Genomic DNA, 109,870 nt, shown 5'->3' with positions numbered 1-109,870 from the left:
AAACCCCGACGGGCGCGCGTTCGCGGCCCGGGACCGAGGGTAAAAACCTATTGACCGGCGCGAACGATGCGGCAGGTATGTCCCGCTCCCTCCGGACCCTGCCCCTCCAGGCGGCCGCGGCGGCGTTCGTCGCCGGCGCCGCGGCCGTCACGCTGTTCGGTGTCCTCGTCGCCGGCGACCCCGTCGAGCGGGCGGCGCTCGGCAGCCTCGGCTACGCCGCCGGCGCCGCCATCGGCGTCTACATCGCCTACGCCGGCCCCGATATCGGCCTATAATTCGCGCTCCAGCACCTGCCCCCACACCTCCAGTTCACGGGACTCGTAGAACTCGCGGCCGGCGTCGTTGCCCGCCCGGCAGGCCAGCGCGAGGTTCTCGCAGTCCCGGTCGCGCGCCCACTCCTCGAGCCAGTCGAGCAGTTCGGTCCCGTAGCCCTCGCCGCGGCGCGGCTCGTCGACGACGAAGTCGTGGACCCAGAGGTGGCGCTCGTGGTGGAGCACCCGCTGGACCGAGACGCCCGCGACCGCGACGAGCGTCTCGCCGCCGGTCGCCTCCGGTCCGTCGTCGGCGCCGTGGGCCCCGTCGGTCTCGTACAGCCCGAACAGCCGGTAGTCGTCCTCCGCGCGCCACCCGCGGACGAACGCCTCGTCGACGTGGCTCCACAGCTGGCGGAGTATCGGGACGGCCTCGTCCCACCCCTCGTCGGTGGTCACCTCCCGAACGCGCGTCGGCATGGGCGACCCGTGCCCCGGGACCGGCAAAACGGTTTCCGGGCCGTGGTACCGAGACACACGGGTGACCGGCGGCCAGTCGACGGCCGACCGCCGGACTGGCTGTCACCCGTCGGGCCGCCGTCTGTGCCAGCCGGCGGAAGGGCTATCGGCGACCCGCGCGTCCCTCCGGTCATGGGACTGCTCGAAGCGATCCTGGTGTTCGCTGTCGGCTACGTCTGCGGCGCGGTCACGCGGATCTTCGCCGGGGTCGCGGCGATCCTCGCGCTCGTGCTCGCGGTCCTGGGCGTCGCGCTCCCGGCGTCGATCGTCGGGATCGTCGACCCGATCCTGGGGGTGTACCTCGGCAACGAACTGCTCTTCCTCTCGGGGTTCCTGTTCGCCATCGCGCACGACCCGGCCGGCGAAGAAAGAGCGGAGTGAGTCGGCTCGCGCCGCGGGAGCGCGGCCTCAGACCGTCGGTTCGTCCACGTCCTCGTCGGCAGCGTCGCGCCACGAGTGGGCGGGCTCCCAGCCCAGCAGGTCGGCGGCCTTCGCGTTCGAGATGGACGAATCGTCGCCCGACAGGTCGCAAGGTTCGGGCACCGACCCGAACTGCTCCGCGAACAACTCGGTCGTCTCCCGGTCGGCGTAGTTCTCGTCGGCGACCGCGAAGACGGCCTCGTGGCCCTCGATATCGGCGTCGAGCGCGGCGACCACGATGGCGGCGATGTCGCGCACGTCGATGTAGCTCCAGAAGTTCCCGACGCCTTCCTCGGGGGGTTCGTTGCCGAGACAGACGTACTCGCCGGGGTACTGGATCCACGAGGGGCGGATCGAGACGACCGGCACGTCGTGGCGGCGGACGGTGGTCCGCGCCAGCGCCTCGCCGGCCTCCTTGGAGACGCCGTAGGGGTCCTCGGGCCGGAGCGGGTGGTCCTCGTCGACGGGGAGGTAGTCCGGCGCCGGCGTCTCGGCGGCGAAGGGGAACCCGAGCGCGCTCTCGGAGGACGCCCAGACGACGCGGGCGTCGGCCCGGCCCGCGGCCTCGAGGACGTTGTACGTCGAGACGACGTTGTTCTCGAAGACCTCGCCGCCGGGGTGGTCCAGCGGGTCGGGGATGGCCGCCCAGTGGACGACGGCGTCGGGGTCGAACGCTCCCACGAGGTCGAACACGTCGCCGCGGTCGGTCAGGTCGGCGACGCGCACGTCGACATTCTCACGTTCGCTCTCGGCGTACCGCTGGTCGACGCACAGGACCTCGTGGCCCTCCTCGGCGAGTCGGTCGACGATCCAGCGGCCGGAGCCACCGAGGCCGCCGGTGACGAGTATCCGTGACATGTGCGATGTCTCGGCGCGCAGTCGGATAAACCCGGAGAAAGCGGATCAGACGGGGACGAGCAGGACCGGCACGGCCCGCGTCTCCAGCACCGCTTCGGTCATGCTCGGCAGGACGAACCGCTCGACCGCGCCGCGCTCGACGTCGCCCATGACGACGTAGGTCCAGTCGCGCTCGGGGTCGGCGGCCACCTCGGCCAGCCGACCCTTCGTCGACGGGCCCGCCTCTTCGTCGTCGGCGCTCTCGACGGCTACCTCCGCGTCGACCCCGGGGGCCGTCCGGTCGAGGGTCGACTCGACCTCCCCGCGCACGTCGATCGACTCGTCGACCAGCTCCCGGAGGTGGTAGACGTAGAGGTCGTCGCCCGCCTCACGGGCCCGCTCGGCGGCGAACGTCAGCACCGACTCGCGGCCCTCGCCGCCGTACGCGACGAATATCGTACCCATGTGCCGTCCCTACCGGCTCCGCGTCGTGACTTCGCAGCCGTCCTCGGTCACGATGATCGTGTGTTCCTTCTGGCTGACCATCCGGCCCTCGTCCTCCTTGAGGACGGGGTAGCCGTGGACGATGTCCTGGCGCTGGAGCCGTCGCAGGGCCATCTTCGGGCGGCGCACGTCGAGCCAGCGGGCGGCGAACGGCAGCGTCCGGAACTCCTCGGTGATCTGGTCGAGCGCCTGGCGGGCGGTGCGGTCGCGGACCGACCCCTCGCGTTCCAGCGCGAAGATCTCCTCCTGGCTGCCCTCCTGGACCTTGCCGCCGCCGTCGGTGGCGAACGGCTCGACCGCGACCACGTCGCCGACCTCGAGTTCGGCGCTCTGCTCGACGGCGCGGTTCGGGATGTTCGGCGTCGTGTGTTGCTCCCAGTGGCCCAGGCCGTGGCCGGTGAGGTTGACGACCGGGTTGTAGCCGTAGCCCTCGATGGTCTCCTCGATGGCGGCGCCGATCTCGCCGGTCTCGACGCCCGGCTCGACGACCTCCAGCGCGGCGTCGAGCGCCTCGGCGGCCGCCTCGGTGAGTTCGGCCTCGCCGGCGAGGTCGACCGTGACGGCCGTGTCGGCGAGCCAGCCGTCGATGTGGACGCCGATGTCGAGTTTGACGAGGTCCTCGCCGATCTCGCGGTCGTCGTCGGGGCCGGCGGCGCCGTGGGCGGCCTCCTCGTCGACGCTGACGTTGACGGGGAAGGCGGGCTCGCCGCCGAGCTCGCGGATGCGGTCCTCGGCCCACTCGCTGATCTCGAGGTACCCGGTCCCGACCTCGACGCGTTCGGCGGCCTCGTCGCGCACCTGCGCGAGGATCTCGCCGGCCTCCCGGCACTTCTCGTACTGCTCGGAGTCCAGATCGACGCTCATGGCTCGCGGTTTGCACCCTGCGGTCAAAGGGTTTCTGTGTCGCCGGAGGCGACGGCGCCCGCCGTCAGTTCACCTGCGCCGTCTGCATCGCCGGGCTGTTGTACGCCTCGCCGACGTTCCCGTCGGCGTCCAGCACGACGATCCCGGCGTCGCCCTCGGCGGCGTCGTCGAACTCCTCGATCGCCAGCCGCGCGGCCGTCGCGGCGTCGGCACCCCGTTCGAGGAGGCCGACCGCCCGACGAGCCAGTCCCTCGCGAGCGATCGCCTCGCCGGCGCCGGTCGCGCTCGCCCCGCCCGCCTCGCTGGCGTAGAAGCCCGCGCCGACCTGTGGCACGTCGCCGACCCGGCCGGCCAGCGCGAGCCAGCGGCCGCCGGTGGAGGTCGCGGCGGCGATCTCCTCGCCCGCCCGGGCGACCGCCCCGACGGTGTCGTGGTCGTGGGGGTCGGCCCGGGACGGCCGGTCAGCCGCCGGGGAGTCGGCCGCGCCCTCGCCGACCGGATCGCCGTCGTCCCCGTCCTCGTCGTCGCTGCCCCCGTCCTCGTCGCCGCTCCCGTCGCGCTCGTCGCTCGCGAAGTGCTCGCGGACCCACCGGAGGTGCGCTTCGGGGTCGTCGGTCGGCGGGTCGGCGTCGCTCCAGCGCTCGCGGGTGCGGTCGGCCCACAGGTCCAGGCCCGTCTCGACGCCGACGGCGCCGGCGAACGAGACCGCCTGCTCGCCGGCGAGCATGACGTGAGGCGTCTCGGTTGCGACCGCCCGGGCGACCTCGACGGCGTGGCAGACGCCCGGCATCGCGGCCGCCGCCCCCGCCTCGCCGTCGGCGGTCATCAGCCCCGCGTCCGTGCGGATCGCCCCGTCGCTCTGGACGGCGCCGCCGACGCCGGCGTTGAACGACGGGTCGACCTCGAGGACGCGGACGGCCGCACAGACCGCCGCGACCGGGTCCGACTCCTCGGTCCCGCGGGCGACGGCCTCGTCCAGCACTGCCTGGCGGTCGGCGGGCTCGTCGGGCGGCGACCCCGCGCCGCCGTGGGCGATGATCTGCATACCCGATCCTGCCGTCCCCGCCGTCATAAGTTCGGCGTCCCGCGATTTCCCGCGGGCGCGCCCCTCACAGCGTACCCACAGTCGGTTTCGGTATCCCGTCCCCACGGTCCGTCTCGCCGGTATGCGAGGATCGTCGACACACTCCTCGGGCATCGTCGAAATCACGTTCGACGATCCCGAACAGATTCGGAGCGCGTCGGGGTTCGTTCCGGCGAAACCACCTCACGGAAAACGGCAGTCCTTTAGGCCCGAACGTGGAATGGCGGCGTATGGGATACGAGTACGACAGGGTTGAGGTTCCGTCTGACGGAACGCCGATCGAAGTCGTCGACGAGGAGGCCGACGAGCTGGACATTCCGGAGAACCCGATCGTCCCGATCATCCACGGGGACGGGATCGGGAAGGACGTCGGGCCGGCCGCCCAGAAGGTGCTCCAGGCCGCCGCGGAGGCGACCGGCCGGGAGATCAGCTGGATGCGGGTGTTCGCCGGCGAGTCCGGCCGCGAGAAGTACGACGAGAACCTGCCCGACGACACCGTCAACGCCATCGACGAGTTCCGCGTCGCCATCAAGGGCCCGCTGACGACACCGGTCGGCGCCGGTTTCCGCTCGCTGAACGTCGCCCTGCGCCAGACGCTGGACTTCTACGCGAACGTCCGGCCGACCTACTACCTCGACGGCGTCCCCTCGCCGATGAAATCGCCCGAGGAGATGGACATGGTCACCTTCCGGGAGAACACGGAGGACGTCTACGCCGGCATCGAGTGGGAGGAGGGCACCGAGGAGGTCGAGCAGGTCCGCGAGTTCGTCGAGGAGGAGATGGGCTTCGACTCGACTATCCACGACGGCCCGGTCGGCATCGGCATCAAGCCGATCACCGAGAAGGGCAGCAAGCGGCTCGTCCGCAAGGCCATCGACTACGCCATCGAGCACGACCGCGACAAGGTCACGCTCGTCCACAAGGGGAACATCATGAAGTTCACCGAGGGGCAGTTCTCCGAGTGGGGCATGGAGGTCGCCGAGGAGGAGTACCCCGACGAGGAGGTCTTCGCCGCGCCCGACTCGCTGTGGGAGACCCAGGACGAGATCGACATCCCCGAGGGCGCCGTCATGGTCGAGGAGCGACTGGCCGACGCGATGCTCCAGTGGATGCAGCTCCGCACCGACGAGTTCGGCGTGCTGGCCATGCCGAACCTCAACGGCGACTACCTCTCGGACGCCGCCGGCGCCCAGATCGGCGGCCTCGGCATCGCGCCGGGCGCCAACTTCGGTGACGCCCGCGTGCTCGCCGAGCCGGTCCACGGCTCCGCGCCCAAGCGCGCCGGCCAGGACCAGGCGAACCCCACCGCGATGATCCTCTCCGGCCGCCTGATGTTCGACTACATGGGCTGGAAGGACGCCGCGGACCTCGTCCGCGACGCCGTCGAGGAGACCATCTCCGGCGGCACCGTCACCTACGACCTCGCCCGCAACCTCGACGACGCCGAGAAGGTCTCGACGACCGAGTACAGCGACGCCATCGTCGACACGATCGAAGACCTCGCGTAGACGGACCCGTTCTCGACTCGCCACGCTCGTTTTTTCACGCCGCCACCTCGTCCAGCCGCCACGCTTCCGCCGACGGTCGCGCTCCACTCACTCCGCACCGGCCCAGGTGTAGTGCTGTGCGACGTGCAGCGTCGAGTCCGGCACCACGACGTCGAGGCCCGGCGCGTCCGAACCGTCGCCGACCGAAAGGAGGTAGGGGAGCCAGAGTTCCCCGGCGGCCGCCTCGCCGCCGAACGCCCGGTGTTCGTCGACCGGGCGCAGCCCGCCTTCAGCGTCCCCGTCCTCCGCGAACACCCGGACCGAGCGGCTGACCAGGTCGAGGACGAACAGCCGCCCCTCGCGGGCGGCGACGGAGATGGGCAGGAGGAACTCGCGGCCGCCGCCGTACCCGGGCTCCCCGACGGGGTGCCACTCGTCGCCGTCGAACCGCTGGAGGCGGTTGTTGTTCTCGTCGGCGACGTAGACGCCGCGGTCGCCGACGGCCACGTCCGAGGGGTTCCAGAAGCCGCCGTCGATGTAGCCGAAACAGCCCCGGTCGCCCCGCGGCTCGGCCCCGTCGAGGACGCGGTCGTAGTCCCAGGCGCCGATCCGCCCGTTCGCCGAGTCGGCGACCCAGACCCGGGCGACCCCCTCGCCCCGCGGGTCGACCGCGATCCCCCGCGGGAGCTTCACCTCGCCGTCGCCCATCCCCCAGGTGCCGAAGGAGTCGACCAGGGTGAGCGAGACGCCGGCGCCTTCGTCCCCTTTCGCCGCGGCTGTCTCGCCCCCGACCGCTTCGTCGACCGCGTAGACGTGGACCTGGCCGACCTCGTCGGCCTCGTGGTAGTGGGCGGTGTAGTCGGTCACGAACAGGCGCCCGCCCCCGCCGGTGCCGGCGGGCCAGTAGGCCAGCCCGAACGGGAACCGCGTCGCCGGGAGTTCCACCGGGTCGACGCGGCCGCCCCGGTGGCCCGCCCGGCGGCCGCGGTCCCCCTCCGCGTCGGCGGCACGCCCGCCGTCGGTGACGGCCCCGGAGTCGTCGGTCCCGTCGGTCACGGCGCCGAAGTCGATGCACCCGAGCCGCCCGTTCGCGCCGTCGCCGACGAGCGCACACCCGTCGAGCGGCGAGTCGGGGTCGGCGACGACGACCGACCCGGTCGGGACGGCGAACTCCCCCGGGCGGTTCCGCGGGGCGCCGACCGACCCGAACCGCCCCGCGGACTCGGTGTGGATGTCGACGGCGTAGGCGCCGATCCGTCCCGCGAGCGCCTCGGCGGTCAGCACCGGAAGCGTCGGGTCGTCGGCGTCGGAGTCGGGCACCGAGACCCCCTCGAAGCCGTCGATGGCGACCGGCCCCCGGAAGCGCTGCTGGGCGTCGCCCTCGCCCGGGCCGGGATCGTCGCCCGAGATGGCGTCGTCCCTTCGCCGGGTCCCGTCTCCCCGCCGGCGGCCGTCGTGAGGGACCCCGATCCCGTCCTCGATGGCGGCGTTCGCCCGGATGTCCTCGCCGTCCTCGGGGACGACGCCGTCGGCGATGCCGACGCTCGTGTAGACGTGGACGCGCCCGGTCGCCGCGTCGGGGACGAAGATCTGGGCGTCGGCGCCCGACCCGACGACGGCCACGTCGCGGGGCATCGGCAGCTCGGCGAGCACCTCGTCGGACAGCCCCTCGAACGGCGCCGCCGCTCCGGTCCGGTCACAGCGGACGACCGTCGCGAGCTTCGGCGGCCCGACCGGGCCGTCGTGGAGCACCCCGTAGCCCGTGTTCGCCACGTAGATCCGCCCCTCGTCGTCGACGTCGAGGCCCTGTGGCCAGTACAGCGGCGTCGGGTTGTCCTCGCCGACCGCCCGGATCGACCGGAGCGCTTCGCCCGACTCGTCGAAGACGACCAGCCGACCCCGCAGGTCCGCCCCCTCGCGGTAGAACTCGTCGGCCGCGATTACCCGGACGCCGTCGGGGTACTCGTGGGCGACGACGCCGTTCGGGTGGAACGTGTCGTCCGCCCCGAACTCGTCGACGGCAGTGACCTGTGGGCAGTCGCCGTCGTACGCGTAGTCGAGCCGCTGGACCCGGCCGTTCCCGGTGTCGGCGACGTAGACCGCGCGGTCGGTGGGGTGGTGGGCCAGCCGCATCGGGAGGTCGAATCGGTCCGGCCGCGACCCCGCACCACCGACGGCGGCGAGCAGCCGGTCCAGGTCGTCGTCGACGACGAGCAGCCGGTTGTGGCCCGAGTCGGCGATCCAGACGTTGCCCTCGGCGTCCTGTGCGGTCCCGACCGGCGACGCCAGCCGGGGGTCGACGCCCCCCAGCGACGCCGGGAGCGACGGGGACCGGTCCCTCGCTCGCAGTCCGTAGCACCCACGGAAAGTGAACCCGCCCATACCGATCGATCAGTTGCCAGGTCTATGTGAGTTGCTATCGGGCGACGGGCGACCGCGGGCGACTCACTCCGCCGTGGACGACTTCGCCGGCGAGCCGTCCGCGGCGGGCAGCGAGACGACGGCGGCGGGGCCGTCACCCGAGTCGTCGACGCGGGCGCTCCCCGCCGAGCGGTCGAGGACCCAGGCGAACAGCCAGGCGCCGGCGTCGCGGTGGCGGTCGAGGGTCGCCTCCGGCGGCGCGGTGAACGGCTCGACGGCGCCGCGGTCGACACGGGCGTCCGGGAGCGAGACGCGAATCTCGACCCGTCCGTCGGTCTCCTCGGCGCGGACCCGGAGGGTCGGTTCGTCGGCGTCGCTGGCGCGGGCGAGCGCACCGAACAGCGCCTCGAAGGCCGTCGCGACCGACGGCGGGGCGACGACCGCACAGTCCGCGGGGACGGCCGCCGACACCGCCACGGGCCCGCGCCGCTCGGCGGCGGCCTCCGCGGCGGCGTCGACGACGGTCGACAGCGACTGCGGGCGCACGCCGTCCCGTTCGAGCGCCCGCTCGGCCGCGCGGGCCGTCGTCGCGGTCGCCGCGAGGTCGTCGCTGGCGCGCTGGATCGACCGCGCCAGCGCGAGCGGGTCGTCGCTGTCGTCACTGTAGTCGCTGTCCTCCGCGTCGGCCAGCGCGTCGGCGATGAGCTGTGCGTGGCCGGTCACGAGCGTGAGTTCGTTGCGGAGGTTGTGCCTGAGGACCCGCCCGAGCACGCGCTTGAGCCGGGCGAGCTCCGCGGCGCGGCGCTCGCGGGCCGTGACCTCCCGGCAGGTGCAGACGGCGCCCTCGACGGAGTCGGGGTCGGTGACGGTCAGCTCGTAGCGGTGGCGGTCGCCGTCGGCGCCGCGGACCCGCGCACAGAGGGTCCGGTCGCCGCCGGCCGGCCGCCACCACTCGTCGGGCCCCGCGTCGTCGCCGCGGTCCGCGGCCGCGTCCGGGCTGCCATCGTCGGCACCGTCCCGAGTCTCCCCGTCGGCGACACCGCCCCGACTCCCCCCGTCGCCCGCGTCGTCGGCACCCGCCCGGCCGCACGCGGCACCGACGGTCGGGAAGACCTCCCGGACGTGGGTGCCCCGCAGCGCCGATCGGGGGCGACCGAGCAGGCGTTCGAGCGCCTCGTTGACCAGCGTCAGCCGGCCGTCGGCGTCGACGACGAACATCGGGTCGCCGGCGCTCTCGACGAGCGTCCGGGCGCGTTCGAGCCGCGGGTCCGCGGCCCCGCCGGTCGCCTCGCGGCCGACGTTGACGACGCCGGCGTACTCCCCGTCCTCGCGGCGGACGGCGAACTGGAGCGCCAGCGTGACCCGCTCGCCGTCGGCCGTCTCGAAGGCCACGTCGAGGACCTCGCTGTCCAGCTCCGGCGTCGCGAGCAGCCGCTGGACGGCCAGCTGCCCCTTCTCCAGCTCGCCCGGCGCCATGAACTCCGCCGAGTGGGTCCCGGTCATGTCCCCGTACCCCAGCGCGTCGGCGAACGCCTCGTTGTGGTAGACCACCTCGCCGTTCGCGTCGACGACCGAGACCCGGTCCCGGGCGTGGTCGACCAGCGCTGCCAGCAGCGTCCGGCGCCGCTCGCGGGCGGCCAGCGGCGTCAGGTCCCGCGCGTAGCGCACCCGGAGGTCGTCGCCGCCGACCGTCAGCGACAGCGCCCACTCGCCGACGTGTCGCAGATCCGTCCCGTCGGTCGCGGTCCGGACCGCCGCGGCCGCGCCGCCCGGGGGCGGGTCGGTCGCGTCGGCGAACCCGGGGTGGCCGTCCGGGACGCGGGTCGCCGTCCCCGCACCGCTCGCGACGCGGACGGCCGCGTCGGCCCCGGATCCGACCGCGGCGTCGCTCCCGTCGTCGGGGCGCTCCGAGCCGGCCCCAGCCGTCGACACGTCGACATCGACCGACGCGCCAGGCGGGTCGACCCGTCGGGGGCCGGCGTCGACCCCGACGAGCGCGAGGACCTTCTCGACCAGGAAGGTCGCCGGCGCGGTGCCCGTCCCCTTCTCGACGAGGCTGTCGACGGCGGCGAGCCGCTCGCCGTCGATCCCGGTGTGTGCGGCGCCGGCGTAACAGACGACGGGCGCGTCGGCCCGGTCGGCCGCCGCGGCGAGGCGGTCCCAGTCGGAGTCGGCGATACAGTCGGTGACCAGGCAGTCGACGCGGCCGGCCTCCAGCGCCGCGACCGCGGCGTCGACCCCTTCGGCGCGCTCGACGGCGACGGTCGGGCCGACGCCGGCGGCGGCCTCGCGGATCCGCGCCGTCGCCGAGCGGTCCGGGTCGAGGTGGCAGACGCGCACGTCCGCGTCCTCGGGCCCGGCCGTGTCGGCCGCGTCGCCGCCGGCCATCGGCCCGCCGAGCCCGTCGGCGCGGTCGAACCGGACCGTCGCGCGGGTGCCGTCGCCCGTCTCGAACGAGAGGTCGCCGCCGGACTTGGCGACGACCCACTCGACGAGCCAGAGGCCGACGCCGCTGCCGTGGTCCAGCGGCGTCTCCGCGCCGCGTTCGAGCGCCGCCAGCTCCGCGTCGGGGATCCCCGGGCCGTCGTCGACGACCGAGAGCGTCACCGACCGCTCGTCGACCGTCCCCGTCACCGAGACGGTCGGCGCTTCTCCCGCGTGGGTGGTGGCGTCCTGCTGAGCCTGCGAAGCAGGACTCGTCGAGCTGTGCTCGACGGCGTCGTCGGCCCCCGGCCGACGGCTCGTGGAACTGTGTTCCACGGCGTTTTCGACGAGGTTCCGGACGGCGAGGTCGACGACCGGCACGGCCCACACGTCGACCGACGGGGCGTCGACGTCGAGCGTGGCCGCGGACGGCGGGTCGACGGAAGCGACCGCCCGGTCGACGGCCTCGTCGAGCGCGACCGCCGTCGGCTCGGGGTCGGTGTCGACGATGCGCTCGACCGCCGCGGTCTTGGTGACCAGGTCCGCCAGCGCGTCGGCCCGCTCGCCGATCGCTCCCGCGAGCGCCGCGCGTTCGCCGTCGACGCGTTCGGTCAGGCGGTCGGCCAGGTCGCCGATCTCGCGGACGCCGTCGGCCACATCCGTGCGGACGACGCCGGCGAGCAGCCGCCGGAGCTGTTCGAGCTCCCGGCGGCGGCGCTCGCGCTCGGTCACGTCGCGGAAGGTGCCGACCGTCCCGACGACGGCCCCGTCGGTCCGTACCGGCCCGAACGTCGCCTCGAACCGCCGCTCGCGCCCCTCGGCGTCCGGGAGCCGCAACTCGGTGTCGTGCCACCGGCGGCGGTCGCCCGCGCGGACCGTCTCCAGCGCCGCGGCGATCCGGTCGGCCGCCGCGTCCGGCACGGGGTCGGTCGCGGGCACCCCCTCCAGGGCCGCGGGGTCGACGCCGAGAAACTCGCCCATCGCCCCGTTGGCGAGCGCGATCCGGTCGTCGGCGTCGACGACCCACATCGGGTCGGCGGCGCTCTCGACGAGCCGCCGGTACCGCTCGGCGCGACCCGCCCGCTCGGACGGCCGGTCGGGACGGCGTGCCGCGCCCAGGATACCCCCTTCCGGCCGCGCGGTCAGCGCCACCGACAGCCGGACCCGCGAGTCGCCCCACCGGAACGCGAACTCGCGGGTCAGCTCCGTGTCGGGGTCGAGTTCGGCGACCGTGGCCACCCACGCCGCGCGCTCGTCGTCGACGACGAGCCGGGCGACCGGTCGCCCGACGAGCGACGCCGGCTCGGCGCCGAGCCGCGACGCGAACGACTCGTTGCAGTAGGCGACCCGCCCCTCGCCGTCGGTCGCGAGGAGGCCGTCGCGGACGCGCTCCGCGAGCGTCTCGACGGTGTCGAGCCCGTGGTCCCGGGCACGGACTCGCGTCACGTCCTCGAACAGCTCCACCCGGTCGGCCGCCGAGTCGGCCGGACACGGCGCGGCGGCGTGGCGGTACACCCGCCGACCTGCGTCGGTCCCGAACGCCACCGCGGTCCCGTCGGTCGCCGCTCCCTCGGCGGCCGCCGTCGCGACCCGATCGACCGTTCCGGGATCGGTCGCCGCGGCCGCGAGCGCGTCGTAGAAGTCCCCATCACCGGCTGCAACCGCGGGGTCGATCCCCAGGGCGTCGTCGAGCGCGGCCGTCGCGTCGACGACGCGGCCGTCCGCGACCGCCACGGCGATACACCGGCGGGCTCGGACCGCATCTGGAACGTTCCCGTCCGCGATTTCGCCCGCGTCGAGCTCTGTGTCGGCCGACGCGCCCTCGGCTGGCGGTTCCGCTCGGCCGGTGGCCGCCGGCTCGTCGGTCGGCGGCTCCGCTCGGTCGCCGTCCGTCCCCGAGTCCCCGCCGGTCATCGACAGTTTCGAATCCCTCGGGCGAGCGGCGGCCGCCGCTGGCGCGGCCCGTCGCGGCTCGCCCGGACGCCCCCTCGTCCGTTCGTTGACACGACCGCGGGTAGCGGGCCGCGTGCGATAAAAGTACCGTCGCCGGGTGCGAGCGCGTCACGGGCGACGACCGCGGCCGTGCAGTCGGCGCCAGCGGGGCGGAACGTTCACACCGATCCGGTCCTAACGGCGCGGCGTGACACGGACGCGTCGGTGGGCCGGGTGGCCGGCCGCCACGAGACGGCGCCGGCGGGGTGAGCGGGCGGCGTGAGCGCGACGCTCGACCTCGAACCCGGGCCGGCCGCCGTCGGCACGCTGGTCGGCCTGGCGGGACTGGTCTTCCTGCTGGAACCGTTCGTCGGGCCCGTCCCGGTCGGCGGCCTGCGCGTGCGGCCGGTCGCGCTCTCGGCGGCCGTCCTCGCGGTCGCGCTGCTGCTCGGCGCCGTCGTCTTCTATCGCCGGGGTCGGCGGCTGTTCGCGCTGGCCCACGCCGTCTTCGGCCTCGCGTGGGCGGCCATCGTCCTCGGGACGGCGACCGGGAGCGGGACGCTGCTGCTCGGCGGCGTCGTCCTCGTGATCGCTGGCTGCGGGTTTCTCGTGAGCCAGGCGCGCGAGCGGTGATTGCGGTTCCGCGGTCGCGAACGGCGACCGGGGGCAGTCACCGCGGACCGAAACGGATTACACCGACCCGTGTGCCGACTCGTGGTATGCGACGTGACTGGTGGGTGACACTGGCCGCCGCGGCGCTGGTGGTCCTGTCGGGCTGCGCGGCGCTGGGCGGGGGGACGGCGACGCCCGGTGCCGACGCGCCGACGGACTCGCCGGTCGCCACGCCGACGGCCACACAGGGCGAATCGACGACGAACGACGCGGGTACGGCGACGGGCGGCGCGGGTGCGGCGGGGACCGACCGGGCGGGCGTCGACTCGGCGGAGTCGACGGCGACCGGGACGCAGTCGACGCACACGCCCGGGACGCGTGCGACGCCGGGCGAGGGACAGTCGCTCCCGCCGGGCGTCCGCGCCGACGGGACGGTCAACGAGACGGCGCTGCTGGTCGCCCACTTCGAGGCGGTCGCCGCCTCCGGGTGGCGGCTCCACCATCGGAACGGCGACGACTCGCAGGTGGTCTACAGCGTCGACGGCGAGCAGTACGAGCGCGACGACCGGGGAGCGGCCTGGTACTCCGGGGGCGTGCTCGTCACGAACCGGACGCTCGTCGGTCCGCCCTACGAGATGGAGTCGGCGTCCAACACGACGACGGGGGCGATCGGACCGACCAGCGGGATCAGCCTGGCGCTGAGCGTCCGGATGGCGACGAGCGACTACGCGTGGACCGGGACCACGGCGTCGGACGGCCGGACGCTCCACGAGCTGCGGATGACGGGACCGAAGGGCGCCGGCGCGTCGCTGGGCCACTACACCGGGCGGCTGCTCGTCGACGACGTGGGCCGGATCCACCGACTGACCGGCGAGGTCGGCGACAACGAGTCGGTCGCCGACACCTACGACTTCGACTACGAGTGGGGCGTCGACCGGGCGCCCCGGCCGCCGTGGCTCGACCGGGTCCCCCGCGGGGTCGTCGAGAAGACGCCCGACGGAACCGCCCTGAACGTCACGCTGACCGGCGGCGCGGCGGTCCCGGCCGGGACCGAGTTCGAGTTCACCCACAACCTGACCACCCGGACGGTCACACTCGACGAGCGCCTCGAACCCGGCGAGTCGCTGTACGTCGGGCTGCGCGAGCGCGACGGCGACCGGTCGGCCGTCACCGCCCGGCAACCGTTCGACGGCGAGGGGCTGGTGGACCTGCGCGGGCAACGGACGGGCCTGTCCGGCACCGCGACCGTCGACGGGGTCGGCGTCGACCTGTCGTTCACCGTCGGCCGGCTCGACATCTAGGTCGGCCTGGCGCGGCCGCCGAACCGCGACTCGGCGAGCGCGAACGCGAAGGTGCTGGCCAGGCCCAGAAGCGTCGCGCCGGTGAGGGTGAAGGCGAGATACGACAGGTCGCCGTACGCGAGGACGAAACTGGAGACCCCGTGGAGGATGAAGGCGATCGCCAGCACGTAGACGGGCGCGTTGAGGTGGCGCCACTCGAACTCGCCGTCGATGTAGCCGTCGACGACGCGGCCGAGGCTGCTGGTGACGCCCGCGGCCGCGAACCAGCGCAGCGAGCCGTAGACGAGCGCCGCGATCACCTCGATCACGGTCAGCGCGTCGCCGGGCGCCGACTGGAGCTCCTGGACCGTCTGGGCGCCGGTGAACCCGCCGATCACCAGCAACAGGCCGGCGACGAGGTAGGTCACCAGCGAGACGCGCCCGGCGTAGAGCCCCTCGCGGACCCGGTCAACGAACGCGTCGAGCCGTTCGCCCAGCGCCAGCCCGCGCGACAGCAGGTAGAAGCCGATCAGCGCCGACGTGACGCCGAAGACGGCGCCGGGCATGTCGAGGCGCTCGGCCAGAAGCGACAGGGGGTAGATGAGCAGGAGGATGCCCATCGGGATGAGGATCGTCCCCCGCGTCTCGGGGTCGTCGAGCACCTGCTTGATCGTGTAGTACATCGACTCCAGGTCCTGGGCCTGCCGGACGACGACCCGCTGGACGCCGTCGATGGGCACCCGCGAGCGGATCACCGGGAGGACCGACTCGTCCTGGGCGCCGTCGGTGACGACCATCGCGCGCACGTCCTCGCCGGTGGCCAGCCCCGCCAGCACCTCGTCGAGTTCCTCGCCGACGGCGCGGTTGGCGGCCACGTCGCTGCCGTCGACACCGGTGACCGCCGCCACCTCGACGGACTCGTCGTCGACCCGGTCGGCGATGTGCAGCCCCTCGAAGAGGACGTTCACGTCGCTGTCCTCGGGGTCTGCGGTCGCCAGGTCGACGGCCGCGGCCTCGACGGCGTCGCGGCCGACCACCGGCGTCTCCACGCCCGTCTTGCGCCCGAGGTCGTCGTCGAGGTCCACGCACAGGACCAGCAGCATCGGTCGGGAGTAGGCTACGGCCCTGTATCAGTCTTCGGGGCTCGCGTGGCGTCGAGAGGGCGGTGTCGGGACGGGACCTGGTCGGTCAGGTCGGCGCGCCCCGGCGAGCTTGGTAGACCCGCGTCACGCCGGCGACGACGAGCATGGCGACCAGCAACGCGGGCAGGATTCCGAGCGCCGCGCGGAGGCCGACGCGCTCGGCCAGCAGGCCGACGACGGGCGGGACGAGTGCGATGCCGACGTAGCCGGCGCTCGTCGAGATAGCGTTGACGGGGCCGCTGTACTCGGGGGCGGCGTTCATCCCGAACGCAGAGAGGGTGGGAAAAGTAGCAGAGATCACCAGCCCCAGCGCGAAGACGGCGACGAACAGCCAGCGGCCGCTGGCGAGGTATATCGTCGCGAGCAGCGCGGGCATGGTGAGCGTCAGCGTCACGAGCACGAGGTCGAGCGTGCGGCCGGTGCGGTCGGCGAGGTAGCTGTAGGCCAGGCGGCCGGGGACGTACGCCGCGAGGAACGTCGAGAGGACGAGGTTCGCCTCCGCCGCGGGGAGTTGCCGGGCCGCGAAGTACGGCAGCCAGGTAAAGAGGGTCCCCTCGATGCCGCCGTTGAACACGAGGACGCCGGTCATCCCCGCGACGGCGGGCTTGCGGAGGACCTCCCGGAGGTCGCCGAGAGTGAGTTCCCGCTCGGTCGCGACGGAGTCGGGCAGGTCCAGCCGGACGAGCAGGACCGTCGAGACGAGGAAGCCGACGGCGACGACGCCGTAGGCGAACCGCCAGTTCCCCGCGGCCAGCGCGGCGGTGACGACGAGCGGGCCCGCGGCGGCGCCGGCGGCCCACACCAGCGCGTAGCGGTTGAAGATCCGTGCGCGCCCCTCCGGGTAGAGGTGGCCCAGCACCGCCCGGTCGAGCGCGCGGAACGGGCCCGTCGCCACCCCGCGGAGGAACAGGGCCGCGAGGAAGACGAGGAAGACCGGCGCGATCCCCGTCAGGACGGCGCCGACGGCGACGACGGCGGCGCTGCCCACTAGCGCGCGGTAGATGTCGATGCGGCCGGCGACCAGCCCGACGACCAGCACCGAGGCGACGAACCCGAGCGTGCCCGCCGTGGCGACGAGCCCGAGTAGTCCCTGCGAGACCTGGAAGCTCTCCTCGATGCTGGGCAACAGAGCGCCCCGCAGTTGAAATCCGACGGCGTCGGTGGTGACGAACGCGAAGATGGCGACCGTCCACAGCAGGCGCTCGCGGCGGTCGGTGGGCTCGGCCACGTCAGTCTCCCGTCGGGATCGGCGGCTCGTCCTCGTCGCGCGACTCGGTCCGGCTCACTGGCCGAATCGAACGGGGCCACCCCCAATAGGGCCGCGCTCGCGGCCGGAGTTTCCGGTTCGTGCGGCGGTCGCGGTTTCCGGGTCGCGTGGCGGTCCGGGGTTCCGGACCGCGCGGGCCGCGGGCGCCACCGGTTGACATCCCCGGTCGGGAACACACGACTTTTCCCGCTCGACGGGATAGGTAGAGCCGATGATATCCGAGGGCTGCGAACAGTGCGCCAAGGGCGGGAAGATGGTCCTGTTCGTCTACGGTTACTGCGACCAGCGCGACTGTTTCTACTGTCCCCTCGGCGAGAACCGCAAGAACGTCAACCAGGTCTACGCCAACGAGCGGCCCGTCGAGTCCGACGAGGACGTGCTCGAGGAGGCCGAGCGCATGGACGCGCTCGGGGCGTCTATCACCGGCGGCGAGCCCCAGGAGGCGATGGGCCGCACCACTCGCTACCTCTCGCTGCTCAAAGACGAGTACGGCGAGGACTTCCACACCCATCTCTATACCGGCATCACCGGCGGCCGGGAGAACATGCGCCGGCTCTCGGAGGCCGGCCTCGACGAGATCCGCTTCCACCCCCCCTACGAGCAGTGGGGCGACCTGCACGGCACCGAGTGGGAGGAGATCCTCTACGTCGCCCGCGAGGAGGGGCTGACCCCCGCGTTCGAGATTCCCGGCATCCGCCCCGAGCAGGAGTTCATCGACTTCCTCGACGAGGGCGCGGCCGACTTCTGCAACATCAACGAGTTCGAGATGTCCGACGGCAACTACCGCCGGATGCAGGAGGAGGGGTTCGAGCTGCGCGACGAGCACATGAGCGCCGTCGACAGCCCGCGCGAGCAGATCTTAGAGGAGATGGGCGACCACGAGAAGGTGTACTTCTGCACGAGCGTCTTCAAGGACGCCGCCCAGCACCGCCGGCGGCTCAAGCGGATGGCCCGCACGCTGCGCCGCCCCTTCGACGAGATCACCGACGACGGCACCCTCGTCTACGGGAAGACGTGGGTCGACGCCGCGCGGCTCGACGAACTCGGCGTCCCCGAGGAGTACTACACCGTCAAGTCCGACCACGTCGAGGTGGCGTGGTGGCTGCTCGAGGAGATGGTCGAGGAGGGCGACGTGCCCGAAGGGGAGATCGTCGAGCAGTACCCCACCTACGACGGGACGGTCGTCGAACGGACGCCCCTGTCGGGCGGGAGCGGTGGCGGCAGCGACGGCGGCCGGTCCGCGGCGGGCGACTGATCCGTCCGGCGCCGCAGGCGCCGGTTCATCGCATCGAGCGGAGCGAGATGCGCCTTTTTGCCCCATCTTTTTGCGCGAGTGGTACCCGCAGGGAGCGTAGCGACCGAGGATACCCGAGCGCAAAAAGGTGGTCGCGGCAGTACCCGACCTACGACGGCACCGTCGTCGAACGAACGCTGCTGTCCAGTAGTGGCGGTGGCGACGGCGACGGCGGCCAGCCCGCGGCCAGCGACTGACCGTCCGGCACATCCGCGGTAGGTATTTGTCGCGCTGGCGAGAGGGGCCCGTATGCTCGGCGGACTCGACCGCTACGACTGGCTGTCGCTGGCGCTGGTCGCGGCGACGCTGGTGGCGGGGCTGGCGCTGTGGGACCGGCTGCCCGCGGAGATGGCGATCCACTTCTCGGCGTCGGGCGAGCCGGACAACTTCGCGTCGAAGCCGGTGGCCGTCGTGTCGCTGCCCGCCGTCATGCTCGCGACGCTTCTGTTCATCGAGGGCGCCGGTCGTGTCGACCCGCCGGCGGACCCCTCGGTACTGGGGGTCGTGACCGTCGCGACGATGGCGCTGCTGGCCGCCGTCCAGGGGCTGCTGTTCGCCTGGAACCTCGGGTACGAGGTGCCCTTCGAGCTGTTCGTGGCCGGCGTGGGCGTCTGGGTGGTCGTCGTGGTCGGGTACACGGTCGCCCGCGAGCGACGGGCCGGTCTCGGCTGACCGTGCTCGACTGACGGGGCCGGACGCCATCGGTGACGACTCCGTGGAGGCGTCCGATGGGCCGCCGCGCCGCGCTGCGTGGCCAAAGGTGTTTTGTGGGTTTGACATGAACGCGGGGGTGTGCCCGCAGTGGACTGCGATCGGACGAGGGAGGGGTGTCGATGAGCGACCGGACGCTCGGCCGGCGGGCGGGGGAACTGGTCGCCGCGGTGGTCGTGGTGGCCGCGGTGGCGGTGTTCGCGCGGCGGGTCGGGCCGGACCTGTCGGTGACCGTCCAGTCGGCGCTGTTCGGGCTGGGCGCGACCCTCGCGGTCGTCGGGGCGGCGGCGACCCGATTCCGGCAGGGACTGCTCTTCCTGTACGCCGCGCTGCTCGCGGGGGCCGTCGGCTACGCGGCGTCGACGCACTCGCTCCGGACGGCGGGGACGTTCGCGGCCGTCGGACTCGCGCTGGTCGCGCTGTTCGGCGCGGTCTACGTCGTCGAGGAGCGCCGCTACCGGCTGCGCCGCGGGGAGGCCGTCGCGGCGGTCGTCGTGGTCGCCGTCGCGGGCGGGGCCCTCGTCGCGGCCGACCTCGGGACGAGCCCGCTGACCTACGAGACGACCGTTCACGACGCGGCGGAGATGCCCGCCGACCCCGAGCAGTCGACGGCGGTCGTCGTCGGTGCGGCGACGGTCGACAACGACTTCGTCTACCGCGAGCAGGTCTCGTTCCCCGCCGCGCGGGCCTGCGTCTTCAACGGGACGGCCCGGGCGGACGTGCCCGTCCTCTACAGGGCCGGCGGGTCGTACTTCCCGTCGAGCGTCGGCGGGAACGGCCTGATCCGCGCCGACATGACGGTCCTCCCGTCGCAGGCGACCGTCGAGTCGCTGTCGGCGACGGTCCCCGTCGAGCGCGCCGAGAAGTGTCCGGCCGCCAGCGACCGCGAACGGATCGTGGTCGTCGTCGACGAGTAGTCGGCGCCGACCGCGCCCCCCGGCCGCTCGGGCACGCGTCTGTCGCCCCGTCGCGGACCGGCGCTCCGGCACGTTGACCCCCGAGTTCGGAGCAACAGTTACCGACCAGCGTCGTGTACGGCCGGCCATGCGACTCGACACGATCGGCGTCGACGAGTCGGTCGCGGCGGTGTTCCCGCCCGAGCGGCTCGTCGAGCGACTCGCCGACGCGACCGCGGAGTCGGGTGTCGACGTGACGGGCGTCGACGGCTCGCCGGCGTCGCTGGCCGACTGCGACGCCGTCGTCACCTTCGAACACCGCGACGCGTTCCTCGACCTGGAGTGGGTCCACTCGATCCAGGCCGGGGTCGACCGCTTCCCCCACGACCGCCTGCGCGAGCGGGGCGTCGCCCTGACGAACAGCACCGGCATCCACGGCGACGCCGTCGGCGAGACGGTCGCGGGGTTCGTCCTCGCCCTGGCGCGGCGGGTCCACCGCCACGCCGCCAGCCAGGCCGACCGCGAGTGGGACCGGCCGGCGTGGGACGAGGCCTGGACGGTCGCCGGCGAGCGGGCCTGCGTCGTCGGCCTCGGCGGCCTCGGCCGGGGGATCGTCGACCGGCTGACCGGGCTCGGGCTCGACGTCGAGGGGGTGCGCCGCGACCCGCTGCCGGAACCGGGCGTCGACCGAGTGTACACGACCGACCGGCTCCGGGAGGCCGTCGCCGGCGCGCGGTTCGTCGTCCTCGCCGTCCCGCTGACCGACGCGACCCGCGATCTGGTCGGCGCCGACGAACTCGCGGCGATGGACGAGGACGCCTACCTGGTCAACGTCGCCCGCGGCGGCGTCGTCGACCAGTCGGCGCTGGTCGACGCGCTGCGCGACGACGAGATCGCCGGCGCAGCCCTCGACGTGTTCGAGACCGAACCGCTGCCCGACGACTCGCCGCTGTGGGACCTCGACGACGTGATCGTCTCCCCGCACTGCGCGGCTTACACCCGCGACTACTACCGTCACGTCGCGTCCATCGTCGCGGAGAGCGTCCGCCGGGTCGCCGACGGCGACGACCCGGTCAACCGGGTGCGCTGAATTCCCCGGCCGGTGCGACCGACTTCCGCCGGCGGAGTCGCGCTCGACGGTCAGTCTCCGGGCGGTTCCGGCGTCAGGGCTCGATCACGAGCTTGCCGAGGAAGCTGTCCTCCATGACGGCCCGCTGGGCCTCGCCGGCTTCCTCCAGGTCGTAGCTGCGGGCGAGTTCGATCGACAGCCGGTCCCGTTCCATCAGGTCGGCGACGCCGGCGAGCCCGACCCGCAGGTCCGGCATGTTGAACATCGACATGAACTGGTAGGACACGTCCTTCGAGCGGGCGGCGCCGTCGTCCGTGAATCCGGGGTCGGGGCTGTTCTCGCCGATCCCGACGACGCGGGCGCCCTGGGCGGCCACGTCGGCGTCGAACTGGAGGTAGTCGTCCAGCCGGTGGTCGAGCACGGCGTCGACGCCGCCGTCGGCGGCGTCGCGGACCGCGTCGGCCAGGTCGTCGCGGCCGTAGTCGAGGACCGTCCCCGCGCCCAGGTCGGCGAGGTCGTCGTGGTAGCCCTCGCTGGCGGTGGTAATCACGCGGGCGCTGACGGCGTCGGCGACCTGGACGGCGGCGTGGCCGACGCCCCCGGACCCGCCGTGGACGAGGCAGTCCTCGGCCGGGTCGAGGGCGGCGTGGTCGACCAGCGCGCGCCACGCCGTGACGGCCGCGACGCCCGCGGCGCCGGCCTCCGTCAGGTCGACGCCGTCGGGCAGGGCGACGACGCGGTCGGTGGGGACGGTCGCGTACTCGGCGTAGGCGCCCTGGTAGCCGGCGTTGCCGACCCCGGTGCCGAACACCCGGTCGCCCTCGGCGAACCCATCGACGCCGTCGCCGGTCGCGGCGACGGTCCCCGCGAAGTCGACGCCCGGCGTGAACGGGAGGCCGACGGGCTCGTAGGAGCCGTCGCGGAAGTAGGTGTCGACGGGATTGACGCCGGCCGCCGCCACCTCGACGAGCAGTTCGTCCGACGCGGGTGTCGGACGGTCGGTCTCCTCGACCCCGAGGACCTCGGGGCCGCCGTGGTCGTGCAGACGGACTGCGCGCATGTCGGTCGGACGAACGGGCCGACGAAGGTTAACTGTGGGCGTCGCACGGACGCTCGCTCCCCGCTCCGCTCCTGGCGCCCCCGTGCCGACTGCCGGGGTGGTCCCCGACCGCCGGACTGCTCGGTGACACCGGGATCGATACCTAATCTCTGAGGCCCGGAGAACTTCCGTCTTCGGCCCTAACTACGGACTGGCTCGTGTGACCGCGAGCCCCATCCCACCACGGATGCACCCCACCCGCGACCCACCCCGTCCACACCCACCCGTTCCCGCGCTCGGGGGAGCGTAGGAACCCACCCTTTCCCGGACCCCTCGTGCCGGCGACCGTTCGTCCCCTTCGCCGTCTCCACTTTTCACCCCTCGTACGCACCGAACAGCGGCAGCGACCGCTCGGAACGATAACTTCACTTGCTACGGAGAGGGACGTGTGCCGCAGTCCGGCCGGATCGCCGCCGGAGTCGGATCCAGCACGCTGTCGGACGACACGGGCCGGCGGCCGCCGAGTGACCCCCAAACCGCGAGCCCTCGCCGGCGGGACCTACTCGTAGTAGCTCCGGCGCTCGACGACCTCGGCGAAGGCGACGTTCTCGCGCACGTCCGTGATCTCGACGGTGACGCGTTCGCCCTGGTCGGTGTCGGGCACGATGACGACGAACCCCCGCTCGACGCGCGTGATCCCGTCGCCCTGCTCGCCGATGTCCTCGATCTCGACGGTCCGTTCCTCCCCCTCCTCGACCGGCGGCGACCGTCCCGAGCGGTCCTCGCCCCCCCGGTCGGGACGCTCGGTTCGCGCCGCGTCGCCGGTCGCCGCTCGCTCGCCGTCGTCGCCGTCCGACGGCGACGGGACCAGCGCCACGCGATACGTGTCGCCGGCCGCGACCGAACCGGTCCTGACCTCTCGTTTCGGGACCTCGACGACGTAGGACCCGTCCCGTTCCTCGATCCGCGCCGAAAACAGACAACGAAGCTGGTCGGAGATCTCCATTCGTGGCGTCTACCGCCCACGCAAGCGGCCGTCGCACTTGGTTCTATCGTGTGACGAGCGACAGGACGGTCGGTTCCACGGTCGCGACCGGCAGACACCCGGGACCTCGAACCGCGGGCGAACGGCGGCACGTCGACTGGTCGGTATGAAAACGGGCGGGCCCGGGCAGGGCCCGCCGCGAAACAACGAACGGTGGGGTGGGGCGGGTTCGGGGTGACCCCGAACGGAGTGGATGGCTTCAGTGTCCGTGTGTGCGGACGGGTAGCACTGAGGCGCTTTCCGGCATAAGTCTTGTCCCGTCGGCGTCGCCGGGTCGTCGTGATCGGCGACGCGCGACGCCCGCGGTCGTCGTCCGCCGACCACCCCGGCCGGGGACCACTCCTGGGGTCTGGCCCCGAAACCGGGAGTTTAACCTGCGACAGCCACCTCCCGGTCGGTATGTCGCTCGGTCGCTCCCTCCGACAGTGCGCCGCCGCGGCCGGGGTCGGCGCGGAGACGCTCCTCCCGATAGACGCCAACCCGGTCCCCGCCGACTGGCGCCACGTCACGAAGGTCGACCCGGAGACGGCGAAACTGCTGCCGGTCGCCTCCCCGCTCTACCTCCGGCACACCGACGCCGTCTCCGTCGGCGGGTCGAGCGCCGTCACCGCCGAGAACACCGAGGAGACGTTCCGCCTGCTGGCCCGCGCGCCCGTCCCCGCGTTCCACGAGCCCAGCGAGGCGCGCCACGTCACCGAGCGGACCCGTGAACTGGCCGCCTTCCTCGCGCTCCCGGAGGTGCTGAACGGCGAGACGGGGGCGCTCGTCGGCACGCTCGGCGAGGGGCTGGTCTACCTCCGCGACGAGCTGGTCCCCGACCTGCTCCGCGAGAAACTGCCCGGCCCGGTCTACCGCGCGGTCGGCGACCCGCTCGCCGACTTCGCGACCTCGTGGCTGCTGGAGGCGGCCGTCTTCGAGGCGTACATCGTCCAGAACCCCGAGAGCGCGGCGGCCCGCCGGGCCGGCGTCGGCGAGTCGGACGTGCTCTCGCCGGCGGTCGCGCGGGAGCGCGCGCTGGTCGCCGACCGCCACCTCGACAGCGAGGTCGTCTACGTCGAGTACTCGGGCACCTACGGCGGCGACGAGGCCGCCGAGGTGCTCCGGGCGGTCGCCGACGCCGTGACGGGCGCCCGCGTCTGGTACGGCGGCGGGATCGACGACCGCGAGAAGACGCGGGCGATGCTCGACGCGGGCGCCGACACGGTCGTCGTCGGCGACTGCTTCCACGACGTGGCCGACGAGGAGGTCGAGGTCTGCGCCCGCGCCGTCGAGGCGCTCGGGACCGCACCGTCCGGCGACGACATCCGGTCGTGGTTCGACGCGGCGGTCGACCTCGAAGGGACGGCCGCGGCCCGCTACCTCCGGACGACCCCGGGCGTCGACGACCCCGGAGCCGCCGCCGAGCGTGGGCTACTGGCCGCGCTCGCGCTCTGTTTCGGTGCCCTGCCCGCGGTCGTCCCGGCTGGCTCCGGGCGCCCGGAGGACCCGACCGGGTCGCCGGCCGAACGGACCCGGGCGCTGCTCTCGGAGATGGACACCGACGCCGCGGACCGGCTGGCGGACACGCTCGCGGACGGGAACGGGGACGGGAAGCGTGCCCTCGACGACTACTGCGCTCGCGTCGCGACCGCGCTCTCGGATACCGACGCCGAACCGCGACGAGTTCGACACCTGAGTCTCTCGAAGCTCTCCGTATCCCGGTGAGCACTGCGGAGGGCGGGCCGAGCGGCGGATGGACCGCCGACCGGTCGGAGCTACCGGTCCCGGCGTCCCGGACTCCCGGGGAGGGCGCCGGGGTCGCCCGAGAGGTAGATGTACTCGGCGGCGATCCCGGTCAGGATGGACTCGGAGTCGACGGCGTACTCGATCGCCCGGTCGAGGTACAGCGAGGAGATGTCGACGACGCGGTCGTATGCCTCCCGGTCGTCGTCGGCGACGACGTACTCGGCGGTGACCGGCGTCAGCTGCGTCTCCGCGCGGTCGGCCGCGAAGTCGTCCACGTCGTCGAGCCACACCTGCGCGCCGATGATCGCCAGGACGACCGCGTGTTCGAAGGCGGGCTCGATCCGGATGTCCGCGGCCCGGAACATCTCGATCATCCCCTCGTAGATGACGCCGACCCGCTCGTACTGGGTCTTGCAGTAGGGCCACTCGCGCTCCTCCGCGGTCAGCGTCCCGGCCTCGCCGTCGAACGGCGCGTACTTGTACTCGGCCTCGATGCGCTCGACGGCCTTCCCGGGGTCCTCGGCGACCGGATCCGTCCCGTCGCCGGTGTCCCTCTCCGTCTCGCCGGCCTTCGCGTCCGCCCCGTCGGTGTCCGCGTCCGTCCCGCCGTCGCTCTCGCCCTCGCCGAGCGCCCGCGCCATCAGCGCGCGGAAGTGCTCGTCGTCGGCCTGGTGGGTGTTCGACTCCGCGACGGCGGCCTCGTAGGCCTCGCGGACCGCGTCGGGGAACCCCGACATCTGGGCGTCGACGCGCTCGCGGAGCCGGGACTGGGCGATTCTGGCCGCCCGCTCCCGTTCGGCGTCGTCGAGCGGCGGGTCGGTCTCGAAGTCCCCGAACTCCGCGTCGTTGATCGCGTCGCGCATGTCGCCGTCGAGCAGCGCCTCCGTGCAGAGGCGGGCGACCCGCTCGACGCGGCCGACGAACTCGACCTGTTCGGCCGCCTCGCGTCGCAGCCGCTCTCGCCGGGCCGGGTCGGTCCCGCCGACGAGCGACCGGGCGGCGTCCCCGGCCGACCGCGTCGGCTCGTCGGTCACGGGATTGTACCCGTCGCTCTCCTCGATCGCCCGGCGGTAGAGATAGCCCAGCGTCAGCTCGACCGGGAGGGTCAGCTTCGTCTCGTAGCGGAAGTCGACGTCCTCGTAGCCGAGTTCGCGCTCCAGTTCGGCCTCGATGGCGCCGTAGGCGTCCGCGAGAAATTCGTCGAGCGTGTCGTCGACCCACGACTTGATCCGCAGCGCCGTGAGGTCGAGTTCGCCGGTCCGCGCGTAGAACCGGGCGACCGCGCGGAGCGACAGCGGCAACTGGTCGCGCTCCGACGCCCACCGCGCGGCGGCCCCGAGCGGGGCCGCGGGCGAACCCGATCCGGAATGCATCGGCCGCCTGTTCCCCGGCGGCGTTTGTATAGCTGTTGAAACCGCCGGCCTCCACCGATCGCGGGGTCGACTTCGACCGAGACGACCGCCCGGCGGAACCCGCCGACCGCTCCGAACAGTCGCTCCCGGACCGCCGCGGTCGGTCACTCCCCGACGGCCGCGACCGTCTCCCGGATCGCCGCCACGTACTCCTCGCGGGCGTAGCCGAGCCGGCCGATCCAGACCTCCTGGTAGGAGGGATGCACGAGCGGGACGAGCGTCGTGTCTAGCTCCCGGCACTCGACCGTGTCCAGCACCGAGTCGAGGAACCCATCGAGATCCAGCCCCTCGACCGCCAGCACGGACTTCGTGGCGTGTTTCCCGGTCGCGAGCACCGCGTCGGGGTCGACCGTCCGGACCTCCTCGACCAGGTAGGGCCGGCAGTTCGCCCGCTCTTCGGCGGTGGGTTCGCGGTTGTCCGTCGGGTCGTCGGGATCCGCGGGGAAGCACTTGACCGCGTTCGTGTAGTAGGCGTCGCCAGCGTAGCCCGCGTCGGCGACGAGCTCGCGGACCTTCCGGCCGGAGCGCCGCGAGGTGTAGGCCAGGCCCGTCAGGTTGCCGCCCCGCCAGCGGTCGGCGTCCGGGTCGCCCGCGGCGGGCGCCTCGCCGACGACCACCAGCGTCGCGTCGGCCGGTCCGTTCCCCCAGGCGATGCGCTCCCGGCGCTCGGCCAGCGCGGGACAGCGCCGGCAGCCGTCGGCCAGGGCGTTGCGGTCGTCGGGGTCGGGGAAGGTCGGCACGGTCGATCACCCGGATCGTGTGGTCACTCGGGGCCGGTGACGCTGCGCCAGGCGCGGGCGGGCCAGGCGAGGACGGTCGCGAGGCCGGGGTAGCCGTCGGCCCGCCAGACGACGGCGGCGGCCGCGACGAGCAGGAACTCGAAGTACAGTTCGGGGGAGGCGTCGATCAGCGCGAGGTGGGCCGCGAAGCTCTGTTCGACCTCGTACTCCATCGGCGGGACGACGGGCCACAGCAGGAAACCGGCCCCGCGGACCTCCAGGGCGACCAGCGAGTACAGCGCGTCGCCGAACGCGTGGACGACGGCGCCGACGCCGAACGCGACCGCGAGCGGCGCCTCGCCCTCGTCGCGGGCGCGGGCCACCGAGTACAGCAGGGCGACCAGCGGCACGAGGACGAGCAGCGAGTGGGCCAGCGACCGGCCCGACGGCAGGACAGACAGCGTCCACGCCAGCGGCTTGTCGACGAGGTCCGGGAACTGCGAGGCGACGGCGACGACCAGCGCGGTCGCCGGGGTCGGGCGGTGACCTCGGCCGAGCCGGGAGTAGAGACTGTAGGCGAGATACGCCAGCGCGAGGTGTCCCCAGGGCCACATCCACCGGAGGCGAGGGGCGTCCGGTCCTTACGTGTGTCGGCTCCCCGGCGAACCGACCGGGACACGCCGGCGGGTCGAGCAGTCGCGTTCCCGCCGCGACCCCCAACTGGTTCTGAAAGGCATATGCGCCTCGCGGCCGTCGGGGCGGGTATGGGCTACGCGTGTCCCGCCTGCGGCGACCCCCAGGCCGACGCCGAGCACCTCGCCAACCACCTCGCGTTCACGGCCATGCTCCGCGGGGGTGACCACGAGGCCTGGCTCGACGACCGCGTCGACGACTGGGCGGAACTGGACCCCCCGGAACTCGCCGAACGGGTCGTCGACCACGCCGACGAGGAGGAGTTCCCCCAGGTCTTCGAGGACACGACCGGCGGCGACCACGACCACGGCCACGACCACCAGCACGGGGGCGGCCGCCAGGGCGCCGGTGGCCCGATGCCCGGTGGGGCCGACGCCATCGAGAACGCGGCGCCCGCCGGCGTCGCCGACCTCGACGACTTCGAGGGCGAGACCGACGACGTGCTCGCCGAGGCGAAGGAACTGACGCGCCAGCGGCGGGAGAACGCCACTGACGGCGCGGACGGGGAGGGGGGCGACGACGGGTCCACCGACACCGCGGACGGCGAAGACGACGAACACGAGGCGGCGGACGCCGCGGACGGGGACGCGGCCGACGACGAAACCGACGGTTCCTAAGTCGCGGCGGCCGAACCGACTGGTATGGACACGGAGGGCACGCTCTCGCCGGCGACCGCCGCCGCGGCCCGCGAGCGCTACGCGGCGCTCGGGTCGACGGCCCAGGTCGTCGTCAAGGAGACCGCGAAGGCGATGGGGATGGACGCCGAGGAGTACCGCGACCGCGTGACGAGTGACGTGGTCGAGACCGCCCGCGACGCGCTGTTCGCCTCCATGCTGGAGGTCCGCGTCGGGTCGCGCGCGGAGTTCGACGAGTGGGTCGCCGACCACGACGGCTACGAGGTCCACGAGGTCGGCAGCGAGAACGTCGACCGGGTCGTCTGGCACGCCGCACCGGCCGCCGAGGCGGTCGTCGCCGCGACCTTCCACGAGGAGCGCGAGGCCGCCGTCGGCACCCTCCGCCGGCAGGCGTTCGGCCGGATCTACCGCGACCTGGTGACCGGCGACGCCGGTGACTCCGGCGGCGGCGAGCACGCCGACGAGGAGGGAGAGGCGGCCGACGAGTCGAACGGCGAGTAGGGTATCGCCGTCGCGTATCCGTGTCGTTTTCACGCGCTCCGCCGTAGCGAGAGGTATGCGTCGGGTCACTCGCAACGCCGTCCTGTTGATCCTCGGAGTCGTGGTCGCGCTGCTCGCGCTCGGTGCCCTCCCGTCGCTGCTCGCCAGCGGCGACCCCTACTACGTCACCGCCGAACCCGTCGACGTGAACGGGTCCGCCGACGGCTCCGGCGCGGCGGCCGTCAACGAGAGCGCCGCCGTCAACGGCTCGACCCTCTCGGAGCGGCGCTACCCCTACACCACGGAGGCGCTCCGCAACGGCACCTCCGACCCCTACCGCAAGGGCCCGTGGGGGCTGAAGGAGTCGTTCACCCACTCGCCGTTCGACGAGCGGTCGGCGCTGGCGGCGCGCAACGCGACCGCCGTCTCCGAGTCAGGCGTGCTCGTCTCGTACAACGGCACCCTTTACCGGGTCGCGGTCGGACAGCGACCATGAGCGACCGCGACGACGCGGACGACGGCGGCGACCGCGACGACGAGCGGACCGACGGCGGCGACCGCGAGGCGGCCGACCCCGCGGCGGACGGCCGGACCCGCGAACCCGGCCACGAGTGGCGGGTCACCGAGCGCGAGACCGAGTACGAGACCGGCTGGTACACCGGCGGCTACGACCGCGTCGAGCAGCCGGACGGCTCCGAGAAGTCCTACTACTGGGCGGAACTCCCCGACGCCGTGGTCGTCGTCGCCCGCACCGGCGACGAGCTCGTCCTCGTCGACCAGTACCGCCCCGTCATCCGCGAGCAGTGCCTCGAACTCCCCGCCGGCATCGTCGAGGACGGCGAGTCGTTCACGACCGCCGGCGCCCGCGAGCTGCGAGAGGAGACGGGCTTCGACCCCGCCGGCGTCTCCCTGCTGGAGGAGTTCTGGTGTTCGACCGGCGTGCTCCGCCACCGCCGGGGCATCGTCTTCGCCGAGGGGCTCGAACCGGTCGAGCGGAAACTCGACGGCAACGAGTTCCTCTCGGTGACCACAGTACCCGTCGACGACGCGCTCGACGTAGCGCGGCGCCAGCCCGCCAACGACGCCACCATCGAAGGGGTGTTGCTCGCGCAGGCGGAGGGGCTGCTGTGACCGGCGAGCGGAGAGATGACCCGATCCCCGCGAGCGCCGGTGACCTCGCCGACCCGCCCGCCGACGCCGGCGCCGACTGAACCCGGCTCGATACCGAGGTCGTCTGGGAGAACCCATACTTCGAGGCCGGCTACGACGAGTACCGCCAGCCCGACGGGGCGGTGAGCCGCTACTACTGGATCGACCCCGGCGACTTCGTGGCCGTCGTCGCCGAGACGGCCGACGGCGAGGTCGTCCTGCTCGAACAGTACGACGCCCGGCTGGACCGGTCGCTGCTGACCGTCCCGGGCGGCGCCGTCGACGACGGCGAGTCGTTCGTCGACGCCGGCGTCCGCGAACTCCGCGAGGAGACGGGCTTGCGCGCCGGCGAAGCCGAGTTGCTGGAGGCGTTCGAGCCCACCGCCTGGACCCGGATGACCCAGGCGGTCGTCTACGCGTCGAACCTGGAACCCGGGACTCCCGAGCGCGAGGGCGGCGAGGACATCGAGGTGTACACGGTCCCACGCGAGGACGCCGTGGCCGCGGTCCGGTCGCGTGAGGTCCCGTTCGCCGCCCCGCTCGTTTCGTTGCTCGTCGCCCGCGACGAGGGGTTTCTGTAGTCGGGGGGCGTCCCGGGTCCCTCCGGCGGACTCCGACGAACCTATGCCGTCCGACTCCCGATCCCGACTCAACGATGGACGGCGAGATATCCTGCGAGGAACTGCAGGCGCTACTGGACGACGGCGACGGCGAACCCGCGGACGATCTCCGGATCGTCGACATCCGGAATCCGGGCTCGTTCGAGCGCGGACACATCCCCGGCAGCGAGAACATCCCGGCGAACGAACTCACGGACCGCGTCGAGGAACTCGACGGCGCCGACCGCGTCGTGACGGTCTGCCCGAAGGGCAAGTCCAGCGTCCAGGCGGCTCGCCTGGTGGGATCCTACGAGGGCGTCGACGGCCCGGTCGAGAGCCTCGCCGGCGGGCTCAGCGAGTGGGACGGGCCGCTTGAGGCAGAGGTATCGGGCGACGCCGGCGACGAGTCCGCGGCGCCGTTCTGACGCCGTCGCTGTCGTTCGGATACTGTCCTCGATACGGCCCAGCGCCACCGCTCGCGGGCGTGAGACGGTGGCTCGGTGGAAGTCCTCGTCACAAGGGGCTCAGGGGGGGTAACTGCTCGTCATCGCCACCGTGCGTGCGTAGTCCGGCACCAGTCAAAAGCCCGTTCGTTCGCGGCGGGCGGTACCCACCGCAATGTGCAATTTTTGTGTATTGGGCGGAGCACTTATCACGCTATGTGCAGAACGTGCACACGAGATGAGCGCGAGTGACGACCACAAGCGGGTTCACTTCCAGTCGCCCGAGTCCCTCGTCGAGCGCCTCGACGCCATCGCGGACCTGTTCGGCACGGATCGCACGGACCTCCTCGTCGAGGCGATGCGCGAGTACATCGAAGCCACCGCCAGCGACGAGGGGTTTCAGGAGTTGGTCGCCCGCCGCTACTACGAGGACGACCTCGACTTCGAGACGGTCAAGCGGCTCGTCGACCCCGAAACCGCCCAGCGGTTGCGACTTCTCAAGGCCGACCTCGACGAGGAGCCGTACGACCTCGCCGCGCCCGACGATACGGACATCTACGACGACGACCGCCGTTCCGTGACGCCCGACGCGGCTGACGAGTCGACAGACGAGTGATGAGCGGTCGGACACGCCTGCGGGCGGTCGTCGCGGACACGAGCGCGCTCGTGAGCCTCGCCGTCCCGAGCGCCGATCGAACCTACGACACGCAGACGGAACCGGACCCGCTACAGTACGTGCTCACCTCGTGTGACGTTTCGGTGCCACCGTCGGTCATCACGGAGCTACAGGAACTGGCACAGTACAGCGACATCCACGCGGCGGCCGCCAACAACGTCCTCGCCGCACGATCCCACTACGACGTCGAGGACCCGTACCAGCGCACCGCGACACCCGAATCGCGTCCGACGTTCGGTCTCGACGACGGCGAAACGGACGGCATCGTTCTGGCGAACACGCTCGAAGTCGACGGGTTTCTGACCGACGAGTTCGGCGGCAACAACTTCGCGCTCGTCCACGCGGCACTAACCGGACCACGGATCGTTCCGACGCCTCGCTTGCTCTGTGACTACGCTCGCGACGGTCACATGAGCGTCGAGGAAGCACGCGCACTGATCCGGACGATCAGTCCACACCGGAGTTGGGGAGACAGCCCCTACGTTGCGCAGTTACTCGACCTGCTCGACTGAGTCCGTCCGATTTCTATCGGTATCGGAGCTATCGATAGAAACCGGGCCTCAGCGGTGGTAACTGCTCGTTATCGCCACCGGGAGAGGGAGTCCGGCGCCGGTGAAACGGGTACTCGATCGGGCTTCGGCCGGACTGCGAGCACGGGCGGACCCGCCGCTCGTCGTACCGATCGAAACTGACAGGAGACCGGCCTGTGTACCGCGACTATGGACCGTTCCCCCGAGTCGTTCGCCGAGGCGCTCGCCTCCGGCGACACCGACCGCGTGAACGAGGCGATCGACGAGGTCGAGGCCGTCGACGCGACCGAGCGCGTCGAGGAGTATCCGGCGCTGTTCGACGCGTGCTATCCGGTCTACGGGAACGACGACGGCTACGTCAGACAGGCGGTCGTCCGCTTCCTGCGGGACGCCTATCCGATGCTCGAACTCCAGATCGCCGCCGTCGAGGGCGACCGTGTCGACGGGTACACGACCGACGACCTCGCCGGGATCAGGGACTGCCTCGTCGAACTCCTGCTCGAAGCGCTCGAGGACGACGACGGCAGGGTCCGGTCCGCCGCTGTCGACGGCTTCGACACGCTCGGCGTCGCGCTCGACGCGGCGGAGCTCACCGCCGAGCGAGCGGCGCTGGTCGACGCGCTCGACGACCTGTCCGACAGACTTCCGGAGGAGAAAGCCGAGCACGCCGAGAGCGCGAAACGCTCCGTGGAGCGCATGGGGTTCGTCGGCGGTCTGATGTCCGATATCGATATCGACTCGGCGTAACCGCTCGTCGCCGCTACGACCCCCGTCCGCGGCCCCGGGTCAAAGGGCGTTCCGCATGAGTCATCGCGTGGGTTTCGCATCAAAATACATTATATGCGAGCGTGAAACGTCGGGTAATGAACGCGGGCGACACGGCAGCCGAGCCCCCGGGAACGGGATCGACCGCGTCGGAGTTCCCGCTCGACGCGGTGCTGAGCGTGTTCAGGTCCCGGGCCGACCCGGCGCGGCCGCTGACGGCGAACGACGTGATGGAGGAGTTGGACTGCTCGCGGCGGACCGCCCACAACAAGCTCAACGAACTGGTCGAGCGCGGTCACCTCGCCACGCGGAAGGTCGGCGCCCGCGGCCGGGTGTGGTGGGTGCCGATGGAGAGCGGCGGGGCCGACCCGCGGTTCGACGCGGCCGGCCGGGAGCCGTCGGTCGACGCCGAGATCGAACGTGCGGACCTGCCCGGGTCGGGCGAGACGCTCGAACGCCGCCGCGAGGCGCTGCGAGCGGCCTACGACTACCTCAGCGAGCACCCCGACGCCTCGACGGCTGCGATCCTCGAGGAGGTGTTCCCCGAGCACCCCGCCGGCTACGAGACGGCCGACGAGTGGTGGGAGCACATCGAACCGGCGCTCAAGGACCTCCCGAACGTCGACGTGGCCGACGACCGCGACCACGCCTGGCACTACGTCGGAGGGTGACCCCGTGGGAACCTCCCCGACGCCCCCTCGGACGACGGCGGCGGTGACCGACCGGACGGTGAGCGACTGCGGCGACGCGGACGGAGCGGGGTGAGTCACGGTGGCCGACGACAGCGGGACCGACGGCGACGACGCGGACGGCCACTCGCCCGTCTACGCCGCGCCCGACGAGTTCGACGCCCCGACCGCGCGGTACACGCCGGTCGCCTACGACAACCTCGACGAGGCGCCGGCGACCGACGACCATCCCGACGAGGGCCGCGGCGGCTCCTTCCGGCTGCTGGACCTCCCGAAGGTGCCCCGGCTCAAGTACGTCGTCGGCCCCAGCGCGATCATGCTCGGGGCGTCGCTCGGGAGCGGGGAGACGCTGTTCTGGCCCCAGCTCGTCGCCCGCTACGGCTGGGCGCTGTACTGGATCTTCCTCGCGGGCGTGGCCGTCCAGTTCGTCCTCAACACGGAGATCCAGCGCTGGACGCTGGCGACCGGCGAGACCGTCTTCCGGGCGATGGAGCGGGTCCATCCGGCGGTCCCGCTGGCGTTCATGCTCGGCGGGTTCGTCAGCCTCGGCTGGCCCGGCTGGGCCGCCAACGCCGCGCGGGTCGGCGCCGCCGGCCTGTCGCTGGGCACCTACGACGTGGCCGGGGTCGCCGTCGCCGGCTGGCGGGTCCTCGGCATCGTCCTGATGGTGTTCATCTGGGTCTCCTACCAGGTGACGCCGCTCATGTACAACGTCGTCGAGCGCCTCCAGATCGTCCTGATCGTCGCGTCGCTCGCCTTCGCGCTCGCGCTGTTCGCGCTCGTCGGCTCGCTGTCGTCGGTCGGGACCGTCCCGGACGGGGCGGCGGCGCTGGGCGACCGGCCGCCGGTCACGGCGGTCGCCGTCCTCCTGGGGGCCATCGCGTACGCCGGCGCCGGCGGCTACCTCAACCTCTCCCAGAGCCTCTGGATCCGCGAGAAAGGCTACGGCATGGGTCGCTACCAGGGGCGGATCAAAAACCCCTTCGCCGGCGACGACCCGGAGACCGTCCACGAGGACGGCTTCTCGTTTCGACCGGACTCGCCGAACGTCGAGCGCTGGCGCGGCTGGTGGCGAGTCACGCAGCTGGAACACCTGCTCACGTTCGCCCTGGGGCTGGTCGTCGTGACGACGGCGATGGTCTCGATCGCGGCCACCCACGCGCCGGGCACCGAGCGCAGCGCCGTCGACATGTGGCTGGTCGGGATCGCCCCCTCGGTGGGGCCGCTCGCCGGCGGCCTCGTCTACGTCACGCTCTTTCTCGCGCTGTTCACCACCGAGTACGCGATCATCGAGTCGTTCGTCCGCAACAGCTCCGACGTCATCTACGAGCTGTACGGCCGCGACGCCGGCTGGGACCTCCCGCGGCTGTTCTGGGGGCTGTTGACCCTCTTCTGCGGGTGGGGCGTGCTCATCCTCCTGGTGCCGGTCGGGGTGGACCCGTTCGGCCTGCTCGTCGTCGGGGCCGCGATGTCCGGGCTGATGATGTGGCCCTACACGGTCGTCGTCCAGCTGATAAACGCGGTCCGGCTGCCCGAGCACACGATGCCCGGGTGGGGGCGGACCGTCGCGATGTGGCTGGCCGCCGCCTTCTTCGGCTACTTCAGCGTCCTGCTGGTCGGCGTCACCCTCGCCTCGGAGGGCGGCCTCGCGGCGTTCGCGGTCAGCGCGACCGTCCTCGGGAGCGGCCCCGCCGGGTACGCGCTGTGGGCCGTCTACGCCGCCGTCCAGGGCTACACCGCCTACCGGGTCGCGCGGGCGAAAGCCGCGAGCGACGGCACCGTCGAGGGGGCCGGCGCCGGCCGGGGGCTGTTCCCGTGACCGACCTCGGTCCGGTGGGGGTCCACCTCCACCACACGATGACCGGGACCTACCCGCTCCGGCTGCTGGACGTGCTCTTCTGCTCCGAACGGGTCGCGGCCGTCGAGTACGGCTACGCGACGCCGACGGACCTCGCCTCCGGCGGCGCCGAGCGCAGCGCCGACGCTTTCGCCGCGACGCTCCAACAGGAAGGACTGGCCGCCGCGCTGGAAGCCGCCGAGGACTGCCGGACGATCCGCTACGACCGCCTGGAACGGGTCGTCGTCTTCGACGGCGGCGCCGTCGGCCGGGAGAAGCTCCTGCTCGAGGCCGGCGACGACGCCCTCTCGGTCAGGGTCCACGGCCCGCTCGACCTCGACCGGTTCACGGGCGCGGTGCGGTCGGTCCTCGAACCCCACGAGGCGACGGTCGAGCGCCGCCGCGGGCTCGGCCTGACCGCGGGGGGCCTGTTTTAGTTCTCGCTGCGCACGTCGCGGCCGTCGGGGACGAGCAGCTCGACCGGGTGGCGGCTCGGCCGTGCCAGGAGGTCCGCGAGCTGTTCGAGACAGGAGGTCCCGCTCGCGACGACGGTCCGGTCGCCCGTCCCGTCGGTCCGGAACTGGTCGGCCAGGTCCTCCCCGACGGCGACGCTCACGTCGTAATACTCCCGCTTGTAGCCGAAGCTGCCGGCCATGCCGCAACACTCGGCGTCGGAGGTGACCACGTCGAACCCGCGGTCGGTCAGGACCGCCTCGGTGTAGCGCTCGACGCCCAGCGTCCGCTGCTGGCAGTGGCTGTGGTAGGCGACCCGGCGGCCGTCGCCGTCGACCAGCGCCTCGGGGTCCGCCCCGTTCTCCAGCAGGCCGTAGATGTACTCGAACAGCTCGTAGCTGCCGGCGGCCAGCGTCTCGTATGTGTCCTCGTCGAGCAGCCGCTCGTACTCCCGCTGGAACAGCGCGTGGTCGCTGGGCTCGACCACGACCACGTCGCGGCCGGCCTCGATCTCGGGGACGAGCGCGTCGGCGACTCGCTCGGCGTACTCGCGGGCCGTGGCCACCATCCCCTGGGAGAGCGGCGCGCGCCCGCTGGCGCTCACGTCCGGGACCCCGACCGAGACCCCGAGCGCTTCGAGCGCCCGGACCGCCGCCTTCCCGCGGTCGGTCCGGACGTGGTTGGTGTAGAGGTCGGGGAACAGCACCACGTCCCGGTCGGGGTTGACCACGGGGGCGCGGCCGTCGGCCCACGCCCGGAGCGTCTCCCGCTCGAAGGTCGGCAACTCGCGCCGCCGGTCGACGCCGAGGGTCCGCTCCATGAGCGCCCGGACGGGGGCCGCGTCGGCGACCCGGTTCGACAGCGGCGCGGTCGCGCTCCCGAGGCGGGCCAGCGTCGCGAAGTTGCCGAACAGCCGCTTCTGGGGGTCCAGCCCCGCCGGCTCGGCGTCCGGCGCGAGCCCGTCGACGAGGAAGTCGAACCCGCCGGCGGTCTCGCCGCGGTTGACCCGGTCGCGGACGACCGTGTTGATCCACGGGATGTCGATCCCGACGGGACAGGCGTTCACACAGCGGCTGCAGCCGGTACAGAGGTCGTTGAACTCGCCCGCGGTGTCCAGCCCCTCGACGCCGGCCTCCCAGCCGGTCGCGATCCCGCCGGAGTAGGTCTCGCCGCCGAAGACGTGGCCCCCGACCTGCTGGAAGTTCGCACACGAGTTCGAGCAGGCCGAGCACCGGATGCAGTACAGCGTCTCCCGCAGGTCGTCGTCCTCGCGCATGGCGAGGCGGCCGTTGTCGACGAGCACGAGGTGGAAGTCGCGGTCGCCGGGATCCCCGGTCTCGTCGGCGTCGAACTCCAGCGTCGGCGAGTCGACCGGCGGGGTCAGCAGGGAGACGTACGAGGTGATGTCCTGGCCGGTCCCGGAGCGGCCGATGAGTTCGACGAACGGCGCCAGGTCCTCGACGGTCGGGATCACCTTCTCGACGCCGGCGACGGCGACGTGGGTGTCGGTCGCGGTCACCGTCTTGCGGGCGTTGCCCTCGCTGGTGACCAGCGCCATCGTCCCGGAGTCGGCGGCGAGGAAGTTCGCGCCGGTGACGCCCACGTCCGCGTCGGCGATCCGCTCGGCGAGCGTCCGCCGGGCGAAGGCGGTCAGGTCCGCGGCCGTCTCCAGCGGCTCGTCGGGGTCGAACCGCGCCTCGAACAGCTCGGCGATGGCCTCGCGGGACTTGTGGATCGCCGGCGCGACGATGTGGGAGGGTGCCTCGTCGGCGACCTGGAGGACCCACTCGCCCAGGTCCGTCTCGACCACGTCGACGCCGTCGGCCGCCAGCGCCCCGTTGAGTTCCAGCTCCTCGGTCGTCATCGACTTGCTCTTGACGACGCGGTCGCCGCCGGCGTCGGCGACGACCTCGCGGACGTACTCGTTGGCCTCGGCGGCGTCGTCGGCGAGGTAGACCGTCCCGCCGTTTTCCTCGACGGACGCGCGCAGTTCGTCGAGGAGTTCGGGGAGCCGCTCGACCGCGTCCGCCTTGACGGCGCGGGCCTCGTCCTTGAGCGCCTCGTAGTCCTCCAGGGCGGCGACCGACTCGTAGCGGCCGTCGTTGAACCCGCGCGTGTTCTCCGCGACCGCCTCGCCCTCGGCCGCCATGACCCGCCGGATGTGCTCGGCCTTCTCGGCCCGGGCGTCGGGGGTCACGACCGGACCACCACCGCGTGGACCGTCTTCGGGCCGTGGGCGCCTTTCACCAGCGCGCCCATGTCGGCGGTCGCGCTGGGTCCGGTCGCGACGACGGCGCTGTCGCCGTCCGCGCGGAACCGGTCTCCGAGGCGCGCGAGCGCGTCGGCCATCCCCGGGACCACGTCGCGCTCGGCGACGACGGCGACGTGCCCGTCGGCGAAGAGGCTCACCGGCTCGACGCCGGCGGGCGTCGTCGGGAGCACGAGGCTCCCGTAGTCGGCGACGCCGAGCGACGCGGGGGTCACGCCGGTCGCCGCCCCGCGCAGGTCGGCCGGCGACCAGTCGGTCGTGACCCCCGCCGGGAGGTCGCCGAGCCCGTCCGGGAGCGCGACCCCGACGGCCGGCTCGGACGCGGCCGCGTCGACCGCGGCCGCGACGCCGTCGGGAGCGACGAGCGCGTGCGATACGTCGAAGTCGTCGAGGCGGTCGAGAAAGCGGTTCAGGGTCGCCCCCTCGGCCGCCGTGTCGGTGTCTGTCCGTGTCATTGGGTTCTCAGTCGTCGATCGCGTCCGCGAGCGCCTCCGCCGGATGGGGCGGCGCTCCGTCGGCGTCCGGCCGGTCGCCGAGCTGCGTCCGGCAGGACGCGCCGGGCGCGACGACGGTGTCCCCGTCGCTGTCGGCCACCTGGTCGAAGAGGATCGACCCGATGGCCTTGCTCATCGAGTAGTGTTCGGCCTCGTAGCCGAAGCTACCGGCCATCCCGCAACAGCCCGAGTCCAGCGGGTCGACCGCGTAGCCCGCGCGGCGGAGGACGCCGACGGCGTGGTGGTCCTTCTTGGTGGCCTTCTGGTGGCAGTGACCGTGGTAGGTCAGCGCCTCGTCGGGCGCCGCCCAGTCGACGCGGTCGTCGAGCCCGGTCCGGTCGAGGAACTCGCAGAAGCCGTACGTACCCTCGGCCAGCGCGGCCGCGTCCGGGTCGTCGTGACCGAGCAGGTCGAGGTAGTCCGACTGGAGCATGACGGCGTCCGACGGCTCCAGACAGACCACGGGCAGGCCGGCGTCGACGTGCGGGCGGAGCCGCTCGACGTTGTCCTCGGCGGTCGCCCGCGCGGCGTCGAGCAGCCCCTTCGAGAACGCCGGCCGACCGCTGTCGGTCGTCCCGGCCAGTTCGACGTGGACGCCCGCGGCTTCGAGTACGCGCACGGCCGACTTCCCGACCTCGGGGTGGGTGTAGTTCGAGTACGAGTCGGGGAGGAGGACGACCGACCGCTCGGCCTCGCCGGCGGGGATCGCGGGGCCGCGGGCCTCGAACCAGTCGACGAACGTCGTCCGGTGGAGCGTCGGCGTCTCCCGCTCGCGGGCGATGCCGAGCGTCTTCTCCAGGAGGGAGTCCGCGCCCGGGACCGCGGCGAGCAGGTTCGCCAGCGGCGCGACCGCGCTCCCGAGGCCGAACAGCGTGTCGACGTTGGCGAACAGCCTGTCACGGAGGCTCGCGCCGTGTTCCTCGTGGTAGGCGTGGGTCACCTCCGCCTTCAGCTTCGCCATGTCGACGCCGCTGGGACAGTCCCGCGCACAGCCCTTGCAGCCGACACAGAGGTCCAGCACCTCGCTGACGAACGCCTCGTCGGTCGGGTCCGCCGGAAGGTCACCGCTCATCGCCTGGCGGAGCATGTTCGCCCGGCCGCGGGTCGACGTGATCTCCTCGTCGGCGGCCCGGTAGGTCGGACACATCACGCTCCCGGTCGTCGCCTGGGGACCGCGACAGCCGCCGCAGCCGTGACAGAGCTCGACCATCCCGGCCATTCCGTTGTCGACATCCCAGTCGAGGGTGGGCGTCAGCGTCGACTCGAACTCGTAGTCGGGGTCGAACCGCAACCGGGTCGCCATGTCGACGGTGCGGGCGCGCTCGGGCGCCTCGCCGGCCTCGACGGCCGCCTCGTCGACGCCGACGACCTGGCCGGGGTTGAGCAGCCAGTCCGGGTCGAACGCGGTCTTCAGCTCGCGGAACAGCGCCCACACGTCGGTCCCGTAGAGCTTCTCGGACCAGCCGGTGCGGGCGCGGCCGTCGCCGTGTTCGCCCGAGACCGACCCGCCGTACTCGACGACGAGGTCCGTCACGTCGTCCGCGATCGAGACCATCTGCTCGACGCCGCTGACGCTCTTGGTGTCGATCAGCGGCCGGATGTGGAGCACGCCTGGCCCGGCGTGGGCGTAGAAGGAGGCGAACGTGTCGTGGTCGTCCAGCACGTCCCGGAAGTCGCTGACGTACTCGGGGAGGTTCTCGGGCGGGACGGCCGTGTCCTCGATGAACGCGACGTGTTTCGCGTCGGTCGTCCGCGACAGCAGGATCGGCAGGCCGGACTTGCGGAGCTTCCAGAACCGCTCGCGCTCGGCGTCGTCGTGCGCCTCCAGCGCCTCGTCGGCGCGGACGGGCGCGGCGCCGTCGCGGGCGAGCGTCCCGCCGTCGGCCGCGCCGGCCGGCTCCCCGCGCAGGCGGTCGGCGAGCAGGCGGTCGACGGCGGCCTCGCCGGCAGCGTCGTCGGCGGCGTAGAACTCGACGATCAGCGTCGCTCGCGTGCCGTCGGGGAGCATCCCGGCTACGTCGGCGAACTCGGCGGTGTCGCGGGCCAGCTCCAGCATCGTGTCGTCGAGCACCTCGACGGCCGCCGGGTCGTGGTCGAGGATCGGTGCCACGTCTTCCATCGCGGCGACCAGGTCGTCGTAACACAGCAGGGCCATCGCCTTCGTCTCGGGGACTGGTTCCAGCGAGACGGTCGCCTCCGTCACGACGGCTAGCGTCCCTTCGCTCCCGGCGAGCAGCCGCGCGAGGTTCACGGTTCCCGGTTCGCCGAACTCGCCCTCCGCTTCGGCGACGAGCCGGTCGAGGTTGTACCCCGAGACGTTGCGCTTCAGGTCGGGGTAGGCGGCGGCGATCGCCTCGCGGTGGTCGTCGAGCAGGTCCGCGACGGCGGCGTAGACGCGCCCTTCGACGCCATCCCGGTCGGTCCGCTCGCGCAGCTCGTCGACCGCCACCTCGCCGAACGTCGTCACCGTGCCGTCGGCGAGGACGACCTCACAGGACTCGACGTAGTGGTCGGTCTTGCCGTACTGCAGCGAGTGGGCGCCCGTGGAGTTGTTGCCGATGGCGCCGCCCAGGGCGGACTTGTCCCCCCACGCGGGGTCGGGCGCGAACTTCAGGTCGTGGGGCGCCAGTTCGGCGTTCAGCTCGCCCAGGGTCGTTCCGACCTCTGCGGTCGCCCGCCGCGCGTCGGGGTCGACGGCCCCGATCCCGTCCATGTGCCTGGTGAAATCGAGGACGACCGCCTCGTTGACCGTCTGGCCGGCGAGCGAGGTGCCGCCCCCGCGGGGGAGAACGGGCACGTTCGCCTCGGCGCAGTAGGAGACGACGGCGGCCACGTCGGCGGTCGACTCCGGGTAGACGACGCCGACCGGCGGCACCTCGTAGATGCTCGCGTCCGTCGCGTACAGCTCCCGCGAGTAGTCGTCGAAGCGCACGTCGCCCTCGACCCGGGCGCGGAGCGCGGCCGCCAGTTCCGACGGGTCGCGGCCGCCGACGTGGGCGTAGTCGGCCCGGCGGTCGTCCGCGGGCGGGCGAGCGGTCGCCGCGGCGGGGTCGGAGCCGGCCATCGTCAGAAGGCTCCCGGGGCGACGACGTAGGCGAACAGCAGCGTCAACAGTCCCGTCGCCGTCGCGTAGTACGCGAGCGGTATCAGTTCGAGGCGGATGACCCGCCCCTCCTCGCCGACGAGCCCGACGACGGCCAGCGCGGCGACGACGTTGTGGATGGCGACGAGGTTGCCGATGGCGCCGCCGACCGCCTGGGCGCCGACGACGACCTGCGTCGGCACGCCGATGTTCTGGGCGGCGTTGTACTGGAAGGTGCCGAACAGGATGTCGCTGACCGTGTTCGAGCCCGCGATGAACGCGCCGAACGCGCCGACCAGCGACGCGAAGAACGGGTAGGCGACGCCGGCGGCGTTGGCCGTCAGGTCCGAGAGCACGACGAGCATACTGTCGAGGTTCCCGGCCCGCCCGGAGTTGATCATGACCTGGACGGTCGCGACCGCGAACCACAGCGCGACCACGGCCGGGAGGATCTTCTCGACGGTCTCGCGCCACGAAGCCCGGATCTCCGGGGCGTCCATGTCGTGCAGGAAGTACGTGATGACGCTGACGACGACGAAGATCGCCCCCGGCAGGTAGAGGGTCCGGAACGACCCCGACAGGTCGGCGTAGCCGAAGATGTCCGTCCAGGCGACGATCAGGTTCGACTGGAGGAACGTCTGCAGCGGGCTCCAGACGCGGGTCACCACGAGGAGCGCCGCGGTCAGGATGTAGGGCAGCCAGGCCATCCCCAGGGACATCCCTCGGTCCGTCGCCGTCGCGGTGCCGCCGTCGGCCGCCGCGGGGCCGCTCCCGGTCCCGGTCGCGCCGCCGGCGCCCGTGCTCTCGCCGGGTTCGATGTCACCGACCCAGTGGGCGGGCCAGTTCTCCCGGGGACCGAAGTCCCACTCCTCGTCGGGCCGCAGGTACCCCGCCCGGAGCGTCGCCGCGGTGACGAACAGCCCGATCATCGCGCCGATGAGCGCGGGGAAGGTCGGCCCCAGGAAGTAGGCGGTCAGCCAGTAGGGGACCGCGAACGTGGCCCACGCGTACAGCGTCAGCGGCAGCACCTCCAGCGCCGGCCTGATCGACCGTTCCTCGCCGAAGAAGCGGGTCATCATCGCGACGCCGATGAACGGCAGGGCGATCCCGACGACGGCGTGGATCGACGCGGCCCAGACGGCGACCTGGGCGACGTAGGCCGAGACCGACTCGAAGCCCGCCGCCGAGAGCTCGCTCGGGATCGACCCCGTCGAGAACACGTCCTCGAGCCCGATGATCAGCGGCGTCCCGACCGCGCCGAAGGTGATCGCCATCAGGTTGCCCGTCAGCGCGACCACGACCGCGGCCATCGGCGGGAAGCCCAGCCCGACCAGCAGGGGGCCGACGATCGCCGCGGGCGTCCCGAAGCCGGCCGCGCCCTCGATGAACGACCCCATCAGGAACACGAGCAGGACGACCTGCACGCGCCGGTCGTCGCTGATCGACGAGAACCCCGCGTTGATCACGTCGAACGCGCCCGACTGCTTGAGCGTGTACAACAGCAGTATCGCGCCGAAGACGATCCACAGGATCTCCGTCGCGGTGAACACCCCGACGATCGACGCGGCCGCCAGCAGGTCCGGCGACATCCCCCAGCCGACGTACCCCGCGACGACCGCGATGCCCCACGCGATCGGCATCGTCCGCGTCGCCGGCTGGTACAACACGACCATCAACACCGTGATCGCGGCCAGCGGCAACAGCGCCAGCCCGACCTGGGTCACTGTCGCCACGGCCCCCACCTCCGTTCGGTCGCGGTCGGTCCTCCACTGTGCCAGTCGCTGCGTGCCAGTGTGCCCGGCATACTCGCCGGGTCCGATATCGAATATTTATACCCATCTACCGTTCAACTCGCTCGCAGGCGATACTAACACTCTCAGATCATCTTATATACTCTATTCCGAAACCTGGTCGAATATTTCGTTACAATAGTTTCTGATACAAATGCCTCGGTCTGGGTCCTTGGTACAGTTGTGTGTACCGAGCGGCGCCGAGTACACTCGACTGTATCCCGGCGGTAACGGGCTGATATCGGCGGTACACACGACTGTAATCGAACGACGCGACCGGTCCGGCCACGCTCGCCGCGGGGACGCCCGCCGGGCGGCGGTGCGAGGCGTCACCCGGGCGGCAGCGAGCGACCGCAGGGCGCGCTCTCGCGCGCGGTCGGATCGGGGGCCGGGTCGAGCTGGGCACTGCTCCGCCGGGCGCACGCGGACCGTGGTGACTGCGAGCTACCGGCCGGGGTGTTCGACCGCGAGACAGTGAATACAATCTATTACATCGAACACACTCACGTTCGGTCGACAAACACCCGACTTATGTGTACTCGGACGCCTATCCGTAGCAATGACCGTGCGCCACGACGGGATCACCGTCGAGTGGCTCGGCTACGCCACGCTGCGGTTCGCGGGCGAGGACACCGTCGTCTACACCGATCCCGGGCGATACGGCGTGCTCACCGGCGAGTGGGAACCGGACACGGAGGGGGTCGGGCACCCCCCGGCGCGGGACTACCGACCGGAGGACGCCGACGTGGTCTGTCTCACCCACGTCCACCACTACGACCCCGACGGCGTCGAGCGAGTGGCCGGTCCGGACACCACCGTCGTCGCCTTCGAGGCCATCGAGGAGGGGGTCGAGGACCGCGAACTCCCGCCGCTGGACTCGCTGCCGTACGACGTGGTGACCGTCGGCGACAAGGAATCGCTGACCGTCGACGGCGTCCCGATCTGGACGGTCCCGGCGTACAACGAGGAGAACGGCCCCCACACCCGCCCCGACGGCACCCCGTTCCACCCCGAGGGATTCGGCTGCGGGTTCGTCGTGGACGTGGAGGGCAAACGAGTCCTCTACCCCGGCGACACGGACGCGCTGGGTCCCCACCAGAACGTCGAGGTGTCGGTGTTCTGCCCGCCGATCGGTCCACGATTCACGATGGACCGCCACGAGGCCGCCGCGCTCGCCGCCGCGATGGAGCCGGAACTCGTCGTCCCCGTCCACTACAACACTTTCTCGACCCTCGAAACCGACTCGCGGGGGTTCGCCGCCGACGTGGCCGAGGCCGGCGTCCCCGTCGCGCTCGACGAGCGCTGAGCGGCCGGATCAACTGTCGTCCGACGGAGGCTCGGGGTCGCCGTCTTCGGCCGGTCGGAACGCGAACTCCGTCCCCTCACCCACGCTGTCGCCGCCCTCGACTGCCTCGACGGTGAGCGTCACGTCCGCGGTCGCGCCGCAGCCGCGGCTGACGAACCCGTCCCACTCGTCGCCGGCGGCGACCGGTCCCGACTCCGCCCGCCGGAGGTAGGCGCGGTACTGCGGCTTCGAGAGTTCCTCGGCGATCCGGTCGGTGACCGGCGCGTACCGGACGACGACGCGCTCGGCGACCCCGTCGGCGGTGGCGTCGACTGTCACTGGTCTATCGGAGGTGGCTCTCGGTGAAAACGGTTGTGCGGACCGGCGCGCCGGGCGGTCGAACGCGGCTGTCTCCGTTCACTCATCCCATCCCGTCAGTCCGGCGTGCTCGTCGGCGACGGCACGGACCTCGTCGGCGTCGAGCGCGCCGCGCTCGGTGACGACCGCGTCGACCAGGTCGGGCGGCGTCACGTCGAAGGTCGGGTTCGCGACCCCGACGGCGGCGTCGCCGTCGTACACCTCGCGAGGGTCGCGCTCCTCGCGGTCCACGTCGGGACCCGTGCTCGTCCGGCCCTCGGCGCTCGCGGCCGCTATCTTGTCGCTCGCGGCGACGACGTAGCAGTCGATCCCCTCGGTCGCGGCGGCGGCCGCTGCACCGCGCGTCCCGACCTTGTTGACCACCCGTCCGTCCGGCAGGATCGTGTCGGCGCCGACGACGACCGCCTCGATATCCGTCGCCGCCAGCCGGTCGGCCAGCGCCGCGTCGGTCGTCACCGTCACCGCGGCGTCGGTCCGATCGGCGAAGCGCTCGGCGGTATCGACGCCTTCCCGACCGGGCCGCGACTCGGCGACCAGCACCGAGTCCGGATCGGCCCGCTCGACCGCCGCCGCGACCGTCCCCGACCGCGAGAGCGTGGCGACTCGGTCCGGGAACCGGTCGGTCACGACGGCCGCTGCATCGGAGTCAGCGTCGCTCGCACGCCTGATGCCTTCGAGGGCAGCGGGTTCGAGTGCGGCCGGTGTGGCTTCCTCGCTCGCCGCGTCCATCGCCCGGTTGACGCGGTTGGCGACCACGGCCATCGACGGGCGGGCGTCGAGCAGGGCGCGGGCGACGGCGACGAGGTCCGTCCAGTCGGCTGGACGACCGTCCGCGTCGTCGCCGTCGGCGTCCCGACGGTCACCGCCGGCGCCTGCCGCGTCGTCGCCGCCCGCCCGTTCGACCGCCAGCGCGGCCTCGTCCCGGAGCACTTCCAGCGCGCGCAGCGATATCCAGGCCGACCCGTGTTCGGCGTCTTCGGCGACCGTCTCGACCGTCGGCCGCACCCGGTCGTAGGAGGTCCAGAGGTCGGGTACCGTCTCGCGTCGCAGGATCGCCGTCGGCGCCGTCCACTCGAACTCGTCGGTCTCCTCGTTCGGTTCGACGGTTCGCACCTCGCAGTCGAACAGATAGGGGTGGACGATCCACCGGCGGCCGAGGTCCTCGTCGACCACTTCGAAGGGGTCGCCCCGCCGAACCAGCGCCGCCTCGTCGCCGGGGTCGATGCCAGTCTCCTCGCGGACCTCCTCGCGGGCGGCGGCGTCGGGATCACCTTCGGCGTGGCCCGCGACGGCGCCCCACTGCCCAGTGTACGAGCCGACCGCGTCGCTCCGACGCAGGAGCAGCACGTCCCCGTCGTTGCGGAGGAACACCGTCACGACGTGGGTCTCGTCGAGGTCAGCCTCGGAAGGCACCTCAGCGGTCCCGTCGCTCTCTCCGGTCATCGCTCGCAGGTTCGCCCGCCTGCCGTATCAGCCTCGGGGTCGGCTCCGGGCGGTCGGCGCCGGCCCCGCGGCGGTCTCCGAGGCGACCCGCAGGTCCGCGAGGGGGAACCGACTTGGGCGTCCCGGTCGAACGCCGCCGTATGGAGATCGCCCTCGTCAGCGACACGCACATCCCCTCGCGCGCCAGCCGGATCCCCGACGCGTTCCGCGAGCGGATCCGCGCGGCCGACCACGTCGTCCACGCCGGCGACTTCGACTCGAAGGGGACGCTCGCCGACGTGCAGGACCTGGCGCCCGAGCTGACCGCCGTCGCGGGGAACATGGACCCCCAGGTCGGCCTCCCCGATCTGGTGACCGTCGAACTCGGCGGCGTCACCGTCGTCGTCCTCCACGGCACCGGATCCAAGCGCGGCTGGGCGGACCGGGTCGCCGCCGCGGTCCGCGAGGAAGCCGACGAACCGCGGGTGGGCGTCGCCGGGCACACCCACCAGGTGTTCGACCGGGAGGTCGACGGTGTGCGGCTCCTGAATCCCGGGAGCGCGACCGCCGCCGCGCCCGCCGACCGGGCGACGATGATGACCGTCGACGCGGCCGACGGCGACCTGGACGTGACCGTCCACGAAGCCTGAACGGGGCGGGGAGAGAGTCGAGCGCTCGCCGGTCACTCGGACAGCGCGCCCGTCGCGGCGTCGAACAGGGTGTCGCGGATCTCCCTGTCAGCGCCGAAGACGGTCAGCGGCCCCTCCGAGCGCGCGACGGCGCCGGCCTCGACGGCGAGCAGCGACCCGGCGACCTGCTCGCGCTCGGCGGGGTAGTAACAGACGAACCCCTCCAGTTTCCCGCGGGCGAGCAGCCCCCAGTAGACCACGGGCGCCCACGTCTGGATCGCCCGCTTGGGGATCTCCTCGACCGCGTCGGTGATGGCGTCCCACTCGCGGCGATCGGCGCCGCCCGAGACCACCTCGGGGCCAATTATCATCCCGACGGTCGCCTTCTCCGGCGGGAGCGTCGGCCCGTCGGTCACCTCGACCGGCGTCCCGTTGTACTCGACGCCGCCGCCCCGGGTCGCGACGTAGGTGTCGTCGAGGACTGGCACGTGAACCGCGGTGGCGACGGGCCGGTTCTCCGGGCCGTCCGGGCCGGCCCGGTCGCAGGCCGTCGCGGCGACGCCGAACGTGGGGATACCGGCGGCGAAGTTGTTCGTGCCGTCGAGGGCGTCGACCACCCAGCGGTAGGCCCCGTCGCCGTCGTGGTCGCCGGACTCCTCGGCCGAGATCCGGTGGTCCGGGTGGGCGTCGGTGATGGCGTCGAGAACGCGCCGCTCGGCCTCGCGGTCGGCCTCGGCTTTCACGTCCTTGGCCGTGTAGTCGGCCGGCGTGGCGCCGTTCTCGAAGGCTTCGCGGAGGTAGTCGCCGCCGGCCTCGACGGCGCGACGGGCGGTGTCGGCCAGCGCGTCGGCGTCGACGGCGGGGTCGTCGTCGGTCGAACCGGACCGGGGAGCGCCGGCGCTGTCGGCACCGCCGTCAGAGCGAAGCTCTGACGAGGGTCGCCTCGCGTCGCTCGACTCCCCTGCGTCGGCACCTGCGGAGTCGTCGGGCATAGCCTGGGGTGTGGACCGCCGTCCTACGAGCGTTTCGGATCGGGGCCTGGCGGCCGTCACCGACCCGGGCGATCCCTGCTCGTAACGGGGCGCTTTTGACGGGGCACGACCCAGTCGGGGTATGGAACTGTTCGCGGTCGAGGGCATCCCGGAGGTCCGTCCGGGCGACGACGTGGGCGAACTCGTCGCCGACGCCGTCGACCTCCGGGAGGGCGACGTGGTCTGTGTCTCCCACTCTATCGTCTCGAAGGCGGAAGACCGGGGCGCCGACCTCGACGAGTTCGACCCCGGGCCGCGGGCCGAACGCATCGCCGAGCGCATCGGGGACCTCGCCGGCGAGGCGAAAGACCCCCGCTTCGCCCAGGCGGTCCTCGACGAGAGCACCGAGTTGCTCACCGAGGAGCCGCTCATGCTCGCCGTCACGCGGTTCGGCCACATCTCCGTCAACGCCGGCATCGACCGCTCGAACGTCCCCGACTCGGACCTGCTCCTGCTCCCCGAGGACCCCTCGGCCAGCGCCGAGCGGGTCTCGGAGACGCTGGACGCGCCGGTCGTCGTCACCGACACCTCGGGACGGCCCTTCCGCCAGGGACAACGGGGCGTCGCCATCGGCTGGGCGGGGCTGCCAGCGGCCCGCGACTGGCGCGGCGAGACCGACCGCGACGGCCGGGAACTCGGCGTCACCGTCGAGGCGGTCGTCGACGAACTCGCCGCCGCCGCCAACCTCCTGACCGGCGAGGGCGACGACGGCCTCCCCGTCGTCGTCGTCCGGGGCTTCGAGTTCGGCGACCACGAGCCCCACGACGGCCTCTTCCGCTCGCCGGAGGGCGACTACGTCCGCGACGCGCTGCGGGAGTGGGAGTACGACAAGGCGCGGTTGCGCGGGAGCGGCGGCGACCGGGCGGACGACAACGGCGGCGCGGACGACGACGGCGCGAATGACGGAGGAGACACCGAATGAGAGCGATCGAACTCACGCCGGAGCAGCCGGTCTCGACGATAGCACAGCTGGGCGCGACCGCGGAGCGGGTCGGCTTCGACGCCGCGTTCGTCAGCCACCACTACAACAATCGCGACCAGTTCGCCGCGCTCACGGCCATCGCCGGTGAGACCGACGATATCGACGTGGGGCCGGGCGTCGCCAACCCCTACGAGACCCACCCCGTGACGCTGGCCTCGCGGATGGCCACCCTCGACGAGTACAGCGGCGGCCGCGGCGTCTTCGGCGTCGGCCCCGGGGACGCATCGACGCTCGCGAACCTCGGGATCGACCCCGACAGTCCCCTCCGCCGGGTGCTGGAGACGTTCAAGATCGCCCGGCGACTCTGGGACGGCGAGCGCGTCGACCACGACGGCACCTTCGAGGCGGCCGACGCCGGCCTCAACTACGAGGTCGGCGAGATCCCGGTCTACGTCGGCGCGCAGGGCCCGCACATGACCCGCATGGCCGCCAAACACGCCGACGGCGTCCTCTACAACGGCGCCCACCCGCGTGACTACGCGTGGGCCAGCGAGCGGGTCGCCGAGGGACTGGACGAACGGCCCGACGACCGCGGGGAGTTCGATTTCGCCGCCTACGCCGCCGTCAGCGTCGCCGAGGACGGCGAGGCGGCCCGCGAGGAGGCGCGCTTCCCGGTCGCGTTCGTCGCCGGCGGTGCGCCCCCGCCGGTGCTGGAGCGCCACGACATCGACCGCGAGGCCGCGAGCGAGGTGGGCGATGCGGTGTCGGCCGGCGAGTTCCGCGAGGCCGCCGGGCTGGTCACCGACGCGATGCTCGACGCCTTCTGCATCGCGGGCTCGCCGGCGGAGGTCGCGGCCGACATCGACGCCGTGCTTGAGTACGCCGACAGCTTCGTCGCCGCGTCGCCGCTCGGCCCCGACGCCGAACGGGCTATCGAACTGCTGGGCGAGCTGGAGTGAGTCGCGAGGAGCGGCGGGCGGTCCCGGGCTATCGCGCTTCCGGGGGCGGGGAGCTCGCGCCGGTGAACAGCGAGAAGAAGGCGCCGAGCGAGAGGACGCCGAACACCGCCGAGGCGCCGAGGACGAACAGGGCGCCGAAGGCGATCAGGACGTAGTTGAGCGGGTCGTGGGCCGCGACCTCCGCGAACTTCCCGGGCATCTCCACGGCGCTGTTGACGAGCTCCACCGCCGCGTCTGCGAGACTGACCATACCCGACGGTTCGGACCCTCCCTACTTCGACGTTTCGTGTGCGGGCCGGTAGCTCCCCCGGCGTTCGTCCGAGACGCTTTTGCCCCCGCGGCCGCTCCCTCCGGGTAGCCGTGGCCATCACGGACAAGATCTACGTCAAGAACCACCAGCAGATCGCCTCCCAGCTAGAGACCTCGTTCCCCAAGGGGGCGTTCAAGGGGGCGACGCTGGACATCCTCTACCAGGGGGAGAACCTCGCGAAGCTCGACGATGCCACCCAGGACCGGGTGCTCGACTTCGCCCAGGACTTCATGGACTGCGACTGCGAGGCCAACCCCCACTGCGGCCACCCCGAGGAGAAGTTCGTCGGGTATCTCCTCGACCTCCGGGCCCAGGGGATGGGCCCCGACGCCATCGTCGACGTGATGGGCGACGACTACATGCTCTACGCCTACCCCGGCGACGTGCTTTCGTTCCTCGACGGCGCCGTCCGCACGCTCGAAGCCGTCGAGACGCTTGCCGACGTGGACGGCCGCTCCGACTTCGCGAGCGACGCCCGTCGCAAACGCGAGGAACTGCTTTAGCGCTTCGCCGTCTCCGCGTTCTCACGCTTCGAGCGCTGTGACCAGGTCGTGGAACGTCTCGATGGTCAGGTCCGGCTCCGGACCGAACGTCTCCTGCGGGTCGCCCTTGCGGTCGACCCACACGCCCTGCATCCCGGCGTGCTGGGCGCCCATCACGTCGAACCACAGCGCCGTGACGTGGGCCAGCGCCTCGACCGGCTCGCCGACCCGCTCGGCGGCGTGGCGGTACAGGTCCGCGTGGGGTTTGAACAGTTCCACCTCGTCGGCGCTGATCGTGTCCGCGACCAGGTCCCCGATGTCTGCGTGGTCGACCAGCGAGTCCAGCATCGCGGGGTTGCCGTTCGAGAGGACGTAGCAGTCGTAGCCCGCGTCGGTGAGTGCTTCGAGTCCCTCCCGCACGTCGTCGAACACGTCGAGTTCGTGGTAGACGGCGAGGATCTCGTCGCGCTCGTCGGCGGAGATATCGGCGTCGGTCGCGTCCAGCGCGTACTGGAGCGCGTCCCGGTTCATCTCGTAGAACGGCTGGTAGGCGTCGATGTGGTTGGCGACCATCGTGTACTCCAGCGACCGCGCCCGCCACAGATCCGAGACGGGTTCGGGCTCGTCGACCCGCTCCGCGAGCGCCCGCTCGGCGGCCTCCACGTCCACGAGCGTACTGTACGAGTCGAACAGGAGCGTCGACACGCGGTCGGGGTCGAACGTCATACGGTACCAACCCACGATCGCCGGTCACATAACGGCTCGCCTGGCGGGTGTCGAACGCGAGGACGACGGGCGAGACGGGAGCCTGCGGCGAGGCAAAGCCGGGACAGAACGCGCGTGGAGTATGGAAACCGAAGGAAAGAGGTCTAGATCGACTCTTCGAAGTTGCCCAGCCGGTAGGAGGCCTCCTCGTCGTCCTCGCTGCCGTCGAGGTCCTCGAGCTGGACCACGTCCTCCTGGTCGTGCTCGTCGAGCTGCTGGCGGAGTTTCGTCACGTAGCGCTTGTGCTCCTCGAGCTGCTCGCGGAGGTGTTCCGCTTCGAGTTCTAGCCGCTCGTGCTCGCGGACGAAGCTCTTGGGCACCTCGACCTTCGGCGGGAAGCTCTCGGTGTCGCTCGTCGAGGCGCTGGACTCGTTGAGCTGGTGTTCCGGGACCACCTCCACCTGCCCGTCGTGGGCGACGAGCATGTCGACGTAGTCCCTGAACACCGCCGACAGCGACAGATCCCGCTCGTCGGCGATCTCGCGGAGCGTCTCGAACTTGTCCTCGCTCACGCGAAAGGAGATCGTCTTGTTCTTGCTCATTACTCCGCAGTCCGTTCTCGGCCCACTTAATCGTTTGTCAGACGCTGGCACGAGTCCCTGTTACCGTGAAATAAATCGATACGACTGCCATATCGGCCGGTTTCCACCCGGTCAGTGGAATCGAATCTGATAACCGGGGTCGCCGTCGGTCCGGTGTCGCGCCGCCGCTCGACGATATCGGCGCCGGTCGTGTCGTTTCAGCGCAAAGAATCGCGGTCGGAGGGGTCGCTACCGCGGGCCGGGAGTCAGGCGTCGCCGGCCTCGGCGGCGACGGCCTCCTCGTCTTCGAGGCTCTCCAGGGCCTCGACGACCTGCCGGCGGTAGTTCTCGACCGGGAGGTCGTACTCCTCGGCGGCCATCGCGACGTACTCGTCGACGGCCGCGCCGTCGCCGTCCTCGCCGGTCTCGTCCTTGTAGCGGCGGATCCGTTCGAGCGTGCGCTCGGCCGTCTCGACGACCCACCGATCCCGGGTCGCCGCGTCGACCTCGGTGATCGACTCCGGTCGGATGGAGACGTTCACCTCGCCGTCGTCGGTCTCGTAGGTGCGGGGCTTGCCGACGACCGAGACGTAGGCCGGCGGCTCCAGCTCCCGCAGCATCGAGGCCGCGTCGGGCTGGTACTGGCCCGCGTACATGTAGTAGCGGTCGCCGTTGGGGTCGATGACCTGCCCCTGCCAGTACTCGCTGTCGTCGCCCACGTCCTCGGTCTCCATGAGCGTCCCGACGAGGAACACGCGGTTGGCCCGCTCGCCCGTCGGGAGCAGCAGGTAGACCGGCGCTCGCTCGTCGTCGCTCTCCTTGAACGTGTAGGTCGCGTCGTTGAACTCGCCCGCGAACACGCGGCGGGCGACCTCGCGGGTGGGTGTCGTCGCCATCTATATCGACCTCGCTTTGATCAGCACGGCTTCAGCGTCCGCCGGCTCGGAGAGCCGCTCGACCTCGTCGACCAGCACGTACCGCCGGAAGGTCGGCCCGGTGACCCGGTAGTACTTCCCGAGCAGGTCCGCGCGCATCTCGTCGGCGACGACGGACGTGTCGAGCGCGTCCATCGCCATCTCCTGGGCCTCCTCCAGCGTGATGCCGGTCAGGTTCTCCGTGGCCTCCTTGTCGAAGAGGACCTCGTGGACCCCGTCGCCGTCGTCGAGCACGCCCTTGATCCGGAGGTCGAACTCGCCCTCGACCTCGCCGTGCTCGTTGCAGCGGCCGTTCTGGAGGACGCGCGTGCAGTCCTCCTCCGGGCAGCGCTTGATCAGCCCGGACCCGGACTGGATGTCGACTAAGGCGCCCTCGACGGTCACGTCGTCGTCGCCGACCTCGATCTCCTCGTCGAGTTCCTCGATCACCGTGGTGCGGTTGAGCTTCACCGAGAACCGCCCCTCGTACTCGTCGGTGACGACGTTCCGGAGGTCGTAGACCCCCCCCTCCTCCAGCTCGGGCAGGTCCGATTTCGACCACTTGGTGAACTTGATCGTGCCCGTCTCGTCGCCGAGTAGGCCGACCTGCGCCACGGCGTCGGAGTTGGCCTCCCACAGCTCCGTGACCTCGCCCTTGATGTCGACCCACTCCTCGGGGGCGTCGACGTCGGCGACCTGGACCCGGTCGTTGCCGGACCCGCCGCCGCCGAGCTCGTCGCGCTCCATGCCCGCCTCGTCGAGGTAGGTGTTGGTGACGCTCCGCCGGGCCTCCGAGAGGGGGACCTTGTACTCGTTGACCAGCGTGTCGAGACGCTCCTCCACGTCGTCGACGGAAAGGTCTAGCTGGTCCTCGAACTGTTCGTGTATCTCTGTCGCCTGGGTACGCAAATCCGTCATCTGTGTCGTTCCTGTCTCCGCGTTGTTTCGATGGGAGACACTCCTCTCTTGGTCGCCCCCGTATATAAACTCTCGGCCAGCGGAGTGAAAGTGAAAACCGCAGGAACGGACGGGTATCACTGCGGATACTTCCGGCCGTCGGGACGGTTCTCTACCGACGACGGCGCGTTCGGGCGCGTCGCAGGAGTCGGCCATCCGGTCGGGGGGAGGGATACGATTATTTGCTCGCCGCTCGCATCGATCGACTCCGATGCTCGACGCGGTCGTCTTCGACTTCGGGGGGACGTTGTTTCACGGGGAGAACGACGTACAGCGCGCCGTCGACGCTCGGTTCCGGAAGATGCGGGAGCTGGGATACGACATCGACCGCGAGACGTTCGACGACCTCTCCGAGCGGACGAACGAGCGGTTCGGCGAGCGCTACCACGGGGACTATCGCCGGTTCGAACTCGGCCGCTACACCGAACTGTTCTTCGAGGTCTGGGGCCGCGAGGCGCGCGCCGAGGACTGCGAGACGCTGGATCGCGTCTTCTGGGAGGCCCGCCTCGACGCGGAGTCGCCCGACGACCACGCCGTCGCGCTCCTCGACCACTGTCACGACCGCGACCTGTTCGTCGGCGCCATCACGAACGGGAACGAACTGATGACCGACCGTCGGATCGAATCACTCGACACCGGACCGCTCGAAACCGACCCGTTCGACCTCGTGTTGACATCCACCGCTGTCGAGGCCGAGAAATCGACCGTCGAGCCGTTCGAGGCGTTCCTCGACCGGACGGGCTTCGACGGCGAGGACTGTCTGATGGTCGGCGACAGGGTCGACGAGGACACGTGGGCGTCCGAGGTCGGGATGACGACCGTCCAGGTCACCGCGCACGCGACGCCGCCAGTCGGCGAGGTCCGCGAACCCGACTACGTCGTCGAGACACTGGCCGAGGTCGAACCGGTGGTCGACGATCTGGTCTGAGCGGCGATTCTCATCCAAACACTCTTCCAGCCGAGCGTGTAACACTCACGTATGTCTAATACGGATACGGCCAATGACGAGCCGGAGAAGACGAACATCAATATCCGGGTGACAGAGGCGTTTCTGGAGGATATCGATGCGACGTGGCGCGAGGAGGGTTACAACAGCCGAAGTGAATTCATCCGCGAATCGCTGCGCGACGCGGTTCGCCACCCCGACCTGTCGCGCGAGAGCTGGAAGGAGATCGCGGCCGTCGAGCACGCCCGTCGGACGGGCGAGAGCGAGTCGTTCTCGCGCGACGAGATCGTCGGCACGGATGAGTAAGGACGACTGGTACTGGCAGTTTCGGGCACCTGCGAAGCGGACGTACGACGATCTCGACGCCCACGCACAGGACCGAATTACCGACAAACTCGACGAGATCGTCACCGACCAGTGGCGCGAGCCCGACGACTACCTCGAACCGTTGACCGGCGCCCCGCACTCGAAGCTCAGGATCGGGCAGTTCCGACTGGGCGCTGAGTGTGACCACACCGAGCGAGTGCTGGATATTTATACTATCGAGCATCGCGGTGGGGCGTACAAGGCGGACGACGACTGACTCACTTGTAAAGGCGCGATCGTCGCTCCGATCCCTCCGGACGCCGACGGGGCTAAGGGCCACCCGGACCAACCCGCGAACGGATGGCAGACGACCGCATCGAGCGCGTCCTCCGGCAGAAGCTCCGGTCGGCGGGCCGCCAGATCGGCGAGGCCAAGCGCGCCTACAGACACGCCCGGCGTTCGGCGGAGGCCGACCTGCCCCACGGCGACGACGGCCGCGCGAGGATCGTCTGTCGCCGCTACGCCGAGCGCCGCGCGGTCGAACTCGACCCCGAACACAGACCGGGCTGTTTCGACCCGCGATCGCAGGACTGCCAGGGCTGCGTCGAGGACATCCGGTCCGGCGACATCGAGACCTGGTGAGCGGTGGCCGTCGGTCGCCGCCGCCGTTTCGACGGACATTTGACATCCGGAGTCGAGGGACGGGTATGGCCCTCCGCGCCGAATACCACCTCGGCTGTGCGGCCCTCCCGCTGGTCGGCGTGGCCGCGGCGGTCCCCGACGCCGAGATCGACCTCGCGATCAGCCCCGGTATGAGCGATCGGCCGCGTTTCACGGTCCGCGTGCTCGGGGACGCGGAGACCGTCGCCGCGGTCGAGGCCGAGTTCGAGCGGACGCCGTTCGTCGGCGAGTGCCGGCGCATCGTCCGCGAGGGCGACGCGACCCGCTACTCGATCCGGCCGGGCACGAGCATGGCCGAACAGCTCGGGGACCACCTCGACAACCTGGACGACCTGCGGGCGCTCTACGAGACGGCGACACACATCGAGCGCATCCGCGCCACCCCGACCGGCTGGGTTCAGACGGGTCGGTTCGCCGACCGCGCCGCGTTCGACGAACTCCGCGAGTTCTGGCAGCGCAACACGGATTTCCGACTGCGCAAGCTCACCCGCGTCGGCGACGACGCCGGGGACGGGTTCGGTACCGGCATCGACGCCGACGACGGCGACGGCCTCACCGACGCCCAGCGCGAGGCGATCCGGACCGCCTATCGGCTGGGTTACTTCGAGATCCCGCGGACGGCGACGCTCGACGACGTGGCCGCCGAACTCGGCATCTCGGCGTCGTCGTGTTCCGAGCGACTCCGCCGGGCCCAGACCCACCTCGTCGAGACACACGTCGGATCGGAAGCGCCGCTCGCCGGGCAACCGCCCTGACCTCGCTCCCACTCTGCCGTCTACTACCGGCGATACGACCGCTCATACGGATTATTGCGAGCGTTTACCGGGTCGACCGCACGCAGTCGTGCGGTCGATCCCGGAATGACTTGCGATAATCCGTATCAGAACTCGACCGACACGTCACCGGAGAGGTACGCGACGCTCCGTTCGACGATCCGGCGCGTGAACGCGTCGGTCACGGCCCCCTGCGCGCTCGCGACCGCGTCGTGTTTGACGGTCGCGAGCACCCACGGTGAACAGTACGACGTTCGCTCGGGGTCGGACCCGACCACCCAGTCCCCGTCGGTGATCTCGACGTTGTCCGGAAGGTCGCTCAGCGTTAGCCCCGCGCAGAGGTATTCCTCGCCGGCATACGGGATCGAATCTGCGGCCAGCACCAGCCACGGTCTCGGGTCGCTACCCGCGTTGTAGGGGTCCGGCGCCCAGAACACGTCGCCGTCCGCGAACCGGTCACTCATCGCGGTGTTCGCGGGGGTCGACCGCGTGGTCCCGCCAGGCCGCCATCTCCGGAGTCTCGTCGTCGCCCTCGCGACTCGCGAGCGCGGCGGCGGACTGGTCGGCCGCCGCGTCCGCGCTCCGCTCGTGGTCGCTGACGCGCCAGTAGTGCCCGCGGTGGTCGACGCGCCCCCGCTCGCGCAACCGGACGAGCGTCGGGCCGACCGAGCCCGCTTTCACGTCCGTCGCGTCCGCGATCTCGCTCTGCGTGTACGCCTTGTCCGGGTTGTCCCGGAGAAAGGCGAGGATCGCCGCTGCGTTCGTGCCCGGCGTCGGACCGTCTTCCTCCCCGTCGGCCCCCAGCTGCTCGAATCGGTCGGTACTGATCGGCATACCGGACGTTGCGTATCATATGTATTGAACGCATCGATATATAAGATATACTGAATGTATCGCCGAGCCGGTTCGGGCAGATGGCTCCGATGGTCCGGTACCGAGGACGGTGTGGTCGTGGTGTGGCTATAAAAACGGCCGCACGACTGAGAGTCAGACGTAGCCCCGCGACCCCACAACGAGGAGCCCCATGCCGACGACACGCGCAACGACCGCAGCCGACGGTATCGATGTCGAGTACGAACGCCACGGCGACGGCCAGCCCGTCGTCCTCCTTCACGGCGGGATGGCGCCCCGCGAGTACTGGCAGCCCGTCGTCCCCCACTTCGACGAGCACGCCGCCGTCGTCCCGCAACGCCAGGGCTTCGGGACCTGTCTCGACGACCCCGAGGAGACCGGCCCCGACGAGGTACTGGAGCGGGAGGTCGCGTACGTCCGCGCGCTCGTCGACGACCTCGACGGCGGGAGCGACGAACGGCCCGTCCTGCTGGGCCACTCCTTCGGCGCGCTCACCGCTATCGAAACCGCGCGAGCACTCTCCGAGGACGGCGAGGGCGACGCCATCGAGGCCGTCGTCGCCTACGAACCCGCGATCCTCCCCGAGGCGTTCGCCGAGCACGCCGACCTGGCCGACCGAATGGCGGCCCGACTCGACGACGGCGACCGCGAGGGCGCGATGAAGCTCTACGTCGAGCAGGTCGTCCTCGCCGGGGAAGTCGAGGACCTGGACGCCTGGCTGGCCGAGTGGCCGGTCTGGCCCGACTGCGTCGACCTCGTCGAGGAGGTGATCCGGATGAACTACGCCGTCGAGCGCTACGAGCTGCCCGACCGGCTCGACGTGGACGCGCCGGTGCTCGTGCTCACCGGCACCGAGGGACCGCAGTTCCTCCGCGAGAGCGCCCGGTCGGTCCACGACGCGCTCCCGTCGAGCCGGTTCGTCGAGTTCGACGGCGTCAGCCACAGCGGCCCCTCGGAGGCGCCCGAGCGAACCGCCGCCGAGGTGCGGTCGTTCCTTCGCGAGCGGTGACCGGGTGCCGGCAGGGGCGCAGCCACCGGCAGAAGCACGGTCGAGACCGGAACCGGCGTGAGAGCCGGGTCCGGCGTCAACGCGAACCCGCTACTCGCCGGCGAGGTTGACGGTCAGGACGGGCGCGGGAGCGTTCGCCACGACCGTCTGGGCCGTACTGCCGAGCAGATTCTCCGTGTCGTCCCCGCGCGTACCCATCGTGACGAGGTCGATCCCGTTCTCCTCGACGTAGGCGATTATCTCGTCCGCCGGCTTCCCCTTCGTTATCGCCGTCGTCACCTCGACGTCCGCCGCCTCCAGTTGCTCCGACGCCTCTCCGACGGCCGCGGCTCCCTCCTGGCGGAGGTTCTCGACCACGTCGTCTTTCATCTCGTCGTCGAGCGTCAGGAACGCCCGGTCGTCGACGACGTAGAGGACGTGAACCCGCGCGTCGCGGCCCTCTGCGACCGTTCCCGTGTGTTCGAGGACCGTCGCTATCGACTCGCTGCCGTCGGTCGGAACCAGAATTTCGTGGTACATGAGTTCGATGTCTGGGTAGTACGTACTCACCGCTTTCGATCTCTCCCAAACTGATAGATCGCCCGGGGGCAAGGGGCCACACGCCGTCGCCGGTGTCCGTCGTGCGAGCGGTTCCACCCCGGCCGTCGGCCGTCGCGATTCGCCGAACCCACGCCTATTTTTCCGGGCCACTCCATCATCCGGCCATGACCGACCCCATCGTCGCGGTCGTCCTCGCGGGCGGGACCGGGACCCGCCTGTATCCAGCCAGCCGGAGCGACCGCCCGAAGCAGTTCCGCTCGCTCGGCGGCGACCGCTCGCTGCTGGCCGAGACCGTCGACCGCGCCGGCTTCGCCGACGAGGTGTACGTCCTCACCCGCCGGGACCTGGCCGAGGGAGTCCGCGAACACGCCCCGTCGGCCGCGGTACTCACCGAACCCGACCCGAAGGACACCGGCCCCGCGCTCGCCTACGCCGCCCACCGCGTCCGCGAGCAGGTCGGCGACTGCACCCTGGTTTGCCTGCCCAGCGACCACCACATCGAGGGCGACTTCGCCGGGACGATGACCGACGCCGCCGCCGTCGCCGCCGAGACCGACTCGCTGGTGACCGTCGGCGTCGAACCCACCCGGCCGGAGACCGGCTACGGGTACATCAAGCCGGGCGAGGAGGCCGAGAGCGACAGCGGCCGCACGTACTACCCCGTCGAGACGTTCACGGAGAAACCCGACCAGGGCGCGGCGATGCGCTACCGCCACCACGGCTACTACTGGAACGCGGGCATGTTCGCCTGGACGCCCGACGCCTTCCTCCGGGAGGCCGCCGACACGGAGCTGGCCCCGCTCGTCGACGCGCTCGACGCGGGCGACCCCGACCGGGGGTTCGACGCCGTCGACCCGGTTAGCGTCGACTACGCGGTCATGGAGGCGACCGAGGACGCCGCCCTGGTCCCGGCGACCTTCGAGTGGGACGACCTGGGCGCGTGGGACGCCGTCGCCCGCGTGGCCGACACCGACGAGGACGGCAACGCGGTCCTCGGCGACGCGCTCACCCTCGACGCCGAGAACACCGTCGTCGCCACCGACGGCCACGCCAGCGTCGTCGGCGTCTCCGACCTCGTGGTCGCCTCCTACGGCGACCGCACGCTCGTCGTCCCGACGGACCAGGCCCAGCGAGTACGCGAAGTCGTCTCCGAACTGGAGGAGGAAGACCTGTTCTGAGGGCGCCGCGGACGTGGTTGCGGGTGCGGGTCAGGCGGGCTCCAGCCCGTCGACCAGCCGCCGGACGGCGTCGCCGTCGAGGTACCGCGACGCGCCCGCGACGACGGCGTAGGTGACACCGTCCTCGGTCCAGACCGCCTCCCAGGCGCCCGACGCTTCGGTGAGCGCCGCGTAGTGGACGGACTCGCCGCGCAACTCCACTGTTTCTCGGGTCTCCGCTGGCTGGTCGGCCGGTTCCGGCGGCACGTCCGGCCCGAGTTCGCTGTCGGGTGCCGCCGCGGTGATCCACAGGTGGTCGCTTCCGTTGTCCTCCCGACGGTAGACGGCTTCGACGGCCCCGCTGTCGGGGAACGTCACGGCCGAGTCGAGGGCGTAGGCCGCCCCGACGCCGTCGTCGCCCGGCACGAGTAGCTGCGGGTCCGCGTCGCCGAGCGCGACCGGCGAGCACGGGACGCTCTCGTCGTAGGGTCTGGCGATCCCGTGGGCCCACAGCCCGTGGGGGACCCCGACCGCCTCGCACCGGTAGCGGGCCCAGTAGCTCAGCCGGTGGAACGGGACCTGCCGGACGGCGGGCGACTCACCGTCCGCCGGGTCTGCGTCCGCGTCCGGGTCCGCGTCCACTGCCGGCTCCAGCCCGTCGAGGAGCCCTTCGAGCTCGGCGTCGTCGAACTCGCCGTCGAGGACGGACACCTCGACCTGCGTGCGCGCTCGCTGGACGCAGGCGCCCCGGTTGCCCTTGTAGTCGGTCCCCAGGAAGCCGACGGCGTCGCCCGCCTCGACCGGCGTCGGGTCCTCGGTGCCCCACAGCGGCGCGACGCTGGCGGCCGGGGGCGCCCAGTCGTACAGGAACTGCTTGACCCGCAACTCCCGACCGTCCCCCGCGACGACGGTCCGGACCGCCGACGGGTTCCCCTCGCTGTACGGCGTCTGTCCGACGTCTTCGGCGTCCAGCCCGTCGGGTCGCCCCGGCGGCTGTTCCGGCCGGAGCGTCGTCCCGCGTATCGCGCAGTCACCGGGGAGCCACCCCGGTTCGAACACGACGAAGTTCGCTCCTGCCTGTCCGTCCGCGGGAGTGGTCTCGCGGGGCGGTTCGGCCGCGTCGGCGTCGGTCAGCCGAACGCCGGGGCCCGCCGTCCGCCAGTCGGTCCCGTCGGTCGGTCGCTCGTCGGTCATACCCGATCCGGTGGACGCCGACGCCTAAACCGTTCCCTGAACGACGTTTTTGTAGGATATCGGACTCCACGGCGGAGCGCCCGGAGCGCTCAGTACAGGTGAAGGCTCGGCGAGCGGTCGCGGTGCGGTCGGCGTGCACTGTCGTCCCGGAATCGCTCGCGATTCCGATGGGCCGTCAGAACTCTGACTCGGGCGCGCTCCCGTGCGCGCGACAGACCTGCGCGAGGTCTCGGGAGCCTGCGACCGGGGGCTCGTCGGAGCGTGCCCCGACGGTGGATTCGCGACTCGCGGCTCGTGAATCGGCTGGGGAGGGTCGTGGCCGTCTGCGGTGCGGTCGTGGCGGACCACTCGCTGGCCGCACCGTGGCTTCGTCCCGTCACTCGACACTCCGTCGAAAGATCGGAACCGGTACCGAAGCTACCGGCGGCGGGCCAGCAGCGCGCCCGCGAGCAGGGCGACGAGCGCCGTCGCGGCGCCGAAGCCGGCGCCGTCGCCGCTGGCGGTCGTCTCCGGGGCGGGCGACGCCGCGCCGTCCTCGGACTCGGCTGTCGGCGTCGCGGTCCCGTCGGCGTCCATCATCGTCGCCGTCACGGTCCCGTCGCCGTCCATCCCGGCCGTCTCGGTCGCGTCACCGCCCGAGTCGGTCGCCGTCGCGGTCGGCGTCGGCGTCGCACACGTCGCGGGCTGGGGCGTCTCGACGGCCGAGAAGTCGATCTCCCCGTAGGCCTCGGGGTGGAGCGCCTGCGCGATCGTCTTCAGCGCCTCGACGTTCTTCGGGCCGTTCTGGGTCATGAAGTTGCGGTTCACGCGGACGACGTTCCCCTCCTGCACCGCGGTCGTCCCGTTGAACGTCGGGGTGTTCGGGACGGACCCGAACTGACCGTTCTGGACGATCCACTCGGGGTCGCGCTCGGTGATGATCTCGTTGCTGAGCGTGCCGTAGCCGTTGGACGTGTTGATCTCGCCGGCGGCGATGTTGTCGCCGCCCGCCGCGGCGACGATCTGGCCGACGAACGTGTCCTCGCCGGCGGTCCAGCCGCCGCCGAGGTGGAAGAACACGCGGGGGTTCTCCTGACCGCTGACGGCGTCACGGACCGCCTGGACCTCGCCCTGCATTCGTGCGCTGACCTGGCCGGCCGCCTCGTAGTTACCGGTCAGCTGGCCGTACAGTTCGACCTTTTCGTACACGTCCTCCAGGGAGGCCGCGCCCTCGAACTTGTAGACCGTCAGGCCGCTGGATCGCAGCGTCTCGACGGTCTCGTCGGGGACGACGTTCGGCGCGAGCACGAGGTCGGGTTCGGCGCCGATCACGGACTCGACTTTGATCGAGCCGTCGTCGTTGACCACGTCGGTCTTGCCCTCGGTGTCGTTGAGGTAGCCCAGGTAGTAGTCCTGGGGCATCGCGACCGTCTCGTCCTCGGCGCCGATGCTCCAGAGGATCTGGGCCGCACTGGGGGCCAGCGCGGCGAGCCGGTCGGGGTCCTCGTCGATCCGTACCTCCGTTCCCGTCGCGTCGGTGACGGTCATCGGATACGTGCAGTGGGTGTCCGCGAGCGAACTCCCGCTCGCCACACCCGCACCCGATGGAGCCGCGGCCGCGCCGGCGCCGGCAGCGGCGGGCACTGCGCCCACCGCCGCCAGCACCACCAGCGCGGCACCGACGACTGCCGTCGCGTCTCTCATGGCGTCCGGCGGTGCGGGCCTTTGCAATAAATATTTACCTACTGCAACCAGACTTGAGGGCAGCATGGCAGTCCGGACGCGGGCCGCGGGGTGGTCGGCGGGACTGGCCGGACTGTTGGTGGCCGTCGCGCTCGTCAGCGCCACCGTCGGCCCGGTGAGCGTCCCGCTTGCGACCGTCGCGAAGGCGGCGCTCAACGCCGTCGGCGTCCCGACCGGCGTCTCCGTCGGCAGCGGCACGGTCGCGCTGTTCGGCGCCACGGCGACCGTCCCGGTCCCCGACCCCTCCTACACCTACCTGTTCTCGTTCCCGGTCGACGCGACCAGCGAGACGATCGTCCGGCGGATCCGCCTGCCGCGGATCGCGCTGGCGGCGATCGTCGGCTTCTCGCTGGCCGCCGCCGGCACCGTGATGCAGGGCTTCTTCCGCAACCCGATGGCCGACCCCTCGATCATCGGCGTCTCCTCCGGCGCCGCGGTGGGCGCGGTCGCGACCATCGCCCTCTCCTTTTCGGGGCCGTACGCCCTCCAGACGGCCGCGTTCGTCGGCGCCGTCGTCAGCGCGTTCGCCGTCTACCTCATCGCCACGGAGGGCGGGCGGACGCCGACGGCGACGCTGCTGCTCGCGGGGGTCGCGGTCCAGACGCTGCTGGGCGCGGTCGTCTCCTACCTCCTCCTGCGGGCCGGCGAGAGCCTCGAGCAGGCGCTGTACTGGCTGATGGGCGGGCTGCTCCGCAACGCCGTCTGGACCGACGTGGCGGTCACAGTCCCCGTCGCGGCGGCCTGCTTCGGCGTCCTGGCCGCCTACGGCCGTGACCTGAACGTCCTCCTGCTCGGCGAGGCCGACGCCCACACGCTGGGCATCGAGGTCGAACGCACCAAGCGCGTCCTGCTGGCGGTCTCCAGCGTCCTCACCGCGGCGGCGGTCGCGGTCGCCGGCTCAATCGGCTTCGTCGGCCTCGTCGTCCCGCACATGATGCGGCTGCTCGTCGGCCCCGACCACCGAATCTTGCTCCCGACGAGCGCCGTCGCCGGCGGGGCCGTCCTCGTCGCCACGGACACCGTCGCCCGGTCGGGGAGCGTCGAGGTCCCCGTCGGCATCGTCACCGCCGCGCTGGGCGCGCCCTTCTTCCTCTATCTCCTCCGGACACGGGAGGTGCACTCGCTGTGACGCCCGACCTGCCGGACGCGCTGGACGGACTCCTGGGCGACGAGACGGAGGACCGGTCGGGAGACGAGTTCACGCTGGCCGGCACCGATCCGGCGGCGGCCGCCGACGCCCCGCTCCTCGAAGTCGAGGGCGTGTCGCTGTCCTACGGCGACCTGTCGGTACTGTCGGAGGTGTCGCTGTCGGTCGCGTCGGGGGAGTTCGTCGGCCTCGTCGGGCCGAACGGTGCCGGCAAGACGACGCTGCTGGGGGCGATCAACGGCGTGCTCGAACCCGACTCGGGACGGGTCCGCGTCGGCGGGGAGACGGTCGCGGATCTGTCCTCCCGGGCGGCGAGTCGGCTGGTCGCGACGGTGCCCCAGGACACGACCGTCGCCTTCGACTTCGCCGTCGAGGACATCGTGGAGATGGGGCGGACGCCCTACCACGGGCGGTTCAGCGGCGACCCCGACGCCGGGGAGGCGGTCGACCGCGCGCTCGAACGGACCGACACCGAGCGCTTCCGCGACCGGTCGGTCGCCTCCCTGAGCGGCGGCGAGCGCCAGCGCGTCGTACTCGCGCGCGCGCTGGCCCAGGAGACGCCCGCCCTGGTCCTCGACGAGCCGACGGCGAGCCTCGACGTGAACCACCAGGTCCGGACGCTCGAACTCGTCGCCGACCTCGCGGAGGCGGAGGGCAAGGCGGCGCTTGCGGCGATCCACGACCTCGACCTGGCGGCCCGGTTCTGCGACCGGCTGGCCGTCCTCGCCGACGGCGACCTGCTGGCGGTCGGGCCGCCCGGAGAAGTGCTGACCGCCGACACCGTCGGCGCCGCCTTCGACACCGACGCCGTCGTCCGCTCGAACCCGGTGACCGGGACGCCCGCGGTGACGGCGCTGCCGGAGCCGGGCGAGCTGGACCGGCGGGTGCACGTCCTCGGGACCGGGCCCTGGACGGCCCGCGTGGTTTCGGCGCTCGCGACCGCTGGCGCGACGGTGACCGTCGGCGCGCTCCCGCCCGGCGACGTGGCCGCCGAGACGGCCCGGGAACTCGCGGCGGAGACGGTGACCGCGCCCCCCTTCGACGGGCTCGACGGCGAGGCGGCGGCCGCGACCCGCGACTGCCTGGCGGCGGCCGACGCGGTCGTGGTCGTCGAACCGCTGCCCGACGCGCTCCGGGCGCTCGCCCGCGACCACGACCCGGTGGTCCGGGTCGCGGCCGACGACGACCCCGCGAGCGCGACGGCCGAACTCGGCGGGCCGGGACGAGAGACGGGGACCGGGCGGGACGTGAACACCGGACGCGACGGGCGGGCCGGCGAAGTCGGCGAGCGCGACGACGGGGCGACGCGTGTCGGTCGAACGGGAGGAACCGACGGCGAGCGGTCGGCCGTCGAGGCCGCCGCGCGGGCGACCCCGGAGACGGTGGCGGCCGGCGTCCGGCGCGCGCTCGACCGGTCCGTCTCGGCCGACGACTGAGTTGCGGGGACGGTTTCGGCTATCGAGGCCGGCGACCACCGAAGTGACAGGCCATCGTGGCGGCCGACTGCCGGGTCGTCGGGTGGGGACGGCGGCCCACGGCCGCCGTCTCGTGGACACAACAGTTAATGGGTGTCGTACAGACTCCCGACTATGGTGGACGTAGACGTGAACAAGCCGACGCTGCTGGTCGCGGGGGGTGGGGCGGTCGCGCTGGTCGTCGTCGCGGTGCTCGTCGGCGCCGCCTTGAGCCAGCCGAACGCGCCGGTGACGGGGGAGCCGGACACGGCGACGGCCGTCGAGGCGACGGACTTGCCGACGCTGGCTCCGACGACGACTGGAACGGCGGCCGCCGGGACGGGGACGGGCACGGCGGCGGCCACGGCGACCGCGACGCCGACGCCGTACCCGACCCTCACGCCGACACCGACCCCGACGCCCACGCCGACGGCGACGCCCGCGCTGACGGACATCCCCGCCGAGGCGTTCGACGAGCGGGAGATCGAGCGGCTGGTCGGCGAGTACATCAACGAGCGCCGGGCGGACGCCGGGCTGGACCCGCTCGACAACGAGGGCAAGGGGGTCGACCGGCTCACCGAGATGGCGCGGGGCCACAGCGTCCAGATGGCAAACGTCGGCGAGGCGATCCACCGGATCGACGGCGTGACCAGCGTCGAGCGCTACCGTGAGCACGAGCTCTACGACCGCTGCAAGTGGTCGTCACCGGACGGCACCACGCTCCGGACCGCCGACGGCAACGCCCTGGAGGCGGTCGGGCGGACCGTCGCCGGCGAACCCTACCGCGACAACGGGACCCGCCAGTTCAACGGCGACGAGCGCGCGGTCGCCCGGGCCGTCGTCGACGCGTGGTGGAAGACGGAGACCTACCGACCGCGGCTGACCTACCCGAACGCCGACGAGATCGGCGTCGGCGTCGAGATCACCCGGCGCAACGACGTGTTCGTCACCGCGAACGTCTGCTGAGCGGGGATCGTCTGCTGAGGAGGGAATCGGTTGCTGAGCCGGGGTCGGCCGTTGTTCCGGGTCCGTCGGCCGTCGACGCGGCCCTCGCGGCGCTCACAGATTACGAGCGTCCCGGCGAGAACGGGAGTCACTCGGGGTGGCGGCTGATCTCGTTGAACGCGGCCTGGAAGTCGTCGAACTCGGCGAGCGCGTCGTCCATCTCGTCGCGCAGCGACTCGGCGCGCTCGCGGAGTCGGCCGACCTCGTCGCTGTCGTCGAGCTCCGCCTCCGTCTTCTCGGCCTCCAGCAGGGCGATCTTCGAGGAGACCTCCAGGTACTCGGTGAGCCGGTCGTCGTAGCGGCTGGCGGTGAGCTGCTGCTCGATGGCGGCGACCAGGTCGTCCTTCTGGACGGGCTTGCAGAGGTAGTCGTCGAAGGGCATGTCGACGATGTCGAAGTCCGGGTCGACGGCGGTGATCATGACGACCCGCGTGTCCAGGCCCCGCTCGCGGATCGTCGACAGCACCTCGTCGCCGGAGACCTGCGGCATCCGCCGGTCGAGCAGGACCACGTCGACCGACTCGTCGACCGCCTCCAGTGCCTCCTCGCCCCCGTAGGCCGTCTCGGTGTCGTACTCGTCGCGGAGACGCAGCGCGTACACGTCGGCGACCTCGGCCTCGTCGTCGACGATGAGCACCCGCGGCTCGGTACTCGTCTCGTTCACGCCGTGATCTGATGCGGCGATCCTATGTAAGTGCGTGGGTGCCGGCCAACGCACCGATCGTCGGGCTGTCGGCCGTCCACGGGGGCGAACGGGTTCGGGCGGCCGCCCGACCCCGCGGTCGACGGGCGTCGGTCGCCCGGGGGCGGCGGGGACGACACCGTCGGGGTGCAGTTCGACCGCGGTAGGGTGGGCCAAACACAATCCCTTTGCCGGTACCCTCCCAAGAGCGGGTAATGTCGAGGTGCGACGAGTGCGGCAAGCAGGAGAACATGCCGTACCAGTGTCGCCACTGCGGCGGCACGTTCTGTGCGGAACACCGCCTCCCCGAGAACCACGGCTGTCCGGGGCTGGACAACTGGGAAGACCCCGGCGGGGTCTTCGACAGCGGCTTCGACGACAGCGTCGCCGACGATTCCGGGAGCGGCGGCCTGAGCGACCGCCTGGGCATCGAGACCGGCCCCGGCGGCCCGCTGGGCTACTTCCGCGGGAACATGACCTACGTCTTCCTCGGGCTGATGTGGATCACCTTCCTGCTCCAGCACGTCGTCCTCCTGTTCGGGCCCGCCGGCCTCCACGAGGCCATCTTCGTCCTCTCGCCCGCCAACCCCGAGTACGTCTGGACCTGGTTCACCTCGGTGTTCGCCCACGCGCCGGGACGGCTGGGCCACATCGGGATCAACAGCATCGTGATCTACTTCTTCGGCCGCCTGGTCGAGGACTACGTCGGGTCCCGCGACTTCGCGGTCCTGTTCCTCGGGAGCGGCGCGCTCGCCGGCCTCGGCCAGGTCGGCTTCCAGATCTACCAGTACGGCGGGATCCCCCAGCCGGGCGTCGCCGCGGGCGTCCTCGGCGCCAGCGGCGCGGGCCTGGCCATCATGGCCGTGCTCACCGTCCTCAACCCCAACCTCACGGTGTACCTCTACTTCCTGGTCCCGGTGCCGCTGTGGCTGCTGACCGTCGGCTACACCGGCTACACCGTCTTCCAGATCCTGTCGACCGGCATCGGCGCCGGCGGCACCGCACAGCTCGCCCACCTCCTCGGGCTCGGGGTCGGCCTGCTGTACGGCCAGCACGTCAAGGGTCGCCACCGGATCCCCGACCAGCTGCAGTTCGGCGCCGGCGGGCGCGGTCCCGGCGGACCGGGCGGCCCCGGCGGCCGCGGCCCGTTCTGATGGGGGTCGTTCCGATGGAGGCCCGCTGATGGAGGTCGTCCGCCCCGAGTTCGTCCCCGACGCCTCGCTCTCCCGGGAAGACATGGAGGCGCTCCAGCGCGAGATCGCCGGGAGCGCCGTCTTCGAAGACGACCTCCCCGTCGACCCCGCCCGGATCTGCGGCGAGGGCGGGGACACTGACACCGCCACCGACGACGCACAGGCCAGCCTCGCCGACGCGACCGACGGCGCGGAGTCGGCGACCCCGGCGGACGGCCCGCCACTCGTGGCCGGCGTCGACCAGGCGTTCGTCGACGACCACGCCGTCAGCGCCGTCGTCGTCCTGGGCGGTAGCGAGGTGGTCGAGCGCGTCCACGCCGTCGAACCCGTCGAGATCCCCTACATCCCCGGCCTGCTGAGCTTCCGGGAGGGGACGGCCATCCTCTCGGCGTTCGCGGCGCTGGAGCGGGACCCGGACGTCGCGCTCGTCGACGGCAGCGGTCGCATCCACTTCCGGGAGGCCGGCATCGCGACCCACATCGGGGTCACGCTCGACCTGCCTACCGTGGGCGTCGCCAAGAACCTGCTCTGTGGCACTCCCCGCGAGTCGCTCGACCGGAAACTCCCTCAGGGTGCCCGCATCGCCATCGAGGCCGACGACGACGTTGAGACCGCCGAGCCCGGGACGCACATCGGCGACGCCGTCCAGACCCGCCAGTTCGAGAACTCGGATCGGTACGTCAACCCCCTCGTCGTCAGCCCCGGCCACCGCGTGAGCGCCGACACCGCCGCCGACATGGTGTTGGCCTGCGCGGGGGGGTACAAGCTGCCCGAGCCGACGCGGCTGGCCGACGGGTACGCCGACGAAGTGAAGGCCGAGGTCCGCGAGCAGCTGGAGTAGCGCGCTCGGTCATTCCTCGCCGAGCGTCGCGGCGAGCAGGAACGTCTCCGCGCGGGTCGCCCGGAAGTCGACGGAAAAGCCCGCGTCCTCGAACGCCGCGGCGGCGTGGTCGGCGTCGTAGCGCTCTTCGAGGGGTGGGCCGCGCTCGCCCGGCCCTTCGGCGGTCCAGTCGACGACGGCGACGCGGCCACCCGGCCGAAGGACGCGGGCGAGTTCCTCGACCGTCTCGCCAGGGAGTTCGTGGTAGGTCATCGTCGCGAACGCGCCGTCTAGCGCGCCGTCGTCGAACGGCAGGTCGTCGGCGCCACTCGTGACGAGCTCGACGTTCTCCGGGACGCCCTTCTGGCGGTAGCGGTCGTGCATCGCCGCCTGCACGTCGACGGCGTAGACCGTGCCGGCGCGGGGCGCCACGTCGTCGGTGAAAAAGCCCGTGCCGCTCCCAACGTCGACGACTGCGTCGTCGGGATCGGGGTCGAGCGCCCACAGGAGTTCCTCAGCCGAACAGTTGCGGTACCGGCGCGCGGCGTCCTCCAGTCGGTCGGCGTCGGCCGCGGGGAAGGTGTGGTGACCCATCACTTCGGAGTTGTGGCCGTGCGGTGATATAGCTCCCGTCACGTTGCAGCGATGGTGGTCGGTTTCCGTGCGAGTGTCTCGGTTGTTTTTGAGTGATCTGGCCCGAAACGGGGTTGTGTGAACGGTACCGCAGTCGGGAATGAGCGTTGAAAGCCCTCGGCGGGCTCGCTAGCTGGAGTTTCTACCGCATTCGACAGCAAGTGGTGAAAGCCCTCGCCGCGCTCGCGGTCGCTGAGGCGGGATATCCGCGCTCTCCGCACCGCCCGCTCACGGCACAGCCGTTCGCTTCGAGGCGCGAGCGCCTCGCACCGCGCGGATAGTGCCCGCTCAGGCGACTGCACAAGCGCGAGCGCGCCTCGCCCTTTCAGTCCACCGGGAGAGCACGCTCTCCCGAGCCCGCGCTCACACGTTCGCGCGGACACCAGGGACCGCAACTGCCCCGCACAGCACCGCAGACGGCCACGAACCTCCCCAGCCGATTGCGCTCCGCGCGCCTTCGGCGTGCGGTGCTCATCCCTCGCGCGGCTACGGTCGCGCGCATGAACGCGCGCTCCAGCGCGCGCCGACGGCATTCGACTGGCCAACACCGTCTGATGGCGGACCCCCACCCTTAACCCTCGCTCCGGCGAACCCGGACCCATGGCGGATATCCTCGTCTACGGCTCGTACGGCTACACCGGGCGGTTGGTCGTCGACGAGGCGACCGACCGGGGACTGGACGTGGTCGTCGCCGGCCGCGACCGCGACGCCGTCGAGAACCAGGCGATCCGGCAGGGCTGCGAGGAGCGCGTGTTCGCGCTGGACGAGCCGCGGCTGCTCGACCTGGCGCTGGAGGAGGTCGAAGCGGTCCTCAACTGCGCGGGGCCGTTCGCAGAGACGGCGGAGCCGGTGGTCGAGGGCTGTCTGCGGACCGGCACCCACTACCTCGACATCACCGGGGAGATCGAGGTGTTCGAGCGACTCGCCGCCGAGGACGAACAGGCCGACGAGGCGGGGATCACGGTCCTCCCCGGCGTCGGCTTCGACGTGGTCCCGACGGACTGCCTCGCGGCCCACCTCGCAGAGCGGCTACCCGACGCCGACCGGCTCGCGCTGGGGTTCGAGGCGTCGGGCGAGATCTCCCCGGGCACCGCGAAGACGGTCGTCCGCGGCCTCGGTGAGGGCGGTGCCGTCCGGCGGGCGGGCCGCATCGAGTCAGTGCCGGTCGGGGGCGAAACACGACGAGTCGACTTCGGCCGGGGCGAGCGGACCGCGATGGCAGTCCCCTGGGGCGACGTATCGACCGCCTACCACACGACCGGGATCGGGAACGTGACCGTCTACACAGCCGTCCCGTCGTGGGCGCCGCCGGTCGTCCGCGTCAGTCAGTTCCTCGGGTCGGTCGCCAGTGCCGGCTCCGTGCGGTCGCTGCTCGATTCGCTGGTCGACGCCAGCGTCGAGGGTCCCGACGAGCGCGAGCGCCGCGAGGGCGAGACCTACGTCTGGGGCGAGGCGCGACGATCGGAAGCGCCTCGAAGCGAGCGGCAGGGCCGCGAGCGGGGGGAGGTCGAGGCCGCCGACGGCGAGCGGGCGGTCTCGCGACTCGTCGCGCCCGAGACCTACCGGCTGACGAAACTGACGGCCGTCGAGATCGCCGAACGGGTCGCCGCGGGTGAGGCGCCGACCGGGTTCCGGACGCCCGCCGGCGCCTTCGGCCCGGACCTGATCCTCGATATCGAGGGCGTCGAGCGGACGGACGAGCCCGTCACCGACGCAGACGGAGCGGCCGCCGACTCGGACTGACTACCCCTCGTCGCGGTCGGCCGGTGTTTCGCCATCGGCCGGTGCTTTGCCATCGGCCGGTTCTTCACTCCCGTCGCCGCCGTAGTGCTCGCGCTCGACGCGCTCGTCGAACAGCCGCGCGAGCAGCCGCGTCATCGGGCCGATATCGACATCGATGCCGTCGACGCTCGTGACGGGGCGAACCTCCCAGGTGGAGTTGGTGAGGAAGACCTCGTCGGCCTCGCGCAGGTCGTCGAGCGTGTACCGGCTCGTCCGCACCGAGAACCCCTCCGACTCGGCCAGCTCTATCACGACCGACCGCGTCACGCCGGGGAGGATCGGCAGGTCCGCGCTCGGCGTCTTCAGCGTCCCGCCGTCGACGAAGAAGAGGTTGCTCGCCGCGCCCTCGGCGAGGTAGTCGTCGGTCGTCCGCATCACGGCCTCGTCGGCGGCGAACTCCTCGGTTGCTGCTCGCCGGAGCTCTAGCCGGGCGAGGATGCCCGGGAGGTAGTTGTGCGTCTTGGCGTCCGCCGGGAACGACTCGGCGGGCGGGCGGCGCGTCCGGACGGTCTGGACGGTCGCCGGCTCGTCCCAGACGGGGTCGCCCTCGACGCCGCCGCGGCCCAGCGGCGCGACGTAGACGACGACCGTCGGGTCCACGTCGGCGTCGGGCGTGAGCTTCCCCGGCTGGGCACCCCGAGTCACCGACACCTTGCAGTACGCGTCGTCGAGGTCGTTGGCGGCCAGCGTCTCCGCCACCCGCTCGCGGAGGTCGTCGGGGACGGCGTCGGCGAACCCCAGCGTCTCGGCGGTCCGCCGGAGCCGGTCGCGGTGGGCCACCCACTCGAAGGGCTCGCCGGCGTAGACCCGAAGCGTCTCGAAGGCGCCGTCGCCGTACATGAACCCCCGGTCGCGGACGGAGACGGTCGCCTCGTCGGCGGCGACGAGGTCGCCGTTCACGTGGTAGGTGAGGCCGTCGTCGCTCACAGCGATCCCTCCAGACTCATGCGGCAGAACGTCTCTATCATCTGTTTACCGTGTTCGGTGAGGATGCTCTCGGGGTGGAACTGGACGCCGACGTGGGGCCGTTCGCGGTGGCGGACGGCCATCAACACGTCGGCCTCGTCGTCGGTATGGGCCGACTCTTCGAGCACGTCCGGCAGGTCCGCGCGCTCGACGGCCAGCGAGTGGTATCGCCCCACCTCGAAGCGGTCGGGCAGCGCCCGGAAGACGCCGCGGCCGTCGTGACCGACGGTGGAGGGCTTGCCGTGGACGACCGCCTCGGCGTGGCCGACGGGTGCGCCGGCGACCGCACACAGCGCCTGGTGGCCCAGGCAGACCCCGAGCGCGGGGTAGTCCAGATCGCGGAAGATCGGCATCGAGACGCCCGCCTCCTGGGGGGTGCCCGGACCCGGAGACACGACGATGGCGTCGGGGTCGATCTCGCGGATCCCGGCCACGTCGACGGCGTCGTTGCGGCGGACGATGACCTCGCCGTCAGTCACCTCGGGGAGCCAGTCGGCGGTCGTGACGACCTCGCCGACGTACTGGACGAGGTTGTAGGCGAAGGAGTCGTAGTTGTCGACGACGAGGACCGTCATCCCATCGACGCGGTCGACGGCGGTCGCGTCGGCGGCGAGGCGGTCGCCGTCGGCGGTGGAGCCAGGGTCGACGGACGGGACGCTCCCGACGCCGGGCGCGGACGGCTCAGTCATGGTCTTCCACCGTGAAGGCGGCGCGGTCGCCCAGCGCCGCGTCGACGGCGGTCACGAGCGCCCGGCCCTTGTCGAGCGTCTCCTCGAACTCCCGGTCGGGCACCGAGTCGTGGACGATCCCGGCCCCCACGCGGAGGTGGTACTCCTCGCCGTAGCCAACGAGCGTCCGGATCACGATGTTCAGCGTCGCGCGGCCGTCGAACCCGAAGATCCCGACGCTCCCGGTGTATGGTCCCCGGCGGGTCGACTCCACCTCGTCGATGATCTCCATGGTCCGGGGTTTGGGCGCGCCGGTGATGGTCCCGCCGGGAAAGACGGCCGCGACGGCGTCGCCCAGGTCGTGTTCGGGGCGCAGGCGCCCCTCGACGAGCGAGACGAGGTGCATCACCTCCGAGTAGCGGTCGACGCGGCGGTACTCGCTCACCTCGACGGAGCCGTACTCGCTGACCTTCCCCAGGTCGTTGCGTTCGAGGTCGACCAGCATCGCGTGCTCGGCGCGCTCCTTCTCGTCGCTCGTCAGGTCCTCCGCGAGGAACTCGTCCTCCTCGGTTGTCTCGCCGCGCGGGCGCGTGCCGGCGATTGGCTCGGTCAGGAGCCGTTCGCCCTCCCGCTCCAGCAGGAGTTCGGGGCTGGCGCTCACCAGGTCGACCCCCGGAAATTCCAGCAGGGCCGAGTAGGGCGCGGGGTTCACAGTCCGGAGCGCGTCGAACGCGGCGACGGGGTGGACCGCGGCGGGGGCGGTGAGCCGCTGGGAGACGTTGGCCTGAAACGTGTCGCCGTCGCGGATGTACTCCTTGACCCGGCGGACGCGGTCGGCGAAGGCCGCTCGGCCGCAGTCGCTCTCGAAGCGGGCCTCGTCGGCCGCGACCGGCGGGTCCCCCACTTCGGGGTCGCCCTCGACGGCCGCCCGGGCGAGGTCGAGCGCCCGCTCGCGGCCGCGGTCGTAGCTGTCGGCGACCGTCCCGCTGGCGTCGCCGTCGGCGTCGTCACCGCCGACGACACCGTCCCCGCCGACCCGCGGACAGGCGGTGATCCGCAGGGTCGTCTCCTCGCCCTCGCGGGGTTCCTCCCAGGCCGCCATCCGGTCGTAGACGCCGATCTGCAGGCGCGGCAGTTCGCGGTCGCGGTCGGCCGAGTCGGGAAGGCTCTCCAGTTCGCGGGCCACGTCGTAGGAGAGCCACCCGACGGCGCCGCAGGGGTAGGGCACGTCGCAGTCCCCGCGGACCAGCGACTCGGCGGCGAGCCGGTCGACCAGCGCGTCGACGCTCGGCGACTCGCCGCCGGGGGCGCTGGCGGCCTCGTCGGCGGTGACCGTGACGCGGTCGACGGGGTCGACGCCGAAGTAGCCCCAGCCGGACTGGCCGCCGGTGGTTTCGAGGTGGAACCCGCCGGGGCCGTCGCGGGCGCGGCGGTAGGCGTCGAACGGGTCGGTCACGGACACGCGGACCTCGACGGGGACGCGGGCGCCGGCCGGGGCCGACGCCGCGGCGCGTTCGAAGGCGGCCCGGTCGGTCACGACCCTCGGCATTGGTACGGGAGAAGCACGGGGGAGATAACCGGTTTTCGGTCCCCGGCGGGACCGGTCAGTAGAGCTTCGCCTGTTCGACCCAGTTCTCGACGCGCGACTCGGCGATGTCCGTCTCCTCGGCCAGCGCCGCGGGGTCGGCCTCTGCCAGGCCGCCGACGCCGTCGACGCCCGCGTCGCGCAGCCGTTCCGCGTAGGCCGGCCCGATCCCCTTGATGTCCTCCAGCTCCGCGTCGGGCGCGGGGTCGGTCGGCGCCTCGGTCGACGAGTCGTCGATCTCGGCGGCGTCCGCGTCGCCGGTTTCGGCGGCGTCCGGCTCCTCGGCGTCGGCGGTCTCGACCTCGGCGTCGGCGTCCCCAGTGTCGCCGTCGTCCTCGGCGTCTGTCTCCCCCTCGTCGGCCGAGTCGGTCGGTTCGGTCGGCGAGTCGGTCGCGGTGTCGGTCCCCTTGACCGCGTCCTCGCTGGCGGTCGCGGGTTCGTGCTCGACGGTCACGTCGACGCCGTCGCCGGCCGCCCCGTCGCCCGCGCCGGGGTCCTCGCCCGGCGACGGGCCGTCGGTGGCGGACGCTGCCGGCTGGGAAGTCGAAGAGGACGCGCCCAGCCCGAGTGCGGACTTGATACGCTCGATGAGCCCCATGGGGAGCAATAGCGGACCCCATCACTTAACGTCTTTCTGCACTCGCTCGGGGGACAGGACCGGCCGTTTCCGCCGACGGCTCGGCGGTGGCCCGGGCGTCGACCGCCGCGAGAGTGCTCCGAACGGGCCGCCGAGCGCCGCCGCTGCGGCTCAGAGCCGGTCGCGCAGCGCCTCGTTCATGGCGTCGGCCGGCGCCTCGCGGCCGGTCCACCGCTCGAACGCCGCGACGCCCTGGTACAGCAGCATCCAGGCGCCGTCGACGGTGGTCGCGCCCGCGTCGGCGGCGTCCCGCAGGAGTCGCGTCTCCAGCGGCCGGTAGACCGCGTCGAGCACGCCCAGGTCGCCGTGCAGCGCGTCGGCCGGGACCGGCGTCTCGTCGGACTCCATCCCGACGCTGGTCGCGTTGACCAGCACGTCCGCGTCGGCCAGCAACTCGGGGAGGGCGTCGAGGCCGTGGCCCGTCGCGTCGGCGTCCACTCCGTCCGGGGCGGTCGCGTCTTCGGCGGCCCCGTCCGCGTCCGCCCCCTCGCCTCGCACGTCCGCGGCCAGGCCGCGGGCCTTCGACTCGGTGCGGTTGGCGACCCGGACGGTCATCCCCTCGTCGGCGAGGCCGAACGCGACCGCGCGGCCGGCGCCGCCGGCGCCGACGACGACGGCCGTCCCCGACAGGTCCACGTCGTGGGCCCGGAGCGCTCGCGTGGCCCCGACGGCGTCGGTGTTGTGGCCCGTGATCCGGTCGCCGGAGAAGTCGACGGTGTTGACCGCGCCGATGCGGCGGGCCAGCGAGTCCGGTTCGACGGCCGCGAGGGCGTCCTGCTTGAACGGGATCGTGACGTTCAGCCCGGCGACGCCGAGGTCGGCGGCGCCCTCGACCGCCGCGGCGGCCCCGTCTTTCGGCGGTTCGAACGTGACGTAGCGGGCGTCGATGTCGAGCGCCTCGTAGCCCGCCTCGTGCATCGGCGGGGACAGCGAGTGGCCCACCGGGTTGCCGATGAGTCCGTAGACGTCCATATCGGCCCCAGCGGGGCCGCCGACAAAACGTGTTCCGTCTCGGCTCGGCTCGTTCGGCTCGGATCGGGAGAGCGGCCGGTCACGCCGGATTCGCAACTGTTTCAAGCGGAGGTGTCGTGGCGCAACACAGTGAGTCGCCTCAGTCATCCGCTGGTACAGGTCGCCGGCGCGCTCGCCCTGACGGCCGGGTGGGTCGCGGCCGTCCTCACCGGCACGGACCTGGGCACCGTCCCGACCGTCGCCGTCAGCGGCGTTGCCGTCCTCGGCGCCTCGTTCCTGCTCGCGTGGGGCGCCGAGACCGCCGAGAAGGACGTGCCGCGGGCGTTCGCCATCGCCGTCCTGGCGGTGCTGGCGGTCGCCCCCGAGTACGCGGTCGACGCGCTGTACGCCTGGAGCGCCGGGGCGGGCGGCGCGACGACCGCAGCGTGTGAGCAGCTCACGCCGGCTACCATCGAGGCCGGCGCCACCGAGCTCGCGCGGGCCTGCCACGACGCCAACCTCGCGGTCGCGAACATGACCGGGGCCAACCGCATCCTCATCGGGGTCGGCTGGGCCGGTATCGCCGTCTTCACCGTCTACCGGGCCGCCAGGACCCGCGACCCCGCAGTCCGCGACCGCGAAGGGTGGCTCGCCGACGCCGTCACGCTCGACCGGAGCATCGCCACCGAGGTCGCCTTCCTCTTTCTCGCGACGCTGTGGGCCTTCTTCGTCCCCCTCGGCGGCGGCATCGACGCGCTCGACACCGCCCTGCTCGTCGGCCTCTACGTCACCTACATCCTCATCATCATCCGCGGCGACGTGGACACCGAGGAGGAACACGTCGGCGTTCCCCAGTACTTCCAGTCGTGGTCGCTCCCCTGGCGCCCCATGGTCGTCCTCGCGCTGTTCGCCTACTCCGGCGCGATGATCTTCTCGGCCGTCGAGCCGTTCGCCCACGGCCTCGAACAGATCGGGGTCAACAACGGCATCCCCGAGTTCTTCATGATCCAGTGGATCGCGCCGCTGGCCTCCGAGAGTCCGGAACTCATCGTCGTGGTCGTCCTCGTGAACAAGGCCCGCTCGACCGCCGGGTTCAACGCCCTGATCTCCTCGAAGCTCAACCAGTGGACGCTGCTCATCGGGACGCTCTCGGTCGTCTTCTCGCTGGCCTACGGCCAGTACGGCGTGCTCCCGTTCGACCAGAAGCAGGCCGCCGAGATCTGGATCACCGCCGCCCAGAGCTACTTCGCGCTGGCCGTGCTGGTCGACTTCGAGATCAGCGTCCGCGAGGCGCTGACGATCTTCGTCCTGTTCATCTCGCAGGTGGCCCTGGAGTTCGTCATCATCCGCGACCTGTTCGCGATGCCGGTGTCGTCCTACGAACTCCTGCTGGCCTACACGGCCGCCTACGGCCTCATCGGGACCGCGCTGTTCGCCCTCCGCCGGGAGGCGCTGAAACGGATGCTCGGACTGGCCGCCGACGCCGGCCGCACCGCGCTCGGCCGCGAGCCGGTCCACCCGGAGTTCGCCGACTGAGATGCTCGCCGTCGCCGTCTCCCGTGACGACTCCGCCTCGGTCCACATCGGCGAGCGCCTGCGCGCGGTCACCGACTGGACGGAACACACCGACGGCTCCCGCCCCGACGCCGAGGGCGGCGGGACCGTCTACCGCACCGACTCGGTCGAACTGCGGGCGTTCGACGCCCTGCATCTGGATCTGGACGGCGTCGCCGACGCGTTCGGCCGCGTCGACGGCGCGAAGGGCCGTACGGAACCGGACCTGCTCGTCTTCGCCTCCCGCCACGCCGGCGAGACGGGGCCGCTGTTGACCGCCCACCACACCGGCAACTTCGGCCCCGCCGAGTACGGTGGCGAGCCGGGGGCGTTCGCGCGGGCCTGCCCGAACGCCCACCGGCGCGTCCTCGCGGCCCTGCGCGAGCACGCCCCCGAGGGCTACGAGGTCGGGATGGAGGCGACCCACCACGGCCCGACCGACGTGGGCGTCCCCTCGATGTTCGTCGAGGTCGGCAGCGACGAACCGCAGTGGGGCGACCCCGACGCGGCCGAGGCGGTCGCACGGGCCATCCTCGCGCTCCGCGGGACCGACCCCGACGCCCCCGACGAGGACGGCACCCGCCGCTACCTCGTCGGGTTCGGCGGCGGCCACTACGCGCCCCGCTTCGAGCGGATCCTCGCCGAGACCGACTGGGCGGTCGGCCATGTCGCCCCTGACTGGGGGCTCGACGCGATGGGCGACCCCGAGCGCAACCGCGAGGTGATCCGCCGGGCGTTCGCGGCGAGCGCCGCGGACTACGCCGTCGTCGAGGGCGACCGCCCCGACCTCGAAGGAGTGGTCGATGACCTGGGTTACCGCGCCGTGAGCGAGACGTGGGTCCGCGAGACGACGGGCGTCCCGCTCGCCCTCGTGGCCGCCGTCGAGGACCGGCTGGGGAGCGTCGAGGCAGGCGTCCGGTTCGGCGAGCGCGCGGCCGGCTACGAGGGCGACCCGGACGGCGGGGACCTGGAGACGGTCGCCCTCCCCGACGACCTGCTCGCCGAAGCGCAGGGGATCGACCACGAGGCGGCCCGCGCGGCGGTCGAGCGGGCGACGGTCGCCTTCGAGACGACCGAGAGCGGGACCCGCGCCGAGGGTCGGGCGCTCGTCGACGCCGACCGCGACGGGGCGGCGCTGGTCGAGGGACTCGCCGCCGTCCTCGAAGCGAAGTACGAGACCGTCGAGCGCGCCGAGGGGACGGTCGTCGCCCGGGAGTCGGCGTTCGACCCCGAACGGGCCCGCACGCTCGGCGTCCCGGACGGGCCGAAGCTCGGCAGACTCGCCGAGGGCGAACCCGTGACGGTCGACGGCGAGGAGATCGATCCCGCCGTGGTCCACGTCGAGCGCGAGCACCGCTTCCCAGTCGACGGCCTGTCGGAGTAGTCCGTCGCTTGACCGACCCTCGCGACCACGGTCCCGCCCCGACCGCGCCCCGTTCCGATCCCGCAACCACCGCGCACGTATCGGATCCCCAGTCGAAACGCACCCGGCGCGTGACCCGCCGAGCCACCGTTTCACCTGGAGATCACCCCGAAACGACCGTCCGCGGGAGTAAGGGAGGCTTACACGGGTGAACGGTGGAGTACGGGCGTGCTACCGAGCGTCAGTCAGGCGTCTGACGCGCGGGAGAAGCTTAATAAATGTTGCCCAGCAACGGAAACTTAAATATGGACTCTATAATCGACGACGCGATCGACGAGGCCGAGCAGGAGCGGGAGGAGGCGGCCGAGCAGGAGCCCCAGGAGCGGGGGGATACGGGGGGTTCGACGGGGACAGACGAGATGTCCACGTCGGGGCAGATGTCCGACGAGGAACTGGCCGACGTGGTCAAAGATCTGGAGACGAAGATCACCGTCGTCGGCTGCGGGGGGGCCGGCGGCAACACGGTCACCCGGATGATGGAGGAAGGGATCCACGGGGCGAAGCTCGTCGCGGCCAACACGGACGCCCAGCACCTCGCCGACGAGGTCAAGGCCGACACGAAGATCCTCATCGGCCGCAAGCGCACCGGCGGCCGCGGCGCCGGCTCCGTCCCGAAGATCGGCGAGGAGGCCGCCCAGGAGAACCTCGAGGACATCCAGCAGTCCATCGACGGTTCGGACATGGTGTTCGTCACCGCGGGCCTCGGCGGCGGGACCGGGACGGGGTCGGCTCCTGTCGTCGCCCAGGCCGCCCAGGACCAGGGTGCGCTCACCATCTCCATCGTCACCATCCCCTTCACCGCGGAGGGCGAGCGCCGGCGGGCCAACGCCGACGCCGGTCTGGAGCGACTGCGGGCCGTCTCGGACACCGTCATCGTCGTCCCGAACGACCGCCTGCTCGACTACGCGCCGTCGATGCCCCTGCAGGACGCGTTCAAGATCTGCGACCGCGTCCTGATGCGCTCGGTCAAGGGCATGACCGAGCTGATCACCAAGCCCGGCCTCGTCAACGTCGACTTCGCCGACGTTCGCACCATCATGGAGAACGGCGGCGTCGCCATGATCGGCCTCGGCGAGTCCGACTCCGAGAACAAGGCCCAGGACTCGATCCGCTCGGCGCTGCGCTCGCCGCTGCTCGACGTGGAGTTCGACGGCGCCAACTCCGCGCTCGTCAACGTCGTCGGCGGCCCCGACATGTCCATCGAGGAAGCTGAAGGTGTGGTCGAGGAGATCTACGACCGCATCGACCCCGACGCCCGCATCATCTGGGGCGCGAGCGTCAACCAGCAGTTCGAGGGCAAGATGGAGACGATGATCGTGGTGACGGGCGTCGAGAGCCCCCAGATCTACGGCAAGAGCGAGGCCGAGCAGGAGCGCGCCTCGAAGGAACTCGGCGACGACATCGACTACGTCGAGTAATCTCCCCCGGGATTCTCCGCATTTTCCTCCGGTCGGGAGCCGCGGCGTCGCGCACTCGTTGACAGCCACAAAACACTTTTGAGCGGATCGTGAACGCGGGGCCATGGTCACCGCTCGCTCGCCCTCCACCGTCGCGGTCGCCGTCGGTCTCGCGGTCGCGCTCGGGGTTGTCGCGGTCACCGTCGCCGCCGGCGGGGCCGTCGACTCCCGGGTCGCAATCGAGGAGGACGCCGTCGAACAGGCCCGCGGCGACGTGGCCGAGTTCACGCTCTCGGTGCCGCGCGGCGAGTCGGTCACGCTCGTGCTCGACGGCGCAGACGGGGACCGTCACCGGCTGAACCTCACCGACCGGATCGCCGACGGACGGATCGGGCTGTCGATAAACACCCACCGCGCAGGGGCGGGCGCGAACGCGAGCGACGTGTTCGCCGTCGACGGCCGGGATACGCTCTCGGTCGTCGGGGCGGACACCGGCGCGCTCCCGGACGACTCCTACCGCATCGCGGCCTACGCGAACGGCACCGCCGGCGAGCCCGCCGACACCGCGGACCTGCGGCTGACCGACCCGGGGCTCGCGAACGCGACGGTCATGGTCGCGCCGGGGTCGGCGGCCGACCGTATCGACTCGCCGGCCGCGGTCGAGCGCGGTCGGGCCGAGGGGTGGCTCACGCGGACCGACCGCGTCGCCGAGACGGACGCGCTCGTCCTCCGGCTGTCCGCCCCCGGGATCGCCGGCGCGGTCGCCGACGAACCGGGGATCAGCGACGAGACGCGGTTCCGCGCGTTCCTGGACCGGCCGAACACCTCAGTCCGGGTCGCTGCCAAGCACCCGTCGCCGATGCGGGCCCGGCAGTACTCGCATCTGAACGGCTCGACCGTGGACGCGGTCGTCGCCGACCCCGGAACGGACACCTACTACGTCGTCGCGCAACTGGCGGGCGTGCCCCACTCCTACGGCCTGGAGAACGAACGCCGGACCGACGAGCCGAACTACTACGGGGACGAGATGGTTCCCCAGTTCGTCGTCGACGGCGAGCGCCGGCTGAATCCGGGGGACATCGGCGAGCCGAACCGGACCGCCGAGTTTCACGTCACCTGGCCGGAGGCGACGCTGTCGCACAGCGAGGACGAGCGTCTGACCCCCGGCTTCGCCGCGGGACCGAGCCAGACTGTGACCGGCTACACCACCGTCGCCCCCGGGACGGCGGTGACCGTCAGCGTCACGGACGCGGCCGGGATCGAGACGCCGCGCAACGTCACCGCCGTCGTGACCCGCGAGACGGCCGAGATAGGCAACTACGGGTCCCAGAGACGGGTCTTCCGGGCGTCGCTGAACCTCTCCGGCGTCGAACCGGGCACCGAAGTCGACCTCGCGCTCGCGCCGACCGACCCCGACTACCCCGGCGAGTACCGCTTCGACGACCACCGGGCGCCGGTCGATTCGCCGCGGGCGAGCGTCGAGTTAGCGGACGATCCCGCGGCGAACGGGACGGTCCGCGTCGCGAGCGCGACACTGCCCGACGGCGGGTTCGTCGCCGTCGAGCGGGCGGCCGACGGGGCGGTCGTCGGCAGCACCGAGTACCTCGACGCGGGCACCCACGAGAGGCTCCGCGTGCCGGTCAGCGAGGGAGCCACAGCCGGCGACTCGCACCTCCGGGTCTACCTGGCGCACGACTCCGACGGCGACGGGAGCTACTTCGCCTCGGCCGACCGCTCGTACGCCGACTCGATGCGAGCCGTCGGCGCGACGGTCCCGCGGACGGGCTCGACGGCCGACTCGCCGCCGACGGGGACGGCCACGGCGACACCGACCCCGTTCCAGCCGTCGGTGACGACCGAGTCCCAGACGGCGACGCCGAGCGATCCGTCGACCGCACCGCCGCCGTCGACGGCCACCGTCCACGTCGATACCGGAGTGACACCCGCGCCCCCGTCGACCACGGACACGTCGAGACCCGAGCGGACGGTCGGGGCGACCGCCGCCGACGGCCCGGGCTTCGGCGTGCTCGCGGCGCTGGTCGGACTGGTCGGAACGGTCGTATTGGCTGCTCGTCGCGGCAGTCGCCGCTGACCGGTCAGCCGAACACTTCGGTGAACCGGTTGGTGGCCTCGTCGGGGCCGGCGACGATGAGTTCGTCGCCGCTACGAGCGCGGAAGTCGGGGCCCAGATCCGTCACCACCTCGCCGTCGCGTTCGACGGCGACGACAGTGACGCCGGTGCGGGCGCGCACGTCGGCCTCGCCCAGCGTGGTGCCGGCGAGGCCGGGAGCGCGCGTGCGAACGACCTCGACCTGCGTGTCCAGCGAGATCACGTCCTCGTCTTCGAGGACGGCGGAGGCGACCATGCGGCCGGTGATGGTCCCCAGGGCGAGGACGTAGTCGGCGCCGGCGCGGTACATCTTCTGGACCGCTTCGGCCTCCTCGGCGCGGGCGATAACCTCGACGCGCCGGCTCTCGTCGCGGACGACCAGCGTCGCGAACTCCGCGGCGGTGTCGTCGGGGATGGCGAGGATGACCGACCGCGCGTCCCCGAGCCCGGCCCGCTCCAGCACCTCGGGGTCGGTGGCGTCGCCGACCACGTCGACGCCCGGACCCTCCTCCTTGTCGACGACGGTGTAGGGCAGGTCGGCGTCGTCGAGGACCTCGGTGATCGTGCGGCCGACCTCGCCGTAGCCGACGACGACGGTCTCGCCGGAGGTGTGCCGGCGCACCTCCGAGCGGGTGCGGTCGGCCAGCCCCTCCAGCTGGGCGTCGGGGCCGGTCATCAGCAGGACGGTCCCGGGTTCGATGACCGAGTCCGGCGTGGGCGGGCTCTCGAACTCGCCGTCGAACCAGGCGCCGATGACGTTGACGCCGGCCCGCTCGCGGAGCCCGCTCTCGGCGAGGGTGCGCCCGGCCACTTCCGCCCCGCGGTGGACCGGCAGCTCGACGATGTCGAAGTCCTCGCCGAGTTCGACCTTGCTGCCCAGGTCCGTCGAGACGCTGGCGGTGACCTTCCGGGCGAGGCTCTCGCCCAGCAGCGGGCGCGGCGACAGCACCGCGTCGGCGCCGGCCAGCTCGTGGTAGCGGGCGCGGTCGGGCTCCTCGACGACGCTGACGACCCGCGTCGACTCGTCGATCTCCTTGGCGGTGAGGACGATGCTGGCGTCGACCTGGTCGGACACGTCTGCGACGAGCGCCCGCGCGTCCGCGAAGTTCGCGGCGGCGAGGCCGTCGGCGGAGTCGGGGTCGTTGTGGATCACGTCGTAGCCCTCCTCGTAGAGGTCGGTCGCGCGGTCGCGGTCCGGTTCGACGACCACCCAGTCGACGCCCTGGGCGTCGAGCTCGCCGATGAGCGTCTCGACGCGCGGGGTGTACGTGGCGACGACCACGTGGTCCTCGTGGCCGTTCTCGACCGCCGTGGGCACGGTCGTCGACAGCGCCTCCTCGAAGGCCGGGAACGCCACCACCGGGAGCGCGAGGAAGATCATCACGGTCCCGGTCACGTCCATGACGATGACGAGGGCGAGCATCGCCGCGGACTCCCAGCCCGCCTGGGCGCCGTAGCCGGTCGTCGTGAACGTCTCGACGACGAACTGCAGCGCCTCCAGGAACGTCTTGGGGTCGCCCTCGAAGGCCGCCATCCCGTACTGGTAGACGACCGTGAAGGCGTACATCGAGAGGGCGAGCACGCCGGTGTAGATGACCGACCGGCGCTGCCACGTGTTCATACCCGTGTGGTTACCGCTGGCCCGTAAAACGGTTCTGGGAACGGATCCGCCGGACCGAGCGGTGAACGGCGGCAGATACGGGCGCGGTGGTGACGGGTCGACGCAGCCGCCGCCGCCCGGTTCGCACCACCGAGCGGACCTGTTCCTCGCGCTGAAATAGATTCATAAGATCGCCCAACCGGGTACGTGAACGATGAGCGAGCGCATCGAGGACGTGACCGTGGTTGGGGGCGGGGACTCGGGGCTGCTGGCGGCACTGGCGTTGAAACAGATGAACCCGGGTCTGGACGTGTCGGTGGTCGACGACTTCGGCCAGGAGATCCCGCAGGTCGGCAAGAGCACGTTCCTGGCGATCCAGCACATCCTGCACGACAACCTCGACATCGACGAGCAGTCGTTCGTCGAGGAAGTGAAACCGGTGTGGAAGGCGTCGGTGTACTTCCGCGACTGGTGTGGCTACGACGATTTCCACTACCCGTTCGACCAGAACCGGAAGTTCCCCAACCCAGACGAGCGAGACATCAACGAGGCCTTTTACTTCTACTACTCGGATCTCCACGACAGCGAGGACCACCAGTCCAAGTGCGAGCAGCTGGTCGCCCAGGGGAAGTCGCCCTGGTACTTTTCGCCGCGGGAAGGTGGCAACCGCAAGTACGAGAACGTCGCCTACCACCTCAACACCGAGCGGTTCAACGAGTTCCTCCGGGACCTGTGTCTCGACAGGGGGATCGCGCTGGTCGACGACGAGATCGTCACCGTCGACGTGGCCGACGACCGCATCAGACGGCTCCGGAGCCGCAACCGGGCCTACGAGGCGGACCTGTACGTCGACGCGACGGGCTTCTCGCGGGTGCTCAAGGGCGAGCAGAGCGACGACTTCCGCGAGTTCCCCCTGCCGCTGGACACGGCGCTCAACGCCCGGTCGGAGATCGACCTGGCGGACGTGGTGCCGGCGACGGTGATCGACACGGGCGAGGCGGGGTGGTTCTGGCAGATCGACACCTACGACAACCGCGACCGCGGCTACGTCTACGCGTCGGACTACGTCTCCGAGGCCGAGGCCCGCGAGGAGTTCGTGGCTCACTGCGATGGGATCGACGCCGACGACGTGGTGAAATACGAGTTCGACTCGGGGTATCACGAACGGGCGTGGGTGGAGAACTGCGTGGCCGTCGGCAACGCCGAGGGGTTCGTCGAGCCGCTGCAGTCGACGGGGCTGACCGCCAACGCGAAGGCGTCGGTCACGCTCGCGACGCTGCTGTCGGGCCACGGCCGCGTGGACGACGACGCGGTTCGCGAGCGGTACAACGCCTGGGTCCGGAACACCTGGGAGTCCATCTACGACTTCATCAGCGTCCACTACGCCTACGCCGACGGGGACACGGAGTTCTGGGACGCGGCCCAGTCGATCGAGCTCAGCCCGCGGACGGAGATGCTGATCGAGGAGTTCGACCGCAACGGCTTCGACGCCCACGTCGACCCGATGATGTACCACGACGAGCACGACGAGCTGCTCTTCTTCCGGCCGCTGAACTTCTACGCGCTGATGCGCAACATGGGCGCCACCTCGGAGTTCTACGAGTCTCACGACTTCGAGGTCGACGACCGGACGCGCCGGGCGGTCGACCAGCACTACGGGTCGATCCGCGAGGACGTGGCCGACCACTACGACCACCGGGAGTTCTACCACGGCGCGCTCGGCCAGCACTGAGCGGCCGTCGCCCAGCGAAGGCCCCGGCCGACGGTGAGGTCCGGACGGAACCGTCGAATGCGACGCGATCCGGATGAAACCGAGCGGAACGACCGTGACCGTTGTCAACAGCCAACGACGGATTGAACTTGGGACGGTGCCTGATCTCGCCCGATGACAGCGCGAGTGGTCGGACACCTGGTCGACCAGGAGACCGTCGCGGCGCGGGTCGAATCGGGTGCGGCCCCCGACTGGGTCGCCGCCCACTGGCGGACGTTTCGCGAGGGGCTGCTCGGCGAGCGCAACGACACCCCGTTTCCGTGTTTCTTCGGCGCCGAGTCGGTCGCCGACGGCGACCCGCTGTACACCGCCGTCCCGTCGATGACCGACAAGGACGCCCTGCTGGGGCTGGGCCGGACGCTGCTGGCGTATCTCGACAGCTACGAGGACCACAGCGACCGTGCGTCGCTCGTGACGTTCTTCCGACCGCCGGCGGAGCCCCTCTCCGAGTCCGAGTACCACCGCGCGCTCTGGCACGTCCTCCAGTTTCTGCACGTCCACGACCCCGAGCCGTGGCCCGCCGATATCCCGACGGATCCCGACGACCCCTACTGGGAGTTTTCCTTCGGGGGCGAGCCGATGTTCCCGACCTGTCGGGCGCCGTTCTACGAGGAGCGCAAGAGCCGGTACTGTCCGGTCGGTCTGGAGATCACCTTTCAGCCGAGGGCGTTGTTCGAGAACCTCGACGTGACTGCCGACACCGAGGCTGGCCAGCGCGCCCGCGAGGTCATCCAGAGTCGCCTCGAGGAGTACGACGGCGTCTGTCCGCACGCCGACCTTGGCGACTGGGGCGTCGAGGGTGACCGCGAGTGGGTCCAGTATATGCTTTCGGAGGACGACGAGGCGATGCCCGACGAGTGCCCCATCACGGTCACGCGCGAGCACCCGAAATCGGACGCACTGCTCGACGCCCGACCCGGTCGCGCGACCGCGAGCGACGACTGAGATGACGGCCGACCACCCGGCGTCGCGGTCCGCCGCCGACCGCTCGTCCTCGGCCGCTTCGACGCCCGCGCTCGTCCTTGTCGACTTCCAGCTGGGCTTCGACGAGTCCAGCCGCGGGACGCGAAACAACCCCGACGCCGAGGACGCCGCGCTCGCACTTCTCGACGCCTGGCGAGCGTCGGACGCGCCGGTCGCCCACGTCCGCCACGACTCCACCGAGCCGGACTCGCCGCTGCGTGGCGATCGCCCGGGTTTCGCGTTCAAAGACGGATTCGAACCCGGCGAGGGCGAACCGGAGTTCGTCAAGCGGGTCAACGGCGCCTTCGTCGACACCGGCCTCGAACAGTGGCTCCGCGACGGTGGCGTCGAGGCCGTCGTCGTCTGCGGGTTCACCACCGACCACTGCGTCTCGACGACGGCGCGGATGGCCGAGAACCGCGGGTTCGATGTGACCGTCGCCCGCGACGCGACTGTCACCTTCGACCGCAGCCTCGACGGCGAGGCTTTCGACGCCGACCTCGTCCACCGCACGGCACTGGCCCACCTCGACGGTGAGTTCGCCGCCGTCCGTTCGTCGGACGAACTCGTCGCCGCACTCGAAACCGAGCGCTGACCTGTTTTAGTCCGCTATCTCGACGGTCGCTCGCCCCCGACCGTCGCGCGAGGACCGGCCGACGACGAGCGCGTACTCGCCGGGGTCGACCGTCCAGCCCGCCCCGGGTTCGTAGCGGGCCAGCGCCCGGCGCGGGACGGCGAGCGAGACGGTCCGCCGCTCGCCGGGATCGAGCGCGACCGACGCGAAGCCGCCGAGTTCGCGCCCGGGGCGAGCGGTCGCGCCCGGCGGGTCCGGCGGTTCGACGTACGCCTGGACGACCGCCCGGCCCGGGCGGTCGGCGCGGTTCGCGACGGTGACGGTGGCGTCGAGGGCCGGAGCGTTCACACCGTCGTTTCCGGGAGTTTCGACCCGCTCGACGGTCAGGTCCGCGTACTCGAAGTCGGCGTACGAGCGGCCGTGGCCGAACGGGAAGCGCGGGGCGACGCCGTCGCGGTCGAACCCGCGGTAGCCGACGAAGACGCCCTCGTCGTAGTGGACGTGTTCGTCGACGCCCGGGTACCGGCGCTCGTCGCCGGCGACCGGGTAGTCCTCGAACCGCCGGCCGACCGTCACGGGGAGCCGTCCGCCGGGGTCGGCGCCGTAGAGCACGTCCGCGAGCGCCGCGCCGTCGGCCTGGCCCGGGTACCACGTCTGGAGTATCGCGGCCACGTCGTCGGCCCACGGCATCGCGACGGGGCCGCTCGACCGACAGACCACGACGGTACGGGGGTTCGCCGCGACGACCGCGCGGACGAGCCGGTCCTGCTCCCCGGGCAGGGCCATCGACGCGCGGTCCTCGCTCTCGGTCGCGCCGTCCTGAACGACGACGACGGCGGCGTCGGCGTCGGCCGCCGCCTGCACCGCGGCGTCGAAGTCGGGGCCCGAGCGCACCCGCCGCCGGAGCCCCGACCCCGGCAGGTCGAACATCGACGGGTTCGCCACCCGCTTGACCCCGCGTTCGAACGTGACCCGGGACGCTCCCGCCCGGAGTCCCTCGACGGGGCTGACGGTCCGGGTGGGCGTGACCTCCGAACTGCCGCCGCCGCCGACCTTCGCCTCGTCGGCGTTCGGCCCGACGACGGCGAGGGAGTCGTCCTCCCCGAGCGGGAGGGTGCCGTCGTTGGCCAGCAGGACGGTCCCGCGGCGGGCCACCTCCCGGGCGAGGTCGTGGTGGGCGTCCCAGTCGACGGACGGCGCGTCGGTGCGCGACTCGCCCGGCGGCGTCCGCCCGTCCGGCCCGTCCCCGTCGAGCAGTCCGGCCCGTTCGTACAGTCCGAGGACGTGCCGGACCTTCCGGTCGAGCGTCGCCTCGGCGACCCGGCCGTCGGCGATGGCCGCCCGGAGCGGGTCGCCGAAGAAGTCGAAGGGGTAGGGGTCGGGCTGGCCCTCGTCGGCCAGCCGGTCGACGAGTCGCCAGAGCAGCGGCGGGTCGAGGTCCAGCCGGTCGGAGGGGCGGAGGCGGAGCAGCGCCCGCAACAGGCGGCTGTGGGGCGCGAACAGTTCGACCGCGGAGGCGCCGGGCATCTCCAGGTCCAGCCCGCCCTCGGCGGCCGCGGCGGCGTCGTGGGTCCCCCACCAGTCGCTCATCACCACGCCGTCGAACCCCCACTCCCCGCGGAGGACGCCGTCGAGGAGGCGCCGGTGTTCGCTCATGTAGTGGCCGTTGACGCGGTTGTACGCGGCCATCACCGCCGAGGCGCCCGCGTCGACCGCCGCGCGGAAGCCCGGGAGGTAGATCTCCCGCAGCGCTCGCTCGGGGACGACGGCGTCGACCGTGTCGCGGCGGTGCTCCTGGTTGTTCGCGACGAAGTGTTTGGCCGTCGCGCCGACGCCCCCCGTTTCGACTCCGTCGACGTACGCCGCGCCGACAGCGCTCGTGAGCTCGGGGTCCTCGCTCAGGTACTCGAAGTTGCGGCCGCCCGTGGGGACGCGCACGATGTTGAGCCCGGGCGCGAGCAGCACGTCGTGGCCGCGAGCGCGCGTCTCGGCGGCGAGCGCGCGGCCGAGGCGGCGGGCCAGGTCGGGGTCCCAGGCCGCCCCCAGGGCGATAGTCGCCGGGAACGCCGTCGCCTCGCGGTCGCGGACCCCCAGCGGGCCGTCGACGAGCCGCAGCGGCGGGATATCGAGTCGTTCGACGCCCGGGACGTAGCCGGTCGCGCGGCCCTCGGGGTCGGGCCGCCCGCGGACCAGCCGCAGTTTCTCGTCGAGCGTCAGATCTGAGAGGAGGGCGTCGACTCGGCCGTCGGTCATCCCTCAGTACGAGGGGCGGTGCCCGGATATTCGTTGTGCCGAGTTCGTGGTGTTGGAGCTGTACCGTGTGTCGCGTTCGGGACGGTGAAAGCCCCGACGCGTTCGCCTCCCGCGGCTCGTTGCGCTCCTCGGCCTTCGGCCTGCGGTGTCTGAGGGCTACGGCCTCGGATTCGCGGGACCCCTTCGGCCGCGGTCGGGCACGTCACTCCCGGAGCCGTCACGGGCGGTCGCCGTCACGCGACTCGTTCGCGCCGACCGGAAAGACCCTTACGTACCCGGATGCTCACCGTCGGGTATGGTCGAGAACGTCATCTGGCCGGCGGCGCTCGACGCCACCTGCTCGCGCAGCGAGGGGCGTCGGGTCTCGGAGGACCTGGCCGTGCCGGAACCGACGGTCGACGAGATCGCACAGGCGGTCCAGCAGGTGGGCTACGACGCCGTCATCGAGCGCGAGAAGACCTACCCCCGGGAGTACGAGCCCCGCGGGCGCGTCCTCGTCAAGGACGCCGACGACGCGAGCAAGACCGACCTGCTGGGCGCCGTCGCCGCCTACCTCGGCGTCATCCGGGAGTGACCGCCGTGGAGGGATCACGGTGAAACGCGTCGGCGAGGTCGTCCGGGTCGCCCAGCACCTCGCGGTCGTCCGCGCGCCCGACGCCGACCACGTCGACATCGGGACGCCGGTCGTCGACGAGAACCTCGACGACCTGGGCCGGGTGGTCGACGTGTTCGGCCCCGTCGAGCGGCCCTACCTCGCCGTGACGACTGACGACGACGTGCACCTCCCGGGGCTGGTGGGGTCGGCGCTGTACGCGCGCTGACTCGGCATCCCCTCGCCCGACCGCGAAGCCCGTTAGCTTACACGGCTCGAGATCCAACCGACGTGGCGATGCAGCTGTTTCCGAACGGGCGCGGCGTCGGGGTCACGGAGACGCTCCACGGGCTGGCCGAGTGGCCGGTCGTGGTGCTGTTCGGGCTGGTCACCCAGCTCGGCGACGGCTGGCTGCTCTTCCTCCTCGGCGGGGCGCTGTTCGTCGCCGGCGAGGAGTTCCCCGTCCTGGGCGTCGACCGTAGGCGCGCGCTGTTCGTGTTTGCCCTCGCGCTGACCTACGTCGCCGTCATCGGCGCGCTGAAGGGCTTCTTCGGGCTCGGCCGCCCGCCGGGCGCGGCCGACCCGCCGGCGCTGGCGTGGGCCCCGGGGGTACTGTCCGTCCTGCTGGAGCGCGCCACGACCGCGGACGGCCCCGGCTTCCCGAGCGGCCACGCGCTCGGGACGACGATGGTCTGGGGCGGGCTGGCGCTGGTCGTCGACTGGGGGACGGCGCGCCAGCGGTTCGGCACCGCCGCCGGAGTAATCGTCCTCGTCGCGCTCTCGCGGCTCGTCCTCGGAGTCCACTACCTCGTCGACGTGGTCGTCGGAACCGCGGTCGGCGTGGCCCTGCTCGGCGCGCTCTACTGGTTCGCCGACGAGGGGACCGACCCGGGACGCGTCCTCGGGGTCGCGGTCGCGGTCGGCCTCGTCGGCCTGCTCAACGGGTTCACGTTCGACAGCGTGGCAGCCATCGGCGGCGCCGTCGGCGGCTGGGCGGTCTGGCGGGGCGTCGCCGACTCGACGCCGGCCCACCCGACCCACCGCGGGGAGATCTTCGCCGGGTTCGGCGTCCTCCTGGTCGCGGGGCTCCTGTTCGCCGCGCTGGAAGCGTTCGAACCGCCGCTCGCGGTCGCGTTCGCCGGGACGGCCGTCGCCGTGGGGAGCGCCGTCGGCGCGCCGCTACTGGGCGAGCGGCTCGTCTGAGGACAGCGTAACCCTCAAACGCGTCGTGACCGAGGTATCGGCATGGACCAGCGGTCGCGCGCGTACGTCGCCTCGGGGGCCATCGTCGGGATCTTCCTGCTCGTCCAGCTGGGGGCGCTCGCGCTGGTCGAGCCGTTCCAGGCGGCGGGGTACCAGGCCACCGCCGACCCCCAGGACCCGACGAACAGCCTCGTCTACATCGGCTTCATCCTCGTGATGACCGGCGTCATGCTGGCGATCATCCGCTTCGGCGTCGACTGGCTGCTCCGGCTCCTGCTCGTGGGGACCGGGGCGTACATCGGCCTGTTCGTCCTCCGGGTGCTCGTCCCGCCGGTGGTGACGATACCCGTCGGCGGCGTCTCGCTCAACGCCCTCGCGTGGGCGGGGGGACTGCTCCTGGGAGTCGCGCTGTGGGTCCACCCCGAGTGGTACGTCATCGACGCGGCGGGGATCGTGATGGGCGCCGGCGCCGCGGGCCTGTTCGGCATCAGCTTCGGGATCCTCCCGGCGCTCGTCCTCCTGACCGTGCTCGCCGTCTACGACGCTATCAGCGTCTACGGCACCGAACACATGCTGACGCTGGCCTCCGGTGTCATGGAACTCAAGGTGCCCATCGTCCTCGTCGTCCCGCTGTCGCTGTCGTACTCGTACCTCGACGCCGGGACGCCCGCCGCCGTCAGCGAGGGAGGTGACGCCGAGGAGGGCGCCGCCGACGGAGCGGACGCCGAGCGGTCGGCGACCGGAACCGAACCGACGGAGGCCGGCGGGTCCGCGGCGCCGACTCCGAACGGCGGGGCCGCCGACGGGTCGGCGAGCGACACGGGCAGGTCCGCGTCAGCGACCGGCGAGGGCCCCACGGAGAGCGACGACGAGTTCGAACTCGACCGCGAGGCGCTGTTCATCGGCCTCGGCGACGCCGTCATCCCGACGGTGCTGGTGGCGAGCGCGGCGTTCTTCGCGCCGGCGAGCGTCCCGACGGTCGACCTGCTGGGGATCCCGGCGACGCTCCCGGCGGTCACCGCCATGGTCGGGACGACCGCCGGCCTGGTCGTCCTGCTGTGGATGGTCCTCAAGGGCCGCGCCCACGCCGGGCTCCCCCTGCTCAACGGCGGCACCATCGCCGGCTATCTCGTCGGCGCCGTCGCCAGCGGCCTCACGCTCGCGCAGGCGACCGGGATCGCCCCCTACCTGTAACCGAGACCGCCTAACCGTCCGCCTCTCGGCGACAGAACCGATCGATACTTTCCGAAAGAACGGGAATTCGAAACGAATATTGAGAATATTAGGACATCAGTGTCGTATGCCCACAACGCTTTAGGGTGCGTGCGACCCGCTCACAGACAGGATGAGCGAGAGCGAACTATCGACGGCGAACGGTCCGGAACGGTCGGTGCCGCCGCGGCTCAGCTTCCGCGACGGGAGCGACCGCGGCTGTCCCCACTGCGGCGACGTGGCGCTGGCGTTCGACCCGGGAACGGGCCGCGCCCGCTGCCGGAGCTGCGGGGAGGCCGCCTGACGGAGGATTATATGCGAATCGGCGACAGACTGCGCGACCGGATCGGCGACAGACTCGTCGACCGCCTCGACGCCCGGCTTCCCGGGCAGCGCGACGCCGACCGGCCGGGGTCGTGTCGGTACTGCGGCCAGCCGTTCGACGGACCGCGACGCAACTGCCCCGCCTGCGGGCTCACGGTCGACGACGGCGGCTGAGCGGGCCCGTCGCGGGCCGGTGTCACTCCTCGAAGGCTCGACTGGCGGGCAGGAACTCGACCTCCCGACCCAGTCCGGCGTCGACGGCCCGCTCGTAGAGCATATGGGCGGCGGCGACCGTCTCGATGGCGGTACCCCCGCTATCGAACAGCGTCACCTCGTCGGGAGCGGTGCGGCCGGGTTCGACGCCGGCGACCACTTCGCCGAGTTCGGCGTGGACGTGGTCGTCGCCGACCGCGCCCTCCGCGCGGGCGAGAAGGAACGCACCGGCGTCGCGCTCGACGCGCTCGCGGAGGTCCGGGACGTAGGTCGCCCGGGCGACCGTCTCGGCGTCGACCTCGCGCTTCTCGGGGTGGTACTGCCCCATGCAGGTGACGTGGGCGCCGTCGGCCAGGTCCGCGCCGTCGAACACCGGCTCCGCGGCCGTCGTGGCGGTGACGACCGCGTCGGCGTCGGCGACCGCGGCGCTGCTGGAGTCGACCGCCCGCACCGTCGGGTCGAGTTCGTCGTCCATCGCAGCGGCGAACGCCTCGCGGTGTTCGCGGGTCGGCGAGTAGACGCGGACGGCGTCGAACTCGCGGACGGTGGCGGCCGCGCGGAGCTGGCCGCGGGCCTGCGCGCCGCTGCCGACGATCGCGAGTTCCGCCGCGTCCTCGCGGGCGAGCGCGTCGAGCCCGACCGCGCCGCTCGCGCCCGTCTTGAACGGGTTGAGGCTCGCGCCGTCGAAGACGGCCAGCGGCGCGCCCGTCTCGGCGTCGAACAGCGGGAGGACGAAGTGGGCGTCGCCGGAGCCGAACCCGCCGGTGTACATGTACCCGCCCATCGCGCCGGTCTCGGGGAGGATCGCCGAGTACCCGGTGAGCATCCCCGGGGGGTCGCCGCCGGTGAGCCGCGTCCGCGGGCGAGCGGGGGCGCCCTCGCCGCGCTCGCGGTACCCCTCGCGGACCGCGTCGACGTACTCGGCGGGCGTCGCGAGTCCGCGCACGTCGTCGCTGGTCAGGAACAGCGCCCTGTCGTCGGTCATACCCCACCGTAGGGCCAGCGGCGGCTTAGGGATGTGGGAACGGGACGGCGACGAGAAGAAGGGGACGACGGCGAGAGAAGCGGGAAAGACCGGGGACGGAAAATCCGGCGTTCAGTCGGCGGGCTGGAAGCCGCCGTCGTCGGTCGACGAACGCGGAGCGCTGTCGACGGGACCGTTCACGAACATCGCGTGCCCGATGAGGCCGACGGCCACGACCGAGGCGACCGGAATCGCCGTCGTGAGCGCGAACCCGAACGCGGCGAGCAGGGCGGCGATTCCTCCGAGTGCGAGCGGGATCAGACCGAGAACGAGGTCGTAGTATCCAGTCATAATCTGTCGTCAACTACAGGATAGTAATACATAAGCGTTCTCCAGAATATGCGAGTACCATTCTGTATTACACCTATGTATCTGTCTCGTCGCCATCGAAAAACCAACTCATAACTTACAAAAATTCTATCGACCGATTTCAGGCGTGCGCACCCATCGAGACCGCTATTTTCGTCGGATCGCGACGAGATCCCGAAGTCGGGACCGGGTCGGCGACCCCGCTCGGGACGGTCGGAACCACCGGAAGGTATCACAGTTGAGAACTGGGGTGACCGTACACGGCCGGGAACGACGGCTTCGATCGCGGCTAATTCGTCGGATATTCGCTCTCTATGTCTTCTACCGCATATTATCTCGTGTGATACTCCGGCACGTGTATTTATGATGTGGTATCGGCAAGGTGTGGACGGAGGGACGGCACGCGCCGGCTCAGGACACAATGACGCCAGACGCAACGGACGACCCCGAGGGACGGACCGGATCGGACGAGGAGCGGCGACGCTACGCCGAACTCGACATCGGCGGCGAGGAGTTCGTCATCTACGACCGGGACAACCAGGAGGCGTGGATCCAGTCGACAGTCGCCGTTCCGGTCGAGGAGTCGCTATGACGGCGGGTCCCGACGGAGGTTCGCCCGGCGCCTGCGTCTCCCTCCGGTATCGCGAGACCAACTGACCCCCCACTGCCCCACTCACCACAGCGGGCGTACCCCCCAATTCGCTGCCGCTCTGCGGTGCTGTCGGACGCGGCCTCCTGCCGCGTCCGTTTCTGTCGCATCGACCGTCTACGACGTGAGCACGCTCGCCGCGACCCGCCACGGGAGCAACAGCGCGAGCGTGACGAGCACGGAGACGGCGAAGAACGTGACCGCGGCCCCGCCCGGGACGACGGCGGTCGCGCGGAGCGCCTGCGCGACCAGAGCCGCGCCGACCCAGGCGGGCACCGTCCGCACGACCGACCGCTTCGCCGAGGCGTACGTGCTTCTCGCGTAGGTCCCGGCCAGCAGCGACGTGACCGCCCAGCCGACGGCGAACGGCAGGACCGTGACCGCGACGTGAGCGGGGTCGACCCCGGGGTCGCCGCCCCCGTGGCCGACCGTCACGCCCAGCAGGACGAACGCGGTGATACAGGCGAGGTCGCCGAGTGCGACCAGCGCCGTGGCCGGCGCGGGCTCGACGCGGTGGGCCAGCGCCGTGCGGACGGATGTCATCACCCGGAGCGAGGGGCCGTTGCCCCTTCACTGGTTCGATGGGTCGTCGGCGGCCGCGGCCCGGCCCCTGGTCCCCTCCGTCGCAGTCGCGGGTTTCACACCCGCGACCGTGTACCCGAACCCGCGGTCGGGGACCGACGCCCGGAAGCCGCCCGCTTCCACGCGGTCGGCCAGCGCGTCGGCGGCGAGAAACCGCGAGTCGAAGCCCACGAGGTGTTCGGCCGCGACCAGCCCCCGACCGCGGAGCGTCGTCGGGTCGAACTCCCTGACCACGAGGGCACCGCCCGGCCGGAGCGCGCGGTAGGCCGCTGCGACGACCCCATCGACGTCGGCCATGTGGTGCAGAGCGTCGACCACGAGCACCGCGTCGACCGACCCGTCCCGGACCGGGAGCCGGGCGGCGTCGCCCTGCACGGTTTCGAGGCCGTGACCGCGCGCCTCCCGGAGCATCCCCCGGGCCGCGTCGACGACGACCGGCCGCGGTACGTCCAGCGCTCGCGAGGCTCGCCCCGTCCCGCCGCCCACGTCGAGGAGCCGCTCGACTGGTCGCTCGGCGAGGTCGAGCCCCGCTTCCAGCGTCTCGGGGTCGGCCGCGTACATCGCCCGGTCGTAGAGGCGCGCGAACCGGTGGAAGACGCCCACGTCGCCGAGTGCCATACCGCCGAGTACGAGCGCCCGCGGGATAACGGTGGGCGCCGACGGGAGCGATAGCCGCCGCCGGTAGCCGTCGGCGGACTCCGCTTCGCGAACGACCCTGCTACCGCCCCCTACAAGGGGCCGCGTCCGGTAGCCACGGCCGATGGAGCACGTCCTGCTGGGGTGGCCCGAGGAGGGCCCGACGCTGACGCTGGACTGGCGGGCGTTCAGCTACGCCGGCAAGTTCGTGATGTCCTCGACCGGGAAGGCCGTCGTCCGGACCGGCGAGGGATCCGGCCCCCCGGTGACCGACGACGGGGAGGCCGCCGCCGACGTGGTCGCCGCCGCGGCGTTCAACGAGGACCGCACCGACCCGGGCGTCTGCTGGATCCGCTACATTACCGTCCGCGAGGACCGCCGCGGCGGGGGGATCGGGCCGGACCTGGCCGCGTTCGTCGCCGCCCGCGCCGCCGACCGGGGGTACGACCGCGCCCGCATCGCCGTCAACAACCCCTTCGCCTATCAGGCGCTCTACCGCGCCGGCTTCCGCTTCACCGGCGAGGAAACGGGCGTCGCCGAACTCGTCCTCGACCGACCGCTCGACGAGGGGGGTGCCGCTGTCCCGGCCGACGACCGTTCGCGCGAGACGTACCAGGCCGGCCTCGACGTGTATCGCGAGCGCGACCGGTCCGAGGAGGGACCGGACCTCTCGGCGGACGAGCGGGCGTTCCTGGCGGAGAAGGAGGGCGCGGACCCGCCCGACCCCGTCGACCCGCCGGTCTGAGCACGCCCGGACCGGAGCCGTCCGTCCCGCTCAGGCCGCGACCTCCTCGTCGTCGACGGGCGACTCGAAGACGCGGGCGCCACAGTCGTCGCAGGTGACCGCGGCGACGGTGCGACTGGTACAGCACGACTCGACGGTCTCGGTGCCGAACGACACCGGACTGCCGCAGCCGGGACACGTCTCCAGGAAGATGCGGAGACCGTTGCAGACCTGTCCGCGGCCCCGGGCGGACAGCGACTCCCACTCCGGGAGGCGGTCGGCGAGCAGGCTCGCCCCCGCGAGGTCGGCGTGGAAGGCCGCCTCCGACTCCCAGGAGCCGACCCGCCGGCCGTCGACGCTGACCGCGAAGGCGTTGCCCAGTTCCTTCGTCGTCACCTCGCCGTCGTCGAGGCCGAGCGCCCCGAGCCAGGGGCCGGGTCCGTCGCTCGCGACGGCGTCGATCTCGGCGTGCCACGCCCGCTCGAAGTCGTCGGTCAGACAGCGGTCGTCGCCGCGACACGGTTCGATCGCGTCGGCGCGTTCGAGCAGCGCCTCCGGGTCGACCCGCTCGGCCTCGGCCTCCGCGGCCGCTCCGGCACCCCCCTCCGCCGGTGGGGCCGTTTCGGCCCCCTCGGTCGTCCCGCCCGCCTCGGCCGTGCCACTCGCATCCGCGACCGCGTCCGTTCCCGCTCCGGCACCGGCGGCGACCCCCTCGGGCGACGACTCGGGCGCCTTCCCGAACGCCGCGAGGACGGAGGCGGGCAGGTACCGCTTCGTCAGCGTCGGCGTTCCGGGGACGAGGTACCCGCGGAGCCAGATCGCCGCCAGCGAGACGGCGAGGACGCCGGTCGCGACGGCGACCGCCGCCGTCCGGTAGCCGGCCGCGACGAGCCAGGCCCCCAGCATCGTCGCCCCCACGGACGCGATCCCCACGTTCAGCACTGTACACGGCAGACAGCGGTTCTCGCCCGTGTACTCCGGGCGGCGCAACCGCGTCACGAGTGACCCCAGCATACCGCCCCCTTCGCGGCCCGCCGAATTGAATGTGACGGACGAGTGAAACCACGTTCGTGATAAGCGGCTGATCGGTCGGGTGCGGGATACGACTGCGGCGGGGCCGGGAGATTCAAACCGGGGGTGGACCTATCGGGGGGTGATGGGAAACGCAGACCTCCGGGACCTGGCCGCTATCGAGGCGGTGCCGTTCGACGACCTGTCGGGGTCGGTCGTCGCCGTGGACGCGCACAACTGGCTCTACCGCTACCTGACGACGACCGTCCGCTGGACGAACGACTCGATCTACACGACCGCCGACGGCGACGAGGTCGCCAACCTCGTCGGCGTCGTCCAGGGGCTCCCGAAGTTCTTCGAACACGACATCACGCCCGTGTTCGTCTTCGACGGGAGCGTCGTCGACCTCAAGGACGACGAGGTCGAGCAGCGCCGCGCGGACCGGGAGCGACGGGAGGAGCAACTGGAACAGGCTCGCGAGGCGGGCGACGAACTCGCGGTCGCCCGCCTCGAATCGCAGACCCAGCGGCTCACCGACACGATCCTCTCGACCACCCGCGAGGCCCTCGAACTGCTGGACGTGCCGGTGATCGAGGCGCCCGCGGAGGGGGAGGCCCAGGCCGCGCACATGGCCCGCGAGGGCGCCGTCGACTACGTCGGCACGGAGGACTACGACGCGCTCCTGCTGGGGGCGCCGCTGACGCTGCGCCAGCTCACCAGCAAGGGCGACCCCGAGCTGATGGACTTCGAGGCGACGCTGGACGACCACGACATCACCTGGGAGCAACTGGTCGACGCCGCCATCCTGATGGGGACGGACTTCAACGAGGGCGTCTCGGGGTACGGCCCGAAGACCGCCGTCGAGGCGGTCCGCGAGCACGGCGACATCTGGGCGGTGTTCGAGGCCGAGGACGTGTACGTCGACGACGCCGACCGGATCCGCGAGCTGTTCCTGAACCCCGCCGTCACCGACGACTACGACTTCGACCGCGGGATCGAACCCGACCTGGACGCCGCGCGGGCGTTCGTCTGCGACCGGTGGGAGGTCGACGCGGACGAGGTCGAGCGCGGGTTCGAGCGGATCGAGCAGTCGGTCGTCCAGACCGGCCTCGACCGGTGGACCTGACCGGGCGCGACCGCCCGGTTGCCGAAACCGAAATCCGTTCGGTTGCTGGAACCGAAAACGGCCGACACGCGTATGCAAGGCCGCCGGGCCGGAAACCCGCCGTTACTCGCGTGAAAGTGGCCTTACTCGGAGTAGCCGGCGCTACCGGGCGCTACCCCGAGGCTACCGAAAAAACGGTTTCCCCGGTTTATATACGGGACTTCCTAACGACCGGCTGGAGTCACACCGATGACAGACGAACCCACAGACCGGCCAGCCACGGGTGAACCGAGCCGACGAACGTTCCTCAAGAGCGGCGCGCTGGCGACCGGCGCGCTCGCCGTCGGGACCGGCGCTATCGTCTCCGGACAGAGCGGCGACGACGGCAGTGACGGCGACGACGGCAGTGACGGCGACGACGGCGCCCAGGAGATGAGCGACGGCTTCGCCTCCGTCCAGTTCGCAAACCAGGCGTCCGACGGAACCAGCGTGACTGTCGACCAGGCGACGCTGTCCGGACCGGGGTACGTCGCCTTCCACGACGTGACGCTCTTCGAGGGGCAGGTGACCGAAAGCGTCGTCGGCGTCTCGGAGCGCCTCGACGCGGGCGTCCACTACGGCGTCGACACGGAGCTGTTCGACGTGCCGGGCGCCGACTACGAGACCGAGCGCCTGGAGGGGACCGGCGCGCTCGTCGCGATGCCCCACCGCGAGACCGGCGACGACGACACCTACGACTTCGTCGATAGCGCGGGCGAGGAGGACGGCCCGTTCGTCGAGGCCGACCTCCCCGTCGTCGACCTCGCGTTCGTCGTCGCGGACGAGGAGGGGGCCGCCACCGAGACGCCGGACGGGACGCCGACGGGGACGCCCGACGGGGCTGCCACCGAGACCCCCGAGCAGAGCCTGTCGGACACGCCCACCGCGACCGAGACGGCGACGCCCGACGGGACGCCGACCGAGACCGCGGACGACGAAGAGCCGGAACCGTTCGCGACGGTCGACTTCGAGAACCAGGCGGTGACCGACGACGCGGTGACCGTCGGCGAGGCGCTGCTCTCGGAGGGCGGGTTCGTCGCGCTCCACGACGCGCGCCTGCTCGCGGGGGATGCGCTCGCGAGCGTCGTCGGCGTCTCCGAGTACCTCGACCCCGGCCGCCACCGCGCGGTCGAGGTCGCGGTCGACGACCCGGCGGGGCTCACCGAGGTGACCTTCCCGCCCGCGCCCGTGAAGCCGCTGATCCCGATGCCCCACCTCGACACCGACGACGACGGGAGCTACGACTTCGTATCGAGCGAGGGCGAGGACGACGGCCCCTACACCGCCGAGGGCCAGGCCGTCGTCGACCTCGGGTTCGTGACGACCGAGGCCGAGGGCACCGACACCGGAACCGGGACTCCCGAGGGGACCGACACCGGGACGGCGACCGGAACCGCGACCGGGACGGAGACGGCCACGGAAACCGGGACCGAGACGGCCACGGACGCGCCGACCGGGACCGAGACGCCGACCGACGCGTCCTGATGGGCCCGCTCCGGTCGCCCCCGAGCGGGGGCTATCCCGGACAGCCCGTCCCCCACGTCCGGTCGTCGGGGATCACGGGCACGTCGACGGACAGGTCCGAGCCGTAGTCGGCGAACCGCATGTCGACCGTTGCGGTCGCCGAGTTCCCGCCCTGGGACACCTCGAACTGGACCGCCGACCGCAGCGGTCGACGGGTCTCGGGGTCGAGCCAGACGCGGACTTCGGCGTCGTCGACGGTCGGGCCGCCCAGCAGCGAGCGGTCCCGGCGCTCCTGGTATCTCGTGAGTCCGTCCGTCGTCGGGCGGCCGACGAGCAGGACCGCCTCCCGGCCGTCGAGCGTGCGGGTGCCGTTGTGGGACAGCGACCCCGACTCCAGCAGCGCCAGCTGGCGCGCGGCGGGCGTCGCCACCCGCCAGTCGTCGGCGGTCACGTTCTCGACGCCCCACATGTCCATCCCCATCGGACCGCCGCACTCCCGGTAGGCGGTCCGGTCGACGACGTACGACTCGGAGGCCTCGCCCTCGCGGACGGTCGTCGAGTGCATCCGGCGCTCGGCGGCGTCGACGGTGCCGTTCAGGCTGGCCTCGACCCGTTCGGTCCGGCCGTCAGCCGTCGCGACGACCCGCAGGTCGCCCTCGAAGCGGTACGTGTCGGTGTCGTTGACCGCCTCGCGGGCGTCGGCGAGCGCCTCGACCGCACGCTCCTCGCGGGTTTGGTCCGGTCCGAGGACGGAACACCCGGCGAGGAGGATGCAGGCGGCGACAGCGAGGTGGAGGGCGGGGCGATCCATATCGGTGAGGGACCGGCCGGGCGGCAAGTATCTTGGGGCCGCGGGCGGTCCCGCGGCCTGGGGCCTGCGTGGCGGCCCGTCCGGGACCGGAGACCGTCCACCGGCCCCGACCGATCCCGAGCGCGTGGGAGACTTCGGTGGCTTTTACGCCTCTCGAATCGACGCTTCGACCATGTCAGACGAGGAATTCCGCACGGAGGAGGACAGCCTCGGCGAGATGCAGGTCCCGGCCGACGCCTACTGGGGCGCCCAGACCCAGCGCGCCGTCGGGAACTTCCCGATCAGCGAGGAGACCTTCGGGCGCCGCTTCATCCGCGCGCTTGGCGTCGTCAAGAAGGCCGCGGCGCAGGCCAACGAGGACCTCGGCCTGGTCGAGACCGAGAAGGCCGAGGCGATCGTGGAGGCGGCCGAGGAGGTCATCGCCGGCGAGCACGACGACCAGTTCCCCGTCGACGTGTTCCAGACCGGCAGCGGGACCTCCTCGAACATGAACGCCAACGAGGTCATCGCCAACCGCGCCACCGAGATCTACGGCGGCGAGATCGGATCTCGTACTATTCACCCCAACGACCACGTCAACTACGGCCAGTCGAGCAACGACGTGATCCCGACGGCGATGCACGTCGCCAGCCTCGAAGCGGTCGAGAACGACGTGCTCCCCGCGCTTTCGACGCTCGCCGACGCCCTCGGCGAGAAAGAGGACGAGTTCGAGGACGTGGTCAAGACGGGCCGCACGCACCTCCAGGACGCCACGCCCATCACGCTCGGCCAGGAGTTCTCGGGCTACCGCACCCAGATCGAGAAGGGGATCGAGCGCGTCGAGGGCGTCCGCGACCACCTCTCGGAACTCGCGCTGGGCGGGACGGCGGTCGGCACGGGCCTGAACACCCACCCAGAGTTCCCCGCGAAGGCCGCCGAGTACATCAGCGAGGAGACCGGGATCGAGTTCCGCGAGGCCGACAACCACTTCGAGGCCCAGGCCGCCCACGACGCGATGTCCGAGGCCCACGGTGCCCTGCGGACCGTCGCGGGCTCGCTGAACAAGGTCGCCAACGACCTGCGGCTGCTCGCCTCCGGCCCGCGCAACGGCCTCGGCGAGATCGACCAGCCGGAGAACCAGCCCGGTAGTTCGATCATGCCCGGGAAGATCAACCCGGTCGTGGCGGAGGCGGTCAACCAGGTCCACAAGCAGGTCGTCGGGAACGACGCCGCGGTCTCCGCGGGCGCCGCCGAGGGCCAGATCGACCTCAACCTCTACAAGCCGGTCCTGGCGAACAACTTCCTGCAGTCCGCGCGGCTGATCGCCAACGGCAGCGAGGTCTTCGCCGAGAAGTTCGTCGCGAAACTGGAGGCCGACCGCGAGCACTGCGAGGAGCGCGTCCAGCAGTCGATGGCGCTGGCGACCGCGCTGAACCCCGCCATCGGCTACGACAAGGCCAGCAAGGTCGCGAAGCAGGCGATGGCCGAGGGCAAGACCATCAAGGAGGTCGTCGTCGCGGAGGGGTACCTCAGCGAGGACGAGGCCGACGAGGTGCTCGACCCGGCGAAGATGACCGAGCGGGTCATCCTGGGCGACGAGGAGTAGCGACCCGAGCAGTCCCGTCAGTGGTCGCAGTTGCGGTCCCGGCACCGGTCGTCACGCTCGCGGCGGAGTCGTTCCCGCCGCCGACGGCGGCCCGCGCCTCGGGCAGCCAGTCGGGCGGCGAGACCGAGACGTTCCCCACCCGCCGGTAGGCGTACTCGTACTCGATGCGGGTCGGCGTCCCGCGGCGCTCGGTGGTGTAGGTGACGGCGAGCCGGCGGACGAACCCCTCGGGGGTGACGACGGCGCCGACCGAGTAGTTGGCGGCGTACTCTCCGTCGACGACGCCGGCGCCGCCGCTCTCGACCCAGTAGCGCCGCTCGCCGTCGGCCCGGCCGACCGACACCGACACGTTCCTGAGCGACAGGTACGACTGGACGCGGTTCGCGGCGACCAGCGCGACGGCCTGGCTGTCGTTGGTGGCGGGGCGGGCGCGGTAGCGCGGCTCGTCGGCGTCCTCCCGGCGGACGTAGCGGGTGTCGCCGTCGGCGTAGCGGTCGACGGCCGGCCGATACGCGAGGGTGAGGCCGGTCCAGACCACCCGCCGCGAGCGGCTCCAGCGGTAGGTGTCACCCGCCTCCAGCCGGACCGTCCGGGTGCGGTTGCGCGCGACCGTCCAGTTGCCGTCGCCCGTGGCCGTCAGCGTCCGCCGGCGCTCGGTCCAGACGTACGACCGGCCGGTGACCGCCCGGACATGGGCGGCGGCGAGCGCGCCCGGGCTGATGGTCCCGCGTGTCGTCACGCCCGGCGGAAGCGGCGAGGGCGCGGCCGTGTCCGTCGGCGCGGTCGTCGGCACCGGTGCCGGCGTCAGCGTCTCGGCGGGCCCCTCCGGATTGCCCCCGTCGGCGACGATCGAACAGCCCGCGAGGGCGACGAGGGCGACGACGACCACCGCGCGCCCGTCCATGGCCGCGGCTACGGTCCGGACCGGGAAAACACCTCGGCGCGGTTGTCCCATCGCCCGGTCGCACTCACCGGGAGAGCCCGCGAACGAGGTGATGTCCCGCGTACGCGGTCACCGCGCCGACGGCCGCGGCCGCGAACAGGTAGCCCGGCGTGAACGGCGTCAGGCTGGCGACGACCGTCCCGGCGACCGCACCGGCCGCACCGCCGACCGCACCGGCCGTCTCGTCGTAGTCGGTTTCGTTCATTCGAACTCCCACCCGAAGTACCGATAGACAGGGTAGACGGCCGCGAACTGGCAGACGAGGACGAGATTGAAGAATATCATTATCTGCGGGAACTCGGCGGGATACCCCAGCACCACGTAGACGCTGTACGCGGTCAGTATCCCCCACACCGAGGCGACGAACGTGATCAGCCGCTTTCCGATCGACTCCGACATCGTACGGACACGCCGAACGTGATTTCGAGCGTGTAAATCAGTTCTGTTGATCTGTCTGCGGTTCCGTCACGGGTCGCGTGTCCCGAACACGGTCGTCCCGGAGGCTCCGACCCCTCGACCCCGCCGAGCCGTCGAGACGGAGTCCTTTTTGTTCACCCGGTCGCACACACGCCCAATGAGCGACGCCGACTACGACTACGAGGACCTGGGGCTGGTGGCGGGGCTGGAGATCCACCAGCAGCTGGACACGGCCTCCAAGCTGTTCTGCCCGTGTCCGACGGACCTCAGGGAACCGGAGGAATCCGAGCGGACCTTCACCCGCTATCTCCACCCGACCAAGAGCGAACTCGGGGAGATCGACGAAGCGGCGCTCGAGGAGAGCATGGTCGACCGCGAGTTCGAGTACCTCTCCTACGACACCACCTGTCTCGTCGAGGAGGACGACGAGCCGCCGGGCCGCGTGGACCGGGAGGCGATGGACGTGGCCATGGAGATCGCCCAGCTGCTCGACGCCAGCGTCGTCGACCAGGTCCACGTCATGCGGAAGATCGTCGTCGACGGCTCGAACACGACGGGCTTCCAGCGGACGATGCGCGTCGCCGGCGAGGGCGCTATTCGTACCGACGAGGGCCAGGTCCGCATCGAGGACCTGATGCTCGAAGAGGAGTCGGCCCAGCGCGTCGCGGAGACCGGCTCGGGCGTCCGCTACTCGCTCGACCGGCTGGGCATCCCGCTGGTCGAGATCGGGACCAAGCCGGACATCCGCTCGCCCGAGCAGGCCCGCGACGCCGCCGAGCGCATCGGGATGTTGCTGCGCTCGACCGGCCAGGTCAAGCGGGGCCTGGGGACGATCCGCCAGGACGTGAACGTCTCCATCGCCGAGGGCGCCCGCGTCGAGATCAAGGGCGTCCAGAGCCTCGACGACATCGACGACATCGTCCGCAACGAGGTCCGCCGGCAGGTCGAACTGCTCGACATCGCCGCGGAACTCCGCGACCGGGACGCCGCGGTCGGCGAGCCCGCGGACGTGACCGAGGTCTTCGCGGACACCGACTCGGGGGTCATCGGCGGCGCGCTCTCGGACGGCGGGAACGTGATGGCCGTTCGTCTGGAGGGCTTCGACGGCCTCGTCGGCCGGGAGATCCAGCCCGACCGGCGCCTCGGGACGGAGTTCTCGGACCACGCCAAACGGCACGGCGCCGGCGGCATCTTCCACACCGACGAACTCCCGGCCTACGGCGTGACCGAGGACGAAGTCGCGGCCCTGCGCGAGGCGGTCGACGCCGGCCCCGGGGACGCGGTCGCGCTGGTCGCCGAGGACCCGGAGACGACCGAACTCGCCATCGACGCCGTCGCCGAGCGGGGCGAGGTCGCCATCGAGGAGGTGCCCGAGGAGACCCGCGACGCCAACGAGGACGGCACGACCCGCTACCTGCGGCCGCTGCCGGGCGCGGCGCGGATGTACCCGGAGACGGACGTGCCGCCCGTGGAGCCCGACCCCTCCGAGGTCGACCAGCCGGAACTCCTGACGGAGAAGGTCGAGCGCTACGGGGCCGAGTACGGCCTCGACTCCGGGCTGGCCGAGCAGGTCGCCTACGGCGAGTACATGCCGCTGTTCGAGCAGGTGGTCGAGGAGGGCGTCGACCCGACGCTGGCGGCCACGACCTTCGAGTCGACGCTGACCGAACTCCGTCGCGACGACGTGGCCGTCGGGAGCCTGACCGACGACCACCTCGCGGACGCGCTCGCGCTGGTCGACGGCGGCGAGGTGCCCCAGGAGGGGCTGGACGACCTCCTGCGGGCGCTGGCGGCCGACCCCGACCTCACGGCCCAGGAGGCCGTCGAGCGGGAGGACCTGGGCGGTGTCGGCGAGGACGAGGTCCGCGAGGCGGTCGTGCGCGTCGTCGAGCGCAACGCCGAGCAGGTCGAGCAGGAGGGCATGGGCGCGTTCTCCGGGCTGATGGGCGAGTGCATGGGCGAGCTGCGCGGGAAGGCCGACGGCGACACGGTGAGCAGCGTCCTCCGCGAGGAGATCCAGGAGCGGGCATAGATGAACGCGACCCGGCGCCGCGGGCTGGCCGCGCTCGTCGCGACGGCCCTGCTGGGAGCGGCGACGCTGGCGCTGGCGTCGGTGCCGCCGCGGCCGTTGCGGAGCGTCGTCACGCTCGTCGGGTCGCTGGGGCTGCGGGTGGCGACCGACTGGCTGGCCGTCGTCGCGCTGCTCGCGCTGGCCGAGCGGGTCGCGGCCGGCGGGGAGTCGGTGACGCGGTCGAGCGTCGCCCGGCTGACCGCGGCGGTGTTCGCCGGGGGCGTCGCCATCGAGGCGTCGCCGCTCGCGCGGCTGGTCGTCGCGACCGACCCCGTCGAGACCGCGATCCTCGTCGAGGGGACGGCCGATGCGGTCCAGAACGGGCTGTTCGCGGCCGGCCTCGTCGCCGCGACCGCGGCGGGCGGCGCGGCGCTCCGCGAGGCGCTCGGCGACGACGCCCGGCCGGGGCTCCCCGTGGCGCCGACCGAGCGGCGGCTCCCCCGGGTCGAGCCCGGTGCGGTCGTCCGGGTCGCGCAGGTGCTGGGGGTCGCCGCGGCGCTGTGGTTCGGCGCCGACCTCGCGACGCGGCTGGCGCTGGGCGTCCCGTACTTCTGGCTGGCGGTCGCCGACAGCGCCGTCGCGGCGCTGGGCGGGGCCGTCGACTACGGCGTGCTGGCGGTCGCCGGCCTCGTCCTCGCCGCCGACGGCGCGGACGCCCGGACGGTCGCCGGCGGGACGGCCGTCGTCTGGCTGGCGCTCGTCGTCGGCGGCATCGCGGTCGCGGTCCTGAGCGCGGGGCTCGGGGTGGTGCTCGTCGGCGCGACGGCGACGCCGATGGGCGCCGTCGAGGCCGCCGGGATGGGGCTGTGGCCCGCCCCCGACTCGTGGACGCAACTACTCGCGACCGGTACATTCCTCGCAGGCGCCGCCGGGTTCTCGGTCGTCCAGCGGACTGTCCCCGCCTCCGGCTCCGGCTCCCGCGGGCCCGAATCACCGGTCGACGACTCGGGCTCGCCCCGATGAAGTCCGGCGCCCACGCCGCGGTCTCGCTGGTCGTCGCCGCCGGGGCGCTCGCCTTCACGGCGGCGCCGATCCCCGCGTGGGCGGTCGTCACCCTCGCGCTCGTCGTCGGCGTCGGGATCGACGTCGACCACTTCCTGCTGGCGTGGTACAACACCGGGAGCCTGGACCCGGTCCGCCGCTGTCTGCGCGACCCGCGCATCGTCGTCGCCGCGCAGGACGAGATCTTCGACGAGGGGTCGGTCGGCGCGCTGAACCGCCTGCTGAGTCACGTCGTCGTGGGCGGCCTCGTCGTGCCACCGCTGTGGCTGTCCTCGCCGTACGTCGCCGGCCTGGTCGCCGTCGCGCTGTACGCCCACGTCCTCGCCGACCTCGTCTCGACGGCGCGGTGGGGCGTGGTCGTCGAGCGCTCGGCGAGCGACCGGGAACGGTGATCCCACCCGGCCATCGGGGGCTCTCGGCAGGTCCGCGGACCGCTACACGCCGATGGTGGCGTCCTTGATCGCGTCGGTCTGCTCGCGGTGCCACTCGGCGTCGGCCCACATTCCCTCGAACTGCGGACCGCAGAAGTTGCTCGTCGAGATCGCCGCCCAGCGGCCGGTTTCCGCGGCCCGGCGGGTCCCGAACGCGCAGACCTCCCTGATCCACTCCCAGTCGAGGCCGGGCCAGTCCTTGTAATGGATGAGCGCCCACGACTCCGTGGTCGCGAGCGGCAAGCCGGTCTCGCGGGACCACTCCGCGGCGGCGTCGATAGCATCGCCGAGCTGTTCCCGCCAGTAGTCCGGTTCGTTGCGGTACCGCGCCTCGGCCTCGTCGACTACCCACTCGTAGTGGTCGTCGCTGTCGATGTCGCCGCCGTCGCGCTCCCAGTCGTAGTAGCCGGTGGCGTTCATCAGCCAGATGTGCGGTTCGAGGAGATCCATCTCCGCGGCTGGCTCGCGACTCCACGTGTCGAGGTCGACCGTCTCCGAGAGGCAGTACTCCTGGTCGGGGTAGGCCTCGCGGACGCCGCCGATCGAGTCGTCGATCCACCGTCGGCCCGCCGGCGAGTCCCGCGGCGTCCGGTGGTCGGCGTCGGGGTCGTTGAAGTAGGGCGCCCACTGCGGGAGCGGGAACTCGTTGCACAGATCGACCCAGCACAGCGCGTCGAGCAGCCCTGCGTCGGCGATCCGGTCGAGCGTGTCGACCCACACGGCGGCCAGGTCCGCGGGCGTGCGGATGCCCAGGCGCGCCCCGGTCTCGTCCTCGCGGAACCACGACGACAGGGCGACGGCGATATCGCGGTCGGCGCAGGCGCCGATAAACTCCGTGAGCGCGGGCGTCACCTCGACGCGGCAGGTCGCCGGCGCGCCCCAGTCACAGGCGTCGAAGGCGGGCGGGAGGACCCACTCCCGGTCGGGGTCCGTGGCGACGAGGTGCGGGTAGGCGTCGATCCGGACGGCGTCGTATCCCCGCTCGGCGAGTTCGTCGAGCGCACGGCCCCAGTCCTCGTAGCCGCCGCCGGGGTAGCGCCGCTCCAGCCAGGAGAAGTCCCACATCGCTATCGCCAGCGGCGAGTCGCGGTCCGCGAGCGTCATGGGGTCCGGTCGGCGCCG

111 protein-coding genes are annotated in these 109,870 nt (G+C 71.9%); 61 read left to right on the top strand and 50 right to left on the bottom strand.

Features of this window, described 5'->3' with window-relative positions:
* Window positions 1-77 precede the first annotated feature (77 nt).
* A complete protein-coding gene (locus ACMGFG_RS01120; RefSeq protein WP_436928510.1) occupies window positions 78-275 on the top strand; it encodes a hypothetical protein in 198 nt (65 codons plus the stop codon).
* On the opposite strand, the gene ACMGFG_RS01115 is transcribed toward ACMGFG_RS01120, so the two are convergent.
* The gene (locus ACMGFG_RS01115) at window positions 270-731 is read right to left on the bottom strand and encodes a GNAT family N-acetyltransferase (RefSeq protein ID WP_436928509.1); all 462 of its coding nucleotides are present in this window, start codon (window positions 729-731) and stop codon (window positions 270-272) included. The genes ACMGFG_RS01120 and ACMGFG_RS01115 overlap by 6 nt on opposite strands.
* A 171-nt stretch (window positions 732-902) precedes the next feature.
* Between ACMGFG_RS01115 and ACMGFG_RS01110 the strand changes: the two genes are divergently transcribed.
* Window positions 903-1,151 carry a hypothetical protein gene (locus ACMGFG_RS01110; RefSeq protein ID WP_436928508.1) on the top strand — a complete coding sequence of 83 codons (249 nt, stop codon included), beginning with the start codon at window positions 903-905 and terminating at the stop codon, window positions 1,149-1,151.
* Between the two features lie 27 nt (window positions 1,152-1,178).
* Here ACMGFG_RS01110 and ACMGFG_RS01105 read toward each other — a convergent pair whose 3' ends face one another.
* From ACMGFG_RS01105 to ACMGFG_RS01090, 4 genes are all read right to left on the bottom strand, one after another.
* Window positions 1,179-2,048, bottom strand: coding sequence for an NAD-dependent epimerase/dehydratase family protein (locus ACMGFG_RS01105; RefSeq protein ID WP_436928507.1), 870 nt, complete (start codon window positions 2,046-2,048; stop codon window positions 1,179-1,181).
* A gap of 45 nt (window positions 2,049-2,093) precedes the next feature.
* Window positions 2,094-2,492 (bottom strand): universal stress protein, encoded by a 399-nt coding sequence (locus ACMGFG_RS01100; RefSeq protein ID WP_436928506.1) that lies wholly within the window; start codon window positions 2,490-2,492, stop codon window positions 2,094-2,096.
* A gap of 9 nt (window positions 2,493-2,501) precedes the next feature.
* Window positions 2,502-3,395, bottom strand: a complete 894-nt coding sequence (gene map / locus ACMGFG_RS01095) for a type II methionyl aminopeptidase (RefSeq protein ID WP_436928505.1) — start codon at window positions 3,393-3,395, stop codon at window positions 2,502-2,504.
* Window positions 3,396-3,459: 64 nt separating this feature from the next.
* Window positions 3,460-4,440, bottom strand: coding sequence for an isoaspartyl peptidase/L-asparaginase (locus ACMGFG_RS01090; RefSeq protein ID WP_436928504.1), 981 nt, complete (start codon window positions 4,438-4,440; stop codon window positions 3,460-3,462).
* Between the two features lie 269 nt (window positions 4,441-4,709).
* Here ACMGFG_RS01090 and icd point away from each other — a divergent pair, with 269 nt between their 5' ends.
* Window positions 4,710-5,987, top strand: coding sequence for an NADP-dependent isocitrate dehydrogenase (gene icd, locus ACMGFG_RS01085; protein WP_436928503.1), 1,278 nt, complete (start codon window positions 4,710-4,712; stop codon window positions 5,985-5,987).
* Window positions 5,988-6,074: 87 nt separating this feature from the next.
* Here icd and ACMGFG_RS01080 read toward each other — a convergent pair whose 3' ends face one another.
* A complete protein-coding gene (locus ACMGFG_RS01080; protein ID WP_436928502.1) occupies window positions 6,075-8,348 on the bottom strand; it encodes an NHL repeat-containing protein in 2,274 nt (757 codons plus the stop codon).
* Between the two features lie 63 nt (window positions 8,349-8,411).
* A complete protein-coding gene (locus ACMGFG_RS01075) occupies window positions 8,412-12,665 on the bottom strand; it encodes a PAS domain S-box protein (protein WP_436928501.1) in 4,254 nt (1,417 codons plus the stop codon).
* Window positions 12,666-12,962: 297 nt separating this feature from the next.
* Here ACMGFG_RS01075 and ACMGFG_RS01070 point away from each other — a divergent pair, with 297 nt between their 5' ends.
* A complete protein-coding gene (locus ACMGFG_RS01070) occupies window positions 12,963-13,316 on the top strand; it encodes a hypothetical protein (protein ID WP_436928500.1) in 354 nt (117 codons plus the stop codon).
* Window positions 13,317-13,402: 86 nt separating this feature from the next.
* Window positions 13,403-14,596: a hypothetical protein gene (locus tag ACMGFG_RS01065; RefSeq protein WP_436928499.1), complete on the top strand. Its 1,194-nt coding sequence runs from the start codon at window positions 13,403-13,405 to the stop codon at window positions 14,594-14,596.
* On the opposite strand, the gene ACMGFG_RS01060 is transcribed toward ACMGFG_RS01065, so the two are convergent.
* Both ACMGFG_RS01060 and ACMGFG_RS01055 read right to left on the bottom strand, forming a co-directional pair.
* Window positions 14,593-15,678 (bottom strand): DUF373 family protein, encoded by a 1,086-nt coding sequence (locus ACMGFG_RS01060; RefSeq protein WP_436928498.1) that lies wholly within the window; start codon window positions 15,676-15,678, stop codon window positions 14,593-14,595. The genes ACMGFG_RS01065 and ACMGFG_RS01060 overlap by 4 nt on opposite strands.
* 85 nt (window positions 15,679-15,763) lie before the next feature.
* On the bottom strand, window positions 15,764-16,945 hold the full coding sequence (locus ACMGFG_RS01055) for an MFS transporter (protein ID WP_436928497.1): 1,182 nt from the start codon (window positions 16,943-16,945) through the stop codon (window positions 15,764-15,766).
* A 250-nt stretch (window positions 16,946-17,195) separates the two neighbouring features.
* On the opposite strand from ACMGFG_RS01055, the gene ACMGFG_RS01050 reads away from it, so the two are divergent.
* From ACMGFG_RS01050 to ddh, 4 genes are all read left to right on the top strand, one after another.
* On the top strand, window positions 17,196-18,239 hold the full coding sequence (locus ACMGFG_RS01050; protein ID WP_436928496.1) for a radical SAM protein: 1,044 nt from the start codon (window positions 17,196-17,198) through the stop codon (window positions 18,237-18,239).
* 288 nt (window positions 18,240-18,527) lie between these two features.
* Window positions 18,528-18,950: a DUF1648 domain-containing protein gene (locus ACMGFG_RS01045; protein ID WP_436928495.1), complete on the top strand. Its 423-nt coding sequence runs from the start codon at window positions 18,528-18,530 to the stop codon at window positions 18,948-18,950.
* A gap of 161 nt (window positions 18,951-19,111) precedes the next feature.
* A complete protein-coding gene (locus tag ACMGFG_RS01040; RefSeq protein ID WP_436928494.1) occupies window positions 19,112-19,906 on the top strand; it encodes a hypothetical protein in 795 nt (264 codons plus the stop codon).
* A gap of 127 nt (window positions 19,907-20,033) precedes the next feature.
* Window positions 20,034-20,975 carry a D-2-hydroxyacid dehydrogenase gene (ddh, locus tag ACMGFG_RS01035; protein ID WP_436928493.1) on the top strand — a complete coding sequence of 314 codons (942 nt, stop codon included), beginning with the start codon at window positions 20,034-20,036 and terminating at the stop codon, window positions 20,973-20,975.
* A gap of 73 nt (window positions 20,976-21,048) precedes the next feature.
* Here the strand turns inward: ddh and ACMGFG_RS01030 are convergent, their stop codons facing one another.
* Both ACMGFG_RS01030 and ACMGFG_RS01025 read right to left on the bottom strand, forming a co-directional pair.
* On the bottom strand, window positions 21,049-22,014 hold the full coding sequence (locus tag ACMGFG_RS01030; protein WP_436928492.1) for an NADPH:quinone reductase: 966 nt from the start codon (window positions 22,012-22,014) through the stop codon (window positions 21,049-21,051).
* A 538-nt stretch (window positions 22,015-22,552) separates the two neighbouring features.
* Window positions 22,553-22,999 (bottom strand): TRAM domain-containing protein, encoded by a 447-nt coding sequence (locus ACMGFG_RS01025; RefSeq protein WP_436928491.1) that lies wholly within the window; start codon window positions 22,997-22,999, stop codon window positions 22,553-22,555.
* A 438-nt stretch (window positions 23,000-23,437) separates the two neighbouring features.
* On the opposite strand from ACMGFG_RS01025, the gene ACMGFG_RS01020 reads away from it, so the two are divergent.
* Complete coding sequence (locus ACMGFG_RS01020; protein WP_436928490.1) at window positions 23,438-24,742, top strand: geranylgeranylglyceryl/heptaprenylglyceryl phosphate synthase; 1,305 nt, start codon at window positions 23,438-23,440, stop codon at window positions 24,740-24,742.
* A 50-nt stretch (window positions 24,743-24,792) separates the two neighbouring features.
* Here ACMGFG_RS01020 and ACMGFG_RS01015 read toward each other — a convergent pair whose 3' ends face one another.
* The 3 genes from ACMGFG_RS01015 to ACMGFG_RS01005 form a co-directional block, all read right to left on the bottom strand.
* Window positions 24,793-26,136: a hypothetical protein gene (locus tag ACMGFG_RS01015; RefSeq protein ID WP_436928489.1), complete on the bottom strand. Its 1,344-nt coding sequence runs from the start codon at window positions 26,134-26,136 to the stop codon at window positions 24,793-24,795.
* A 143-nt stretch (window positions 26,137-26,279) separates the two neighbouring features.
* Entirely contained in the window at window positions 26,280-26,915 is a 636-nt protein-coding gene (locus tag ACMGFG_RS01010; protein WP_436928488.1) for a uracil-DNA glycosylase, read from the bottom strand.
* A gap of 23 nt (window positions 26,916-26,938) precedes the next feature.
* The gene (locus tag ACMGFG_RS01005) at window positions 26,939-27,508 is read right to left on the bottom strand and encodes a metal-dependent hydrolase (RefSeq protein ID WP_436928487.1); all 570 of its coding nucleotides are present in this window, start codon (window positions 27,506-27,508) and stop codon (window positions 26,939-26,941) included.
* Between the two features lie 150 nt (window positions 27,509-27,658).
* Between ACMGFG_RS01005 and ACMGFG_RS01000 the strand changes: the two genes are divergently transcribed.
* The 12 genes from ACMGFG_RS01000 to ACMGFG_RS00945 all read left to right on the top strand — a co-directional run bounded on the left by ACMGFG_RS01000 (window position 27,659) and on the right by ACMGFG_RS00945 (window position 35,827).
* Entirely contained in the window at window positions 27,659-28,204 is a 546-nt protein-coding gene (locus ACMGFG_RS01000; protein ID WP_436928486.1) for a DUF5810 domain-containing protein, read from the top strand.
* 24 nt (window positions 28,205-28,228) lie between these two features.
* Window positions 28,229-28,723 carry a DUF5809 family protein gene (locus tag ACMGFG_RS00995; RefSeq protein ID WP_436928485.1) on the top strand — a complete coding sequence of 165 codons (495 nt, stop codon included), beginning with the start codon at window positions 28,229-28,231 and terminating at the stop codon, window positions 28,721-28,723.
* A gap of 55 nt (window positions 28,724-28,778) precedes the next feature.
* Complete coding sequence (locus tag ACMGFG_RS00990; protein ID WP_436928484.1) at window positions 28,779-29,198, top strand: hypothetical protein; 420 nt, start codon at window positions 28,779-28,781, stop codon at window positions 29,196-29,198.
* The gene (locus ACMGFG_RS00985; protein ID WP_436928483.1) at window positions 29,195-29,833 is read left to right on the top strand and encodes an NUDIX hydrolase; all 639 of its coding nucleotides are present in this window, start codon (window positions 29,195-29,197) and stop codon (window positions 29,831-29,833) included. The genes ACMGFG_RS00990 and ACMGFG_RS00985 overlap by 4 nt, the downstream gene beginning before the upstream one ends.
* A gap of 161 nt (window positions 29,834-29,994) precedes the next feature.
* Window positions 29,995-30,432: an NUDIX hydrolase gene (locus ACMGFG_RS00980; protein ID WP_436928482.1), complete on the top strand. Its 438-nt coding sequence runs from the start codon at window positions 29,995-29,997 to the stop codon at window positions 30,430-30,432.
* 74 nt (window positions 30,433-30,506) lie between these two features.
* Window positions 30,507-30,875: a rhodanese-like domain-containing protein gene (locus tag ACMGFG_RS00975; protein ID WP_436928481.1), complete on the top strand. Its 369-nt coding sequence runs from the start codon at window positions 30,507-30,509 to the stop codon at window positions 30,873-30,875.
* Between the two features lie 256 nt (window positions 30,876-31,131).
* Entirely contained in the window at window positions 31,132-31,509 is a 378-nt protein-coding gene (locus tag ACMGFG_RS00970; RefSeq protein WP_436928480.1) for a hypothetical protein, read from the top strand.
* Entirely contained in the window at window positions 31,509-32,081 is a 573-nt protein-coding gene (locus tag ACMGFG_RS00965; RefSeq protein ID WP_436928479.1) for a hypothetical protein, read from the top strand. Before ACMGFG_RS00970 ends, ACMGFG_RS00965 begins: the two co-directional genes overlap by 1 nt.
* Before the next feature lie 207 nt (window positions 32,082-32,288).
* Window positions 32,289-32,846, top strand: a complete 558-nt coding sequence (locus tag ACMGFG_RS00960; RefSeq protein WP_436928478.1) for a hypothetical protein — start codon at window positions 32,289-32,291, stop codon at window positions 32,844-32,846.
* Between the two features lie 116 nt (window positions 32,847-32,962).
* The gene (locus ACMGFG_RS00955) at window positions 32,963-33,535 is read left to right on the top strand and encodes an ArsR family transcriptional regulator (protein ID WP_436928477.1); all 573 of its coding nucleotides are present in this window, start codon (window positions 32,963-32,965) and stop codon (window positions 33,533-33,535) included.
* A gap of 100 nt (window positions 33,536-33,635) precedes the next feature.
* Window positions 33,636-35,372 carry an Nramp family divalent metal transporter gene (locus tag ACMGFG_RS00950; protein ID WP_436928476.1) on the top strand — a complete coding sequence of 579 codons (1,737 nt, stop codon included), beginning with the start codon at window positions 33,636-33,638 and terminating at the stop codon, window positions 35,370-35,372.
* The gene (locus tag ACMGFG_RS00945; RefSeq protein WP_436928475.1) at window positions 35,369-35,827 is read left to right on the top strand and encodes a hypothetical protein; all 459 of its coding nucleotides are present in this window, start codon (window positions 35,369-35,371) and stop codon (window positions 35,825-35,827) included. The genes ACMGFG_RS00950 and ACMGFG_RS00945 overlap by 4 nt, the downstream gene beginning before the upstream one ends.
* Here ACMGFG_RS00945 and ACMGFG_RS00940 read toward each other — a convergent pair.
* The 4 genes from ACMGFG_RS00940 to ACMGFG_RS00925 are packed head-to-tail and all read right to left on the bottom strand — an operon-like array spanning window position 35,824 to window position 43,421.
* Complete coding sequence (locus tag ACMGFG_RS00940) at window positions 35,824-37,992, bottom strand: LUD domain-containing protein (RefSeq protein ID WP_436928777.1); 2,169 nt, start codon at window positions 37,990-37,992, stop codon at window positions 35,824-35,826. The genes ACMGFG_RS00945 and ACMGFG_RS00940 overlap by 4 nt on opposite strands.
* Window positions 37,993-38,036: 44 nt before the next feature.
* Window positions 38,037-38,567, bottom strand: a complete 531-nt coding sequence (locus ACMGFG_RS00935; RefSeq protein WP_436928474.1) for an LUD domain-containing protein — start codon at window positions 38,565-38,567, stop codon at window positions 38,037-38,039.
* 7 nt (window positions 38,568-38,574) lie between these two features.
* The gene (locus ACMGFG_RS00930; RefSeq protein ID WP_436928473.1) at window positions 38,575-41,670 is read right to left on the bottom strand and encodes an FAD-binding and (Fe-S)-binding domain-containing protein; all 3,096 of its coding nucleotides are present in this window, start codon (window positions 41,668-41,670) and stop codon (window positions 38,575-38,577) included.
* Between the two features lie 2 nt (window positions 41,671-41,672).
* Window positions 41,673-43,421 carry an L-lactate permease gene (locus ACMGFG_RS00925; protein ID WP_436928472.1) on the bottom strand — a complete coding sequence of 583 codons (1,749 nt, stop codon included), beginning with the start codon at window positions 43,419-43,421 and terminating at the stop codon, window positions 41,673-41,675.
* A 616-nt stretch (window positions 43,422-44,037) separates the two neighbouring features.
* On the opposite strand from ACMGFG_RS00925, the gene ACMGFG_RS00920 reads away from it, so the two are divergent.
* Window positions 44,038-44,784, top strand: coding sequence for an MBL fold metallo-hydrolase (locus ACMGFG_RS00920; RefSeq protein WP_436928471.1), 747 nt, complete (start codon window positions 44,038-44,040; stop codon window positions 44,782-44,784).
* 9 nt (window positions 44,785-44,793) lie between these two features.
* On the opposite strand, the gene ACMGFG_RS00915 is transcribed toward ACMGFG_RS00920, so the two are convergent.
* Complete coding sequence (locus tag ACMGFG_RS00915; RefSeq protein WP_436928470.1) at window positions 44,794-45,102, bottom strand: DUF7968 family protein; 309 nt, start codon at window positions 45,100-45,102, stop codon at window positions 44,794-44,796.
* Between the two features lie 78 nt (window positions 45,103-45,180).
* Window positions 45,181-46,584, bottom strand: coding sequence for an eIF2B alpha/beta/delta subunit family protein (locus tag ACMGFG_RS00910; protein WP_436928469.1), 1,404 nt, complete (start codon window positions 46,582-46,584; stop codon window positions 45,181-45,183).
* 140 nt (window positions 46,585-46,724) lie between these two features.
* Here ACMGFG_RS00910 and ACMGFG_RS00905 point away from each other — a divergent pair, with 140 nt between their 5' ends.
* A complete protein-coding gene (locus ACMGFG_RS00905; protein ID WP_436928468.1) occupies window positions 46,725-47,213 on the top strand; it encodes a metallophosphoesterase family protein in 489 nt (162 codons plus the stop codon).
* A 32-nt stretch (window positions 47,214-47,245) separates the two neighbouring features.
* Here the strand turns inward: ACMGFG_RS00905 and ACMGFG_RS00900 are convergent, their stop codons facing one another.
* Window positions 47,246-48,184, bottom strand: a complete 939-nt coding sequence (locus ACMGFG_RS00900) for an inositol monophosphatase family protein (protein ID WP_436928467.1) — start codon at window positions 48,182-48,184, stop codon at window positions 47,246-47,248.
* A gap of 121 nt (window positions 48,185-48,305) precedes the next feature.
* On the opposite strand from ACMGFG_RS00900, the gene ACMGFG_RS00895 reads away from it, so the two are divergent.
* The gene (locus ACMGFG_RS00895; protein WP_436928466.1) at window positions 48,306-49,145 is read left to right on the top strand and encodes a coenzyme F420-0:L-glutamate ligase; all 840 of its coding nucleotides are present in this window, start codon (window positions 48,306-48,308) and stop codon (window positions 49,143-49,145) included.
* The gene (locus ACMGFG_RS00890; RefSeq protein WP_436928465.1) at window positions 49,142-50,104 is read left to right on the top strand and encodes a 5,10-methylenetetrahydromethanopterin reductase; all 963 of its coding nucleotides are present in this window, start codon (window positions 49,142-49,144) and stop codon (window positions 50,102-50,104) included. Before ACMGFG_RS00895 ends, ACMGFG_RS00890 begins: the two co-directional genes overlap by 4 nt.
* Window positions 50,105-50,132: 28 nt before the next feature.
* Here ACMGFG_RS00890 and ACMGFG_RS00885 read toward each other — a convergent pair whose 3' ends face one another.
* Entirely contained in the window at window positions 50,133-50,354 is a 222-nt protein-coding gene (locus tag ACMGFG_RS00885) for a DUF8024 family protein (RefSeq protein ID WP_436928464.1), read from the bottom strand.
* Between the two features lie 110 nt (window positions 50,355-50,464).
* On the opposite strand from ACMGFG_RS00885, the gene ACMGFG_RS00880 reads away from it, so the two are divergent.
* Window positions 50,465-50,917, top strand: a complete 453-nt coding sequence (locus ACMGFG_RS00880) for a DUF5814 domain-containing protein (RefSeq protein WP_436928463.1) — start codon at window positions 50,465-50,467, stop codon at window positions 50,915-50,917.
* Between the two features lie 21 nt (window positions 50,918-50,938).
* Here ACMGFG_RS00880 and ACMGFG_RS00875 read toward each other — a convergent pair whose 3' ends face one another.
* From ACMGFG_RS00875 to ACMGFG_RS00860, 4 genes are all read right to left on the bottom strand, one after another.
* On the bottom strand, window positions 50,939-51,622 hold the full coding sequence (locus ACMGFG_RS00875; RefSeq protein ID WP_436928462.1) for a haloacid dehalogenase type II: 684 nt from the start codon (window positions 51,620-51,622) through the stop codon (window positions 50,939-50,941).
* A gap of 143 nt (window positions 51,623-51,765) precedes the next feature.
* Complete coding sequence (locus ACMGFG_RS00870; RefSeq protein WP_135365202.1) at window positions 51,766-52,203, bottom strand: DUF8146 domain-containing protein; 438 nt, start codon at window positions 52,201-52,203, stop codon at window positions 51,766-51,768.
* A gap of 245 nt (window positions 52,204-52,448) precedes the next feature.
* Window positions 52,449-53,078, bottom strand: coding sequence for an RPA family protein (locus ACMGFG_RS00865; protein WP_436928461.1), 630 nt, complete (start codon window positions 53,076-53,078; stop codon window positions 52,449-52,451).
* Window positions 53,079-54,014, bottom strand: a complete 936-nt coding sequence (locus tag ACMGFG_RS00860; RefSeq protein ID WP_436928460.1) for a replication factor A — start codon at window positions 54,012-54,014, stop codon at window positions 53,079-53,081.
* Between the two features lie 250 nt (window positions 54,015-54,264).
* Between ACMGFG_RS00860 and ACMGFG_RS00855 the strand changes: the two genes are divergently transcribed.
* The 5 genes from ACMGFG_RS00855 to ACMGFG_RS00835 all read left to right on the top strand — a co-directional run bounded on the left by ACMGFG_RS00855 (window position 54,265) and on the right by ACMGFG_RS00835 (window position 56,741).
* Window positions 54,265-54,981 (top strand): HAD family hydrolase, encoded by a 717-nt coding sequence (locus ACMGFG_RS00855; protein WP_436928459.1) that lies wholly within the window; start codon window positions 54,265-54,267, stop codon window positions 54,979-54,981.
* Between the two features lie 51 nt (window positions 54,982-55,032).
* Window positions 55,033-55,305: a ribbon-helix-helix domain-containing protein gene (locus ACMGFG_RS00850; RefSeq protein ID WP_436928458.1), complete on the top strand. Its 273-nt coding sequence runs from the start codon at window positions 55,033-55,035 to the stop codon at window positions 55,303-55,305.
* Entirely contained in the window at window positions 55,298-55,582 is a 285-nt protein-coding gene (locus ACMGFG_RS00845; RefSeq protein ID WP_436928457.1) for a type II toxin-antitoxin system RelE family toxin, read from the top strand. The genes ACMGFG_RS00850 and ACMGFG_RS00845 overlap by 8 nt, the downstream gene beginning before the upstream one ends.
* Before the next feature lie 83 nt (window positions 55,583-55,665).
* On the top strand, window positions 55,666-55,947 hold the full coding sequence (locus tag ACMGFG_RS00840) for a DUF7091 family protein (protein WP_436928456.1): 282 nt from the start codon (window positions 55,666-55,668) through the stop codon (window positions 55,945-55,947).
* 65 nt (window positions 55,948-56,012) lie between these two features.
* Window positions 56,013-56,741, top strand: coding sequence for a helix-turn-helix domain-containing protein (locus tag ACMGFG_RS00835; protein ID WP_436928455.1), 729 nt, complete (start codon window positions 56,013-56,015; stop codon window positions 56,739-56,741).
* A 125-nt stretch (window positions 56,742-56,866) separates the two neighbouring features.
* Here the strand turns inward: ACMGFG_RS00835 and ACMGFG_RS00830 are convergent, their stop codons facing one another.
* Both ACMGFG_RS00830 and ACMGFG_RS00825 read right to left on the bottom strand, forming a co-directional pair.
* Complete coding sequence (locus ACMGFG_RS00830) at window positions 56,867-57,223, bottom strand: hypothetical protein (RefSeq protein ID WP_436928454.1); 357 nt, start codon at window positions 57,221-57,223, stop codon at window positions 56,867-56,869.
* Window positions 57,216-57,593: a MarR family transcriptional regulator gene (locus ACMGFG_RS00825; protein WP_436928453.1), complete on the bottom strand. Its 378-nt coding sequence runs from the start codon at window positions 57,591-57,593 to the stop codon at window positions 57,216-57,218. The genes ACMGFG_RS00830 and ACMGFG_RS00825 overlap by 8 nt, the downstream gene beginning before the upstream one ends.
* A 190-nt stretch (window positions 57,594-57,783) precedes the next feature.
* Between ACMGFG_RS00825 and ACMGFG_RS00820 the strand changes: the two genes are divergently transcribed.
* Entirely contained in the window at window positions 57,784-58,620 is an 837-nt protein-coding gene (locus ACMGFG_RS00820; RefSeq protein ID WP_436928452.1) for an alpha/beta fold hydrolase, read from the top strand.
* Window positions 58,621-58,710: 90 nt separating this feature from the next.
* Here ACMGFG_RS00820 and ACMGFG_RS00815 read toward each other — a convergent pair whose 3' ends face one another.
* On the bottom strand, window positions 58,711-59,169 hold the full coding sequence (locus ACMGFG_RS00815; protein ID WP_436928451.1) for a universal stress protein: 459 nt from the start codon (window positions 59,167-59,169) through the stop codon (window positions 58,711-58,713).
* Between the two features lie 155 nt (window positions 59,170-59,324).
* On the opposite strand from ACMGFG_RS00815, the gene ACMGFG_RS00810 reads away from it, so the two are divergent.
* Window positions 59,325-60,338, top strand: a complete 1,014-nt coding sequence (locus tag ACMGFG_RS00810; protein WP_436928450.1) for a mannose-1-phosphate guanylyltransferase — start codon at window positions 59,325-59,327, stop codon at window positions 60,336-60,338.
* A gap of 30 nt (window positions 60,339-60,368) precedes the next feature.
* Here the strand turns inward: ACMGFG_RS00810 and ACMGFG_RS00805 are convergent, their stop codons facing one another.
* Window positions 60,369-61,511: a hypothetical protein gene (locus ACMGFG_RS00805; protein WP_436928449.1), complete on the bottom strand. Its 1,143-nt coding sequence runs from the start codon at window positions 61,509-61,511 to the stop codon at window positions 60,369-60,371.
* Between the two features lie 417 nt (window positions 61,512-61,928).
* The gene (locus tag ACMGFG_RS00800; protein ID WP_436928448.1) at window positions 61,929-63,194 is read right to left on the bottom strand and encodes a PGF-CTERM-anchored ABC transporter substrate-binding protein; all 1,266 of its coding nucleotides are present in this window, start codon (window positions 63,192-63,194) and stop codon (window positions 61,929-61,931) included.
* Between the two features lie 64 nt (window positions 63,195-63,258).
* Here ACMGFG_RS00800 and btuC point away from each other — a divergent pair, with 64 nt between their 5' ends.
* From btuC to ACMGFG_RS00785, 3 genes are all read left to right on the top strand, one after another.
* Window positions 63,259-64,362 carry a vitamin B12 ABC transporter permease BtuC gene (btuC, locus tag ACMGFG_RS00795; protein ID WP_436928447.1) on the top strand — a complete coding sequence of 368 codons (1,104 nt, stop codon included), beginning with the start codon at window positions 63,259-63,261 and terminating at the stop codon, window positions 64,360-64,362.
* Window positions 64,359-65,816 (top strand): ATP-binding cassette domain-containing protein, encoded by a 1,458-nt coding sequence (locus tag ACMGFG_RS00790; RefSeq protein WP_436928446.1) that lies wholly within the window; start codon window positions 64,359-64,361, stop codon window positions 65,814-65,816. Before btuC ends, ACMGFG_RS00790 begins: the two co-directional genes overlap by 4 nt.
* Window positions 65,817-65,969: 153 nt before the next feature.
* Window positions 65,970-66,800, top strand: a complete 831-nt coding sequence (locus ACMGFG_RS00785; RefSeq protein WP_436928445.1) for a CAP domain-containing protein — start codon at window positions 65,970-65,972, stop codon at window positions 66,798-66,800.
* Between the two features lie 127 nt (window positions 66,801-66,927).
* On the opposite strand, the gene ACMGFG_RS00780 is transcribed toward ACMGFG_RS00785, so the two are convergent.
* Window positions 66,928-67,503, bottom strand: coding sequence for a response regulator (locus tag ACMGFG_RS00780; RefSeq protein WP_436928444.1), 576 nt, complete (start codon window positions 67,501-67,503; stop codon window positions 66,928-66,930).
* A gap of 233 nt (window positions 67,504-67,736) precedes the next feature.
* On the opposite strand from ACMGFG_RS00780, the gene ACMGFG_RS00775 reads away from it, so the two are divergent.
* Window positions 67,737-68,675 (top strand): rhomboid family intramembrane serine protease, encoded by a 939-nt coding sequence (locus ACMGFG_RS00775; RefSeq protein WP_436928443.1) that lies wholly within the window; start codon window positions 67,737-67,739, stop codon window positions 68,673-68,675.
* Window positions 68,676-68,703: 28 nt separating this feature from the next.
* Entirely contained in the window at window positions 68,704-69,555 is an 852-nt protein-coding gene (locus ACMGFG_RS00770; RefSeq protein ID WP_436928442.1) for an endonuclease V, read from the top strand.
* A gap of 9 nt (window positions 69,556-69,564) precedes the next feature.
* On the opposite strand, the gene ACMGFG_RS00765 is transcribed toward ACMGFG_RS00770, so the two are convergent.
* Window positions 69,565-70,128, bottom strand: a complete 564-nt coding sequence (locus ACMGFG_RS00765; protein ID WP_436928441.1) for a class I SAM-dependent methyltransferase — start codon at window positions 70,126-70,128, stop codon at window positions 69,565-69,567.
* A 639-nt stretch (window positions 70,129-70,767) separates the two neighbouring features.
* On the opposite strand from ACMGFG_RS00765, the gene ACMGFG_RS00760 reads away from it, so the two are divergent.
* Window positions 70,768-71,910 carry a saccharopine dehydrogenase family protein gene (locus ACMGFG_RS00760; RefSeq protein ID WP_436928440.1) on the top strand — a complete coding sequence of 381 codons (1,143 nt, stop codon included), beginning with the start codon at window positions 70,768-70,770 and terminating at the stop codon, window positions 71,908-71,910.
* On the opposite strand, the gene ACMGFG_RS00755 is transcribed toward ACMGFG_RS00760, so the two are convergent.
* From ACMGFG_RS00755 to aroE, 5 genes are all read right to left on the bottom strand, one after another.
* Window positions 71,911-72,876, bottom strand: coding sequence for an aminotransferase class IV (locus tag ACMGFG_RS00755; protein ID WP_436928439.1), 966 nt, complete (start codon window positions 72,874-72,876; stop codon window positions 71,911-71,913). It abuts the gene before it with no gap.
* Complete coding sequence (locus ACMGFG_RS00750; RefSeq protein ID WP_436928776.1) at window positions 72,873-73,490, bottom strand: anthranilate synthase component II; 618 nt, start codon at window positions 73,488-73,490, stop codon at window positions 72,873-72,875. The genes ACMGFG_RS00755 and ACMGFG_RS00750 overlap by 4 nt, the downstream gene beginning before the upstream one ends.
* Window positions 73,491-73,596: 106 nt before the next feature.
* Window positions 73,597-75,132 carry an aminodeoxychorismate synthase, component I gene (gene pabB / locus ACMGFG_RS00745; protein ID WP_436928438.1) on the bottom strand — a complete coding sequence of 512 codons (1,536 nt, stop codon included), beginning with the start codon at window positions 75,130-75,132 and terminating at the stop codon, window positions 73,597-73,599.
* Between the two features lie 55 nt (window positions 75,133-75,187).
* The gene (locus ACMGFG_RS00740) at window positions 75,188-75,766 is read right to left on the bottom strand and encodes a helix-hairpin-helix domain-containing protein (protein WP_436928437.1); all 579 of its coding nucleotides are present in this window, start codon (window positions 75,764-75,766) and stop codon (window positions 75,188-75,190) included.
* A gap of 150 nt (window positions 75,767-75,916) precedes the next feature.
* Window positions 75,917-76,777: a shikimate dehydrogenase gene (gene aroE / locus ACMGFG_RS00735; protein WP_436928436.1), complete on the bottom strand. Its 861-nt coding sequence runs from the start codon at window positions 76,775-76,777 to the stop codon at window positions 75,917-75,919.
* 129 nt (window positions 76,778-76,906) lie between these two features.
* Here aroE and ACMGFG_RS00730 point away from each other — a divergent pair, with 129 nt between their 5' ends.
* The 4 genes from ACMGFG_RS00730 to ACMGFG_RS00715 all read left to right on the top strand — a co-directional run bounded on the left by ACMGFG_RS00730 (window position 76,907) and on the right by ACMGFG_RS00715 (window position 83,222).
* Complete coding sequence (locus ACMGFG_RS00730) at window positions 76,907-78,292, top strand: calcium:cation antiporter family protein (protein ID WP_436928435.1); 1,386 nt, start codon at window positions 76,907-76,909, stop codon at window positions 78,290-78,292.
* 1 nt (window position 78,293) lies between these two features.
* Window positions 78,294-79,694 (top strand): D-aminoacyl-tRNA deacylase, encoded by a 1,401-nt coding sequence (locus ACMGFG_RS00725; RefSeq protein WP_436928434.1) that lies wholly within the window; start codon window positions 78,294-78,296, stop codon window positions 79,692-79,694.
* A 284-nt stretch (window positions 79,695-79,978) separates the two neighbouring features.
* Window positions 79,979-81,151 (top strand): cell division protein FtsZ, encoded by a 1,173-nt coding sequence (gene ftsZ / locus ACMGFG_RS00720; protein ID WP_436928433.1) that lies wholly within the window; start codon window positions 79,979-79,981, stop codon window positions 81,149-81,151.
* Window positions 81,152-81,254: 103 nt separating this feature from the next.
* Window positions 81,255-83,222, top strand: a complete 1,968-nt coding sequence (locus tag ACMGFG_RS00715) for a DUF7282 domain-containing protein (protein WP_436928432.1) — start codon at window positions 81,255-81,257, stop codon at window positions 83,220-83,222.
* 4 nt (window positions 83,223-83,226) lie between these two features.
* On the opposite strand, the gene ACMGFG_RS00710 is transcribed toward ACMGFG_RS00715, so the two are convergent.
* Window positions 83,227-84,861, bottom strand: coding sequence for a potassium channel family protein (locus tag ACMGFG_RS00710; RefSeq protein ID WP_436928431.1), 1,635 nt, complete (start codon window positions 84,859-84,861; stop codon window positions 83,227-83,229).
* A gap of 193 nt (window positions 84,862-85,054) precedes the next feature.
* Here ACMGFG_RS00710 and ACMGFG_RS00705 point away from each other — a divergent pair, with 193 nt between their 5' ends.
* From ACMGFG_RS00705 to ACMGFG_RS00695, 3 genes are all read left to right on the top strand, one after another.
* On the top strand, window positions 85,055-86,572 hold the full coding sequence (locus tag ACMGFG_RS00705; RefSeq protein ID WP_436928430.1) for a tryptophan 7-halogenase: 1,518 nt from the start codon (window positions 85,055-85,057) through the stop codon (window positions 86,570-86,572).
* 153 nt (window positions 86,573-86,725) lie between these two features.
* Window positions 86,726-87,556 (top strand): YqcI/YcgG family protein, encoded by an 831-nt coding sequence (locus ACMGFG_RS00700; RefSeq protein ID WP_436928429.1) that lies wholly within the window; start codon window positions 86,726-86,728, stop codon window positions 87,554-87,556.
* Window position 87,557: 1 nt separating this feature from the next.
* Window positions 87,558-88,169, top strand: coding sequence for a cysteine hydrolase family protein (locus ACMGFG_RS00695; protein WP_436928428.1), 612 nt, complete (start codon window positions 87,558-87,560; stop codon window positions 88,167-88,169).
* Window positions 88,170-88,175: 6 nt separating this feature from the next.
* Here the strand turns inward: ACMGFG_RS00695 and ACMGFG_RS00690 are convergent, their stop codons facing one another.
* Window positions 88,176-90,401: a beta-glucosidase gene (locus ACMGFG_RS00690; RefSeq protein ID WP_436928427.1), complete on the bottom strand. Its 2,226-nt coding sequence runs from the start codon at window positions 90,399-90,401 to the stop codon at window positions 88,176-88,178.
* Between the two features lie 295 nt (window positions 90,402-90,696).
* Here ACMGFG_RS00690 and srp19 point away from each other — a divergent pair, with 295 nt between their 5' ends.
* From srp19 to ACMGFG_RS00660, 6 genes are all read left to right on the top strand, one after another.
* Window positions 90,697-90,975, top strand: coding sequence for a signal recognition particle subunit SRP19 (gene srp19 / locus ACMGFG_RS00685; RefSeq protein ID WP_436928426.1), 279 nt, complete (start codon window positions 90,697-90,699; stop codon window positions 90,973-90,975).
* Window positions 90,976-90,994: 19 nt separating this feature from the next.
* Window positions 90,995-91,222, top strand: coding sequence for an H/ACA ribonucleoprotein complex subunit GAR1 (locus tag ACMGFG_RS00680; RefSeq protein WP_436928425.1), 228 nt, complete (start codon window positions 90,995-90,997; stop codon window positions 91,220-91,222).
* A gap of 68 nt (window positions 91,223-91,290) precedes the next feature.
* Entirely contained in the window at window positions 91,291-92,196 is a 906-nt protein-coding gene (locus ACMGFG_RS00675; RefSeq protein WP_436928424.1) for a phosphatase PAP2 family protein, read from the top strand.
* Window positions 92,197-92,238: 42 nt separating this feature from the next.
* A complete protein-coding gene (locus ACMGFG_RS00670) occupies window positions 92,239-93,390 on the top strand; it encodes a presenilin family intramembrane aspartyl protease PSH (RefSeq protein WP_436928423.1) in 1,152 nt (383 codons plus the stop codon).
* Between the two features lie 151 nt (window positions 93,391-93,541).
* Window positions 93,542-93,712, top strand: a complete 171-nt coding sequence (locus ACMGFG_RS00665; RefSeq protein ID WP_436928422.1) for a hypothetical protein — start codon at window positions 93,542-93,544, stop codon at window positions 93,710-93,712.
* An 11-nt stretch (window positions 93,713-93,723) separates the two neighbouring features.
* Window positions 93,724-93,906: a hypothetical protein gene (locus tag ACMGFG_RS00660; RefSeq protein ID WP_436928421.1), complete on the top strand. Its 183-nt coding sequence runs from the start codon at window positions 93,724-93,726 to the stop codon at window positions 93,904-93,906.
* Window positions 93,907-93,928: 22 nt separating this feature from the next.
* Here ACMGFG_RS00660 and ACMGFG_RS00655 read toward each other — a convergent pair whose 3' ends face one another.
* On the bottom strand, window positions 93,929-94,930 hold the full coding sequence (locus ACMGFG_RS00655) for an ornithine cyclodeaminase family protein (RefSeq protein ID WP_436928420.1): 1,002 nt from the start codon (window positions 94,928-94,930) through the stop codon (window positions 93,929-93,931).
* Between the two features lie 111 nt (window positions 94,931-95,041).
* Entirely contained in the window at window positions 95,042-95,260 is a 219-nt protein-coding gene (locus ACMGFG_RS00650) for a DUF8015 family protein (RefSeq protein WP_436928419.1), read from the bottom strand.
* Between the two features lie 439 nt (window positions 95,261-95,699).
* Between ACMGFG_RS00650 and ACMGFG_RS00645 the strand changes: the two genes are divergently transcribed.
* On the top strand, window positions 95,700-95,870 hold the full coding sequence (locus ACMGFG_RS00645; protein ID WP_436928418.1) for a DUF7331 family protein: 171 nt from the start codon (window positions 95,700-95,702) through the stop codon (window positions 95,868-95,870).
* Window positions 95,871-96,044: 174 nt separating this feature from the next.
* Here the strand turns inward: ACMGFG_RS00645 and ACMGFG_RS00640 are convergent, their stop codons facing one another.
* Both ACMGFG_RS00640 and ACMGFG_RS00635 read right to left on the bottom strand, forming a co-directional pair.
* Window positions 96,045-96,470, bottom strand: coding sequence for a DUF3054 domain-containing protein (locus ACMGFG_RS00640; RefSeq protein WP_436928417.1), 426 nt, complete (start codon window positions 96,468-96,470; stop codon window positions 96,045-96,047).
* 27 nt (window positions 96,471-96,497) lie between these two features.
* Window positions 96,498-97,127 (bottom strand): class I SAM-dependent methyltransferase, encoded by a 630-nt coding sequence (locus ACMGFG_RS00635; RefSeq protein ID WP_436928416.1) that lies wholly within the window; start codon window positions 97,125-97,127, stop codon window positions 96,498-96,500.
* A gap of 142 nt (window positions 97,128-97,269) precedes the next feature.
* Here ACMGFG_RS00635 and ACMGFG_RS00630 point away from each other — a divergent pair, with 142 nt between their 5' ends.
* Window positions 97,270-97,890: a GNAT family N-acetyltransferase gene (locus tag ACMGFG_RS00630; protein WP_436928415.1), complete on the top strand. Its 621-nt coding sequence runs from the start codon at window positions 97,270-97,272 to the stop codon at window positions 97,888-97,890.
* Window positions 97,891-97,920: 30 nt separating this feature from the next.
* Here ACMGFG_RS00630 and ACMGFG_RS00625 read toward each other — a convergent pair whose 3' ends face one another.
* Window positions 97,921-98,883, bottom strand: coding sequence for a DUF8054 domain-containing protein (locus ACMGFG_RS00625; protein WP_436928414.1), 963 nt, complete (start codon window positions 98,881-98,883; stop codon window positions 97,921-97,923).
* Between the two features lie 142 nt (window positions 98,884-99,025).
* Between ACMGFG_RS00625 and fen the strand changes: the two genes are divergently transcribed.
* On the top strand, window positions 99,026-100,006 hold the full coding sequence (fen, locus tag ACMGFG_RS00620; RefSeq protein ID WP_436928413.1) for a flap endonuclease-1: 981 nt from the start codon (window positions 99,026-99,028) through the stop codon (window positions 100,004-100,006).
* A 228-nt stretch (window positions 100,007-100,234) separates the two neighbouring features.
* Window positions 100,235-101,509 (top strand): DUF7282 domain-containing protein, encoded by a 1,275-nt coding sequence (locus tag ACMGFG_RS00615; RefSeq protein WP_436928412.1) that lies wholly within the window; start codon window positions 100,235-100,237, stop codon window positions 101,507-101,509.
* Window positions 101,510-101,540: 31 nt separating this feature from the next.
* Here ACMGFG_RS00615 and ACMGFG_RS00610 read toward each other — a convergent pair whose 3' ends face one another.
* On the bottom strand, window positions 101,541-102,299 hold the full coding sequence (locus ACMGFG_RS00610; protein WP_436928411.1) for a hypothetical protein: 759 nt from the start codon (window positions 102,297-102,299) through the stop codon (window positions 101,541-101,543).
* 172 nt (window positions 102,300-102,471) lie between these two features.
* On the opposite strand from ACMGFG_RS00610, the gene ACMGFG_RS00605 reads away from it, so the two are divergent.
* Window positions 102,472-103,884: a class II fumarate hydratase gene (locus ACMGFG_RS00605; protein ID WP_436928410.1), complete on the top strand. Its 1,413-nt coding sequence runs from the start codon at window positions 102,472-102,474 to the stop codon at window positions 103,882-103,884.
* Here the strand turns inward: ACMGFG_RS00605 and ACMGFG_RS00600 are convergent.
* The 3 genes from ACMGFG_RS00600 to ACMGFG_RS00590 all read right to left on the bottom strand — a co-directional run bounded on the left by ACMGFG_RS00600 (window position 103,862) and on the right by ACMGFG_RS00590 (window position 105,226).
* Entirely contained in the window at window positions 103,862-104,788 is a 927-nt protein-coding gene (locus tag ACMGFG_RS00600; protein ID WP_436928409.1) for a hypothetical protein, read from the bottom strand. The genes ACMGFG_RS00605 and ACMGFG_RS00600 overlap by 23 nt on opposite strands.
* 64 nt (window positions 104,789-104,852) lie before the next feature.
* Window positions 104,853-105,032: a hypothetical protein gene (locus ACMGFG_RS00595; protein ID WP_436928408.1), complete on the bottom strand. Its 180-nt coding sequence runs from the start codon at window positions 105,030-105,032 to the stop codon at window positions 104,853-104,855.
* Window positions 105,029-105,226, bottom strand: coding sequence for a hypothetical protein (locus ACMGFG_RS00590; protein ID WP_436928407.1), 198 nt, complete (start codon window positions 105,224-105,226; stop codon window positions 105,029-105,031). The genes ACMGFG_RS00595 and ACMGFG_RS00590 overlap by 4 nt, the downstream gene beginning before the upstream one ends.
* Window positions 105,227-105,401: 175 nt before the next feature.
* Between ACMGFG_RS00590 and gatE the strand changes: the two genes are divergently transcribed.
* The 3 genes from gatE to ACMGFG_RS00575 are packed head-to-tail and all read left to right on the top strand — an operon-like array spanning window position 105,402 to window position 108,709.
* Window positions 105,402-107,276, top strand: a complete 1,875-nt coding sequence (gene gatE / locus ACMGFG_RS00585; RefSeq protein ID WP_436928406.1) for a Glu-tRNA(Gln) amidotransferase subunit GatE — start codon at window positions 105,402-105,404, stop codon at window positions 107,274-107,276.
* Window positions 107,277-108,278: a hypothetical protein gene (locus ACMGFG_RS00580; RefSeq protein WP_436928405.1), complete on the top strand. Its 1,002-nt coding sequence runs from the start codon at window positions 107,277-107,279 to the stop codon at window positions 108,276-108,278.
* A complete protein-coding gene (locus ACMGFG_RS00575; RefSeq protein WP_436928404.1) occupies window positions 108,275-108,709 on the top strand; it encodes a hypothetical protein in 435 nt (144 codons plus the stop codon). Before ACMGFG_RS00580 ends, ACMGFG_RS00575 begins: the two co-directional genes overlap by 4 nt.
* A gap of 42 nt (window positions 108,710-108,751) precedes the next feature.
* Here the strand turns inward: ACMGFG_RS00575 and ACMGFG_RS00570 are convergent, their stop codons facing one another.
* Window positions 108,752-109,852: a cellulase-like family protein gene (locus ACMGFG_RS00570; RefSeq protein WP_436928403.1), complete on the bottom strand. Its 1,101-nt coding sequence runs from the start codon at window positions 109,850-109,852 to the stop codon at window positions 108,752-108,754.
* Window positions 109,853-109,870: the final 18 nt, after the last annotated feature.

The organism is Halosimplex halobium (genome assembly GCF_051414055.1).
GTDB lineage: Archaea > Halobacteriota > Halobacteria > Halobacteriales > Haloarculaceae > Halosimplex > Halosimplex halobium.
The sequence above is the reverse complement of the archived record's forward strand: the minus strand, read 5'-3'. Positions and strand labels throughout refer to the sequence as shown.

Excerpts from the sequence above, each read along its gene's own strand:
- ACMGFG_RS00995 (WP_436928485.1), top strand. The coding sequence starts at position 28,229 with ATGGACACGGAGGGCACGCTCTCGCCGGCGACCGCCGCCGCGGCCCGC.
- ACMGFG_RS00985 (WP_436928483.1), top strand. The coding sequence starts at position 29,195 with ATGAGCGACCGCGACGACGCGGACGACGGCGGCGACCGCGACGACGAG.
- ACMGFG_RS00660 (WP_436928421.1), top strand. The coding sequence starts at position 93,724 with ATGCGAATCGGCGACAGACTGCGCGACCGGATCGGCGACAGACTCGTC.
- ACMGFG_RS00600 (WP_436928409.1), bottom strand. The coding sequence starts at position 104,788 with ATGGACGGGCGCGCGGTGGTCGTCGTCGCCCTCGTCGCCCTCGCGGGC.
- ACMGFG_RS00580 (WP_436928405.1), top strand. The coding sequence starts at position 107,277 with ATGAACGCGACCCGGCGCCGCGGGCTGGCCGCGCTCGTCGCGACGGCC.
- ACMGFG_RS00850 (WP_436928458.1), top strand. The coding sequence starts at position 55,033 with ATGTCTAATACGGATACGGCCAATGACGAGCCGGAGAAGACGAACATC.
- ACMGFG_RS00970 (WP_436928480.1), top strand. The coding sequence starts at position 31,132 with ATGAGCGCGAGTGACGACCACAAGCGGGTTCACTTCCAGTCGCCCGAG.
- ACMGFG_RS01030 (WP_436928492.1), bottom strand. The coding sequence starts at position 22,014 with ATGCGCGCAGTCCGTCTGCACGACCACGGCGGCCCCGAGGTCCTCGGG.
- ACMGFG_RS01065 (WP_436928499.1), top strand. The coding sequence starts at position 13,403 with ATGCGACGTGACTGGTGGGTGACACTGGCCGCCGCGGCGCTGGTGGTC.
- ACMGFG_RS00810 (WP_436928450.1), top strand. The coding sequence starts at position 59,325 with ATGACCGACCCCATCGTCGCGGTCGTCCTCGCGGGCGGGACCGGGACC.
- ACMGFG_RS00860 (WP_436928460.1), bottom strand. The coding sequence starts at position 54,014 with ATGACGGATTTGCGTACCCAGGCGACAGAGATACACGAACAGTTCGAG.
- ACMGFG_RS00710 (WP_436928431.1), bottom strand. The coding sequence starts at position 84,861 with ATGAACACGTGGCAGCGCCGGTCGGTCATCTACACCGGCGTGCTCGCC.
- ACMGFG_RS00955 (WP_436928477.1), top strand. The coding sequence starts at position 32,963 with ATGAACGCGGGCGACACGGCAGCCGAGCCCCCGGGAACGGGATCGACC.
- ACMGFG_RS00615 (WP_436928412.1), top strand. The coding sequence starts at position 100,235 with ATGACAGACGAACCCACAGACCGGCCAGCCACGGGTGAACCGAGCCGA.
- ACMGFG_RS01060 (WP_436928498.1), bottom strand. The coding sequence starts at position 15,678 with ATGCTGCTGGTCCTGTGCGTGGACCTCGACGACGACCTCGGGCGCAAG.
- ACMGFG_RS00835 (WP_436928455.1), top strand. The coding sequence starts at position 56,013 with ATGGCCCTCCGCGCCGAATACCACCTCGGCTGTGCGGCCCTCCCGCTG.
- ACMGFG_RS00845 (WP_436928457.1), top strand. The coding sequence starts at position 55,298 with ATGAGTAAGGACGACTGGTACTGGCAGTTTCGGGCACCTGCGAAGCGG.
- ACMGFG_RS00605 (WP_436928410.1), top strand. The coding sequence starts at position 102,472 with ATGTCAGACGAGGAATTCCGCACGGAGGAGGACAGCCTCGGCGAGATG.
- ACMGFG_RS00725 (WP_436928434.1), top strand. The coding sequence starts at position 78,294 with ATGCTCGCCGTCGCCGTCTCCCGTGACGACTCCGCCTCGGTCCACATC.
- ACMGFG_RS01080 (WP_436928502.1), bottom strand. The coding sequence starts at position 8,348 with ATGGGCGGGTTCACTTTCCGTGGGTGCTACGGACTGCGAGCGAGGGAC.
- ACMGFG_RS00645 (WP_436928418.1), top strand. The coding sequence starts at position 95,700 with ATGACGCCAGACGCAACGGACGACCCCGAGGGACGGACCGGATCGGAC.
- ACMGFG_RS00940 (WP_436928777.1), bottom strand. The coding sequence starts at position 37,992 with ATGGCGGCCGAGGGCGAGGCGGTCGCGGAGAACACGCGCGGGTTCAAC.
- ACMGFG_RS00655 (WP_436928420.1), bottom strand. The coding sequence starts at position 94,930 with ATGACCGACGACAGGGCGCTGTTCCTGACCAGCGACGACGTGCGCGGA.
- ACMGFG_RS01005 (WP_436928487.1), bottom strand. The coding sequence starts at position 27,508 with ATGTGGCCCTGGGGACACCTCGCGCTGGCGTATCTCGCCTACAGTCTC.
- ACMGFG_RS00740 (WP_436928437.1), bottom strand. The coding sequence starts at position 75,766 with ATGGGGCTCATCGAGCGTATCAAGTCCGCACTCGGGCTGGGCGCGTCC.
- ACMGFG_RS00665 (WP_436928422.1), top strand. The coding sequence starts at position 93,542 with ATGAGCGAGAGCGAACTATCGACGGCGAACGGTCCGGAACGGTCGGTG.
- ACMGFG_RS00895 (WP_436928466.1), top strand. The coding sequence starts at position 48,306 with ATGGAACTGTTCGCGGTCGAGGGCATCCCGGAGGTCCGTCCGGGCGAC.
- ACMGFG_RS00570 (WP_436928403.1), bottom strand. The coding sequence starts at position 109,852 with ATGACGCTCGCGGACCGCGACTCGCCGCTGGCGATAGCGATGTGGGAC.
- ACMGFG_RS01100 (WP_436928506.1), bottom strand. The coding sequence starts at position 2,492 with ATGGGTACGATATTCGTCGCGTACGGCGGCGAGGGCCGCGAGTCGGTG.
- ACMGFG_RS00965 (WP_436928479.1), top strand. The coding sequence starts at position 31,509 with ATGAGCGGTCGGACACGCCTGCGGGCGGTCGTCGCGGACACGAGCGCG.
- ACMGFG_RS00590 (WP_436928407.1), bottom strand. The coding sequence starts at position 105,226 with ATGTCGGAGTCGATCGGAAAGCGGCTGATCACGTTCGTCGCCTCGGTG.
- srp19 (WP_436928426.1), top strand. The coding sequence starts at position 90,697 with ATGGTCGAGAACGTCATCTGGCCGGCGGCGCTCGACGCCACCTGCTCG.
- ACMGFG_RS00960 (WP_436928478.1), top strand. The coding sequence starts at position 32,289 with ATGGACCGTTCCCCCGAGTCGTTCGCCGAGGCGCTCGCCTCCGGCGAC.
- ACMGFG_RS01025 (WP_436928491.1), bottom strand. The coding sequence starts at position 22,999 with ATGGAGATCTCCGACCAGCTTCGTTGTCTGTTTTCGGCGCGGATCGAG.
- ACMGFG_RS01120 (WP_436928510.1), top strand. The coding sequence starts at position 78 with ATGTCCCGCTCCCTCCGGACCCTGCCCCTCCAGGCGGCCGCGGCGGCG.
- ACMGFG_RS00775 (WP_436928443.1), top strand. The coding sequence starts at position 67,737 with ATGTCGAGGTGCGACGAGTGCGGCAAGCAGGAGAACATGCCGTACCAG.
- ACMGFG_RS01015 (WP_436928489.1), bottom strand. The coding sequence starts at position 26,136 with ATGCATTCCGGATCGGGTTCGCCCGCGGCCCCGCTCGGGGCCGCCGCG.
- map (WP_436928505.1), bottom strand. The coding sequence starts at position 3,395 with ATGAGCGTCGATCTGGACTCCGAGCAGTACGAGAAGTGCCGGGAGGCC.
- ACMGFG_RS00700 (WP_436928429.1), top strand. The coding sequence starts at position 86,726 with ATGACAGCGCGAGTGGTCGGACACCTGGTCGACCAGGAGACCGTCGCG.
- ACMGFG_RS00670 (WP_436928423.1), top strand. The coding sequence starts at position 92,239 with ATGGACCAGCGGTCGCGCGCGTACGTCGCCTCGGGGGCCATCGTCGGG.
- ACMGFG_RS00650 (WP_436928419.1), bottom strand. The coding sequence starts at position 95,260 with ATGACTGGATACTACGACCTCGTTCTCGGTCTGATCCCGCTCGCACTC.
- aroE (WP_436928436.1), bottom strand. The coding sequence starts at position 76,777 with ATGGACGTCTACGGACTCATCGGCAACCCGGTGGGCCACTCGCTGTCC.
- ACMGFG_RS00800 (WP_436928448.1), bottom strand. The coding sequence starts at position 63,194 with ATGAGAGACGCGACGGCAGTCGTCGGTGCCGCGCTGGTGGTGCTGGCG.
- ACMGFG_RS01075 (WP_436928501.1), bottom strand. The coding sequence starts at position 12,665 with ATGACCGGCGGGGACTCGGGGACGGACGGCGACCGAGCGGAGCCGCCG.
- ACMGFG_RS00705 (WP_436928430.1), top strand. The coding sequence starts at position 85,055 with ATGAGCGAGCGCATCGAGGACGTGACCGTGGTTGGGGGCGGGGACTCG.
- ACMGFG_RS00840 (WP_436928456.1), top strand. The coding sequence starts at position 55,666 with ATGGCAGACGACCGCATCGAGCGCGTCCTCCGGCAGAAGCTCCGGTCG.
- ACMGFG_RS00770 (WP_436928442.1), top strand. The coding sequence starts at position 68,704 with ATGGAGGTCGTCCGCCCCGAGTTCGTCCCCGACGCCTCGCTCTCCCGG.
- ACMGFG_RS00635 (WP_436928416.1), bottom strand. The coding sequence starts at position 97,127 with ATGGCACTCGGCGACGTGGGCGTCTTCCACCGGTTCGCGCGCCTCTAC.
- ACMGFG_RS00865 (WP_436928461.1), bottom strand. The coding sequence starts at position 53,078 with ATGGCGACGACACCCACCCGCGAGGTCGCCCGCCGCGTGTTCGCGGGC.
- ACMGFG_RS01040 (WP_436928494.1), top strand. The coding sequence starts at position 19,112 with ATGAGCGACCGGACGCTCGGCCGGCGGGCGGGGGAACTGGTCGCCGCG.
- gatE (WP_436928406.1), top strand. The coding sequence starts at position 105,402 with ATGAGCGACGCCGACTACGACTACGAGGACCTGGGGCTGGTGGCGGGG.
- ACMGFG_RS00990 (WP_436928484.1), top strand. The coding sequence starts at position 28,779 with ATGCGTCGGGTCACTCGCAACGCCGTCCTGTTGATCCTCGGAGTCGTG.
- fen (WP_436928413.1), top strand. The coding sequence starts at position 99,026 with ATGGGAAACGCAGACCTCCGGGACCTGGCCGCTATCGAGGCGGTGCCG.
- ACMGFG_RS00625 (WP_436928414.1), bottom strand. The coding sequence starts at position 98,883 with ATGCTGGGGTCACTCGTGACGCGGTTGCGCCGCCCGGAGTACACGGGC.
- ACMGFG_RS00675 (WP_436928424.1), top strand. The coding sequence starts at position 91,291 with ATGCAGCTGTTTCCGAACGGGCGCGGCGTCGGGGTCACGGAGACGCTC.
- btuC (WP_436928447.1), top strand. The coding sequence starts at position 63,259 with ATGGCAGTCCGGACGCGGGCCGCGGGGTGGTCGGCGGGACTGGCCGGA.
- ACMGFG_RS00920 (WP_436928471.1), top strand. The coding sequence starts at position 44,038 with ATGACCGTGCGCCACGACGGGATCACCGTCGAGTGGCTCGGCTACGCC.
- ACMGFG_RS00820 (WP_436928452.1), top strand. The coding sequence starts at position 57,784 with ATGCCGACGACACGCGCAACGACCGCAGCCGACGGTATCGATGTCGAG.
- ACMGFG_RS00760 (WP_436928440.1), top strand. The coding sequence starts at position 70,768 with ATGGCGGATATCCTCGTCTACGGCTCGTACGGCTACACCGGGCGGTTG.
- ACMGFG_RS01000 (WP_436928486.1), top strand. The coding sequence starts at position 27,659 with ATGGGCTACGCGTGTCCCGCCTGCGGCGACCCCCAGGCCGACGCCGAG.
- ACMGFG_RS00575 (WP_436928404.1), top strand. The coding sequence starts at position 108,275 with ATGAAGTCCGGCGCCCACGCCGCGGTCTCGCTGGTCGTCGCCGCCGGG.
- ACMGFG_RS00900 (WP_436928467.1), bottom strand. The coding sequence starts at position 48,184 with ATGCCCGACGACTCCGCAGGTGCCGACGCAGGGGAGTCGAGCGACGCG.
- ACMGFG_RS00765 (WP_436928441.1), bottom strand. The coding sequence starts at position 70,128 with ATGGGTCACCACACCTTCCCCGCGGCCGACGCCGACCGACTGGAGGAC.
- ACMGFG_RS00610 (WP_436928411.1), bottom strand. The coding sequence starts at position 102,299 with ATGGATCGCCCCGCCCTCCACCTCGCTGTCGCCGCCTGCATCCTCCTC.
- ACMGFG_RS00890 (WP_436928465.1), top strand. The coding sequence starts at position 49,142 with ATGAGAGCGATCGAACTCACGCCGGAGCAGCCGGTCTCGACGATAGCA.
- ACMGFG_RS00630 (WP_436928415.1), top strand. The coding sequence starts at position 97,270 with ATGGAGCACGTCCTGCTGGGGTGGCCCGAGGAGGGCCCGACGCTGACG.
- ACMGFG_RS00830 (WP_436928454.1), bottom strand. The coding sequence starts at position 57,223 with ATGAGTGACCGGTTCGCGGACGGCGACGTGTTCTGGGCGCCGGACCCC.
- ACMGFG_RS00825 (WP_436928453.1), bottom strand. The coding sequence starts at position 57,593 with ATGCCGATCAGTACCGACCGATTCGAGCAGCTGGGGGCCGACGGGGAG.
- ACMGFG_RS01045 (WP_436928495.1), top strand. The coding sequence starts at position 18,528 with ATGCTCGGCGGACTCGACCGCTACGACTGGCTGTCGCTGGCGCTGGTC.
- ACMGFG_RS01020 (WP_436928490.1), top strand. The coding sequence starts at position 23,438 with ATGTCGCTCGGTCGCTCCCTCCGACAGTGCGCCGCCGCGGCCGGGGTC.
- ACMGFG_RS00640 (WP_436928417.1), bottom strand. The coding sequence starts at position 96,470 with ATGACATCCGTCCGCACGGCGCTGGCCCACCGCGTCGAGCCCGCGCCG.
- ACMGFG_RS00855 (WP_436928459.1), top strand. The coding sequence starts at position 54,265 with ATGCTCGACGCGGTCGTCTTCGACTTCGGGGGGACGTTGTTTCACGGG.
- pabB (WP_436928438.1), bottom strand. The coding sequence starts at position 75,132 with ATGCCGAGGGTCGTGACCGACCGGGCCGCCTTCGAACGCGCCGCGGCG.
- ACMGFG_RS00905 (WP_436928468.1), top strand. The coding sequence starts at position 46,725 with ATGGAGATCGCCCTCGTCAGCGACACGCACATCCCCTCGCGCGCCAGC.
- ACMGFG_RS00885 (WP_436928464.1), bottom strand. The coding sequence starts at position 50,354 with ATGGTCAGTCTCGCAGACGCGGCGGTGGAGCTCGTCAACAGCGCCGTG.
- ACMGFG_RS01110 (WP_436928508.1), top strand. The coding sequence starts at position 903 with ATGGGACTGCTCGAAGCGATCCTGGTGTTCGCTGTCGGCTACGTCTGC.
- icd (WP_436928503.1), top strand. The coding sequence starts at position 4,710 with ATGGGATACGAGTACGACAGGGTTGAGGTTCCGTCTGACGGAACGCCG.
- ACMGFG_RS00595 (WP_436928408.1), bottom strand. The coding sequence starts at position 105,032 with ATGAACGAAACCGACTACGACGAGACGGCCGGTGCGGTCGGCGGTGCG.
- ddh (WP_436928493.1), top strand. The coding sequence starts at position 20,034 with ATGCGACTCGACACGATCGGCGTCGACGAGTCGGTCGCGGCGGTGTTC.
- ACMGFG_RS00805 (WP_436928449.1), bottom strand. The coding sequence starts at position 61,511 with ATGACCGACGAGCGACCGACCGACGGGACCGACTGGCGGACGGCGGGC.
- ACMGFG_RS01105 (WP_436928507.1), bottom strand. The coding sequence starts at position 2,048 with ATGTCACGGATACTCGTCACCGGCGGCCTCGGTGGCTCCGGCCGCTGG.
- ACMGFG_RS00690 (WP_436928427.1), bottom strand. The coding sequence starts at position 90,401 with ATGACCGACGGCCGAGTCGACGCCCTCCTCTCAGATCTGACGCTCGAC.
- ACMGFG_RS00930 (WP_436928473.1), bottom strand. The coding sequence starts at position 41,670 with ATGGCCGGCTCCGACCCCGCCGCGGCGACCGCTCGCCCGCCCGCGGAC.
- ACMGFG_RS00695 (WP_436928428.1), top strand. The coding sequence starts at position 87,558 with ATGACGGCCGACCACCCGGCGTCGCGGTCCGCCGCCGACCGCTCGTCC.
- ACMGFG_RS01050 (WP_436928496.1), top strand. The coding sequence starts at position 17,196 with ATGATATCCGAGGGCTGCGAACAGTGCGCCAAGGGCGGGAAGATGGTC.
- ACMGFG_RS00935 (WP_436928474.1), bottom strand. The coding sequence starts at position 38,567 with ATGACACGGACAGACACCGACACGGCGGCCGAGGGGGCGACCCTGAAC.
- ACMGFG_RS00910 (WP_436928469.1), bottom strand. The coding sequence starts at position 46,584 with ATGACCGGAGAGAGCGACGGGACCGCTGAGGTGCCTTCCGAGGCTGAC.
- ACMGFG_RS00870 (WP_135365202.1), bottom strand. The coding sequence starts at position 52,203 with ATGAGCAAGAACAAGACGATCTCCTTTCGCGTGAGCGAGGACAAGTTC.
- ACMGFG_RS01090 (WP_436928504.1), bottom strand. The coding sequence starts at position 4,440 with ATGCAGATCATCGCCCACGGCGGCGCGGGGTCGCCGCCCGACGAGCCC.
- ACMGFG_RS00975 (WP_436928481.1), top strand. The coding sequence starts at position 30,507 with ATGGACGGCGAGATATCCTGCGAGGAACTGCAGGCGCTACTGGACGAC.
- ACMGFG_RS00875 (WP_436928462.1), bottom strand. The coding sequence starts at position 51,622 with ATGACGTTCGACCCCGACCGCGTGTCGACGCTCCTGTTCGACTCGTAC.
- ACMGFG_RS00785 (WP_436928445.1), top strand. The coding sequence starts at position 65,970 with ATGGTGGACGTAGACGTGAACAAGCCGACGCTGCTGGTCGCGGGGGGT.
- ftsZ (WP_436928433.1), top strand. The coding sequence starts at position 79,979 with ATGGACTCTATAATCGACGACGCGATCGACGAGGCCGAGCAGGAGCGG.
- ACMGFG_RS01115 (WP_436928509.1), bottom strand. The coding sequence starts at position 731 with ATGCCGACGCGCGTTCGGGAGGTGACCACCGACGAGGGGTGGGACGAG.
- ACMGFG_RS00715 (WP_436928432.1), top strand. The coding sequence starts at position 81,255 with ATGGTCACCGCTCGCTCGCCCTCCACCGTCGCGGTCGCCGTCGGTCTC.
- ACMGFG_RS00750 (WP_436928776.1), bottom strand. The coding sequence starts at position 73,490 with ATGACGGTCCTCGTCGTCGACAACTACGACTCCTTCGCCTACAACCTC.